The 114,310-nt window shown below is 72.0% G+C and carries 107 protein-coding genes and 1 tRNA gene (2 of these 108 cut by a window edge); 67 read left to right on the top strand and 41 right to left on the bottom strand.

Going from position 1 to position 114,310, the window contains the following annotated elements; translation table 11 throughout:
- Positions 1-381 carry the 3' portion of an ABC transporter permease gene (locus AB0B55_RS28575; protein WP_355048901.1) on the top strand. The gene continues 375 nt to the left of window position 1, outside the view, so the window shows 381 of its 756 coding nt (coding positions 376-756); its start codon lies beyond the left edge, outside the window; it ends in the stop codon at positions 379-381.
- A gap of 128 nt (positions 382-509) precedes the next feature.
- Here AB0B55_RS28575 and AB0B55_RS28570 read toward each other — a convergent pair whose 3' ends face one another.
- From AB0B55_RS28570 to mycP, 3 genes are all read right to left on the bottom strand, one after another.
- Positions 510-1,163 (bottom strand): O-methyltransferase, encoded by a 654-nt coding sequence (locus AB0B55_RS28570; RefSeq protein WP_357130267.1) that lies wholly within the window; start codon positions 1,161-1,163, stop codon positions 510-512.
- A complete protein-coding gene (locus AB0B55_RS28565) occupies positions 1,160-1,921 on the bottom strand; it encodes a Maf family protein (protein ID WP_357130264.1) in 762 nt (253 codons plus the stop codon). The genes AB0B55_RS28570 and AB0B55_RS28565 overlap by 4 nt, the downstream gene beginning before the upstream one ends.
- A gap of 209 nt (positions 1,922-2,130) precedes the next feature.
- A complete protein-coding gene (mycP, locus tag AB0B55_RS28560) occupies positions 2,131-3,255 on the bottom strand; it encodes a type VII secretion-associated serine protease mycosin (protein WP_357130261.1) in 1,125 nt (374 codons plus the stop codon).
- 936 nt (positions 3,256-4,191) lie between these two features.
- On the opposite strand from mycP, the gene AB0B55_RS28555 reads away from it, so the two are divergent.
- Entirely contained in the window at positions 4,192-4,329 is a 138-nt protein-coding gene (locus AB0B55_RS28555) for a hypothetical protein (RefSeq protein ID WP_357130258.1), read from the top strand.
- Positions 4,330-4,621: 292 nt separating this feature from the next.
- On the opposite strand, the gene AB0B55_RS28550 is transcribed toward AB0B55_RS28555, so the two are convergent.
- Both AB0B55_RS28550 and AB0B55_RS28545 read right to left on the bottom strand, forming a co-directional pair.
- The gene (locus AB0B55_RS28550; RefSeq protein WP_355048897.1) at positions 4,622-5,080 is read right to left on the bottom strand and encodes a hypothetical protein; all 459 of its coding nucleotides are present in this window, start codon (positions 5,078-5,080) and stop codon (positions 4,622-4,624) included.
- 89 nt (positions 5,081-5,169) lie between these two features.
- On the bottom strand, positions 5,170-5,364 hold the full coding sequence (locus AB0B55_RS28545) for an acyl-CoA carboxylase subunit epsilon (RefSeq protein WP_357130254.1): 195 nt from the start codon (positions 5,362-5,364) through the stop codon (positions 5,170-5,172).
- Between the two features lie 90 nt (positions 5,365-5,454).
- On the opposite strand from AB0B55_RS28545, the gene AB0B55_RS28540 reads away from it, so the two are divergent.
- The gene (locus AB0B55_RS28540) at positions 5,455-7,440 is read left to right on the top strand and encodes a protein kinase (RefSeq protein WP_357175008.1); all 1,986 of its coding nucleotides are present in this window, start codon (positions 5,455-5,457) and stop codon (positions 7,438-7,440) included.
- A gap of 87 nt (positions 7,441-7,527) precedes the next feature.
- Complete coding sequence (locus tag AB0B55_RS28535; RefSeq protein WP_141907885.1) at positions 7,528-7,761, top strand: hypothetical protein; 234 nt, start codon at positions 7,528-7,530, stop codon at positions 7,759-7,761.
- Positions 7,762-7,843: 82 nt separating this feature from the next.
- Here the strand turns inward: AB0B55_RS28535 and AB0B55_RS28530 are convergent, their stop codons facing one another.
- Together AB0B55_RS28530 and AB0B55_RS28525 are read right to left on the bottom strand one after the other, a co-directional pair.
- A complete protein-coding gene (locus AB0B55_RS28530; RefSeq protein WP_357130422.1) occupies positions 7,844-8,596 on the bottom strand; it encodes a GH25 family lysozyme in 753 nt (250 codons plus the stop codon).
- 125 nt (positions 8,597-8,721) lie between these two features.
- The gene (locus AB0B55_RS28525; RefSeq protein WP_357175005.1) at positions 8,722-9,078 is read right to left on the bottom strand and encodes a Uma2 family endonuclease; all 357 of its coding nucleotides are present in this window, start codon (positions 9,076-9,078) and stop codon (positions 8,722-8,724) included.
- Positions 9,079-9,229: 151 nt separating this feature from the next.
- On the opposite strand from AB0B55_RS28525, the gene AB0B55_RS28520 reads away from it, so the two are divergent.
- The 4 genes from AB0B55_RS28520 (at position 9,230) to AB0B55_RS28505 (ending at position 12,521) form a co-directional block, all read left to right on the top strand.
- Positions 9,230-9,973 carry a M50 family metallopeptidase gene (locus AB0B55_RS28520; RefSeq protein ID WP_357130244.1) on the top strand — a complete coding sequence of 248 codons (744 nt, stop codon included), beginning with the start codon at positions 9,230-9,232 and terminating at the stop codon, positions 9,971-9,973.
- Between the two features lie 148 nt (positions 9,974-10,121).
- The gene (locus AB0B55_RS28515; RefSeq protein ID WP_357175002.1) at positions 10,122-11,105 is read left to right on the top strand and encodes a 2-dehydropantoate 2-reductase N-terminal domain-containing protein; all 984 of its coding nucleotides are present in this window, start codon (positions 10,122-10,124) and stop codon (positions 11,103-11,105) included.
- 62 nt (positions 11,106-11,167) lie between these two features.
- Positions 11,168-11,668 carry a SigE family RNA polymerase sigma factor gene (locus AB0B55_RS28510; protein WP_357130238.1) on the top strand — a complete coding sequence of 167 codons (501 nt, stop codon included), beginning with the start codon at positions 11,168-11,170 and terminating at the stop codon, positions 11,666-11,668.
- Complete coding sequence (locus AB0B55_RS28505) at positions 11,661-12,521, top strand: hypothetical protein (protein WP_357174998.1); 861 nt, start codon at positions 11,661-11,663, stop codon at positions 12,519-12,521. The genes AB0B55_RS28510 and AB0B55_RS28505 overlap by 8 nt, the downstream gene beginning before the upstream one ends.
- Before the next feature lie 146 nt (positions 12,522-12,667).
- Here the strand turns inward: AB0B55_RS28505 and AB0B55_RS28500 are convergent, their stop codons facing one another.
- A complete protein-coding gene (locus tag AB0B55_RS28500; protein ID WP_357130232.1) occupies positions 12,668-14,251 on the bottom strand; it encodes an acyl-CoA carboxylase subunit beta in 1,584 nt (527 codons plus the stop codon).
- Positions 14,252-14,336: 85 nt separating this feature from the next.
- On the opposite strand from AB0B55_RS28500, the gene AB0B55_RS28495 reads away from it, so the two are divergent.
- Both AB0B55_RS28495 and AB0B55_RS28490 read left to right on the top strand, forming a co-directional pair.
- Positions 14,337-15,212 (top strand): biotin--[acetyl-CoA-carboxylase] ligase, encoded by an 876-nt coding sequence (locus AB0B55_RS28495; protein WP_357130229.1) that lies wholly within the window; start codon positions 14,337-14,339, stop codon positions 15,210-15,212.
- A 176-nt stretch (positions 15,213-15,388) separates the two neighbouring features.
- Positions 15,389-15,961 (top strand): PH domain-containing protein, encoded by a 573-nt coding sequence (locus tag AB0B55_RS28490; protein WP_357130226.1) that lies wholly within the window; start codon positions 15,389-15,391, stop codon positions 15,959-15,961.
- A gap of 45 nt (positions 15,962-16,006) precedes the next feature.
- On the opposite strand, the gene AB0B55_RS28485 is transcribed toward AB0B55_RS28490, so the two are convergent.
- The 3 genes from AB0B55_RS28485 to AB0B55_RS28475 all read right to left on the bottom strand — a co-directional run bounded on the left by AB0B55_RS28485 (position 16,007) and on the right by AB0B55_RS28475 (position 17,961).
- The gene (locus AB0B55_RS28485) at positions 16,007-16,654 is read right to left on the bottom strand and encodes a MaoC/PaaZ C-terminal domain-containing protein (RefSeq protein ID WP_357130223.1); all 648 of its coding nucleotides are present in this window, start codon (positions 16,652-16,654) and stop codon (positions 16,007-16,009) included.
- Positions 16,651-17,349: a GtrA family protein gene (locus AB0B55_RS28480; RefSeq protein WP_357130419.1), complete on the bottom strand. Its 699-nt coding sequence runs from the start codon at positions 17,347-17,349 to the stop codon at positions 16,651-16,653. Before AB0B55_RS28480 ends, AB0B55_RS28485 begins: the two co-directional genes overlap by 4 nt.
- Positions 17,350-17,412: 63 nt before the next feature.
- Complete coding sequence (locus AB0B55_RS28475) at positions 17,413-17,961, bottom strand: GtrA family protein (RefSeq protein WP_357130220.1); 549 nt, start codon at positions 17,959-17,961, stop codon at positions 17,413-17,415.
- A 430-nt stretch (positions 17,962-18,391) separates the two neighbouring features.
- On the opposite strand from AB0B55_RS28475, the gene AB0B55_RS28470 reads away from it, so the two are divergent.
- From AB0B55_RS28470 to AB0B55_RS28455, 4 genes are all read left to right on the top strand, one after another.
- Complete coding sequence (locus AB0B55_RS28470; protein ID WP_357130217.1) at positions 18,392-20,242, top strand: phosphoenolpyruvate carboxykinase (GTP); 1,851 nt, start codon at positions 18,392-18,394, stop codon at positions 20,240-20,242.
- 31 nt (positions 20,243-20,273) lie between these two features.
- Positions 20,274-21,134: a hypothetical protein gene (locus AB0B55_RS28465; protein ID WP_357130214.1), complete on the top strand. Its 861-nt coding sequence runs from the start codon at positions 20,274-20,276 to the stop codon at positions 21,132-21,134.
- Positions 21,135-21,856: 722 nt separating this feature from the next.
- Complete coding sequence (locus AB0B55_RS28460; protein ID WP_357130211.1) at positions 21,857-22,999, top strand: geranylgeranyl reductase family protein; 1,143 nt, start codon at positions 21,857-21,859, stop codon at positions 22,997-22,999.
- Between the two features lie 31 nt (positions 23,000-23,030).
- Positions 23,031-23,801: an isoprenyl transferase gene (locus AB0B55_RS28455; protein WP_357130208.1), complete on the top strand. Its 771-nt coding sequence runs from the start codon at positions 23,031-23,033 to the stop codon at positions 23,799-23,801.
- Between the two features lie 5 nt (positions 23,802-23,806).
- Here the strand turns inward: AB0B55_RS28455 and otsB are convergent, their stop codons facing one another.
- From otsB to AB0B55_RS28440, 3 genes are all read right to left on the bottom strand, one after another.
- Positions 23,807-24,631 carry a trehalose-phosphatase gene (gene otsB, locus AB0B55_RS28450; protein ID WP_357174995.1) on the bottom strand — a complete coding sequence of 275 codons (825 nt, stop codon included), beginning with the start codon at positions 24,629-24,631 and terminating at the stop codon, positions 23,807-23,809.
- A 67-nt stretch (positions 24,632-24,698) separates the two neighbouring features.
- Positions 24,699-25,052: a hypothetical protein gene (locus AB0B55_RS28445; RefSeq protein ID WP_357130202.1), complete on the bottom strand. Its 354-nt coding sequence runs from the start codon at positions 25,050-25,052 to the stop codon at positions 24,699-24,701.
- Between the two features lie 162 nt (positions 25,053-25,214).
- Positions 25,215-25,658 carry an XRE family transcriptional regulator gene (locus AB0B55_RS28440; RefSeq protein ID WP_266248891.1) on the bottom strand — a complete coding sequence of 148 codons (444 nt, stop codon included), beginning with the start codon at positions 25,656-25,658 and terminating at the stop codon, positions 25,215-25,217.
- A 264-nt stretch (positions 25,659-25,922) separates the two neighbouring features.
- Between AB0B55_RS28440 and AB0B55_RS28435 the strand changes: the two genes are divergently transcribed.
- The 7 genes from AB0B55_RS28435 to AB0B55_RS28405 all read left to right on the top strand — a co-directional run bounded on the left by AB0B55_RS28435 (position 25,923) and on the right by AB0B55_RS28405 (position 32,965).
- Complete coding sequence (locus AB0B55_RS28435; protein WP_355048876.1) at positions 25,923-26,279, top strand: hypothetical protein; 357 nt, start codon at positions 25,923-25,925, stop codon at positions 26,277-26,279.
- A gap of 31 nt (positions 26,280-26,310) precedes the next feature.
- Entirely contained in the window at positions 26,311-26,664 is a 354-nt protein-coding gene (locus tag AB0B55_RS28430) for a hypothetical protein (RefSeq protein WP_357130198.1), read from the top strand.
- A 432-nt stretch (positions 26,665-27,096) separates the two neighbouring features.
- Positions 27,097-28,512: a PhoH family protein gene (locus tag AB0B55_RS28425; RefSeq protein WP_357130195.1), complete on the top strand. Its 1,416-nt coding sequence runs from the start codon at positions 27,097-27,099 to the stop codon at positions 28,510-28,512.
- Positions 28,513-28,790: 278 nt separating this feature from the next.
- Complete coding sequence (locus tag AB0B55_RS28420; RefSeq protein ID WP_357130192.1) at positions 28,791-29,465, top strand: lytic transglycosylase domain-containing protein; 675 nt, start codon at positions 28,791-28,793, stop codon at positions 29,463-29,465.
- 108 nt (positions 29,466-29,573) lie between these two features.
- Positions 29,574-30,227: a rhomboid family intramembrane serine protease gene (locus AB0B55_RS28415; RefSeq protein WP_357130188.1), complete on the top strand. Its 654-nt coding sequence runs from the start codon at positions 29,574-29,576 to the stop codon at positions 30,225-30,227.
- Between the two features lie 105 nt (positions 30,228-30,332).
- Positions 30,333-31,301 (top strand): NAD(P)/FAD-dependent oxidoreductase, encoded by a 969-nt coding sequence (locus tag AB0B55_RS28410; protein ID WP_357130186.1) that lies wholly within the window; start codon positions 30,333-30,335, stop codon positions 31,299-31,301.
- A gap of 65 nt (positions 31,302-31,366) precedes the next feature.
- Positions 31,367-32,965, top strand: a complete 1,599-nt coding sequence (locus tag AB0B55_RS28405; RefSeq protein ID WP_357174992.1) for a hypothetical protein — start codon at positions 31,367-31,369, stop codon at positions 32,963-32,965.
- Positions 32,966-33,051: 86 nt separating this feature from the next.
- Here AB0B55_RS28405 and AB0B55_RS28400 read toward each other — a convergent pair whose 3' ends face one another.
- Positions 33,052-34,026, bottom strand: a complete 975-nt coding sequence (locus tag AB0B55_RS28400; RefSeq protein ID WP_357130180.1) for a DMT family transporter — start codon at positions 34,024-34,026, stop codon at positions 33,052-33,054.
- Positions 34,023-35,054 carry a class II fructose-bisphosphatase gene (gene glpX / locus AB0B55_RS28395; RefSeq protein ID WP_357130177.1) on the bottom strand — a complete coding sequence of 344 codons (1,032 nt, stop codon included), beginning with the start codon at positions 35,052-35,054 and terminating at the stop codon, positions 34,023-34,025. Before glpX ends, AB0B55_RS28400 begins: the two co-directional genes overlap by 4 nt.
- 158 nt (positions 35,055-35,212) lie before the next feature.
- Here glpX and AB0B55_RS28390 point away from each other — a divergent pair, with 158 nt between their 5' ends.
- The 3 genes from AB0B55_RS28390 (at position 35,213) to AB0B55_RS28380 (ending at position 37,983) form a co-directional block, all read left to right on the top strand.
- Complete coding sequence (locus tag AB0B55_RS28390; protein ID WP_357130174.1) at positions 35,213-35,968, top strand: DUF4245 family protein; 756 nt, start codon at positions 35,213-35,215, stop codon at positions 35,966-35,968.
- A gap of 116 nt (positions 35,969-36,084) precedes the next feature.
- Positions 36,085-36,897 carry a hypothetical protein gene (locus AB0B55_RS28385; protein WP_357174989.1) on the top strand — a complete coding sequence of 271 codons (813 nt, stop codon included), beginning with the start codon at positions 36,085-36,087 and terminating at the stop codon, positions 36,895-36,897.
- A gap of 234 nt (positions 36,898-37,131) precedes the next feature.
- Positions 37,132-37,983, top strand: coding sequence for a hypothetical protein (locus AB0B55_RS28380; RefSeq protein ID WP_357130170.1), 852 nt, complete (start codon positions 37,132-37,134; stop codon positions 37,981-37,983).
- Between the two features lie 42 nt (positions 37,984-38,025).
- On the opposite strand, the gene AB0B55_RS28375 is transcribed toward AB0B55_RS28380, so the two are convergent.
- Both AB0B55_RS28375 and xseA read right to left on the bottom strand, forming a co-directional pair.
- On the bottom strand, positions 38,026-38,247 hold the full coding sequence (locus tag AB0B55_RS28375) for an exodeoxyribonuclease VII small subunit (protein WP_355048864.1): 222 nt from the start codon (positions 38,245-38,247) through the stop codon (positions 38,026-38,028).
- A gap of 30 nt (positions 38,248-38,277) precedes the next feature.
- The gene (gene xseA, locus AB0B55_RS28370; protein WP_357175050.1) at positions 38,278-39,543 is read right to left on the bottom strand and encodes an exodeoxyribonuclease VII large subunit; all 1,266 of its coding nucleotides are present in this window, start codon (positions 39,541-39,543) and stop codon (positions 38,278-38,280) included.
- A 117-nt stretch (positions 39,544-39,660) separates the two neighbouring features.
- Here xseA and AB0B55_RS28365 point away from each other — a divergent pair, with 117 nt between their 5' ends.
- Positions 39,661-40,659, top strand: coding sequence for a 4-hydroxy-3-methylbut-2-enyl diphosphate reductase (locus AB0B55_RS28365; protein WP_357130416.1), 999 nt, complete (start codon positions 39,661-39,663; stop codon positions 40,657-40,659).
- A gap of 57 nt (positions 40,660-40,716) precedes the next feature.
- A complete protein-coding gene (locus tag AB0B55_RS28360) occupies positions 40,717-41,145 on the top strand; it encodes a hypothetical protein (RefSeq protein WP_357130164.1) in 429 nt (142 codons plus the stop codon).
- A 16-nt stretch (positions 41,146-41,161) separates the two neighbouring features.
- On the opposite strand, the gene AB0B55_RS28355 is transcribed toward AB0B55_RS28360, so the two are convergent.
- Positions 41,162-42,310 carry a DNA recombination protein RmuC gene (locus AB0B55_RS28355; protein ID WP_357174986.1) on the bottom strand — a complete coding sequence of 383 codons (1,149 nt, stop codon included), beginning with the start codon at positions 42,308-42,310 and terminating at the stop codon, positions 41,162-41,164.
- A 54-nt stretch (positions 42,311-42,364) separates the two neighbouring features.
- Here AB0B55_RS28355 and AB0B55_RS28350 point away from each other — a divergent pair, with 54 nt between their 5' ends.
- Positions 42,365-43,234, top strand: a complete 870-nt coding sequence (locus AB0B55_RS28350) for a hypothetical protein (protein WP_357174984.1) — start codon at positions 42,365-42,367, stop codon at positions 43,232-43,234.
- Positions 43,235-43,309: 75 nt separating this feature from the next.
- Here the strand turns inward: AB0B55_RS28350 and ppc are convergent, their stop codons facing one another.
- From ppc to AB0B55_RS28330, 4 genes are all read right to left on the bottom strand, one after another.
- Positions 43,310-46,096, bottom strand: a complete 2,787-nt coding sequence (gene ppc / locus AB0B55_RS28345; RefSeq protein ID WP_357130155.1) for a phosphoenolpyruvate carboxylase — start codon at positions 46,094-46,096, stop codon at positions 43,310-43,312.
- Positions 46,097-46,224: 128 nt separating this feature from the next.
- The gene (locus AB0B55_RS28340) at positions 46,225-47,238 is read right to left on the bottom strand and encodes a hypothetical protein (protein ID WP_357174981.1); all 1,014 of its coding nucleotides are present in this window, start codon (positions 47,236-47,238) and stop codon (positions 46,225-46,227) included.
- 272 nt (positions 47,239-47,510) lie between these two features.
- Positions 47,511-48,431 carry an AraC family transcriptional regulator gene (locus AB0B55_RS28335; RefSeq protein ID WP_357174978.1) on the bottom strand — a complete coding sequence of 307 codons (921 nt, stop codon included), beginning with the start codon at positions 48,429-48,431 and terminating at the stop codon, positions 47,511-47,513.
- 111 nt (positions 48,432-48,542) lie between these two features.
- Positions 48,543-49,451 (bottom strand): cyclase family protein, encoded by a 909-nt coding sequence (locus tag AB0B55_RS28330; RefSeq protein WP_357174976.1) that lies wholly within the window; start codon positions 49,449-49,451, stop codon positions 48,543-48,545.
- A 514-nt stretch (positions 49,452-49,965) separates the two neighbouring features.
- Between AB0B55_RS28330 and mfd the strand changes: the two genes are divergently transcribed.
- The 4 genes from mfd to AB0B55_RS28310 all read left to right on the top strand — a co-directional run bounded on the left by mfd (position 49,966) and on the right by AB0B55_RS28310 (position 57,206).
- Positions 49,966-53,595: a transcription-repair coupling factor gene (gene mfd / locus AB0B55_RS28325; RefSeq protein WP_357174973.1), complete on the top strand. Its 3,630-nt coding sequence runs from the start codon at positions 49,966-49,968 to the stop codon at positions 53,593-53,595.
- A 111-nt stretch (positions 53,596-53,706) separates the two neighbouring features.
- Positions 53,707-54,522 carry a hypothetical protein gene (locus tag AB0B55_RS28320; RefSeq protein ID WP_357130141.1) on the top strand — a complete coding sequence of 272 codons (816 nt, stop codon included), beginning with the start codon at positions 53,707-53,709 and terminating at the stop codon, positions 54,520-54,522.
- Positions 54,523-54,524: 2 nt separating this feature from the next.
- Complete coding sequence (locus AB0B55_RS28315) at positions 54,525-55,496, top strand: nucleoside triphosphate pyrophosphohydrolase (protein ID WP_357174970.1); 972 nt, start codon at positions 54,525-54,527, stop codon at positions 55,494-55,496.
- A 90-nt stretch (positions 55,497-55,586) separates the two neighbouring features.
- Entirely contained in the window at positions 55,587-57,206 is a 1,620-nt protein-coding gene (locus AB0B55_RS28310; protein ID WP_357174967.1) for a DUF885 domain-containing protein, read from the top strand.
- A gap of 67 nt (positions 57,207-57,273) precedes the next feature.
- Here AB0B55_RS28310 and AB0B55_RS28305 read toward each other — a convergent pair whose 3' ends face one another.
- The gene (locus tag AB0B55_RS28305) at positions 57,274-57,966 is read right to left on the bottom strand and encodes a hypothetical protein (RefSeq protein ID WP_357174964.1); all 693 of its coding nucleotides are present in this window, start codon (positions 57,964-57,966) and stop codon (positions 57,274-57,276) included.
- A 213-nt stretch (positions 57,967-58,179) separates the two neighbouring features.
- Here AB0B55_RS28305 and eno point away from each other — a divergent pair, with 213 nt between their 5' ends.
- From eno to AB0B55_RS28225, 16 genes are all read left to right on the top strand, one after another.
- Positions 58,180-59,463, top strand: a complete 1,284-nt coding sequence (gene eno, locus AB0B55_RS28300) for a phosphopyruvate hydratase (RefSeq protein WP_355048850.1) — start codon at positions 58,180-58,182, stop codon at positions 59,461-59,463.
- Positions 59,464-59,543: 80 nt separating this feature from the next.
- Complete coding sequence (locus tag AB0B55_RS28295; RefSeq protein WP_357174961.1) at positions 59,544-60,185, top strand: septum formation initiator family protein; 642 nt, start codon at positions 59,544-59,546, stop codon at positions 60,183-60,185.
- Between the two features lie 34 nt (positions 60,186-60,219).
- Positions 60,220-60,777: a DUF501 domain-containing protein gene (locus AB0B55_RS28290; protein ID WP_357174958.1), complete on the top strand. Its 558-nt coding sequence runs from the start codon at positions 60,220-60,222 to the stop codon at positions 60,775-60,777.
- The gene (locus tag AB0B55_RS28285) at positions 60,774-61,295 is read left to right on the top strand and encodes an amino-acid N-acetyltransferase (RefSeq protein ID WP_357130123.1); all 522 of its coding nucleotides are present in this window, start codon (positions 60,774-60,776) and stop codon (positions 61,293-61,295) included. Before AB0B55_RS28290 ends, AB0B55_RS28285 begins: the two co-directional genes overlap by 4 nt.
- Positions 61,296-61,448: 153 nt before the next feature.
- A complete protein-coding gene (locus tag AB0B55_RS28280) occupies positions 61,449-62,381 on the top strand; it encodes a Ppx/GppA phosphatase family protein (RefSeq protein WP_357175047.1) in 933 nt (310 codons plus the stop codon).
- Positions 62,382-62,449: 68 nt separating this feature from the next.
- Positions 62,450-62,782, top strand: a complete 333-nt coding sequence (locus tag AB0B55_RS28275) for a PadR family transcriptional regulator (RefSeq protein ID WP_007455685.1) — start codon at positions 62,450-62,452, stop codon at positions 62,780-62,782.
- Entirely contained in the window at positions 62,779-63,786 is a 1,008-nt protein-coding gene (locus AB0B55_RS28270) for a hypothetical protein (RefSeq protein ID WP_357174955.1), read from the top strand. The genes AB0B55_RS28275 and AB0B55_RS28270 overlap by 4 nt, the downstream gene beginning before the upstream one ends.
- A 130-nt stretch (positions 63,787-63,916) precedes the next feature.
- Complete coding sequence (locus tag AB0B55_RS28265) at positions 63,917-64,444, top strand: hypothetical protein (RefSeq protein ID WP_357130117.1); 528 nt, start codon at positions 63,917-63,919, stop codon at positions 64,442-64,444.
- 201 nt (positions 64,445-64,645) lie between these two features.
- Complete coding sequence (locus tag AB0B55_RS28260) at positions 64,646-65,329, top strand: dienelactone hydrolase family protein (RefSeq protein WP_357174952.1); 684 nt, start codon at positions 64,646-64,648, stop codon at positions 65,327-65,329.
- A complete protein-coding gene (locus AB0B55_RS28255) occupies positions 65,322-66,062 on the top strand; it encodes a uracil-DNA glycosylase (protein ID WP_357130111.1) in 741 nt (246 codons plus the stop codon). The genes AB0B55_RS28260 and AB0B55_RS28255 overlap by 8 nt, the downstream gene beginning before the upstream one ends.
- Before the next feature lie 20 nt (positions 66,063-66,082).
- Positions 66,083-66,886: a DUF4129 domain-containing protein gene (locus AB0B55_RS28250; protein ID WP_357130108.1), complete on the top strand. Its 804-nt coding sequence runs from the start codon at positions 66,083-66,085 to the stop codon at positions 66,884-66,886.
- Positions 66,883-67,467, top strand: a complete 585-nt coding sequence (locus tag AB0B55_RS28245) for a hypothetical protein (RefSeq protein WP_357130105.1) — start codon at positions 66,883-66,885, stop codon at positions 67,465-67,467. The genes AB0B55_RS28250 and AB0B55_RS28245 overlap by 4 nt, the downstream gene beginning before the upstream one ends.
- Complete coding sequence (locus tag AB0B55_RS28240; RefSeq protein WP_355048839.1) at positions 67,467-68,474, top strand: MoxR family ATPase; 1,008 nt, start codon at positions 67,467-67,469, stop codon at positions 68,472-68,474. The genes AB0B55_RS28245 and AB0B55_RS28240 overlap by 1 nt, the downstream gene beginning before the upstream one ends.
- Positions 68,474-69,904 carry a DUF58 domain-containing protein gene (locus tag AB0B55_RS28235; protein WP_357130102.1) on the top strand — a complete coding sequence of 477 codons (1,431 nt, stop codon included), beginning with the start codon at positions 68,474-68,476 and terminating at the stop codon, positions 69,902-69,904. Before AB0B55_RS28240 ends, AB0B55_RS28235 begins: the two co-directional genes overlap by 1 nt.
- A gap of 55 nt (positions 69,905-69,959) precedes the next feature.
- On the top strand, positions 69,960-70,520 hold the full coding sequence (locus AB0B55_RS28230) for a hypothetical protein (RefSeq protein WP_357130410.1): 561 nt from the start codon (positions 69,960-69,962) through the stop codon (positions 70,518-70,520).
- Between the two features lie 103 nt (positions 70,521-70,623).
- Positions 70,624-71,955 (top strand): NAD(P)/FAD-dependent oxidoreductase, encoded by a 1,332-nt coding sequence (locus tag AB0B55_RS28225; protein WP_357130099.1) that lies wholly within the window; start codon positions 70,624-70,626, stop codon positions 71,953-71,955.
- 92 nt (positions 71,956-72,047) lie between these two features.
- On the opposite strand, the gene AB0B55_RS28220 is transcribed toward AB0B55_RS28225, so the two are convergent.
- The gene (locus AB0B55_RS28220) at positions 72,048-73,889 is read right to left on the bottom strand and encodes a hypothetical protein (RefSeq protein WP_357174949.1); all 1,842 of its coding nucleotides are present in this window, start codon (positions 73,887-73,889) and stop codon (positions 72,048-72,050) included.
- 101 nt (positions 73,890-73,990) lie between these two features.
- On the opposite strand from AB0B55_RS28220, the gene AB0B55_RS28215 reads away from it, so the two are divergent.
- From AB0B55_RS28215 to AB0B55_RS28200, 4 genes are all read left to right on the top strand, one after another.
- Positions 73,991-74,074: transfer RNA gene (locus AB0B55_RS28215), tRNA-Leu, on the top strand.
- A gap of 107 nt (positions 74,075-74,181) precedes the next feature.
- Entirely contained in the window at positions 74,182-74,997 is an 816-nt protein-coding gene (locus AB0B55_RS28210) for a Bax inhibitor-1/YccA family protein (protein WP_357130093.1), read from the top strand.
- Between the two features lie 136 nt (positions 74,998-75,133).
- The gene (locus AB0B55_RS28205) at positions 75,134-75,892 is read left to right on the top strand and encodes a Bax inhibitor-1/YccA family protein (protein WP_357174946.1); all 759 of its coding nucleotides are present in this window, start codon (positions 75,134-75,136) and stop codon (positions 75,890-75,892) included.
- Between the two features lie 124 nt (positions 75,893-76,016).
- On the top strand, positions 76,017-76,337 hold the full coding sequence (locus AB0B55_RS28200; RefSeq protein WP_357130087.1) for a hypothetical protein: 321 nt from the start codon (positions 76,017-76,019) through the stop codon (positions 76,335-76,337).
- Between the two features lie 83 nt (positions 76,338-76,420).
- Here AB0B55_RS28200 and AB0B55_RS28195 read toward each other — a convergent pair whose 3' ends face one another.
- The 3 genes from AB0B55_RS28195 to AB0B55_RS28185 form a co-directional block, all read right to left on the bottom strand.
- Positions 76,421-77,683, bottom strand: a complete 1,263-nt coding sequence (locus AB0B55_RS28195; RefSeq protein WP_357174943.1) for an acetyl-CoA C-acetyltransferase — start codon at positions 77,681-77,683, stop codon at positions 76,421-76,423.
- 78 nt (positions 77,684-77,761) lie between these two features.
- On the bottom strand, positions 77,762-78,574 hold the full coding sequence (locus tag AB0B55_RS28190; protein WP_357174940.1) for an SGNH/GDSL hydrolase family protein: 813 nt from the start codon (positions 78,572-78,574) through the stop codon (positions 77,762-77,764).
- Complete coding sequence (locus AB0B55_RS28185; RefSeq protein ID WP_357130078.1) at positions 78,571-79,620, bottom strand: SGNH/GDSL hydrolase family protein; 1,050 nt, start codon at positions 79,618-79,620, stop codon at positions 78,571-78,573. Before AB0B55_RS28185 ends, AB0B55_RS28190 begins: the two co-directional genes overlap by 4 nt.
- 150 nt (positions 79,621-79,770) lie before the next feature.
- Here AB0B55_RS28185 and AB0B55_RS28180 point away from each other — a divergent pair, with 150 nt between their 5' ends.
- Both AB0B55_RS28180 and AB0B55_RS28175 read left to right on the top strand, forming a co-directional pair.
- On the top strand, positions 79,771-80,127 hold the full coding sequence (locus AB0B55_RS28180; protein ID WP_355048830.1) for a YkvA family protein: 357 nt from the start codon (positions 79,771-79,773) through the stop codon (positions 80,125-80,127).
- A gap of 72 nt (positions 80,128-80,199) precedes the next feature.
- Positions 80,200-81,570, top strand: coding sequence for a cystathionine beta-synthase (locus AB0B55_RS28175; protein ID WP_357174937.1), 1,371 nt, complete (start codon positions 80,200-80,202; stop codon positions 81,568-81,570).
- A gap of 284 nt (positions 81,571-81,854) precedes the next feature.
- On the opposite strand, the gene AB0B55_RS28170 is transcribed toward AB0B55_RS28175, so the two are convergent.
- The 4 genes from AB0B55_RS28170 to AB0B55_RS28155 all read right to left on the bottom strand — a co-directional run bounded on the left by AB0B55_RS28170 (position 81,855) and on the right by AB0B55_RS28155 (position 84,813).
- On the bottom strand, positions 81,855-82,364 hold the full coding sequence (locus AB0B55_RS28170; RefSeq protein WP_357130072.1) for a GNAT family N-acetyltransferase: 510 nt from the start codon (positions 82,362-82,364) through the stop codon (positions 81,855-81,857).
- Complete coding sequence (locus AB0B55_RS28165; RefSeq protein WP_357174934.1) at positions 82,361-83,290, bottom strand: ribonuclease Z; 930 nt, start codon at positions 83,288-83,290, stop codon at positions 82,361-82,363. The genes AB0B55_RS28170 and AB0B55_RS28165 overlap by 4 nt, the downstream gene beginning before the upstream one ends.
- Positions 83,291-83,653: 363 nt before the next feature.
- Positions 83,654-84,316 carry a peptide-methionine (S)-S-oxide reductase MsrA gene (msrA, locus tag AB0B55_RS28160; protein ID WP_357130066.1) on the bottom strand — a complete coding sequence of 221 codons (663 nt, stop codon included), beginning with the start codon at positions 84,314-84,316 and terminating at the stop codon, positions 83,654-83,656.
- Between the two features lie 74 nt (positions 84,317-84,390).
- Positions 84,391-84,813 carry an HIT family protein gene (locus AB0B55_RS28155; RefSeq protein WP_357130063.1) on the bottom strand — a complete coding sequence of 141 codons (423 nt, stop codon included), beginning with the start codon at positions 84,811-84,813 and terminating at the stop codon, positions 84,391-84,393.
- 103 nt (positions 84,814-84,916) lie between these two features.
- Between AB0B55_RS28155 and AB0B55_RS28150 the strand changes: the two genes are divergently transcribed.
- The 5 genes from AB0B55_RS28150 (at position 84,917) to ilvA (ending at position 91,057) form a co-directional block, all read left to right on the top strand.
- Positions 84,917-85,966 (top strand): hypothetical protein, encoded by a 1,050-nt coding sequence (locus AB0B55_RS28150; protein WP_357174931.1) that lies wholly within the window; start codon positions 84,917-84,919, stop codon positions 85,964-85,966.
- A gap of 113 nt (positions 85,967-86,079) precedes the next feature.
- The gene (locus AB0B55_RS28145; protein ID WP_357130057.1) at positions 86,080-87,222 is read left to right on the top strand and encodes a cystathionine gamma-synthase; all 1,143 of its coding nucleotides are present in this window, start codon (positions 86,080-86,082) and stop codon (positions 87,220-87,222) included.
- Between the two features lie 30 nt (positions 87,223-87,252).
- Positions 87,253-88,644 carry an amidase family protein gene (locus AB0B55_RS28140; RefSeq protein ID WP_357130407.1) on the top strand — a complete coding sequence of 464 codons (1,392 nt, stop codon included), beginning with the start codon at positions 87,253-87,255 and terminating at the stop codon, positions 88,642-88,644.
- 47 nt (positions 88,645-88,691) lie between these two features.
- On the top strand, positions 88,692-89,642 hold the full coding sequence (locus AB0B55_RS28135; protein WP_357174928.1) for a DUF4328 domain-containing protein: 951 nt from the start codon (positions 88,692-88,694) through the stop codon (positions 89,640-89,642).
- 194 nt (positions 89,643-89,836) lie between these two features.
- Positions 89,837-91,057, top strand: a complete 1,221-nt coding sequence (gene ilvA / locus AB0B55_RS28130) for a threonine ammonia-lyase (protein ID WP_357174925.1) — start codon at positions 89,837-89,839, stop codon at positions 91,055-91,057.
- Positions 91,058-91,105: 48 nt separating this feature from the next.
- On the opposite strand, the gene greA is transcribed toward ilvA, so the two are convergent.
- A complete protein-coding gene (greA, locus tag AB0B55_RS28125) occupies positions 91,106-91,603 on the bottom strand; it encodes a transcription elongation factor GreA (protein ID WP_355048818.1) in 498 nt (165 codons plus the stop codon).
- Positions 91,604-91,760: 157 nt separating this feature from the next.
- Complete coding sequence (locus tag AB0B55_RS28120; RefSeq protein WP_357174922.1) at positions 91,761-92,201, bottom strand: DUF4307 domain-containing protein; 441 nt, start codon at positions 92,199-92,201, stop codon at positions 91,761-91,763.
- Positions 92,202-92,402: 201 nt separating this feature from the next.
- Here AB0B55_RS28120 and mca point away from each other — a divergent pair, with 201 nt between their 5' ends.
- The 3 genes from mca (at position 92,403) to AB0B55_RS28105 (ending at position 96,336) form a co-directional block, all read left to right on the top strand.
- Complete coding sequence (gene mca / locus AB0B55_RS28115; RefSeq protein ID WP_357174919.1) at positions 92,403-93,284, top strand: mycothiol conjugate amidase Mca; 882 nt, start codon at positions 92,403-92,405, stop codon at positions 93,282-93,284.
- Between the two features lie 48 nt (positions 93,285-93,332).
- Complete coding sequence (locus AB0B55_RS28110) at positions 93,333-93,626, top strand: hypothetical protein (protein WP_357130041.1); 294 nt, start codon at positions 93,333-93,335, stop codon at positions 93,624-93,626.
- A gap of 229 nt (positions 93,627-93,855) precedes the next feature.
- On the top strand, positions 93,856-96,336 hold the full coding sequence (locus AB0B55_RS28105; RefSeq protein ID WP_357130404.1) for a bifunctional diguanylate cyclase/phosphodiesterase: 2,481 nt from the start codon (positions 93,856-93,858) through the stop codon (positions 96,334-96,336).
- Positions 96,337-96,352: 16 nt separating this feature from the next.
- Here the strand turns inward: AB0B55_RS28105 and AB0B55_RS28100 are convergent, their stop codons facing one another.
- Positions 96,353-97,945, bottom strand: coding sequence for a hypothetical protein (locus tag AB0B55_RS28100; protein ID WP_357174916.1), 1,593 nt, complete (start codon positions 97,943-97,945; stop codon positions 96,353-96,355).
- Between the two features lie 62 nt (positions 97,946-98,007).
- Here AB0B55_RS28100 and AB0B55_RS28095 point away from each other — a divergent pair, with 62 nt between their 5' ends.
- The 3 genes from AB0B55_RS28095 to purE are packed head-to-tail and all read left to right on the top strand — an operon-like array spanning position 98,008 to position 101,770.
- Positions 98,008-100,044, top strand: a complete 2,037-nt coding sequence (locus AB0B55_RS28095) for a thioredoxin domain-containing protein (protein WP_357174913.1) — start codon at positions 98,008-98,010, stop codon at positions 100,042-100,044.
- Positions 100,045-100,071: 27 nt separating this feature from the next.
- Positions 100,072-101,247, top strand: a complete 1,176-nt coding sequence (locus AB0B55_RS28090) for a 5-(carboxyamino)imidazole ribonucleotide synthase (RefSeq protein ID WP_357130032.1) — start codon at positions 100,072-100,074, stop codon at positions 101,245-101,247.
- 31 nt (positions 101,248-101,278) lie between these two features.
- A complete protein-coding gene (gene purE / locus AB0B55_RS28085) occupies positions 101,279-101,770 on the top strand; it encodes a 5-(carboxyamino)imidazole ribonucleotide mutase (RefSeq protein WP_357130028.1) in 492 nt (163 codons plus the stop codon).
- Positions 101,771-101,933: 163 nt separating this feature from the next.
- Here purE and AB0B55_RS28080 read toward each other — a convergent pair whose 3' ends face one another.
- Both AB0B55_RS28080 and AB0B55_RS28075 read right to left on the bottom strand, forming a co-directional pair.
- Complete coding sequence (locus AB0B55_RS28080) at positions 101,934-106,838, bottom strand: permease (protein WP_357174910.1); 4,905 nt, start codon at positions 106,836-106,838, stop codon at positions 101,934-101,936.
- Positions 106,839-106,988: 150 nt separating this feature from the next.
- The gene (locus AB0B55_RS28075) at positions 106,989-108,416 is read right to left on the bottom strand and encodes a UDP-glucose/GDP-mannose dehydrogenase family protein (protein ID WP_355048810.1); all 1,428 of its coding nucleotides are present in this window, start codon (positions 108,414-108,416) and stop codon (positions 106,989-106,991) included.
- A gap of 250 nt (positions 108,417-108,666) precedes the next feature.
- Between AB0B55_RS28075 and AB0B55_RS28070 the strand changes: the two genes are divergently transcribed.
- Positions 108,667-109,836 (top strand): acyl-CoA dehydrogenase family protein, encoded by a 1,170-nt coding sequence (locus AB0B55_RS28070; protein WP_357174906.1) that lies wholly within the window; start codon positions 108,667-108,669, stop codon positions 109,834-109,836.
- Between the two features lie 233 nt (positions 109,837-110,069).
- Here AB0B55_RS28070 and AB0B55_RS28065 read toward each other — a convergent pair whose 3' ends face one another.
- The 3 genes from AB0B55_RS28065 to AB0B55_RS28055 are packed head-to-tail and all read right to left on the bottom strand — an operon-like array spanning position 110,070 to position 112,791.
- Positions 110,070-111,980 (bottom strand): EAL domain-containing protein, encoded by a 1,911-nt coding sequence (locus tag AB0B55_RS28065; RefSeq protein WP_357174903.1) that lies wholly within the window; start codon positions 111,978-111,980, stop codon positions 110,070-110,072.
- The gene (locus tag AB0B55_RS28060) at positions 111,977-112,555 is read right to left on the bottom strand and encodes an RNA polymerase sigma factor (RefSeq protein WP_357130014.1); all 579 of its coding nucleotides are present in this window, start codon (positions 112,553-112,555) and stop codon (positions 111,977-111,979) included. The genes AB0B55_RS28065 and AB0B55_RS28060 overlap by 4 nt, the downstream gene beginning before the upstream one ends.
- Positions 112,552-112,791, bottom strand: a complete 240-nt coding sequence (locus AB0B55_RS28055) for a hypothetical protein (protein WP_357130011.1) — start codon at positions 112,789-112,791, stop codon at positions 112,552-112,554. Before AB0B55_RS28055 ends, AB0B55_RS28060 begins: the two co-directional genes overlap by 4 nt.
- Positions 112,792-113,105: 314 nt before the next feature.
- Here AB0B55_RS28055 and AB0B55_RS28050 point away from each other — a divergent pair, with 314 nt between their 5' ends.
- Positions 113,106-113,234: an acyl-CoA dehydrogenase family protein gene (locus AB0B55_RS28050; RefSeq protein WP_357174900.1), complete on the top strand. Its 129-nt coding sequence runs from the start codon at positions 113,106-113,108 to the stop codon at positions 113,232-113,234.
- A 160-nt stretch (positions 113,235-113,394) separates the two neighbouring features.
- A complete protein-coding gene (locus AB0B55_RS28045; protein WP_357130005.1) occupies positions 113,395-113,844 on the top strand; it encodes a hypothetical protein in 450 nt (149 codons plus the stop codon).
- A gap of 79 nt (positions 113,845-113,923) precedes the next feature.
- Here AB0B55_RS28045 and AB0B55_RS28040 read toward each other — a convergent pair whose 3' ends face one another.
- On the bottom strand, positions 113,924-114,310 hold the 3' end of the coding sequence (locus tag AB0B55_RS28040; protein WP_357174897.1) for a helix-turn-helix domain-containing protein. The gene runs 912 nt beyond the window's last position; 387 of the gene's 1,299 nt are visible here — the last part of the coding sequence; the start codon falls outside the window, past its right edge; its stop codon occupies positions 113,924-113,926.

Raw genomic sequence — 114,310 nt, 5'->3', positions numbered from 1 at the left:
CTGTTCGACCTGCGGGTCTTCATCGGTGACCTCCTGCTGGCGTACCTGATGCTCGCCCTCATCGCGCTCATGACCTCGGCCGTCTCCTACGGCGTCGCGCTCAAGGTCAAGAGCGAGGACGCGCTGGCCCCGCTGATGAACACCGTGGCGCAGCCGGTGCTGCTGCTCTCCGGCATCCTGCTGCCGCTGACCTTCGCTCCCGGCTGGTTGCAGGGCATCGCCGACTGGAACCCGTTCTCCTGGGCGGTCGACGGCACCCGGGCGCTGTTCGCCGGCGACCTGGGCAGCGACAAGGTCTGGCAGGGCCTGACCATCACCGCGGTCCTCGCCGCGCTGGGCGTCTTCTGGGCCGCCCGCCAGTTCGCCCGCAGCGTCCGCTGACGCTCGCCCCGGGGCCGGCCTGGCCCCGGGGCGAGCCCGGCTTGATCGACTCGGGTTCCTGGAAGTTGGGGTGTCTTACCGCCGGGGATGCCGCGATTTCCAGGAACCCGAGTGGTTCAGAGCGCCGCTCAGCGCACCCGGGCGAGGGTGAGGCCGTCGGCGATGGGCAGCATCACCGGGTCGACCCGTACGTCGGCCAGCACCTCGTCGTTGAACGCCGCGATCGCCCGGTCGTTGACATCCTGCGGCGCGATCACCCGCCCGCCGCGCAGCACGTTGTCGACGGCGATCACCCCGCCCGGCCGCATTCGCGGCACCAGCTCGGCCCAGTAGACCGGATACCCGGTCTTGTCGGCGTCGATGAACGCGAAGTCCAGGTGGCGCTCCTGCGGCAGCTCCCGCAGCGTGTCGCCGGCCGGGCCGATCCGCAGGTCGATGCGGTCCTGCACCCCGGCGCGGGACCAGTAACGCCGGGCGATCCCGGTGTACTCCTCGGAGATGTCGAAGCAGGTCAGCCGCCCTCCCTCGGGCAACCCCCGGGCGATGGCCAGCGCCGACAGGCCGGTGAACGTGCCGACCTCGACGGCCTGCCGTACGTCGAGCAGCCGGGTCAGGAACGTCAGGAACGCGGCCTGCTCCGGCGCCACCTGCATGCTGGCGTGCTCCGGCAGCAGCGAGCGGGTCTCCTCGGCCAGATCTCGAATGATCTCGTCCGGCGGTGCGCCGTGCGCAACCAGGTAGGCGTGCAACTCGTCGGTGAGCGGGATCGACTTCGTGGTCATGAATGGACGTTACCGAGCGGCTCGACCGTTTGGCCGCCCGGCGCGACCTTTGTCCACAGGTCCGTGATCTCCAGACCGAGTTCCGCCAGGAGCCGACGCAGCAACGGCATCGACAACCCGACGACGGTCCCCGGGTCACCCTCGATCCGCTCCACGAACGGCCCACCCAACCCGTCGATCGTGAACGCGCCCGCCACCGCCAACGGCTCGCCCGTGGCGACGTACGCGGCGATCTCGTCGTCACTGATGTCGGCAAAGTGGACGACCGTCGAGGCGACCGCCTCCGCCCGCCGCCCGGCGACACTGTCGATCAGGCAGTGTCCGCTGTGCAGGACCCCACTGCGCCCCCGCATCCGCAACCAACGACGGGTCGCGTCCGCCGCGTCGGCCGGCTTGCCAAGAATCTCCCCGTCGAACTCGAGCACCGAGTCACACCCGATGACCAGGGTGCGCTGACGGGCTGTGTCCGTGCTGGTGCTGTTGGCGGCGTCCGTGCTGGCGCTGGTGCTGTTGGTGGTGTCCTTGGCGTTGGTGGTTGAGCTGTTCGCCGTGGCGGTCGGATTCAGCCGGGCGAGCACCGCCTCGGCCTTGAGTCGGGCCAACTCGAGGCAGAGATCCTCAGCCCGATCGCTCACCACCAGGGATTCGTCCACCCCGCTGACCAGCACGTCCGGGTCGATGCCGGCGGCCCGAAGCGACTTTCGGCGAGCAGGACTGGCAGAGGCCAGCACGAGGCGGAGCGGCAGAGTGTCAGACACCGGCCCGACGTTACCGGCCCGCCACGCCCGACACCCGTTCCCGGCCCTCAGCGCCGCGCCGCGTCCTTGATCGACTCCCGATCGCCGATATCGCGCCATCAAGGACGCCCGCCGCCGTGATCCACTCGGCTTCCAGCAAACCGCGGCATCCCAAGCCACCAGACACCCCAACCTCAAGGAACCCGAGTCGATCGAGGCGCCGGGCACGCCTAGCGGCTGATTCTGGGCGGCGGATCATCACCGCGCCGCCGACGCCGTGCCACGACGGCCCACCCAACCCCAACGGCGACGATCACGCCAAGGGTGGCAAGGCCCCGAACCGCCGAGCCGTCATCCTCGTCCGGCCGAGCATCGGCCGCCGTGGTCGGGCCACCGCCGGCGGGCGCGCTCACCGATTCAAAACCTAACGGGGGTACGTCTGCCGTTAGCGCCGCGACAAGATCGATAACGCCGTACCCGTACTCGTCGTCCCGGCCAGGCGGGCCTTTGTCGATGGCCGTTGCCGTAAGCCGGTGGGCCACTTCCTGCGCCGGCAGGTAGGGATACTTCGACCTGATCAACGCCGCCGCCCCGGCCACAATCGCCGCAGCATCGGAGGTGCCGGTGCCCCTGCGATACGTGCCGTTGATGCTGGTGCTGTATATGTCTACTGCCGGTGCGACGACGTCAATTTCCGGCCCCGTTACCGAGACTGCTGCATGGCTTCCGCTTCGATCGATGCCACCAACCGCTACCACTCCGGGATGACGTGCCGGATAACCCACAACATTCGACCTGGGCGTGTTCCCTGCGGCTGCTATCACCAAAACGTCGGCCGCCAAGGCCATCTCAATCGCTCGTTGCAGGCGAACGCTAGCGCCCCCAACAATTGAAATGCTGATGACATCGGCCCGATTATTTACAGCGAACTCGATGGCTGCCGCCAATGTATCTGTTTCGCCATCCTGACCCGCCGGCGAGCAGAGGATTGGTAGGATCTTAGCCTTCGGAGCTATTCCGATTGCGCCGTCGGTCCCAGTGCCGTGGGCTGCTATTAGACCGGCCATTCCAGTTCCATGGCCGTCTTTATCGGCACGTCCGTCGCCGCCGCCTGTGATAACGTCGATGCCTGCAAGGACGCTACCCTGCAAGTCTGGATGAAGGCTAACCCCGCTGTCGGGTACGGCCACAATAACTCCGTCGCCTTGGCTGATTTCCTGAGCAGCGGCAATCCCGAGGCTCGGCAGGTGCCATTGCTCTCCATGGTTCGTGTGCGGGTAGCTGGGCGGCACTTGCTGACTGATTCCAGGAAATGCCAATGCTGCTAGTATTTGAAGAGTGAATTTGAGGATCACCGACGGAAGCCAATGGCGGGACCAGGATCGATTGGCCCGTTTTCATCTGGTGGAATGACAATGGGTGGAACGCCTTGATCAGTTTTCCAAGGGTGATCTGGGTCCCATTCTGTCGCTCGATCATTGGTGTGACCCGTGGCCTGGCGTGCCGGTCGACCGGGGCTGGATCCTGAACTCTGATTGCTGTTATTGGCGGGTGGACTGAATGGAGGGACGCCGTTCAAGCCGTTCAAGCCGCGCCGGGCATCTGGCCTAGAACCTGCGCCTCCGGCCGGCGCGGTTCCGGCGCCGCCACCACCAATAACGCCTCCGACCGGATTGACCCGGCGGGTAGGACTAGCGTTTGCGCCGGGCTGGCCGAGCCCCACACCAGGTGGCGCTCCAATCAAACCGCCCGGAGGCATCGATCGAGGGGATGAGAAAGGGCCGCCCTTGGTTGGCCCGGATACCGACTCGCCGATTGTCCTACCGTTGCCGATTGGCGATTGAGGTGTGGCGAGAGGTGCCGTAGATATTGGCCCCAGCGTTGGTGGCCCTCCGATAGGGGAATTCGAAGTAGCGATAGGCTGCGTGGTTCGCGGTGAGTCCTGGATTGGTGGAGTATTCGGAGCGCCGTTGCCGCCGAGCACAGGGCCTATGCCTGCCTCTGTGGGCAAGCGCCCAGCCCGGAAGTCATTTTCAGATCGCTGAACCACCGGCAGTGTTCGCGATACAGCGATAGGTGCGGGAATTATCGGAGGGATTGCCGGTGCCGTATCCGAGACCGTCCCCGTAACTAGATCATCAACCCGAGGGGCCGGTCTGGGTGGAGGCTGACGAAGGGTGGCTTGGGCTTGTTGTAGTTCGCCACTGAGGTTGAACATCATTGCCCGCGCCTGCACGTTCAGCCGTTCCAGGTCGCTATCTGTCACGGGCGCGTCCACGACCCGATTGCCCATGACCGCCTTGGGGTCGGCGGCGGTGGCCTCGTACGCCCGCTTCTGTTGGAGCTTTGTCGCGTACTCCTCGTGGAGCTTGCGCAGCTCGGCGCGGGTGGTGCCGATGGCCTGGGTGGCGGCGGACAGCGCGGTGTAGTTGGCGGCGGCGGCGTCGTGGGTGTGTCGCACCTTGGCGATCAGGTCGTCGAGTTGGGTGAGGTACGTGCCGGAGGCGGCGCTGGTTTCGGGGGGCCATGCTTCGGCGAGGCCCCGCCGGTACTCCTGAAGTCGGCCGAGGTGGATCTGGGCGAGGTCGCAGACCTTGCGCCAGCCGGCGACCTGTTTCCAGTGGTTGGTGGTGTCGTGGTCCTGGAGGCACGCCCACATGCTGTTGAGGTCCATCAAGTGCCAGTCGGTCTGGCTTGAGGTGCGGCCGCCACCACGCTCGATCACGGGAGGACCACCGGCCTTTCGCTGTCGGGGCCGGTGGGGTCGCTCAGCGTCGGCGTCCGGCTGCCGGGCAGGACGGTTCCCGGGTCGGCGAGGGCGTGTTGGACGTCCACGGCGCGGGCGGCGGAGAAGGCGTCGCTGTCGGCGTACTGGGTGGCGACGCGGTCGGCGACGGCGGCAAGGTGGCCGGTGGCGCCGCGGACGGCGTACACCATGTCGGTCGTGGCCTGCTGCGTCTCGTGGTGGGCGTGCAGGAAGGTGACCAGTTCGACGAACGCGTCGCAGGGGTTGGGCACCTTCGCGGACATGTCTTCGGCGATGTACGGCAGGTGGGGCGCGTAGTTGCTCTCGACCTCGGCGGCGAGCCGGTCGGCGAACTCGCGGAGTTGACGGATGTCGGCCTCGATGCCGCCGTAGCCGTGCAGCCAGGGCGCCGGTTGGTCCTCTTCGGGGATCATCGACCCTCCCTGTCCGTCACCGCACCGTTTCCCTCAGTGAGGTTAACGGCTACGCGCCATCCTGGCAGCCCCCGGAATGGGAACCGGGGTCAGCGAGGCAGACCGGAGGCCCGCCAGGTGTCGGGGCGGGCGGGCCGGCCGCTGCGCGCCCAGGCGGACGTGGCCGTCGGCGCGGGTGCGGTAGCCGGTCGGGACCGCACGATGATCGCCCCGACCAGGGCGGCCAATTCCTCGGCGGTGGGCACGCCGCGGACGACCCGGAACAGCGGCTCTTCGGCAGGCATGCCGCCAGGGTACGCGGCCCGAAGTCACGTCACACGCACAGTGGCGTGCCGGCGGTGTGACCGTCGGCGGGTCCGGGTACCGTCTCAGCGATGTCGAACGCGCTTCCCCAACTCGTCGCTGACCGATACCGGCTTCTGTCGCCGCTCGGCCAGGGTGGCATGGGTCGGGTGTGGAAGGCGCGCGACGAGGTGTTGCACCGGGACGTCGCCATCAAGGAGTTGGTGCCGCCGCCCGGCCTCACCGACGAGGAACGCCGCGAGATGCGGGAGCGGTCGCTGCGCGAGGCGCGGGCCATCGCCCGGCTCAACCACGTCAACGTGGTACGCATCTTCGACGTTTTGCGGACCGACGGCGACCCGTGGATCGTCATGGAGTACGTGGCGTCGAGGTCGTTGCAGGACACCCTCGCCGAGGACGGGCCGGTGTCGGTGGCCCGCACGATCGAGATCGGCCTGGGCGTGCTGGGCGCGCTGAACGCGGCGCACAAGGCGGGCGTCATGCACCGCGACGTCAAGCCGGGCAACGTGCTGCTGGGCGAGGACGGCCGGGTGGTGTTGACCGATTTCGGCCTCGCCACGATCCCCGGTGACCCGAACGTCACCCGTACCGGCATGGTGCTCGGTTCGCCCGCGTACATCTCGCCGGAGCGGGCCCGGGAGGGCACCGCCGGCCCAGAGGCCGACCTGTGGTCGCTGGGCGCGACGCTCTACGCGGCGGTGGAGGGCAAGTCGCCGTACGCGCGGCCGTCCGCGATCGCCACGCTCGCCGCGCTGGCCACCGAGCCGATGCCGCCGCCGAAGAACGCCGGCCCGCTCAAGGCGGTGCTCACCGGGCTGCTCCAGAAGGACCCGAACGAGCGGATCACCGCGGAGGTGGCCGAGCGGCTGCTGCGCCGCGCCGGGGGCAAGCGGGCGCGCGGGATCTCACTGCTCGATGGCGTACGCCGGCCGGGGCCGAACGGTCCACGGGAGCCGCGCCCGCCGCTCGTACCGGCACCACGGCCGGCCGAGGAGGTCGCCGATCGTTCGGTGTCGCCACCGGCTCCGCGTACCCCGCCGCCGGTAGCCGCCGCCGCGGCCGGGCCGGCGGTGGCCGACGCGACGCCGACGGAGGTCGTGCCGGCCGGCGCGGACGCCGAGCCGACGGCAACGGTGCCGGCCGAACCGACGGCGAAGATCGACCGCCCGTCCGAGGCTGAGCCGACCGCGACGGTGCCGGCCGCCGACGACAAACCCGATGACGGTACGACGGCAGGCGACGACGAGCCGACGGCCGTCGACGGTCCGCCGGTGGCGCCGGAGCAGCGCAAGCCCTCGACGCCCACGTCGGTGATGCCGCCGGTGGGTCCGGCCGGGCGCGCGGCGGTGCCGGTGTTCGACGGTACGAAGTCGAACAACACGCGCCGGAACGTGCTGATCGGTGCGCTGGTGGCCCTGCTGCTGGTCGGCCTCGTGGTGATCGTGCCCATGCTGACCAACGGCGACGACACCGAGAGCCCGCAGGCCGGCCCGACGACCGGGGCGGCCGTGACGTCGGCGCCAGCGCAGTCCTCCGCTCCGGCGGCGCCTCCGCCCACCACGGGCGCACCGAGTGCGACGCCCTCGGCCACGCCGTCGGCCGACCCGAACGCGCTGCCGGCCGGCTGGAAGCTGTACGAGGGGCCGACCTTCTCCATCCCGCTCCCACCCGGCTGGAGCGGCGGTCAGACCGGCTCGGACACGGCCATCTTCAACCAGTCCGGCGGGCCCGGCAAGATGCTGGTCCAGTGGACTCCCACCCCGCTGAAGGACGCGGTCGCCGACTGGAAGGAAAAGGAACCGTACCGCCGGAATCTGGTCACCAACTACCAGTTGGTGGGCAGCATCAAGGCCTGCGACTGGTACCGGACCTGCGCCGACTGGGAGTGGCTGGAGACCCGGAACAACACCCGCGTCCACGTGCGCAACCGGGGCTTCGTAACCGCCAGCAACCGGGGTTACGCCATCCGGTGGGAGATCGCGGAGAAGGACTGGCAGGCCAACCTCGCCAACTTCGACCAGATCGTCAAGGGCTTCAAGCCCGACCGGGTCAACTGACCGGCGTTCCGCACCTGCACGAACCTCTCTCGCATGTTCTTGCGTCGTTCGGGGTATCTGATCTCCAACGACGGAGGGAGGTGCGACATGGGTTACCGATACAGGAACGCCCGGCCCCGGCTGGCACTGTGGATGCTCGTCGCACTCGGGGATGTGGCACTGCTGCTGATCAGCGTTGGGCTTCCGGTACTCGTCGCGCTGTTCGGCGTCGTCGCCATCGCCGTTGGTGCGGTGGGCGTCCGGCGGCTCAGCCGGCGGGATGCGGTCGTCCGCGAGGACGCTCCGGTGATGGTGCCGGCGATGAGCCGACGGCGGGCCTGACCCGTAACCGGTGGTGTGGCGGCAGCCGGACCGATTGTGCACCGTGAGGTGATAGTCGATCCCGCTGCCGCCAACGGCCCGGTCAGGTGTTGTTCGCGAGGGCGATGAGGCGGCTCCGGTCGCCGTTCCAGTAGTTGCGGTCCACGTTGCCGCTGATCCCGGAGACGGCGCCGCTGCTGGTGTACTGCCAGAAGCTCCACACCGGCGCACCGGCCGGCAGGGCGCCCGGGGTGCTCGACCAGCGGGCGAGCCAGAGCGGGTGGTTGGCCCACGGGCCGGTCCAGCTGCCGGTGCACTGGTTCCACCAGCTCGTGGTGGTGTAGATGACCGCGTACCGGCCGGTGCGCGAGCGGTAGGTGTTCAGGAAGTCCTGCACCCAGTTGCGCATCCCGGTGGTGCTGAGCCCGTAGCAGTAGCCGCCGCTGTACGGGTTCGCCTCGATGTCCAGCGCGGCCGGCAGGGTGCGGCTGTCCGCCGACCACGCGCCACCGTTGGAGGCCAGGTAGTTGGCCTGGGTCGAGCCGGCGGAGATGTTGGGCCGGGCGAAGTGGTACGCCCCGCGGATCACCCCGGCGTTGTAGGCGTTGACGTAGTTCGCGTTGAAGGCGGAGTCCTTGACGCTGGTGCCCTCGGTCGCCTTGATGAAGGCGAACTCGATGCCCGCGTTCCGGACGCTGGTCCAGTTGATGCTGCCCTGGTAGTGGGACACGTCGACGCCGGCGGTGGTGGCCGCCGCCGCTGGGCCGGCGGTCGCGACCAGGGTCGCCGCCGCGGTGGCGAGGACGGTGAGGCCGGCGGCGAGCGCGCGGCGCAGCGATGATCGGGTACGGGCCATGAGTGCCTCCAGGGACGCCGGTCTATTGACGCCCATCTTTGGAGTTAAGTGCCCTTGATCGCAATAGCTGTAGAGAAAACTTTCATCGATGGGCTGCGATCGTCCGGTGGCGGGAGTCGAACGGATCAGCGCAGCGTGGCCGGGTCGAGCTGCCAGCGGAACGGCTTCGCGATGCTCAACGTCTCGCCGGCCTTGGCGACCTGATCCTCGATGTAGTGCTCGCCGTCGAGCCGGTACAGACGCAGCGAATGACCGTCACCGTCCTGCTCGACCAGCAGGTACCAGGGGATTCGCGCGATCGCGTAGAGCTGCATCTTGACCAGGCGGTCAGCGGCAGCGTTGCCCGGCGAGACGATCTCGCCGACGAGGGTCACCCGCTCGGCGTCCAGAAAGGCGCCGTCGTCGTCGATGTCGGTCACGACGAGATCCGGAATGACGACCCGGTCGACGTCGAGCCGGACGTTGATCGCCTCATAGACCAACAGACCGCCAGGATCAGCCCGACGTGGTGTCCCAGGGGTTCCGCGCTCATCGGCCCGCACCTCCCGCTTCACTCGCCACCCGATCAGTCTCACAGGATACGAGCCGGTGCCTCGGCAGCGACCCGGAACGCCGCCGGTAGGCTCGCGCCCCATGATGTCGATCGACGGACTGGGCGAGATGTGGGACACGCTGTTCGGCGCGCAGCCGGACCCGCCCCCGTTGCTGGTGTTGATCACCGCGGCCGTCGCGCTGGTGGTGGTGTCCACCCGGCTGCCCTGGCGGATCGCTCGCAACGCCATCACCATCGCCCACGAGGGCGGGCACGCGCTCGTCGCTCTGCTCACCGGTCGCAAGCTGCGTGGCATCCGGCTGCACTCGGACACGTCCGGGCTGACGCTCTCCGCCGGTCGGCCCACTGGACCGGGCATGATCCTGACACTGCTCGCCGGGTACGTCGCCCCGCCGCTGATCGGGTTGGCCGGCGCGTGGCTGCTCGGCGGTAACCGGATCACCCTCCTGCTCTGGGTCGCGGTGGTGCTGCTGCTCGCCATGCTGGTCATGATCCGAAACGCGTTCGGTGTGGTGTCGCTGCTGGTCACCGGGGCGCTGGTGTTCGCCGTCTCCTGGTACGCGACGCCGCAGGTGCAGGCCGCGTTCGCGTACACCGGGGTGTGGTTCCTGCTGCTCGGCGGGGTGCGGCCGGTGGTGGAGCTGCAACGCCTGCGCGCGCGTGGCCGGATGCCCGCCTCCGACGCCGACCAGCTCGCCGGGCTGACCCCGTTCCCGGCATTCTTCTGGGTCACGTTCTTCGCCCTGGTCAACCTGGTCGCCCTAATAGCCGGCGCCCTGCTGCTAGCTGGCCCCATCCTCACCGACGCCGGCCTAACCCTCTGACACCGGCCCCGTCCCCGGCCCCCTCCCCGGCCCTCTCCCCGTCGATCATGGAGTTGTGGTGGGCCACCAAAGCCGCAATCCTTATGCATTCGGGCACCATGACTCCATGATCGACGGGGTGCCGCGGGGCGGCGGGCAGAATGGGCCCATGCGATACGTGATCATCGGGGCGGGCGCGGTTGGCGGGACCATCGGCGTACGGCTGGCGCAGGCCGACCGGGACGTGACCCTGGTGGCCCGAGGCGCGCACCTGGACGCGATCCGGGAGCGCGGCCTGACGCTGCGGCAGCCCGACGGCGACGTGACCGCCCGGCTCGCCGCCATCGACGGCCCGGACGACCGGCTGCTGCCCGCCGACACGGTGCTGGTGCTGACCGTCAAGTCGCAGGACACCGAGGCGGCGCTGGCGACGTGGGTGGACGCTCCCGTCGCCGGCGGCGGGACGGCCGGCGAGCGACTGCCGCTGGTCACCGCGCAGAACGGGGTGGCGAACGAGCGGGCCGCCCTGCGGCTCTTCGCCGACGTGCATCCGGTCTGCGTCTGGCTGCCGGCCACCCACCTGGATCCGGGCGTGGTGGTGGCGAACGGACATCCGCACCCCGGGATGCTCCACATCGGCCGCTATCCGCGCGGCGCCGACGACACCGACCGGGCGATCGCCGCCGACCTGACCGCCGCCGGTTTCGTCGCGCCGGTCCGCGAGGACGTACTGAGCTGGAAGTACGGCAAGCTGCTCAGCAACCTCGGCAACGGCCTTCAGGCGCTGCTCGGGGAGGACATCCCGGACGCCCTCGTCGAGCGGGTACGCGGCGAGGGCGTCGCCGCGCTCGCCGCCGCCCGCATCCCGCACACCTCCCCGGCCCAGGAGCGGGCCGAGCGCGGCGACCTGGTCCAGCAGCGCCCGGTCGGGGGCGCCGACCGGTCCGGCGGCTCCACCTGGCAGAGCCTCGCCCGGGGCACCGGCTCGACCGAGGTCGACCACCTCAACGGGGAGATCGCGCTACTCGGCCGGCTGCACGGCGTACCGACGCCAGCGAACGTGGCCGTGCAGCGGGCGGTACGACTGGCCAGCCGGGAGAAGATCGCGGCCGGCGCGTTCCCGCTCGCCGAGCTGGAGAAGATGATCGCCTGAACCGGGCAACCGGAGGCCCCGCACGGCGCGTGTTCCCTGCGACCGACACGGGGAGGTAACGGGTGCCGGACGTCGACGGGTTCGACGAGTTCTACCGGGGGAGCCGACAGCGGCTGCTCGGTTTCGTCTACGCCCTCACCGGCGACCGGGTCGAGGCCCAGGACGCGGTGCAGGAGGCGTACATCCGGGCCTGGCAGCGGTGGTCGACGATCAGCGGGTACGACGACCCGGAGGCGTGGGTACGGGTGGTGGCCAGCCGCATCGCCGTCAGCCGGTGGCGCAGCCTGCGTAGTCGCGCCCGCGCGTACCTGCGGCACGGGGCGACCGAGACCGTCCCCGGGCCGGGCACCGACACCGTCGAGGTGGTCGCCGCCCTGCGCCGGCTGCCCGAGGAGCAGCGCGTCGCCATCGCCCTGTACTACCTGGTCGGCATGCCGGTCGCCGAGGTGGCGCGGGAGACCGCTGCCCCGGTCGGCACCGTCAAGGCCCGTCTCTCCCGGGGGCGTACCGCGCTCGCCGGCCTGCTCGCCGTCTCTGACCTGGAGGAGGCCACCGATGCGTGACGACCCGACGTTCGTCGAACAGATCCAGCGGGAGCTGCGGGACGTGCGCTGGCCTGCCCCGGAGGAGATCCGCGGCAGAGCCCGTCGCCGCAGCCAGCGCAGGATCGTGGTGGCCGGCGTCGTACTGGCTCTCGCCGGGGTCTCTGCCGTGGCGGTCGCCGCCCCGAGGACGTCTCCGCCGCCGTCCCCGCCGGCCGCCGCCCCCTCCGCCTCGCCGACCCGGTACGAGATCACTACCGACGCCCTGCTGCAGCCGGCCGACCTGTCCCAGCAGGTCGAGGTGCAGCTCAGCCAATCGGGGCTGGGCGAGCCGGTCCTGCTGGATCCCATGCTCGGCGCCTGCCGGACGAGCCAGGGGCGCTCCGATGGCTGGGAGTTTTCCATCGTGTCCCGCTCACAGACATTGGTGCCCAGACGCGCCGCGCCGATCCTCACCCAATCGGATGGCCTGATCACGCAGGATCTGTTCCGGCTGACCCCGGACGCGGCCATCCAGCTTCTCGCCACGCTGGACGACATGGTCGCCCCGTGCGCCGAGTGGACCAGCGTTGGCGAGTACAAGGTGGATGGCGCAACGGGCAGCGGGACGGCGACGCACCGTTGGGCGGTGGTCCAGCGGGGTTTCGCCGGCGACGGGGCCGCGCTGCTGCGGCACACCGGTACGCAGCCCGTCGACCAGAAGACGGGCGAGCCGATCGGTTCGGCGCCCCGCCCGGACACCACCGCCGTGGTTCGGGTCGGTGACCTGATCACCGTGCTCAGACTGGGGCAGGCCGGCACCGAGCTGGATCTGCGCCGCCTGGCGGAGGTCGCCGCTCGCCGGATGTGCGCCGCCGCCAACCCGGCCTGCTGACTGCCGGCCGCGCGACGAAGATCCGCACAACTTCGGCGATGTTGCTGCCTCCCGCCGCCGGGAAGCAGCAGTTTCCCCGAAGTTGCGCGGATCAAGCGCGACCACGCCGGAGCGCGACCACGCCAGAGCGCGACCGGGCGCCAGGGTCAGAGCGGGATGTTGCCGTGCTTCTTCGGGGGCAGGGTTTCCCGCTTCGTGCGCAGGACGCGCAGCGCCCGGACGATCTGCGTACGCGTCTCGTGCGGCGCGATCACCGAGTCGACGTACCCGCGCTCGGCCGCCACGTACGGGTTGGCCAGGGTGTCCTCGTACTCGGCGATCTTCTGGGCCCGGACCGCCGCCGGGTCCTCGGCGCCGGCCAGCTCGGAGCGGTAGAGGATGTTCACCGCTCCCTGCGCGCCCATCACGGCGATCTGCGCGGTCGGCCACGCGAAGTTCAGGTCCGCGCCGAGGTGCTTCGAGCCCATCACGTCGTACGCCCCGCCGTAGGCCTTGCGGGTGATCACGGTGACCTTGGGAACGGTCGCCTCGGCGTACGCGTAGATGAGCTTGGCGCCCCGGCGGATGATGCCGTCCCACTCCTGGCCGGTCCCGGGCAGGAACCCGGGCACGTCGACGAAGGTCAGCACCGGGATGTTGAACGCGTCGCAGGTGCGCACGAACCGGGCTGCCTTCTCGGAGGCGGCGATGTCCAGGGTGCCGGCGAAGTGCATCGGCTGGTTGGCGACCACGCCGACCGGGCGGCCCTCCACCCGGCCGTAGCCGATGACGATGTTCTGCGCGTAGAGCGGCTGGACCTCGAGGAACTCCCCGTCGTCCAGGACGTGTTCGATGACGGTGTGGATGTCGTACGGCTGGTTGGCCGAGTCCGGGATGAGCGTGTCCAGCTCACGGTCCTCGTCGGTGACGTCGAGATCCGCGTCAACGGAGAAGACGACCGGCTCGTCGAGGTTGTTCGACGGCAGGTACGACAGCAGCGCCTTGACGTAGTCGACCGCGTCGTCCTCGTCGTTGGCGAGGTAGTGCGCGTTGCCGCTGCGGGTGTTGTGCGTACGGGCCCCGCCCAGCTCCTCCATCCCGACGTCCTCGCCGGTGACCGTCTTGATCACGTCGGGGCCGGTGATGAACATGTGGGAGGTCTGGTCGACCATGACGGTGAAGTCGGTGACCGCCGGGGAGTAGACCGCGCCGCCGGCGCAGGGCCCCATCACCAGCGAGATCTGCGGGATGACGCCGGACGCCCGCACGTTCCGGAAGAAGATCTCCCCGTACCGGCCGAGCGACACCACGCCCTCCTGGATGCGGGCGCCGCCGGAGTCGTTGATGCCGATCACCGGGCAACCGATCTTCATGGCGAGGTCCATCACCTTGACGATCTTCTCGCCGAAGACCTCGCCGAGCGAGCCGCCGAAGACGGTGAAGTCCTGGGCGAAGACGCACACCTGCCGGCCGTCGACCGTGCCGTAGCCGGTCACCACGCCGTCGCCGTACGGGCGGTTGCGCTCCAGCCCGAAGGCCGTGGACCGGTGCCGGGCCAGCCCGTCCAGCTCAACGAAGGAACCCTCGTCGAGCAGCATGTCGATCCGCTCGCGGGCGGTCTTCTTGCCCCGGGCGTGCTGCTTCTCGACCGCGCGCGCCGACCCGGCGTGCACCGCCTCGTCGACCCGGCGCTCCAGGTCCGCCAGCTTGCCGGCAGTGCTGTGGATGTTGGTCCCGGTCTCGGTAGTCACCCAGGGAATATAACGATGGTTCAGGTGGGAGCGTCTGTGCAGTACGCCTCAACGCCGGCACCGCTCGCCGCCGTAGGCTGACGGGATGCCGGGCTCCCCGTACACCGATCTGGACCGACCGCCGCTGTCGGCGGCCCGGCTGCGGCGCGCGCTGGTCGCGCCGAACGGACCGTGGGCCCGCCTGGAGCTGCACGCCGAGACGGGCTCCACGAACGCGGACGTGTCCGAGGCCGCCGCCACGGGCGAGCCGGAGGGGCTGGTCGTGGTCGCGGAGCGGCAGACCGCCGGGCGAGGTCGGCGCGGCCGGGTCTGGCAGTCGCCGCCGCGCGCGGGCATCGCCACCAGCGTCCTGCTGCGGCCCGGCGAGGCCGTGCCGGACCGCGACTGGGCGGCGGTTCCACCCACGGGGTACGGCTGGCTGCCGCTTCTCGCGGGTGTCGCGCTGGTCGAGGCGGTGGCCCGGCTGGCCGAGCTGGACGCCGCTCTGAAGTGGCCCAACGATCTGCTGATCGGCGACGCGAAGTGTGCCGGTGTGCTGGCCGAGGCGGTGCCGGGGCGCTCGCCGGCCCAACCGCCCGCCATCGTCCTCGGCATCGGCCTCAACGTGACCCTGCGGGCCGACGAACTGCCGGTGAACCCGACCGGGTTGCCGGCCACCTCGCTGCAACTGGCCGGCGCGGCGGCCACCGACCGGGATCCACTGCTCCGGGCGCTGCTGCGCTCGGTGGCGGACTGGTACGACCGCTGGCGCACCGCCGGCGGGGACGCCGAGGCGAGCGGCCTGCGCGACGCCTACCTGGCGTCCTGCGCGACGATCGGTCGCGAGGTACGGGTCCTGCTGCCCAACGGCGAGACCCAAACCGGCACCGCAACCGGCATCGACGCTGACGGCCAACTCCAACTAACCACCCCCACCGGAACCCGATCCATCGCCGCCGGAGACGTCCTCCACCTGCGCTAGCCCTCCCGGCGCGGCGATCTTGCACTTTCTGTCGTGGCGTATCGGGCTCAAGGCCGCGTAACGGCGACCGAAAGTGCAAGATCGCGGAAGCTCGGGTGGGGCCGCGTGGCGGATGTCGCCGAGTGGCCTTCGGGGATTACGGTCGGCGCGTCAAAGAAAAGGCGTTGGAGGTTGTCGTGGCGTTCCCCGAAGACGTGCTCACGAAGGACGAGCACGTCGTGCTGCACCTACACCCGCACTGGAAGGCTCTGGTCCGGCCGATCCTGGTGCTGGTCCTCGCCATCGCCGCCGTGGTGGTCGGCGTGCTCCTGCTGCCCGAGAGTTCCGGCGGTTCGATCGCGTTGGCCGTGATCGGCGCGATCGGCCTGGTCGCGGTCCTCTGGCTCGGTCTGTGGCCGTTCCTGGTCTGGCGTACCACCCATTACCTGTTCACCAACGAGCGCGTGCTGTTGCAGCAGGGTGTGTTCTCCCGGGACCGGCGGGACCTCCCGCTCACCCGGATCAACGACCACTCGATGAACCAGCACTTCTTCGAGCGGATGCTCGGCTGCGGCACCCTCACCATCGAGTCCGCCGGCGAACGCGGCCAGTCGGTGCTCAAGGACGTACCGGGGGTCGGCCGGGTGCAGACCACCCTCTACGAGCTGGTCGAGGCGCAGCACGACAAGCACTCGCTGGGCGACGGGGAGATGCGCGACATCCTCGCCGACATGCGCGAGGGCAAGCCGTTGCGCGACACCACGAGCTGAGCCGATCGGCGCTGACCACTCCGGCCCGAGGACGGGTCGGAGTGGTCAGGTGTGCTGACCTGCCCCGGCCGCCGCCGGCCCTGCCGCAGCCTGTTCCGCCGCAGCCGGCTCTACTCCAGCCGGCTCTGCCCCAGCCTGTTCTGGCGGAGCGGGAGCCGGATCGGTCGAGGACGGCCCGGCCTCGGGGTCTGTCTCGACCGGCCGTAGCGCGAACCAGCCACGGAAGCGGGTCCGCAGCACCTCCTGCTCGGGCTGGTTGTCCGGGCCGAGGCGGAGCATGGTGCCGGTGAGGATGACGGTGCCGAGCCCCGCGCGAGCGTCCGAGGGGCGGGCGCCCATCACGTCGACCCGGACGGCGAGACGGTCACCGGCCCGGACCGGGGCGAGCCACCGCAACTCCTCCAGGCCGGGGGAGGCGTCCGCCGCCGCGCGGGACAGCAGGTGATCGACGTACGCCCGCATGAACAGGCTGACCGTGTAGAAGCCGCTGGCGATCACCCCGCCGTACCGACTGGCCTCGGCCAGCTCCTGGTCGACGTGGTACCACTGGGGGTCGAAGCGCCGGGCGAAGGCCCGCATCTCGTCGCCGTCCACGGTCACCGTCCCGAGGTCGACGGTGAGCCCCGGAACGAGGTCCTCGAAGAACAGCTCGGCGGCCGCTCCGGTGCCGGAGCGGGGGGCGGGAGCCGTCACCGGCGGGGTGCGCGACGCGTGCCGGCGTGCAGCTCCGCGGCGAGTTCCGCGTCCAGGTCGGCGGTCATCGGCCGCCCCTGCACGGGAGCGGCGCCGGTCGGGCCGGGTGTCGGGCCGGGCCGGTCGGCGGACTGCGCCTCTTCCAGCTCGGAAACCGATTCGGCCAGCTCGGCGACCGGGTCCATCTCGGCCATGGTGTCCCACTCGTCACGCGGGATGTCGTGCCAGGTGGGCTCGGTCTTCGTGGCGTCCGCGGCCGGTGCGACGGGCTGGAAGACGAAGGTGCGGTACGACCAGAACCGGAACAGGGTGCCCAGCAGGACACCGGCGGTCTTCGCCACGTTCAGCGCCAGCAGGCCGTGTACGCCGAGGCCGTACTTGGCTGCGGCCACCGCGCCCAGTTCGATGAGCAGGCCGGCACCGTTGAACAGGAAGAACAGGACGTACTCCCGGCGAAGCGCCGATTTCGGGCGATCCCGGTACGTCCAGTGACGATTCATCAGGTACGACGTGATCGTCGCGACGAGGGTCGCGATCACGTTCGCCTTCAACTGACCGTTGACGAAAACGGTAAGTGCAAGGACATTGAACACGGCGTAATTGATGACGGTGTTCACACCGCCGACGATGCCGAATTTGAGCGCCTCGTGGATGAACTTCTGCCAGCGCTCAGGCAGCAGACGGACAAGACGCATGCGAAACACCTTAGGGCAGTCGGTGAAGCCGGCGATCACCGGCCGGACGAGGTGGGCGGCAGGTCACGCCCCGTGATCCCGGTCGTGCTCCACCTGCGGAACGACCGGTGTTCCCGCTTCGACGAAGACGAACCGCCGGTAGGACCAGAATCGGAACAGCGTCCCGAGGCCGGTGCCCACGACGAAGCTGGCGATGTTGTCGGCGAGCTGCGTCTGGAACACCGCCGGCCAGATGCTGCCGAGCCCGTACCGGCTGATCGCGAGGCAGCCCACCGCGATCCCCAGGCCGACAGCGTTGAAGAAGAAGAACAGCGCGTACTCCCGCGCCGGGTTGCTGCGTTGGCGGTGCCGCCAGGTCCAGAAGCGGTTGCCCAGGAAGGCGAAGGTCGCGGCGATCACGGTCGAGATCGTCTTCGCCGTCACCTGCTCCATGCCGCGCGCGGTCGTCAGGTAGTTGAAGAGCGCGAAGTCGACGAGGAAGGCAATCCCGCCCACCGTGGCGAACTTGCTCAACTCGCGCACGAGGTGACCGAAACGGTCGAGCAGTGCGCGGACCAGACCCGGTCGGGTCTGCCGGGGGCCCGGTTGCTCCCCGGTCATCGTGGCGGCCACGGGGCGAGCCTACCGGCTGTGGACGTGTCGGCGGGGGAGCAACGGCGAGGGGGACATCGTCGCCTATGGCGGCCCTGTCAGTCGGTGTGCCGCCGTTGAACGCAGCGTAACCAGAAGGGAGGACTGACGCGGCTCGGAACGGGAATCCGCGAACCGGTCGGCAGGGTGGGTTGACGGCCCGACCGCAACACGCGTCGACCGGGGGTGCACAACAAGATTTGCGTGAAACTGCGCAGGAAAGCGGGTATCAGATCGTGATGCCGCAGCGTGGCCGTACCTTGTGCAGTTCTTCACAACCAGTCCCACTGACTCGGAAGGCTGCCCGGTTTACGCTGAGCCCAATCCCAGGTTTCCACGAAGGCGGCGCTTCGCGTCGCTGAGACTCGTGCATCCCATAGATCGGTCAGCGTCGACCACAAGGAGATGTGTCATGGTTGCTCCGGCTGTAGTGCGGGGTATCGATCAGGCCCCGACGTCCCATCCGAAACTGCTTGCCTGGGTCCGTGAGGTCGCGGAACTGACCACCCCCGACCGGGTCGTGTGGGTGGACGGGTCCGACGAGGAGTGGCGCCGCCTCACCGATGAGCTGGTCGAGGCCGGCACCCTCATCCGGTTGAACCCGGAGAAGAAGCCGAACTCGTTCTACGCGCGCACCGACCCGTCCGACGTCGCGCGGGTCGAGGAGCGCACCTACATCTGCTCTGTCGACGAGGCGGACGCCGGCCCCACCAACAACTGGATGGCGCCGGCCGAGATGAAGCGGACGATGACCGAGCTGTACCGCGGCTCGATGCGCGGTCGCACCATGTACGTCATCCCGTTCGTGATGGGCCCGGTCGAGGCCGAGAGCCCGATGTTCGGTGTCGAGATCACCGACAGCCCGTACGTGGTGGCGTCGATGCGCATCATGACCCGGATGGGCGCGGCGATCCTCGAGGCGATGGGCGACGACGCGGACTTCGTGCACGCGCTGCACTCGATCGGCGCCCCGCTCGCTCCGGGCCAGCAGGACGTGCCGTGGCCCTGCAACGAGACCAAGTACATCTCGCACTTCCCGGAGACCCGCGAGATCTGGTCGTACGGCTCCGGGTACGGCGGCAACTCGCTGCTCGGCAAGAAGTGCTACTCGCTGCGTATCGCCAGCGTGATGGGCCGGGACGAGGGCTGGCTCGCCGAGCACATGCTTATCCTCAAGATCACCTCGCCGGAGGGCAAGGTCCACCACATCGCCGGGGCCTTCCCGTCCGCCTGCGGCAAGACCAACCTGGCTATGGTGGAGCCGACCATCCCGGGCTGGAAGGTCGAGACCATCGGCGACGACATCGCCTGGATGCGGTTCGGCCCGGACGGCCGGCTCTACGCGGTGAACCCGGAGTACGGCCTCTTCGGCGTCGCGCCCGGCACCGACTGGAAGACCAACGCCAACGCCATGCGCACGCTGGACCGCGGCAACTCGGTCTTCACCAACGTGGGCCTCACCGACGACGGGGACGTCTGGTGGGAGGGCATGGGGGAGCCCCCGGCGCACCTGATCGACTGGAAGGGCAACGACTGGACGCCGGAGAGCGACAGCCTCTCCTCGCACGCGAACAGCCGGTTCTGCACCCCGATCACGCAGTGCCCCATCCTCGCCGACGAGTACTTCGACCCGAACGGCGTACCGATCGACGCGATCCTCTTCGGTGGCCGCCGCAAGGACACCATTCCGCTGGTGACCGAGGCTCGCGACTGGGTGCACGGCGTCTACATGGGCGCGACGCTCTCGTCCGAGACGACGGCCGCCGCGTCCGGCGCGGTGGGTGTGGTCCGCCGCGACCCGATGGCCATGCTGCCCTTCATCGGCTACCACGCGGGCGACTACTTCCGGCACTGGATCGAGATGGGCAAGGGCGCCGACGGCGACGAGGCCAAGCTGCCGAAGATCTACTACGTCAACTGGTTCCGCAAGGATCCGGACGGCTCGTTCCTGTGGCCGGGCTTCGGCGAGAACTCCCGGGTGCTCAAGTGGATCGTCGAGCGGATCGAGGGCACGGCCGACGCGGTCGAGACCCCGGTGGGCATGGTCCCGGCGCAGGACGCGCTCGACGTCGAGGGACTGGACATGACCCCGGAGGACGTCCGGATCGCGCTGAAGGTCGACCCGGACGAGTGGCGCAACGAGCTGCCGATGATCACCGAGTGGTTCGAGAAGTTCGGTGACAAGCTGCCCGGCGTGCTGTGGGCCGAATTGGACGCGCTGCGCGCCCGACTGGACGCGGTACAGCCCCAGCGCCAGGTGTGAACATCGCCCGCCGCGGGCAACAACGGATCCCATGAGGACGGCCGCCGAGACCGAGGTCCGGCGGCCGTCCGCCGTCCGCGCGCTCACCCTCCTGCTCGCGACGACAGCGGCGGCCACCGTCGTGGTCGAGCTGCTCAACTGGTGGTACGCCCCGGAGCAGGGCTTCGGTCTGGCCGTACGCACCGGCTGGGCCATGCTGCGCTCGTTCGGCTTTCTGCTGCTGATCGGGCACGTGCGCAGGGGCCGGACGGTGGCCCGCCCGTTCGGGTTGATCCTCGCGGTCACCACGATCTTCGCCGTTGGCCGGCTGATCGTGCCCCGTCAGGGAGTGCCGCCGCTGCCGGGACTGCTCGGCTTCGCCGCGCTCAGCGCGCTGTGTGTGGCGGTGGTCTGGCTGCTCTACCGCTCGTCGGCGCTCGCCGGGCACCTGGTTCGGCACCGGCCCCGACTGGTCATCGACAAGACCGGCATCTCGTGGCGGGAGACGCCGCCGCGCCGGCCGCAGGCGAGCGCGTGGTTGTTGACCAGCCGCGTGGCGGCGTTCACCTACAGCCCGCTGATGCTGGTGCCGGCGCTGGTGGCCGGGGGTGCGATCCTGGACGATCGCCTCTCCGCCGTGCCGGCCGTGCTGTTCTGGTTCGGCGCCGGCATCGCGGCCAGCTACGCCGTGCTGTTCTGCACCGCGTTCCTGATGCGCGGCAAGGACTGGGCGCGGGGCCTGCTGATCGTCGTCACGCTGGGCGTACTCGCGGTGGACCTGCCGCTGTGCTGGTGGCTGCTGGGCCTGGACGGCCTGATCCGCGACGGCGCCCCGCTGGTGGCCGCCGCGGCCCTGGCCCTCTACGGCCTACGCCGGGCGGCGCGGGCATCCGACGCCGCCATCCCCGCCTGAGAGCCTGCGGGCGTGCCGGCGAAGCGGTCGGTGGGGCTGGCCGGTCGGTGGGGCTGGCCGGTCGGGCTGGCGGGGTTGGTGTGAGCCCTGTCGAGTTGCCCCGGATATGGGCCGCCGGCGGCGCTCGCTTAGCCCTGGCGGCAGCGCGCCGTCGAGCCATCGGAGGCGCGGGGCTGGCGGGGTTGGTGTGAGCCCTGTCGAGTTGCCCCGGATATGGGTCGCCGGCGGTGCGGCTTAGCCTCGGCGGCAGCGCGCCGTCGAGCCATCGGAGCCCCTGCCCCATCTATGGGGCAGCTCGACAGGCAGCGCAGTAGACGGCACGGGTGCCGGAGCCGATCCGCCGGTCCACGCGTCGGCGGGCAGGCGGCAGAGCGGCAGCCGCGTGGGCGGGCGGCAGCGGTGTGTGGCGGGCGGCAGCAGTGTGGGCGGGCGGCAGCAGTGTGGGCGGGCGGCGGCCGTCTGGGTGGCAGCGGGCGGCTGGGCGGGCGGCAGCGGTGCAGCAGAGCGGCAGCCGTGTGGGCGGGCGCCAGAGCGGCAGCCGTGTGGGCGGGCGGCAGAGCGGCAGCCGTGTGGGCGGGCGGCAGAGCGGCGGCCGTGTGGGCGGGCGGTCAGGGGGCAGGATGACGGGTGACGTCGGTCACCGTGGCCGGTGTCGACGGCCCAGGTGATCGCCGGGCGGGACGGGTACGAGCCGTGCCGCCCCGGTCGGAGGGAGGCGCGCGGTGAGCGACGAGTTCGACGTGGTGGTGGTCGGTGCCGGGCCGGCCGGGGCGGCCGCCGCCCTGACGGCCCGCCGGGCGGGTGCCAGCGTGTTGCTGCTGGACCGTGCCGATTTTCCCCGGGACAAGGCGTGTGGCGACGGGATCGCTGCGCACTCGGTGGACGTCCTCAACGAGTTGGGCGTGACCGAGGCGGTGGCCGGGTACGCCCCGCTGCCCGCGCTGCGGATGGTCGCTCCGGGCGGCCAGGCGGTGGCTCGGGCGCTGCCCCGGCCGGCGTACACCGTGCCCCGGGAGGTCTTCGACGCGCGGCTGGTGGCCGCGGCGGTGGCCGCCGGCGCGCAGTTGCGTCGGCACAGCGTCCGCCGGGTCCAGCCGCGTGGCGACCGGGTGGTGCTCGACGGAGAGCTGTCCGGCCGGGTGGTGGTGGGCGCGGACGGCGCCGGGTCGGTGGTGCGCCGGGCCCTCGGCCACCCCGTCAACCCCGACCGGCACCTCGCGCTGGCCATCCGCGGGTACGCGCCCGCGCTGCCCGGCCCACCCGAGCAGCTCATCGTGACCTCCAAGGCGCGCTGGCCGGCGTACGCCTGGTCGTTTCCGATCGGCGACGGGCGGGCGAACGTCGGGTACGGGGAGGTGCTGCGCGGCGAGCCGCTGAGCCGCGCCTACCTGCTGGATCGACTGGCCGCGCTGCTGCCCGGCACCGACCTGTCGACGGTGACCGCGTTGCGCGCCCACCACCTGCCGCTGTCCACGCACCGGCCGGCGCCGGGTCGGGACCGCACCCTGCTGGCCGGCGACGCCCTGTCGCTGATCAATCCGTTCACCGGGGAGGGCATCTTCTACGCGCTGCTCTCCGGAGCGTTGGCCGGGGCCGCTGCGGCTCGGGAACCGGAGGCGGCGGCCCGCCGCTACGCTGCGGGTCTGCGTCGCCGCCTCGGCACACACCTGCGCCACAGCTCGGTGGCCGCCTGGTTGGCGCGGCGGCGACGAGTGGTCGACGCCGCGGTCCGGGCGGCCCGTCGGGACGACCGGGTGTTCGACGACGTGGTCGAGTTGGGGCTTGGCGACGGGCGGCTCACCGCCCGTACGCTGGGCATGATCGGCATCGAACTGTCCGGCGGGGATCGCCCTCCGAAGGGGTGATCCGGCGGGCGGGTCGCTACGCTGCTAGGTGATGACGCTGCGGAACCTTATCTACTCCGTGTACGAGCGCCGGCTCACCGCGAAGCTCGCGGGCAAGCCGGTGCCCCGGCACGTCGGGGTGATGTGCGACGGCAACCGCCGGTGGGCCCGCGAGATGGGCTACGTCGACCCGAACGACGGGCACCGGGTCGGCGCGGCGAAGATCAAGCATGTCCTCGGGTGGTGTGACCAGGCCGGTATCGGCCACGTCACGCTCTACCTGCTCGCCACCGACAACCTGCGCCGCCCGGCCAGCGAACTGGACCCGCTGCTGCAGATCATCGAGGACCTGGTGGTGGAGCTGGCGGAGGAGGGCAACCCCTGGCGGCTGCGCATCGTCGGCGCGCTCGACCTGCTGCCCGCCCAGACCGCCGCGGCGCTCAAGGGCGCCGAGGAGCGTACCCGGGACCGCAGCGGCGGCGCGGAGGTCAACATCGCGGTCGGCTACGGCGGCCGGCGGGAGATCACCGATGCCGTCCGCTCGCTGCTGCTGGAGCACGCCGCATCCGGCGGCACCCTCGAGGAGTTGGCCGAGGTGCTGGACGTCGAGCACATCGCCGAACACCTCTACACCCGTGGCCAGCCCGACCCCGACCTGGTCATCCGTACGAGTGGGGAGCAGCGACTGTCCGGGTTCATGCTGTGGCAGTCCGCGCACTCGGAGTTCTACTTCTGCGAGCTGAACTGGCCGGATTTCCGGCACATCGACTTCCTGCGGGCGCTGCGCTCGTACGCCACCCGTCAGCGCCGCTACGGCGCTTGACGGCCTCAGGGGAGCTGGTCCAGGGCCCGGGTCAGGAAGTCCCCCAGCGCGGCCGGTGACTCGATGGTCAGGTCGGCCGCGTCGGCCACCTCCTGGCCGGTCTCCGGGTTGGCCACGGCCACACAGACACCGAAGAAGTCCGGGTCGCCCTCGGCGCGGGCGCGTAGCGCCGCGAACGCCTTGATGTCGGAGACGTCGTCGCCGAAGTACCAGGCGCCGCTGGCGCTCTGGACCACCTCGCCGATCACCATCCCCTTGTCCCGGTCGACCGGTGGCTTGAGCTCCAGCACCATCCGACCGGCCTGCACCCGCAGCCCCAGGCGGTCGGCCTGCGCCTGACCCCACTGCTGCACCGTCGCACCGAGCTGCGGGGCCGTACGCCAGTGCAGCGCGACGGAGAGCCGCTTGAACTCGACGAGGGCGCCGGGTGGCAGCTCCTCGCGCGCCAGGTCGGCCAACTCGGCCATGGTGGGCACCCAGGGCAGGGCGGTGGGCTCGGTGACGGTCTCACCACCGGAGTGGCTGTGCTCCAGGCCGTAGAGGCCGTACAGGTCCACGCCGCTCAGCTCGCCGAGGCGGTCGCGGAGGAACTCGACGGGCCGCGCGGAGACGATCGCGATCCGCCGCACCACCGGGGCCAGCGCCTCGATCGCGGCGAGCGCGTTCGGCGCGGGACGGACCGCCGTCGGATCGTCGTCGACGGGCGCGAGGGTGCCGTCGAAGTCGAAGAAGAGCACGGTCCCACCGGCCCGGCCGGCGGTTATCTGCCAAGCCTGGTCGGCGTTCAACGGGGTCCTCGGCTGGTGGTTGCCCAGATTCAACGGCGGCACGCGCGTCAGCGTACCCCGGCGTTGGAGGCTCATTCCTGGCCGAGCGGACCCACCCGGCGGCGCTCGGTCAGCGTTCGGCGGCTCCTCGTCCACGGCGTCCGAACGGCACCACCGCCGCCTCCTGTCCGTGGCTGAGCAGGTAGCCCTCCACGAACCCGGTGTTTCGATCCCCGGTGTGGGTCTCGATTTCGTTGAGGCGTGCCACCAGGAACTCGGTGAGCGCGCTGAGCCGGTCGTTGAGCCGCTCGTGCAGTTCCGCGACGACGGCCAGGATGACCGCCGTACCGGCGCTGGTGAGCGCGAGAAGGTTGACGAGCAGCGGCAGCTGCCCACCGTTGACCGCGAGGGTCACCACGTTGCCGGTCGCCCACAGCGTCATCGACACCGTGGCGACCACGACTCCCCACCACTTCAGGGTCATGGACAGACCCCTCCTTCTGTCCCGCAGGGCTAGGTTCGGCCTTGTCCCGTCCCCCCGCCGATGACGAGCCCAAGCAGTACGAATAGGGACGCTAGCGTGCCCGTTCCTGCCCCGGAGCGAAACGAATGAACCTGACCAGGCGTTCTTTCGCCATCTGAGGAACTACCCGGCTTGATTGCCTCTATTTCGGACATCGACCGGCAACGTTGGGCGGTATGCGAGGTATCTAATGGTTTCGCGGATGTGGAACTTCTCCGCGTCCGACACGTTCGGGTCGACCAGGCGGCGCAGCAGGGCCTCCACGTCCGGGTCCATCGGAGGGGCCGGCTGTCCGGCGCGCGGGCCGCTGGCGGTGCGGTCCCAACCCAGCGCGGCGAAGGCGGCGGCGGGGTTCAGCCCCAGGCCCTCGCAGAAGGCGACCACCCGTTCGGCCTCGGGGTCGCTGGCCCAGTCGCCACGGACCCACCGGTTGATGGTCTGCCGGGAGACGCCGGTACGCCGGGACACCTCGGTGCCGCTCCAGGCGCGCGTGGCCCGCGCCTCGTCGAGGGCGCGCCGAACGAAGGTGGCGAAGGCGATTTTTCGCGCGTTGGCCGTCTCGGTCACCCCGTGACGGTACGACCAGCCGTCAGCGGATGTTTGCCCAGGCACGCTGCTGTCACGCGGACGTGACGGCACTCTCGGATTCGTAACCAACGATCCAGCGCCGCTTTCGAGGGGTGTCACCCGGGCAGAATAGATGCCCGTCGTGGCGAATGTAAGGGGACGAAAAGCTGATACTGTCACGCTCATGGGACAATCTACGGTGTGTCACGTGCATGAGACGACTGGTGCTCACATGCGTCACGCCCCCGGTGCCGAGGGGGTGTGGTGACCGAGCTCGCCACCCGAGCCCAGGCCTTCGGGCTGATCGCCGAGGGAGTGGCAGCGGGGCTGAGTGCCCCGTGGCGCCTCTACCTTGCCCGAGGTTGCCGATACCTGTCGCTGAGCGTCGGCGACCGCACCGAGTGGAACGCCTGGCGTACCCACCTCGGCTGCCCCGAGTTGAGCGTCCGGGTCTACGACGCCGGCGGGGAGATCCGTCGATCCTCGGTCGCCGAGGTCGTGCTGGACGGCTGTCGGATCACCGTCGAGCTGGTCGAGGAGGTCAGCACCGACGACCTGGACCGGCTGCTGGTCGCGGACCCCACGGCCGACCCCACCACGGTCGAGCCGGAGGAGCGATGAGCCGGCGTCCGGGCCGGGCGGGGGGCGCCCGATGAGCCCGTTCCTCGTGGTCTTCCTCGTCCTGGTGCTCGGTGCCACCAGCTACGCCGCCGGTCGCCTGCACGGCCAGCTCAGCTACCGCATCGGCTATCGCTTCGGTTACCGCCAGGGTTACTTCGACGGGGACCGGGGCGCCTGGAACCGCCGCCGTCGCGACGCCCAGGCGGCGATCGCCTCCGCGTTGTCGGTCTCCTCCCCGGGGGCCGTCCGCTCCGCCGGCACGGTCGTCCGCCCCGACGCGGTGACCCGCCCCGGCACCACCTACACCGGCTCGTCGTTCACCGCGCCGGCTGCCCCGATCACCGGGCGGCACCCGACCGGCACGCTCGTTCGACGAACCGGCTGAGCTGGCTGGCGGGTCGCCTCCGAGCGTCCCGCCGACCGGCACGCGGGAACGCGGTGCGTCGTCCGCGGCGGACACGCACCGTCGGGGCCACGTCAGACCGGTGGCGGCGGCCCCGCCGGCCGGGATGCGCGCAGGGGGCATGCATCCCGGCCGGCTCGCCGCGCCCGGCCGCCACGGTGCCGCACGTCGCGCGTCGTCCCGCGCCGGCTCGTCGGTCCGGCGCTGTTCACACGGCCGTCTCCAGAGATCCACGATCGCCCCTAGCCGGGACGGTCCTGCGCCGCTAGCGTCTAGGCATGGCGCGGGGTTCTCCCGAGCCAGCCGGTCCACCCGGATCTGCGACCTCGCGCACGGGGTTCCGCATCCGACCCCTCCGGGCACCGGACGAGGCGGAAAACGGGTGGCCGGGTGCCCATCCGTCGGAGCAGGCCTGTGACGACTCGCCGTACCACCGCCGGTGCCGACCAGACCCCGGCCGCGACTGCCACGACCCGCCGCGCCGCCCGGAGCCGCCGTGCGGCGGACGCCGCGCCGGCCGAGAACAAGGAGCCCCGACCAGCGGGGCAGGCCTTCGTTCTCGACACCTCCGTGCTGCTGTCCGACCCGGCGGCGTTCCACCGCTTCGCCGAGCACGAGGTGGTGCTGCCACTGGTGGTCATCACCGAGTTGGAGGGCAAGCGGCACCATCCGGAGCTGGGCTGGTTCGCCCGGCAGTCGTTGCGGATGCTCGACGAACTGCGCATCCGGCACGGCCGCCTCGACCGACCGGTACCCGCCAACGACGCGGGCGGGACGCTGCGGGTGGAGCTGAACCACACCGACGACGGCGTACTGCCCCCCGGGTTCCGCACCGAGAGCAACGACGCCCGGATCCTGTCGGTGGCGCTCAACCTCGCCGCCGAGGGGCGGGACGTCACGCTGGTCAGCAAGGACATGCCGCTGCGGGTCAAGGCCGCCTCGGTGGGTCTGCGCGCCGACGAGTACCGCCACGGTCAGGCCAGCGACCCGACCTGGACCGGCATGTCGGAGATGGAGCTGGGCGAGGAGCAGATCGGCCAGTTGTACGCGGGCGAGACGCTCGACCTGGACGAGGCGGCCGGGCTGCCCTGCCACACCGGGCTGGTGCTGCACTCGGCGCGCGGCTCGGCGCTCGGGCGGGTGCTGCCCGACAAGTCGGTCCGCCTGGTCCGGGGCGACCGTGAGGCGTTCGGGCTGCACGGCCGCTCGGCCGAGCAGCGAATCGCCCTCGACCTGCTGCTCGACGAGACGATCGGGATCGTCTCGCTGGGCGGCCGGGCCGGCACCGGCAAGTCGGCGTTGGCGCTCTGCGCCGGCCTGGAGGCCGTGATGGAGCGTCGCCGGCACAAGAAGGTGATCGTCTTCCGCCCGCTCTACGCCGTCGGTGGTCAGGAGCTGGGCTATCTGCCCGGGTCGGAGTCGGAGAAGATGTCGCCCTGGGCGCAGGCGGTCTTCGACACGCTCGGCGCGGTCGTGCACGAGAACGTGCTGGAGGAGGTCACCTCGCGGGGCATCCTCGAGGTGCTGCCGCTGACCCACATCCGGGGGCGCAGCCTGCACGACGCCTACGTGATCGTGGACGAGGCCCAGTCGTTGGAGCGCGGGGTGCTGCTCACCGTGCTGTCCCGGATCGGGCAGGGGTCCCGGGTGGTGCTCACCCACGACGTGGCCCAGCGGGACAATCTGCGGGTCGGCCGGCACGACGGTGTGACCGCGGTGATCGAGGCGTTGAAGGGCCATCCGCTCTTCGCCCACGTCACGCTCAGCCGTTCGGAGCGGTCGCCGATCGCCGCCATGGTGACCGATCTTCTCGAGGACATCCCGCAGTGATGGGGGTTTTGTAGCATTTCGTCCCTATTCTAAGTGTGGCGCAGATCACAAACGGCGCGGTCGGTTTCCCATGTGCCTCACTGTGCGCGATGGTGTCCCACGAGCGCCCACGCACCACAGGCATCGTCGGTGATCGCTCGCCCGAGGTCAGGGCGGCATCAGTGGCGATCGGTGCGTCGGCGCGACCGGCTCACCGGTCGGGGCGCTCACGGCACGGCTGAGGGCTGACGTGGCCCGGCGCCGCGCCGTGTCCTTGCCCCCGACGAAGGGACCACTTCGTGAGTCGGCTGTGGAGCCGGTTGGGTGCCCGTACGGCCGCTGTCGCGTTGCTCTCCGTGGGCGTCGCCGGTGGCTTCTACCTGGGCGAAGACCGGGAAACTCAGCAGCAGGGCCTGACCGCGCAGGTCGGCGTCGAGGTCGACCGCGTCGACTTCGCCTACCAGCGCGAGCGCCAGGCCAGCCACCAGGTCGCGTTCGCGCGGCAGCGGGCCGCCGAGTACCAGGCCAAGCTGCGGGCGGCCCAGGCGGCCAAGGAGGCCGCTGAGCGGGCCCGCAGGGCCGAGGCCGCCGCCGCGTCGCGCAAGCGCGAGCGGGAAGAGGCGGAGAAGGCCGCCAAGCCGTACGACGGGCCGATCCCGGCCTCCTGCGCCGAGTACAGCGGCAACCGCAAGATCGGTTGTGCGCTGATGCTCGAGAAGGGCTTCGGCATCGCCGAGTTCCCCTGCCTCGAGAAGCTCTGGACCAAGGAGAGCGGCTGGAACCACAAGGCCGCCAACCCCATCGGCGCGTACGGCATTCCGCAGTCACTGCCGGGCAGCAAGATGGGCACGGTCGCCGACGACTGGCGCACCAACCCGGCCACCCAGATCATCTGGGGCCTGGGCTACATCAAGGGCAAGTACAAGACGCCCTGTGGCGCCTGGACCTACTTCCAGAACAACAACCACTACTGACGACGTACGACGGCGGGGCGGGTGGGCGACCACCCGCCCCGCCGTCGCGCGTAACCCCGGTCAGGACGTGAGTGGCGGTCGGCCCCTTTTGCTGATAGCAGTTGGGGGGTGAGCCTGCATCCGCCAAGCGGCGACCCGTTCCGGTTCGGCACCGAGGCGTTCTACGCCGCCCTCGGCCGGGCCTTCGTCGCCATGTGCGCGGTGGTCCCGTTCCTCTTCCTCATCGAGGCGATCGACCAGGGGCTCGCGTTCGGCCTGGACGCGACCGCCGGCATCATCCCGCACCGCATCGACGGCCTCGACGGTGTCTTCTTCTCGCCGTTCCTGCACCACGGCTTCGACCACCTCTACAGCAACAGCATCCCGCTGATCCTGCTGGGCACCTTCGTGCTGGCCGCCGGCGCCCGGCGGTTCCTGTGGTCGACTCTGGTCATCATCCTGGTCTCCGGCCTCGGGGTCTGGTTCACCGGCTCACCCAACTCGGTGGTGGTCGGCGCGAGCGGGGTGATCTTCGGCTACCTGGGCATCCTGCTCACCCGCGGCATCGTCGAGCGCAGTTGGTGGAACTTCGCCGTCTTCCTGCTCGTCGGCCTGCTCTACGGCTGGCAGCTCGTCGGCATCCTCCCCACCGACGAGCGGATCTCCTGGCAGGGGCACCTGTTCGGGTTGCTCGGCGGCGTGGTGGCCGCGATCCTGTTCCGCCGCCGCCGACCCACGGTAGACGGTCCGGACTACTCGGGATCCACCCTCAGCCTGCCCTGACCTGCTTGTCGGCGCGCCCCTGGGACATGCTTGCCCGACCGCCGCGCCCCGCCTACCGTCGAGATCAGCACGCGTTGATCCGCGAGCGGAAAGCGACGGTACGCCATGCGCGAGGTCGATGTCGCCGTGATCGGAGCCGGTCCCGCCGGCCTCTTCGCCGCGTACTACGCCGGGTTCCGGGGCCTGTCCGTGGCGGTGATCGACGCCCTTCCGGAGCCGGGCGGCCAGGTCACCGCCATGTACCCGGAGAAGCTGATCCTCGACGTGGCCGGCTTCCCCGCCGTCAAGGGTCGTGACCTGGTCGCCAACCTGGTCGCCCAGGCGGCGCCCTTCGCTCCGCGGTACCTGCTCGGCACGAGGGCCGAGAAGCTGTCGTACACCGATGACCGGCCGGTGCTCGGCCTGGCCGGCGGTGAGCAGCTCGGCTGCGGCGCGGTCGTGGTCACCGGCGGGCTCGGCAGCTTCAGCCCACGGCCGCTGCCCTGCGCCGACGGCGCCCCCGGTGCCGGCATCGTCTACTTCGTGACCGACCCGGCCGAGCTGACCGACCGGGACGTGCTCATCGTCGGCGGCGGCGACTCGGCCTTCGACTGGGCGCTGGCCCTGCAACCGCTGGCCCGCTCGGTGACCCTCGTGCACCGTCGGGAGAAGTTCCGGGCGCACGCCTCGACGGTCGCCCGGGTGCTGTCGCTGCCGGTGCGGGTGATCGTGAACGCCGAGGTCACCCGCCTGATCGGGGACGCTGAGGTGACTGGCGCCGAGGTGACCGTGCGCGGCGGCGCGGCCGAGACCCTGCCGGTGGACACGGTTGTCGCCGCCCTCGGCTTCACCGCCGACCTTGGCCCCCTCGCCGAATGGGGGCTCCGGCTCGACCGCCGGCACATCGTGGTGGACAGCGCGATGGCGACGAACCTGCCGAGGGTCTTCGCGGCCGGCGACATCACCGAGTACCCGGGCAAGGTGCGCCTGATCGCCACCGGCTTCGGCGAGGCCGCCACGGCCGTCAACAACGCGGCGGTCGCCATCGACCCGAGCGCGCACCTGTTCCCCGGGCACTCCTCCGACGTGGGCTGACGGTCGGTATCGCACACTGACCGGTTCGTGTCCGGTTCGAGACGGGTCGAATGGACCCTGAGGGAATGACGGGGACCGGGAAGGCACGTGATGGCGCACCCACGACGCTGGCCTGGCTCTGCCACCCGACGACTCTGCTCGCGCTCGTCCTCCTGGTCCTCAACGACCGGCTGTGGAAGGCGGCGTATCCGGGCCTGGTGACGGGCAAGCTGAGCGACCTGGCGGGCCTGGTGCTCGCTCCGCCGCTGGTCGCGGTGCTGCTCACGCTGCTGGCGCCGCGGCTGCCGGCCCGCAGGGCCGCGCTGGTCGGCCTGGTCGCGGTGGGCGCCGGATTCGCGGTGGTCAAATCCAGTGGGTACGCCGCTGAGCTGGCCTCCTCGGCCTGGACCGCACTGGCGGGACCGTCACTGGTCCGGGCCGACCGGACCGACCTGTTCACGCTGCCGGCACTCGGCCTGGCGTGGTGGAGCTGGACGCGGGCGCGGAGACGACCCGTGCGGCACCGGACGGCCCGGCTGGTCCGGTTGCTGGTGGTCCTGCCACCGGCGGTGTTGGCGGTGGCCGCCACCAGTGCGGCCTGGTTTCCGTACGCGCTGGGTACGACGATGCTTGACGGCCGTCCGGCGATCTCGGTCGGCGAGGGCTCCGAAGACGCGTCGTTCTGGCCGGACGACCCGGCCGACGGCCAGTGGGCGGTCAGCAACGACGGGGCGGTGACCTGGCGAAACGCCACCGTTGACGAGACGGGACGGCTGAACAGCCAGGACTCCCCGCGTCAGCGGGCGTGTGCGCCGGAAGACCCACGGCGCTGCTACCGGGTGATACCGGGGCACCTTCGGGTGGAGCAGAGCGACGACGCCGGCGTGACCTGGCAGGTTGCCTGGGAGGTGCCGGACCCGCGGCGCGACGCGTTGGCCCAGCGCTATCCGGCCCCCGGCGACGCCCGCCGTCACTTCTCCTCCCGGGAACTGGTCGTCTATCCACACCTGGGCGGCGGCCACGAGGTGCTGGTCGCGAACGGTCGGGACGGCTTCCTGCGTCGCCTGTCGGACGGCGGGTGGCGGCGCGTCGGGTTCCTCGGTGAGCAGCCGTCCGCGACTGGTCCGCCCGAACTGCCCCCGCTGCGCGACGGCGGGCGGGTCCAACGCGGGGTCGACGTCTGGCTCGCGTTCGGGCTCGCGTTGCTGCTCGGCTGCGTGGTCACCGTATTCGCCGGTCATCTGGCGATCCGACGTGGCGGCGGCGGTCGCGGGTGGGGGATCGCGGGTGCCGTCACGATCGTGCTGGCCGGACTCGTGCTGGATGCCAGCTGGCCCCGGGTCGACGCGACGAGCGTCGTGGTCACGGTGCTGTTCCTGGTCGTGCCGTTGGGCGCGCTGGCGGCGGGCGCGCTGCTTCTCGTCGCGTGGCTCAACTTTGCTCCGGGACGCTGGGTCGGGTTGGCCGTGGGTGACCTGCTGCTCACCGTGATCCTGGCCTCGCTACCGCTGGCCGGCTGGGTGAACGGCACACTCGGGCAGACCTGGGTGGCCGTCGCGCTGGCCGGGCTGGCCACCGTGCCGGGCCTGCTGCTGGCCGTCCGGCTCGCGAGGCTGGCCGACCCGGCCCGCGAAGAGAATCGGCGCGACTCGCCGCCCTACCCGCCCTACCGGGTTGCGCCTTGATCCACTCGGGTTCTTGAACATCGGGGTGTCGGAGGCGGTGGGACAGCGCGGTTTCGATGAACCAGAGTGGATCAAGCTGCCAACGGTCACGGCTGGGCGGCGGGTGGGGCCAGGGCGGTTATCAGCACGGCCACCAACGTCAGTGCGGCCCCGAGCAGGCTGTTCACGCTGGGGTGCGAGGCCGCTGTGGGCAGCACCAGATCCAGCAGTACGGCCCCCACGATCTGGCCGGCGATGGTGGCCAGGCCGAGCAGCAGCACACCTGTTGTCCGCACGATCGCGGCGGCGATCGCGATGAACACGATGCCGATCGGGCCGCCCAGGTAGAGCCACGGTTCGTTCGGCGCGTGACCGGTCGGCCAGCCGCGTACGGCGATGTCGACCGCGAACGCGACCAGCAGGGTTGCCGTGCCCACGGCGAAGTTCACCAGCGTGGCGGTCAACGCGCTGTCGGCCGCCCCCCGGACCTGCCCGTTCACCGCCTGCTGCCAGGCGATGCCCACCCCGGCCAGCAGGGGCAGCAGCGCCAGCGCCAGCCCGCCCGGATCGCCGAGCCGGTCACCGACCGCCAGGACGACCGCGAGCACCGTGAGCACCGCGCCGGCCAGGCGCTGTCGGGTGACCGGCTGCCGACCGGTCGGGCCGATGCCGGCGCGGTCGACGGCGAGGCTGCTACCGGACTGGCCGGCCACCACCGCCACGGTGAAGACCGCCACCCCCAGCGAGCCGATGGTGAGCCCCTGCGTGGCCACCAGCAACGCCCCGCACATTCCCCCGAGGCACTGCCACGGGCGCAGCGTGCCGGCCGTGAGGGCCCGCCGTACGGCGAGCAGCCCTCGCCGCCCGCCAGGGGTTGCCGGCACCAGCACCAGCAGCACCACCAGGCCCAGCCCGAAGGAGACCACCGCGGCGGCGAAACCATCGGCCAGGCGTACGCCCAGCTCGCCGTTGATCCGAGACTGCGCCGCCACCGCGACCCCGGCGACCGACGCCAGCGCGACACCGATGATCCGGCGGGTGGCTGGCAGGGTCGGCGGAGCCGCGGTGCCGGTGCCGCTCACTCCTGTTCGGCTAGCGGGCGACCGTCGAAGTCGACCGCGGAGTAGAGCGCCAGCTTCTCCAGCCGGTGGTACGAGTCGATGACCCGGATGGTGCCGCTCTTCGAGCGCATGACGATCGACTGGGTGTACGCGCCGCCGGCCCGGTACCGCACCCCGCGCAGCAGGTCACCGGAGGTGACACCGGTCGCCACGAAGAAGCAGTTGTCCCCGGTGACCAGGTCGTCGGTGCCGAGCACCCGGTCCAGGTCGTGCCCGGCGGCGAGGGCCTTCTCCCGCTCCTCGGCGTCGCGCGGCCACAGCTTGGCCTGCATGGCGCCACCCATGCACTTGAGCGCGCAGGCCGAGATGATGCCCTCCGGGGTGCCGCCGATGCCCATGAGCACGTCGACGTCCGACTCGCCGCGGGCCGCCAGGATGGAACCGGCGATGTCGCCGTCGGAGATGAACCTGATGCCCGCGCCGGTCCGGCGGATCTGGGTGACCAGGTCTTCGTGGCGGCTGCGGTCCAGCACGCAGACGGTCACCTCGGAGACGTCGGTGCCCTTGATCTTGGCGATCCGGCGCAGGTTCTCGCTGACCCCGGCGTTGATGTCGATCACGTCGACGTACGCGGGACCGACCGCGAGCTTCTCCATGTAGAAGACCGCGCTGGGGTCGAACATCGCGCCTCGCTCCGAGACGGCGAGCACCGCGAGGGCGTTCGGCATGCCCTTGCTCATCAGCGTGGTGCCGTCCACCGGGTCGACCGCGACGTCCACCTCCGGGCCGGTGCCGTCGCCGACGTGTTCGCCGTTGAAGAGCATCGGGGCGTTGTCCTTCTCGCCCTCGCCGATCACCACGACGCCGCGCATCTGGATCGAGTTGATCAGTTTGCGCATGGCGTCGACAGCGGCGCCGTCGCCGCCCTCCTTGTCACCCCGGCCGACCCAGCGGCCGGCGGCCATCGCCGCGGCCTCGGTGACCCGGACCAGGTCGAGGGCCAGGTTGCGGTCGAGATCCTGTGGGATCCGGGTCCTGGTGTTCGTCATGACGGCTGCTCCTCCTCGCGACGGTGCGGGGACGGCCGGCGGCGAAGTGGCGTCGCTGCCGGCTTTGTCGCTGATCCTCACACGATGGCCGACCGAGCGCCGGTGCGGGGCGGTGATGGGCCGGATACCGCCGGTCGGGCGGCTGCGAAGATGGCAGGGTGGAACCCGCACAGCCTGCTGACCGCGTACCCGCCGACCAGACGCCGCCCGACGGCCAGCCGCCGGCCGACCTCCCGGACGCCCCCGGCGCCGGGCCCGCCGCGACGGGCCCGGTGGATCCGACGGCGCCGACCACCGGCGAGCCGGCCCTGGTCGCCGACGAGGCGACCCCCGTGGCCGAGCCGGCCCACGTCGGACCGGGGCCGGCGGCCCGGCCGTCGCCGCCCCGGGCGGCCGCGACGGCGGGCAAGTCCGAGCGGTCACCCAAGGACATGGCGATCTCGCTGCTGGTGCTGCTCGTCCCGATCGCCCTGCTGCTGGCGTTCTACCGGGGTTTCCTGGGCGGCGACGAGGCCACCACCGTCGACCCCGCCCCGGCGATCGAACAGGCGCGGTCCGCGAACGCGGTCCCGGTGAGCGAGCCGCACGGGCTCGGCTCCGGATGGCGTACGGTCAGCGCCCGCTACCAGAGCGTCGAGGGTGGCGCGACGCTGCGGATCGGCTACCTGACGCCGGAGGGCAGGGGTGTGCAGCTCGTGCAGAGCAGCGTGCCGGCCGAGCGGCTGCTGCCGGCCGAGCTGACCGACCAGGGGCAGCCACAGGGGCCGACCGAGTTGAGTGGGCGCACGTGGCAGCGGTACACGGCCCGGGGGAACCAGCAGGCGCTGGCCCTGCTGGAGCCGACCCGCACGGTGCTCGTGATCGGTGACGCGCGGGACAACGAACTGCGGGAGTTGGCCGGCGCGCTGGGCTGAGGAGTCCACAGTCGAGGAGGCGCACGCCGAGGGGGCCGGTCCGGTACGCTCCCTCGGCTCGGTCCGGCCCGCACGCGGTGGCCGGACCATGTCCCCTTTTGTGAAGTGAGAACTCAGTGAACATTCGACGGTGGAGCTTCGGCTTCCTCGCCGCCACCCTGCTCGTCCCCGGCCTGGCCGCGTGCAAGTCCGACGCTGCCGAGCCGGCCGCCGCCCCGAGCGCCTCCGCTCCGGCCGTACCGGCCGACCCGAAGGAGGCGCTGCTCGCCTCCACGAAGGAGATGGCCAAGGGCGACTTCACGTTCACCATTGCGGGCGCCGACCTGACCGGCGGTGGCCTGGTGCACAAGCCCAGCAACAGCGCGCAGCTGACCATGAAGATGGGCGACGCCTCCCAGGACGTGTCGATGGAGATGGACCTCATCTACATCGACTCGGAGAGCTGGGTGAAGATGGAGCTCGGCGGCGAAATGGCGGCCATGGTCCCCGAGCTGGCGAAGAACAAGGGCAAGTACCAGCACCTCGACAAGACCAAGGCCAAGGAGATCAAGGACTTCCAGCTCGACCCGGAGACGTTCGACCCGGTCGACAGCGAGACCCTGGTCAAGGGCGTGACCGAGGTGCAGAAGACCGGCGAGGGCAGCTACGCCGGCAAGATCGACATCAGCGCCTCCGCGGAGTCGGTCGCCCTCGACGAGGACGTGGTCAAGGCGCTGGGCGCGCAGGCCAACTCGCTGCCGTTCACCGCCAAGCTGGACCCGCAGGGTCGCCTCACCGAGCTGGTCATCTCGGTGCCGGCCGCCGGCGAGACCGCCGCGCACGACATCAAGATCGGATACGCGGGCTACGGCGCCGGGACCGGCGCCCAGAAGCCGCCGGCGGACAAGGTGGTCGAAGCCCCGGCGGAGACGTACGAGATGTTCAAGTAAGCCGCACGGCGGGCCGGGGCGACCAGAGGTCACCCCGGCCCGCTCTGTTCGGCACCGGTTGCCCGCAAACAACCGGACAACAAGGGTGATTGTCCGACGCGTCGACAGGGAACAAGAAGAGAGCGATCCGGGCGCGCCGCTCGGCCCGGATTGTGCGACGTGGCCGAAGGGCTGCCGCGTCGCCCGGTTTCCGGCGCCGACCAGGTAGTCGGGTGACCCCCTTGGGAGACACGTATGACTGTTCGACGACTGGGTGCCGGCCTGGTAGCCGCCGCCCTGTTCACGCCCGCCCTGGCCGCCTGCGCCGGTGGCACGACCGGCACGGCCGGGTCAACCGCGTCCCCGACGGTGAGCGCGTCCGGGGCGCCGAGCCAGTCCGGCGGTGCGCCGGTGTCCGGCGACGCCAAGCAGGCCCTGCTCGACTCCACCAAGGCGATCAGCGACGGCAACTTCCGGTTCACCCTCTCCGGCGCCGGGTCCACGGCCGAGGGGCAGGTGCACCAGCCGAGTCAGAGCGCCGCTCTGAAGTTCGCCATCGGTGGCCCCTCCTCCGACCTGGCCATGAAGCTCGACGTGATCCACGCCAAGCCGGACAGCTGGGTGAAGCTGGAACTGACCGGCCCCACCGCCGACAGCCTGCCCGCCATCAAGCAGCTCAACCTCGGTAAGTACCAGCACCTCGACCAGGCCCGCGTCAAGGGCAACAAGAACCTCGGCTTCGACTTCGACAAGGTCGACCCGGCCGGCAGCGCGGTGCTGACCCAGGGCATCACCGAGGTCCGCAGCACCGGCACCGGCACGTACGCCGGCACCATCGACGTCACCAAGGCCGCCGAGGCGGGCTCGCTGAACGCCGCCACGATCGCCGCGCTGGGCACCCAGGCGAAGACGGTCCCGTTCACCGCGAAGGTCGACCCGCAGGGCCGGCTGAGCGAGCTGGCGCTGCAACTCCCGGCCTCCGGCCAGACCACGGCCCAGGAGATCAAGATGACGTACTCCGACTACGGCTCCGCCACCCCGGCGCAGAAGCCGCCGGCGGACCAGGTCGTCGAAGCGCCCGCCGAGCTGTACAGCCTGTTCAACTGACCGTCGTACGGGTGGGGTGGCTCCGGCCATCCCACCCGACGGTCAGGCGGACGGTTCCTGACGGGCGGCGTCGATTCGCGCCCGCGCACCGTCCAGCCAGCGCTGGCAGATCACCGCCAGCGCCTCGCCGCGCTCCCACAGCGCCAGCGACTCCTCCAGGGACGTGCCGCCGGCCTCCAGCCGCTCGACCACCGAGGCCAGTTCGGCGCGGGCCTGCTCGTAGCTGAGCCGCTCGTCCGGCCCGGCCTTCGTGTCGTCAGTCATCGCGTCCATCTCAGCACACCCCGGTCGGTGTCACTTCGTCGCCACGTCCCCGTCGACCGTCGCGGCCAGCTCGCCCTCGGCGAGGCGTACCCGGAGCGGGTCGCCCTTGCCGACCTCGGCCGCCGCCCGGACGACGTGCCCGTCGGCGCGCTGCACGATCGCGTACCCCCGGTCGAGCGTCGCGGCGGGGGAGAGGGCGCGCAGTCGGGCCAGGGTGTGCCGCAGGTCGTCGTCGGCGGCCGCGACCCGGTGGTCCAGGCAGCGCCCGGCGCGTTGACGCAGTGCGGCCAGCTCGGTCGCACGGTGCTCCACCATCACCTGCGGCCGGGCCAGCACCGGCCGGGAGCGCAGGCTGTCGAGGCGGTGCGACTCCCGGTCGACCAGGTTGCGCACCGCCCGCTGGAGCCGGTGCCGGGCCTGACCGATGAGGCGTACCTCCTCGGTGAGGTCGGGGACCACCCGCTTGGCCGCGTCGGTCGGGGTGGAGGCCCGCAGGTCGGCGACGTAGTCGATCAGCGGCGTGTCCGTCTCGTGGCCGATCGCGCTGACCACCGGGGTACGACAGCCGAAGACGGCCCGGCACAGTGCCTCGTCGGAGAAGGGCAGCAGGTCCTCGATGCCGCCACCACCCCGGGCGATGATGATCACATCGATGCTCGGGTCCGCGTCCAGGACCTTGAGCGCGTCCACGATCTGCGGCACGGCGGACGGGCCCTGCACCGCCACGTTGACCGTCCGGAACTCCACGGCGGGCCAGCGCCGGCGCGCGTTGGTCAGCACGTCCCGCTCGGCGGCGGACGCCCGGCCGGTGATCAGACCGATCCGGCCGGGAAGGAACGGCAGCCGACGCTTGCGGGCCCGGTCGAACAGTCCTTCGGCGGCGAGCAGCTTCTTGAGCTTCTCCAGCCGGGCCAGCAGCTCACCGAGACCCACCTGGCGGATCTCGTCGGCCCGCAGGCTCAACGTGCCCCGGGCGGCGTAGAACTCCGGCTTGGCGTGCAGCACCACCCGGGCACCCTCGCGCAGCTCCGGCGCGCCGGCGTCGAGCACGTCCCGGTTGGTGGTGACGGTCAGGCTCAGGTCGGCGGACGGGTCACGCAGGGTCAGGAAGACGGTGGTGGCCCCGGGACGGCGGCTGATCTGCGCCACCTGCCCGTCCACCCACACCCAGCCCAGCTTGGCGATCCACGCCCCGACCTTCTGCGAGACGACACGAACAGGCCAAGGCTCCTCAGCGCTGCTCCGGCCCTCACTGCCCCCACCACCCACCCCACCCACCCCACCCACACCACTCACCCCACTCACCCCCCAACCCTACGGAGGCCCTCGGTGATCAAGAAGTTTGCGTCGGATCCGGGCGCGTTTCTGACGCGAACCTCTTGATCACCGCGATTTGGGCCCGGGTGCGGGGGGATCAGCGGCACGTACGATGGGGGGGTGACTGATCTCCGGACTGGTAAGCGCGTGCTTTTGGCCAAGCCTCGTGGCTACTGCGCGGGTGTGGACCGTGCGGTGCAGACCGTCGAGGAGGCACTGAAGCTGTACGGCGCCCCGATCTACGTCCGCAAGCAGATCGTGCACAACAAGCACGTCGTGCAGACCCTGGAGTCCCAGGGCGCGATCTTCGTGGAGGAGAACGAGGAGGTGCCGGAGGGCTCGACCGTCATCTTCTCCGCGCACGGCGTGGCGCCCGAGGTCTACGAGCAGGCGCGGGAGCGTTCGCTGAAGGCCATCGACGCGACCTGCCCACTGGTCACCAAGGTGCACCAGGAGGCGAAGCGGTTCGCCGCCGAGGACTACGACATCCTGCTGATCGGCCACGAGGGGCACGAGGAGGTCGTCGGCACCGCCGGTGAGGCGCCCGCGCACATCCAGCTCGTGGACGGCCCGGACGGCGTCGACAAGGTCACCGTGCGGAACCCGGAGAAGGTGGTCTGGCTCTCCCAGACCACGCTCTCGGTGGACGAGACCCTGGAGACGGTCGCCCGGCTCAAGCAGCGGCTGCCACTGCTCCAGTCCCCGCCCAGCGACGACATCTGCTATGCCACCTCCAACCGGCAGCACGTGGTCAAGGAGATCGCACCGGAGTGCGACGTGGTGATCGTCGTCGGCTCGACGAACTCGTCCAACTCGGTCCGCCTGGTCGAGGTCGCCCTGGACGCCGGCGCGCGCGCCGGTCACCTCATCGACTTCGCCCACGAGATCGACGACGCCTGGCTGGCCGACGCCCGCACGGTCGGCGTGTCCTCCGGCGCGAGCGTCCCCGAGGACCTGGTCCGCGATGTGCTGGCACATCTGGCCGAGCGCGGCTTCGCCGACGTCGAAGAGATCACCACCGCCAACGAACGGCTCACCTTCTCGCTTCCGCAGGAGCTGAAGCGGGACATGAAGGCCGCCGCGGCCCGCGGCTGACACGATCCAGCGCCAGCGCGGCGGAACGCCGGGCCCGTCCCGTACGTCGAAGACGGCATGAGGACATTTCGGCTCGTCGTCCCCGCTCTGGTCGTCTGCGCGGCGCTGAGCGCCTGCGGTGAAACCGGCGGTCCCGCCACCCCCGGCGGACCGTCGGCGACGACCGGGCAGCCCGCCTCCGCGTCGCCGAGCACTCCCGCGTCGCCCAGCAGCCCCGAGTCGCCCAGCACCCCCGCCCCGCCGATCAAGTCGCCGGGCGGGCCCACCGTCCCGCCGCCGGTCGGCGCCACCGAGCTCACCGGCACGATCACCGCCGGAGTGGAGCCGAACTGCGTTCTCCTCGACGGGTACCTGCTGGTGGGCGGGCCCCGGGACGTGCTGACCGCCGGTGCCCGGGTGACCGTCACCGGCCGGGTGGAAAAGGGCACGATGACCACCTGCCAGCAGGGCATCCCGTTCGTCGTCGAGAGCGCCAACCGGCGTTAGGGAAACGGCCCCCCCGTCAGCGGTCGGCGTCGTTGAGCAGCTCCGGAGCCTGCGGCTGGCGCGGGGTCAGCTCCACCTGGGCGGGGGCCGCCAGCTCCTCGTCCGAGACGCCCAGCTCGGCGAGCTTGCGGGCGCTGACCAGCACCCGCGCCTCCAGCGAGCCGACCGCCCGGTTGTACGCGGTCACCGCGCCGGTCAGCGACGATCCGAGCTTGCCCACGTGGTCGCCGAGGGTGGCGAGCCGGCCGTACAGCTCCCGGGCGAGGGTGTGCACCGCCACCGCGTTGCGGGCCAGCGCCTCCTGCCGCCACGAGTAGGCCACCGTGCGCAGCAGCGCGACCAGGGTGGCCGGCGTGGCCAGCACGACGTTGCGGGCGAACGCGTGCTCCAGCAGCGTCGGATCGCGTTGGAGGGCGACGTCGAGGAACGGGTCGGCCGGGACGAACAGCACCACGAACTCGGGCGAGCTGTCGAACGCCGACCAGTACGACTTGGCGGCCAGGGCGTCGACGTGCCCGCGCAGGTGTCGGGCGTGCGCGTCGAGGTAGGTGTCCCGGCCGCGCTCGTCGCGGGCCTCCATGGCCGTCAGGTACGCGTCGAAGGGCGCCTTCGCGTCCACCACCACGGACCGGCCGCCGTGCAGGCGTACCACCAGATCCGGGCGGACGACCTGATCGTCGGTGGCGGCGGTCACCTGCTCGGAGAAGTCGCAGTGCTCCAGCATGCCGGCCGCCTCGACGATCCGGCGCAGTTGGTGCTCGCCCCAGCGGCCCCGCACCTGTGGCGCGCGCAGCGCGGCCACCAGTTGCTTGGTCTCGGTGCGCAGCTCACCGGAGACCACGTTCATCGAGCGGACCTGCTCGCGCAGCTCGGCGTACGCGTCGACGCGGTCGTGTTCCAGCTCGGCCACCCGCTGCTCGTAGCGGCGCAGGCTGTCGTGCAGCGGCGCCACGGCCCGGGCCACCGCCTCCTGGGACTGCGCCGTCGCCTCGTAGCTCAACGCCCGCATGGACTGCTCCAGCCGCCCCTCGCCCTCGCGGGTGGCCGTCAGGGTGGCGTCCAGCCGGGCGATGTCGGCCGCCGACCGGGACCGGGCCGCGTACCAACCCACCGCCCCGCCGGCACCGAGGCAGACGACCACCACCAGCAACGTCGAGACGTCCATCACCGGAGCTTGCCAGACGGGTGCGACGTGACACCCGGGGGTACGTTCGTTGACATGGAAGCTCTGCTGTGCCTGGTGGTCGTCGTCGCCGCCGTGGTGGGTGCCGGCCTGCTCGCCTACTCCCGGTCCAATGCTCAGCGGCGTGTCGCGCTCGGCGACGCCCGCGCCGAGGCGCAACGGTGGTACGAGCGCCTCGGCGGCCAGTTGATGACCCTGCAGGGTGAGGAGCCCGCCGTCCGGCAGGCGCTCGCCGACGCGGGGGAGCGCTACAACGCGGCCGGCTCGCAGTTGGAGCAGGCGCGGACGCCGAACCAGTTCGCGCTCGCCCGGGAGACCGCGCTGGAGGGGTTGGCGTACATCCGGGCGGCGCGGACGGCGCTGGGCATCGACCCCGGCCCCGAGGTGCCGGCGCTGGCCGCCGCGCGGGGCGTCGGGCAGCTCACCAAGGAGCGCGAGGTCGACGTGCAGGGCCAGACCTTCCGGGCGGGCCCGCAGCCCGGTCGGGACACGCCCTACTACTACCCGGGTGGGCGGTACCAGGGTCGGCCGGTGCCGGCCGGTTGGTACTCGACGCCGTGGTGGAAGACCGCGCTGGGCGCGGGCGCCGGCGTGCTCGGCGGCATGCTGATCGCCGACGCGCTGTTCTCGCCGGCCTTCGCCGATCCGGGGTACGGCTACGACCAGGGCTACCAGGAGGGCTTCGGCGACGGCGCCGACTACGCCGACGACCAGGGCGGCGACGCTGGTGACCAGGGCGGCGACTACGGCGACCAGGGCGGCGACTTCGGTGGTGGCGACCAGGCGGGTGACTTCGGCGGCGGCGACTATGCCGGTGGTGACTTCGGCGGCGGCGGTTTCGGTGGCGGCGACTTCGGTGGTGGTGGCGATTTCGGCGGCGGCGACTTCGGCGGTGGTGACTGGTGACGGGCGCGGAGCGCTGAGCGACATACGAAACGGGCCCCGGTCGACTCGACCGGGGCCCGTTGCCGTGCTGTCTGGTCAGCCGGTGTTGCGCATGCCGGCGGCGATGCCGTTCACGGTGGTGAGCAGCGCCCGTTCCAGGGCCGTGCCGTCGCTGGGAGCGCGTCGACCACCCGGTGCGGTGGCGACCGCCCGGCCCGCCGCGCCGGACTCCCGGTACTGGCGCAGCAGCGCCACCTGGAGGTGGTGCAGCGGCTCCAGGTAGGTGTCGCGCACGGCCAGGGTGCGCTGGAGCACCGGGGAGTTCTCCAGCAGGGCCGGCGAGGCGGTGACGGCCAACACCTCGCGCTTGGTCAGCTCGTACTCCTGCTCGATCTTCTCGAAGATCGGGTGCAGCTTCTTCGGCACCAGCGTCTCGACGTACCGACGGGCGATGCTCAGGTCGGTCTTGGTCAGCATCATCTCGACGTTCGACAGGAACGTGCGGAAGAAATGCCAGTTGCGGTGCATCTCGGCCAGCACGTCCGCCAACCCGGCCTCGCGGGCGGCGGCCAGGCCGGAGCCGACGCCGAACCAGCCCGGCACGATCTGTCGGGTCTGCGTCCACCCGAACACCCACGGGATGGCCCGCAGCCCGGACAGGCCGGCGCCGGTGTTGGGACGCTTCGCCGGCCGGGAGCCGATGTTCAGCGCGCCGAGCAGTTCGGTGGGGGTGGACGCCCAGAAGTACGCCGGCAGGTCCGGGTCCTCGACGAGCGACCGGTACGACCGGAAGGCCGACTCGGACACCACGTCCATCGTCGCGTCCCAGCGTTCCAGCATCTCGGCCGGCTGCCGGGGCGCGGTGTGCAGCAGCGTCGCCTGGAGCACCGCGGCGAGCGTCAGCTCCAGGTTCTCCCGGGCCAGCGACGGCAGCGTGTACTTGTCGGAGATGACCTCGCCCTGCTCGGTCACCTTGATCGCGCCGTCCAGCGTGCCGTACGGCTGGGCCAGGATCGCCTCGTGGGTGGGGCCACCGCCGCGCCCGACCGTACCGCCGCGACCGTGGAAGAGCCGCAGGTGTACGCCGTGCCGGGCGGCCACGTCACGCAGCGCCCGCTGGGCCCGGTGGATCGACCACTGGCTGGTGGTGATCCCCGCCTCCTTGTTGGAGTCGGAGTAGCCGAGCATGACCTCCTGCACGTCGCCACGGGCCGCGACCAGCGCCCGGTACGCGGGCAGTGACAGCAGCTCGTCGAGGATCTCGCCGCCGGCGTTCAGCTCGGCCGGGGTCTCCAACAGCGGCACGAAACCGATGCGGGCCCGGCCGCTGTGCACGTCGACCAGCCCGGCCTCGCGGGCGAGCACCACGGCGGCCAGCACGTCGTCGACGCCCAGGGTCATCGAGATGATGTACGACTCGATGACCTCCGCGCCGAACCGGTCCTGCGCCTCGCGGATCGTGCTGAACACGTCGAACGTCTTGCGGGCCGACTCGGTCAGCGGGGTGTCCAGGGTGGACAGCGGTCGCCGGCCGGTCAGCTCGTCGGCGAGCAGCTTGGTGCGCTCCAACCGGCTCAACGCCGGGTAGTCCGGCACCTCGCCGACCGCCTCGTAGAGCTGGGTGAGCACCTCGTGGTGCTTCTCGGCGTGCTCCCGGACGTCCATGGTCGCCAGGTGCAGGCCGAACGCGGACACCGTCCGGATGGTGGAGGCCAGCCGGCCGACGGCCGTGAGCTGCCCCGAGTTGCGGGCCAGCGACGCGCGCAGCAGGTCCAGGTCGGCGATCAGCTCGGCCGAGCCCCGGTAGTCCCGACCCGGCACGTGGGCCGTGCCCTGGCGCAGCCGCTGCCGGGTGTTGGCCAGCTTGGCCTTCACGCAGCGCGCCTTGAGCCGGTAGGGCTCCTCGGCGTTGACCCGGCGGAACCGGGCCGCCACCTCGGGTAGCGCGTCGAGGTCGGCGGCGAGGCTGGCGGAGAGGTCGAGCGACACCCCGCGCAGCCGGCGCGAGACCGAAACCTCGTTGATCAGGTGGTCCATCGCCTTCTCGGTGGCGGCGATGCCGTGCTCGTGCTGGATGGTCAGCACCTCGCGGGTGACCGCCGGGGTGACGAACGGGTTGCCGTCGCGGTCGCCGCCGATCCAGGTGCCGAAGCTCAGTGGGCGGGCCGTCGGCGACGTCTCCACGCCGAGGGTCCGCAGGGTGTCGGCCAGGTCGTCGAGCACCTGCGGCGCGGCCTCGGCGTACAGGTCCCGCAGGTAGTAGATGGCGTTGCGGGCCTCGTCGGTCGGGTCCGGCCGGTCCAGCCGCAGCTCGTCGGTCTGCCACATGAGGTCCAGCAGCTCGGCCAGCCGGCGGTTGGCCGGGCCCTCGTCGCTCGCGCCGTAGAGGATCGCGTTGGCGGTCTCGGTGTCCAACTCGTCGGCGATGGCCCGCAGCTTCGACAGGATCGAGCGGCGGGCCGCCTCGGTGGGGTGGGCGGTGAAGACCGGCCGGACCGCCAGCCGGCGGGCGACGGCGGCGATCTCCTCGGCCGGCACGCCGCGCTCGGCGATCATCTTGGCTGCCTGGTCGAGCCAGCCGCCCTGCACGGCGCGGCGGCGGCGCAGGTCCCGTGCGCGGTGCACCTGCTCGGTGATGTTGGCCAGGTGGAAGTAGGTGGAGAAGGCGCGGGCCAGCTTGGTCCCGGTGGTCACGTCGAGCCCGCCGAGCCGCTGGGCGGCGGCCGGGACGTCGGAGCGTACCTGGGCGCGGATCTCCTCGACGAGGTCGAGGAGCGGGCGGCCCTCCTGGCGGGCCAGGGTCTGGCCGAGGAGGGTGCCGAGCCGGCGGATGTCGGCGCGCAGCGCGGCGTCCGGGCCGTCGTGGTCGTGCTGGTCGGTCACGATGCGCTCCTTACGTGAGTACGAAGGACAGCGCTGTCCGACTCCCTGGATGGTATCCGCGTCTGGCCCTCCGGCAGGAGGGGCTCCGGGCGCGCCGCGTCGTGAGACGGAACACCCCGGAGATCACCTCAGGGTCTTGCGCGGGTGCCTGCCCGGCCTCCCCGCACCACGGTCGCGGCGAGCAGGGCCGCCAGGGCGACCACCGCCCACAGCGCCAGCCCGGTCAGGGGCCAGCCGATCGACCGTCGGTCGAAGTACACCGCCGACTTGACCAGGTCGGTGGCGAGTCCGGGCACGTTCCACCGGTGCATGCCGCGCAGCCAGGTGGGCAGGAACTCCGGGGCGTAGATGCCGCCGGAACCCGGATTGCCGAGCACCACCAGCAGCAGGATCACCAGTCCGGTGCCGAGTACGCCCAACCAGCCCTGCACGGCGGCGGCCACCATCGCGGCGGCGAAGGCGGCGAGCATGCCGCTGCCGGCGACGGCCGGCAGGTCGTGGTGCCAGACGTCCAGCACCGGGCCGACGATCACCGCGCCGGCGATGCCGAGCACGACGCTGTAGACGGCGAGCGCGCCGATCCGTACGCCCGCGCGGCGCAGGGTGCGCGGCGTGGTGCCGACGGAGATGCCGAGCGCGGTCGAGGCCAGGTACCCGCCGAGGACGCACCCGATCGCCAGGTAGAACGGGACCAGACCGCGCGGGTCGGTGTCGGCGACCGGCACCTCGTCGGCCACCCGCAGTGGCATCCGGGCCTGTTCGGCGGCGGCGGTGAGGACCTGCACGACGACCTCGGTGGCGGCCGGCGCGCTGGCGCTGGCGGTGGTCAGGACGAACCCGCCGTCGGGGGTGGAGCCGAGTACCCCGTACACCTCGCGGCTGGTCAGACCGTCGTCGGCGGCGCCCGGGTCGGCGTACTCGATGGCCTTGATCGTGTTGGTCCGGTCGCGGACGGCGGTCAGGACCATTCGTGCGGCCTGGTCGCCGCTCGCCACGCCGACCGGCACGTCGCGGGGGTGGGGTTGGTGCAGGGCGCCGACGTACGCGGCGATGAACGCGACGGCCAGCGCCAGGGTGCCGAGCAGCAGTCCGGCGGTACGAGGAATCTGGTCGCGTATCCGGACCTCCGGCGACTCGTCCACCAGGCCAGCCTAGGGTGCGGTTTGTTCTGCTTGGGGCTTTTCTGCCGGTGGGCGTCCGATCCTGACCGCCATCCGGCGCAGACGAGCAATTTTCTTCAAGACCTGTTCAAGGTGGCGCGGCGACGATGGTTCTCGTCGGTCCGGAGGTCCCCCGCCCAGGGTGGCCGACCCGGAGCCCGCGGGCCTGTTCGGGGAGGCCCGAAGCCCGGTGCGGACCCGCGCCCAGGGAGGTGCCGTACGCCCCAGGTACGGCACCTCCACCGCGTCCGGTGTCAGGCGCTGACGCTCGGGTCCGACCCGGCGGGGGCGAGCAGTCGACGCAGGCGCGCGGGTGGATGCCCCACCTGCTCGCGGACCACCCGGGTCAGGTGCGCCTGGTCGGCGAAGCCGTACTCGGTGGCGAGCGCGCCCAGCGGACGGCCGTCGGGCTCGGCGAGGGTGTCCAGTACGGCGCGCACCCGAAGGCGGTTGCGGTAGGCGGTCAGGCTGCTGCCGGTCACCCGCTGGAACACCCGGCTGAGGTGGTGCGGTGAGCTGCCCACCTCCCGGGCCACCTCACCCAGGCCGAGGGTGAAGCCGGAGTGGGCCAGCACCTCGCGCGCCCGGTCGGCGAGCCGCCGGTGCGCGGCCAGCGTCGCCGGCCGTCGGCGGACGGCCCGCTCGACCTCGGCGTCCACCTCGTCCGCGGCGAGGTCGCTGTGGTGCAGCAGGCGGGCCAGGAACCGCTGGAGCCGCTCGGCCATCTCGAACCGGTCGAGCCCGCGCCGGAACTCGGCCACCAGCAGCCGGTGCGCCAGGTCCAGCGTGGCGTCCGAGGTGCCCGCCCAGCCGCTCCGGTCCATCCAGCGCTGGGCGTCCGGCCGGTCCGCCAGCACCGACGGATCGATCTCTAGGCAGGTGTACGAGTCGCCGCAGCCGAACGGATGCGCCACGGCCATGTCGTCCCCGGGCCGGGTGAGCAGCACCGAGGTGGCGTCGGAGAGCTCGACCCGCCCGTTGAGCCGACGCCGGTACGCCCCGGACCGGCCCAGCATGATCTTGTGACGGTCCTGGGTGACGGTCTCCGTCCACCCGTGGTTCTCGACGATGCAGCGCACCTGGTAGATCAGCATCCCGTCCGGGTGCCCGAGCACCCGCCAACGGGCCGGGGTGGTGTGCCGACGCGGATCACTACCGAATCCCTCAGCGGGCACAGCATCCCCCGACTCCCGACCTGCTCGGCACCGCACGGCGTTCCGTGACCGTCACGGCCTCAGCTCTCGACCACAGCTCTCGACCACGGCTCTCGGCCCTAGCTCTCGACCTCAGCTCTCGACCACGGCGAAGGCGCGGACCGGGAAGGTGCCCATCCCGGCCACCATCGGCGGCGCCGCGGTGAACCGGAACCAGGTCGGCGGCAGCGCGCCCAGGCCGGTCAGGTGCTCCACGACCGGGATGCCGGCGGCGAGCAGGACGCTGTGCGCGGGGCGTACGCCGTTCGCCGCCGGGCTCATGTCGTCGATGTTGATCGAGTCGATGCCGACCAGGGCCGCGCCCGCGTCGGCCAGTGCCCGCGCGCCGTCCTCGCTCAGGTACGGCGCCTCCGGCGCGGCGTACCGCTCGGCGCCGAAGTGCGCGTCCCACCCGGTGTGCAGCAGCACCGCACGCCCGGCCACCTCGTACGGTGCCAGCAGCAGCCGATCCACGGCTCGGGTGTCGGCCGGTACCCGGACCACCACCCCGGGCAGGTCGGCGAGGCGGTCCAACGACACCCCGGTCAGATCCTCGCGACCGGCCCAGCGGTGGGCGGGGGTGTCCACGTACGTGCCGGTGTTGGCGATCATGTCGATCCGGGCCACGTGGAACTCGGTGCCCGGCGCGTACCGCTCCCGGGACGCCGCGTACGTCAGCCAGTCGGTGACCCGCGGACCCGGCCACCCGGGCAGGGTGGTCATCCCGTCGCTGATGACGTGGCTCAACTCCACCAGCCGGCGACCGCCGCCGGTCGGGGCGACGGCGCGGCCACCCTTGTGCGGTTCCTCGATGATCGTTTTCGCGCTGATCCGGACCTCGGCGACCATGAGCAGCCCGAGATGCCGGACGAAGAGCGCGGCCAGATCGTCATCGGTGATCTCCGGCCCAGGGATGTCCAGCCGGAATCCCTCGGTCCGCAGCCCGCCTCCGTTGGCGAAGCTGACCTCCGCGTCGAACTGCGCCCGCCACTGCTCACCCATCCCCGCACTCGACCACGGCGTCCCGCCCCGGTCAAGATCCGCGCGGACTCGCGCTGTACGCATCGGCTCGCGCTGTACGCATCGGCTCGCGCTGTACGCATCGGCTCGCGCTGTACGCATCGGCTCGCGCTGTAGCGCATGCGCACGCGGCAAGTCTGCGGGCGCGGGGCAAGATCGCGGGCGCCGGGCAAGATCCGCGCAACTTCCCCGTTATTGCTGTCTCCGACGCGTCTGAAGCAGCAGTATCCCCGAAGTTGTGAGGATCTTGGGCGCGGGGCGCGGGGCGCGGGGCGCGGGGCGCGGGGCGCGGGGCGCGGGGCGCGGGGCGCGAGGCGGAGCGGGGCACGAGGGCACGGGGCACGAGGGCGCGAGGGCGGGCGACGCGAGGGCGTGGGACCTGGGCGGAACGGGGTGGGTGTCGGTGGACGGGGATAGGCTTGTGGGGTGCGCACCCCCCGTCCGACTGGGCGAGGGGCCCGCCGTCGTGTGCGTCGACTCCCCTGGAAGGACTCCCTTGCTCACCGGTCTGTTCTCCGCCGCCCTGGCCGATCCCGGGCTGGCCCGGGCGCGTGACCTGGCGCGCTCCGGTGCCGCCCAGGTCGATGGCCTCGACATCACCGCTCCTGCCGCGCTGCGCCCGTTCGCCGTCGCGGCCGTCGCCGCGGACACCGGCGGGGCCGGGCGACCCGTGCTGGCCGTGACCGCCACCACCCGCGAGGCCGACGACCTGGCCGCCGCGCTCGGCGGGCTGCTGCCGCCGGAGCAGGTGGTGGTCTTCCCCTCCTGGGAGACGCTGCCGCACGAACGGCTCTCCCCCCGATCGGACACGGTGGGCCGACGGCTGGCCGTGCTGCGCCGCCTCGCGCACCCCGAGTCGGCTGACGCGCACGGCCGGACCGGCCCCCTGCGGGTGGTGGTCGCCCCGGTCCGGTCGCTGCTGCAACCGCAGCTCAAGGGCCTCGGTGACCTGGAACCGGTGCAGCTCGCGGCCGGCGAGGAAGCGGACCTTGAGGTGGTCGCCCGCCGACTCACCGACATGGCGTACGCCCGGGTCGACCTGGTCACCAAGCGCGGCGAGTTCGCGGTGCGCGGCGGCATCCTGGACGTGTTCCCGCCCACCGACGAGCACCCGTCCCGGGTCGAGTTCTGGGGCGACGAGGTGGAGGAGATCCGCACCTTCGCGGTCGCCGACCAGCGCACCATCGAGCAGGTGCCGCTGCTGTGGGCGCCGCCCTGTCGGGAGCTGCTGCTGACCCCAACAGTGCGCGAGCGGGCCGCCGCGCTCGCCGAGCAGCACCCCGAGCTGGCCGAGATCCTGGACAAGCTGGCCGAGGGTATCCCGGTGGAGGGGATGGAGTCGCTGGCCCCGGTGCTGGTCGGCCCCGACTCGCTGGAGCTGCTGCTGGACGCGATGCCGGCCGGCACCCACGTCCTGCTGTGCGACCCGGAGCGCATTCGCACGAGGGCGCACGATCTGGTGCGTACCTCTGAGGAGTTTTTGCAGGCCTCCTGGGCCGCCGCCGCGGTCGGCGGCCAGGCCCCGGTGGACGTCGGCGCCGCCGCCTTCCGCACCCTGGCCGAGGTACGCGCCACCGCCGGCACGCTCCGCCAGCCCTGGTGGACGCTGTCCCCGTTCGGATTGGTCGAGGCGGAGACCGCCGAGGCGCGGCAGCCCTGGGAGGACGCGCCCGAGCAGGCCAGCGTCACCCCGGACGACGCCATCGCGGTGACCCTCGCCGCCCAGCCCGCCCCGCTCTACCACGGCGAGACCGCGCGGGTCGTCGACGACCTCAAGCGCTGGGCCGGCGAGGGCTGGTCGATCGCGCTGGTCTTTGAGGGGCACGGCCCCGCCCAGCGTGCCGTGGAGGTCCTGCGCGACGCGGGCCTGGGCGCGCGGCTCACCGAGGAGGTGCCCACCGCACCCGCCCCCGGCGACCTGGTCGTCACCTGTGGCGCGCTGACCAGCGGATTCGTCGACGAGGCGTCCCGTTTCGTGCTGCTGACCGGTAACGACGTGACCGGTGGCCGGGGCACCTCGACGCGGGACATGCGCAAGATGCCGAGCCGCCGGCGCAACACGATCGACCCGCTGGAGCTCAAGGCCGGCGACTACGTGGTGCACGAGCAGCACGGCATCGGTCGGTACGTCGAGCTGGTGCAGCGCACCGTCAACGGCGCCAGCAGGGAATACCTGGTCATCGAGTACGCGGCCAGCAAGCGCGGCCAGCCCGGCGACCGGCTGTTCGTCCCCACCGACCAGCTCGACCAGCTCTCCCGTTACGTGGGCGGTGAGCAGCCGACCCTGCACAAGATGGGCGGCTCGGACTGGCAGAAGTCCAAGGCCCGCGCCCGCAAGGCGGTCCGGGAGATCGCCGCGCAGCTCATCCAGCTCTACGCCGCGCGCAAGGCGTCCAAGGGCCACTCGTTCGGCCCGGACACCCCGTGGCAGCGGGAGTTGGAGGACGCCTTCCCGTGGCAGGAGACGCCCGACCAGCTCGCCGCGATCGACGAGGTCAAGCGGGACATGGAGCAGACCGTCCCGATGGACCGGTTGATCTGTGGCGACGTCGGCTACGGCAAGACCGAGATCGCGGTGCGGGCGGCGTTCAAGGCCGTGCAGGACGGTAAGCAGGTGGCGGTGCTCGTGCCGACGACCCTGCTGGTGCAGCAGCACTACAACACGTTCGCCGAGCGGATGAGCCAGTTCCCGGTGCAGATCCGGCAGCTGTCGAGGTTCCAGACCGCCAAGGAGACCGAGCGGACGCTGGAGATGGTCGCCGACGGCACCGTCGACATCGTCATCGGCACGCACCGGCTCCTGCAGACGGCGACGCGGTTCAAACAGCTCGGGCTGGTGATCGTCGACGAGGAGCAGCGTTTCGGTGTCGAGCACAAGGAGCACCTGAAGACGCTGCGCGCCTCGGTGGACGTGCTCAGCATGTCGGCCACCCCGATCCCGCGCACCCTGGAGATGGCGATCACCGGCATCCGGGAGATGTCCACCATCGCCACCCCGCCGGAGGAGCGGCACCCGGTGCTCACCTTCGTGGGCGCGCAGGACGACCGGCAGGTCGCCGCGTCCATCCACCGCGAGCTGCTGCGCGACGGGCAGGTCTTCTACCTGCACAACCGGGTCGAGTCGATCGACCGGGCGGCGCGGCGGCTGCGCGAGCTGGTGCCCGAGGCGCGGGTGGCCGTGGCGCACGGGCAGATGGGCGAGGAGGCCCTGGAGAAGGTCATGGTCGGCTTCTGGGAGAAGGAGTTCGACGTCCTGGTCTGCACCACGATCGTGGAGTCGGGCATCGACATCCCCAACGCCAACACCCTGATCGTCGAGCGGGCCGACCTGCTCGGCCTGGCCCAGCTGCACCAGATCCGGGGTCGGGTCGGCCGGGGCCGGGAGCGGGCGTACGCGTACTTCCTCTACCCGCCGGAGAAGCCGCTCACCGAGCACGCCCACGAGCGGCTGGCCACCATCGCGCAGCACACCGAGCTGGGCGCCGGCATGTACGTCGCGATGAAGGACCTGGAGATCCGGGGTGCCGGCAACCTGCTCGGCGGTGAGCAGTCCGGGCACATCGAGGGCGTCGGCTTCGACCTGTACGTGCGGATGGTCGGCGAGGCGGTCTCCGCGTTCAAGGGCGAGCGCCAGGAGGAGGAGACCGACGTCAAGATCGACCTGCCGGTCGACGCGCACCTGCCGCACGACTACGTGGGCGTGGAACGCCTGCGCCTGGAGATGTACCGCAAGCTCGCCGAGGCGCGCGACGAGGACCGCCTGCGCGAGGTCGTCGCCGAGATGACCGACCGGTACGGCGAGCCGCCCGCCCCCGTGCAGAACCTGGTGGCGGTGGCCCGGTTCCGCCTGCTGGCCCGCCGGTACGGCCTGTCCGACGTGACCATGCAGGGCAAGCACATCCGGTTCGGGCCGCTGCCGCTGCCGGACTCGAAGCAGATGCGGCTCAAGCGCTACCACCCGGACGCGGTCTACAAGCAGGCCACCGACCAGGTCAGCGTGCCCCGGCCGAGCACCCGTCGGATCGGTGGCGAACCGCTGCGCGACCAGGCGTTGCTCGAATGGTGTGCGCAACTGCTCGCCGACGTCCTGGGCGCCCCCGCGCCGCTCGCCGCCGCGCCCGCGTGACGGTCCCGTACGCGGGCGAGGCGCGTACGCGAGCCGGGTTGTGGCCGCGACGTCGGCGCGGTGAGGTGGGGGCCGTCACAGCGTGGGAGAGGGCATGAGAGAGTGACCGGTATGCGTGCTCGCCGTGTGATCGTCGCCGCCAGCGTCGCGGCCCTGGCTGCCCTCTCCCTCGCTGCCTGCGGCAGATCCGCGCCGAGCGTCGCCGCCTATGTCGGTGACACCACCTACTCGGTGGACCGGGTCGACACCCTCTTCGCGGAGGCGCAGGCGAAGTACGAGACGAACGCCCGAGCGGCGTTCGCGCAGCAGAACGGCCCGTCGGCAACTCCCTCGCCCGATCAGCTGCGTTTCAAGGCGACCCGGCAGGACATGCTCAACCTGCTCGTCGGCCTCGACCTCGCCAAGCGAGTGGTCGCGGAGAAGAACATCACGGTCAAGGACCAGATCAAGGCCGACGAATTGGGTCAGAGCCTCCAGGTCCCCGGCTCCGAGTACGCGAAGCTCGCGGCCGACTGGTACAACCACTTCTCCGCCCTGCAGGCGGGTCTGCCGCCGGCCGAGTTGACCGACGACGAGCGTTCGGCAATCTACGACGCTCTGGTGAAGAGCGGGGTCGCTTCCGCCGGTTGGTCCGTCGAGGAGCAGCGCGAGCGGTTCGGGGCACCGGAGATCGCTCCGCAGGTGAACGCGGTGGTGGCGCTCAGCACGGCCTTCAAGGAAGAGGTCAAGCGGGAGGACGTCACCGTCAATCCGCGCTACTCGTCGTTGGAGATTCCGGCCCTGTTCCAGGTGCCGAACCAGGGCACTGCTCTGTACGACCTGCCCTACCTGGACCGGGCCAGCAGCACGGTCACCGACGTCTCCACCCCGGACGTGTCGCCGTCGCCGTCGAGCCCCAACCCGGACGCCGAGGGTACGGCCAGCTGAGCATGACGGCACGGATCGTCCTGCTGGTCACCTCGCCCCGGCTGCCGGCCGGCCTGCTGACCTCGGCCGCCTGGGACGTCGTACGCCAGCATCCGGTGCTGACCGGCGCGGAGAGCGAGTTGACCACGGCCGTGCGGCAGGCGGGCGCCGAGGTGACCGTCGTGGCTGGCCCGGCCACGCAGGCGTTGCTGGACACGGTCGCGGAGCACGGTACGGCGGTCTGGCTGGCCGGACCGGCCGGGGACGAGTCGTTGGCAAGGGAGTTGGGTCTGCGGCTGGCCCGGGAGCCGGGGCTCGCCGAGATGGAGCTGATGTACGGCTCGTGGGATCCGCCGGGGGCACGGCTGCTCGACGCGGTGGCCGTGCTGGACCGGCTGGCCTCGCCGGGCGGTGACCCGTGGAAGCGGGCGCAGACGCACCGTAGCCTCGCGGGTTACCTGCTGGAGGAGAGCTACGAGGCGTACGACGCGATCAGCGCCGACGACACCGACGCGCTCCGCGAGGAGTTGGGCGACGTGCTGCTCCAGGTGGTGCTGCACGCGCGGCTCGCCGAGGAGCTGCCCGAGGGTGAGCGGTGGAACATCGACGACGTGGCCGGTGGCCTGGTCGACAAGATGATCCGGCGCAATCCGCACGTCTTCGCCGGTGCGGAGGCGGGCACGCTGGAGGAGATCACCGCCAACTGGGAGCGGATCAAGCGGGTCGAGAAGGCGCGCGACTCGGTGTTGGACGGCGTGGCGTTCAGCCAACCTGCCCTGTCCCTGGCCGCGCAGATCCTCGCCCGCGCCGCCCGCGCCAACCTGACCGTCGAAACCCCGTCCCCCGACACGGGGCTGGACGAGGAGGAGCGCCTAGGCGCCACCCTCCTGACCCTGGTCTCAGAAGCCCGCAAGGCCAACCTCGACCCCGAGGCAGCCCTGCGCCGCGCGACCCTGACCCACGCCGAATCCATCCGCGCCGCCGAACGAGGTTGATCAAGAGGTTCGCGTCAGGATCCGGCTCGTATCTGACGCGAACCTCTTGATCAACACGGCTGGGTGCGGGGTGGTCGGTAGGGTTGTCCGGTGGAAGCGTTTGGGGTACTGGCTGAGCGGGTTGTCGAGGCACTGCTGGAGGCGCGGCCGGGGGTTGCCACCTCGGCTGGCGATCATCGGTTCGACGATCGGCTTCCTGACCTGTCCGCCGACGCGTTGGCCGCCGACCGGGTGATGCTCACCGACGCGGCGAACGCACTCTCCGAACTGGACCCGGACGCGCTCGACGTCGACGAACAGGTCGACCACGCGCTGCTCACCTCCTTCGTCGACCGGGAGCTGTTCGAGCTCACCGAGATCCGGTCGCACGAGTGGGACCCCCTGTTCCACAACCCCGGCCCGCTGCTGCACCCCCTGCTGGCCCGCCCGTACGCCCCGGCCGAGGTGCGCCTGACCCAGCTCGTCGGTCGGCTCGCCGCCGTACCGGATGCCCTCGCCACCGCACGCGCGACGCTGCGGGACATGCCGCGGATCCACGCGGAGACGGCGGTCGGGCAGTTCACCGGCACGGCCGTGCTCATCCGTGACGAGCTACCGGGCCTGATCGCGCAGGCGCCGGGCGGCTTCGAGCGGGTCGAGCCGGCGGCGACCGCCGCGATCGCCGCGCTGGACGAGTTCGTCGCCTGGCTGCGGGTCCGGTTGGCCGCCGACGCCGGGCCCGGCCGCGACCCGCGCCTGGGCCGCCGACGCTGGGAGGCGCGGCTCTGGCACACCCTCGACACCGAGCTGGGGGCCGCCGAGATCCAGCGCCGGGCCTGGGCCAACCTGGACCGGGTCACCGAGGAGATCCGCGCGGCGGCCGTCGAGCTGGTCGGTGGTCCGGCCGACGACGAGACGGTACGCCGGGCGCTGGACCTGTTGGCCGCCGAGCACCCGGACGACTCGACGATCGTCGAGCTGGCCGGTGTGACCCTGGACGAGGCGACCGATTTCGTCCGGCTGCACGACCTGGTCACCCTGGTCGACGACCGGTGCGTGATCCAGGAGATGCCGGAGTTCGCGCGGGGCGTCGCGGTGGCGTACTGCGACTCGCCCGGCCCGTTGGAGACCGCGGCGGTGCCGACGTTCTACTGCATCGCGCCCACCCCGGCGGACTGGTCGGCGCAGCGTGTCGACTCCTTCTACCGCGAGTACAACGATCACATGGTTCGTAACCTGACCGTGCACGAGGCGATGCCCGGCCACTTCCTCCAGCTCGCCCACGCCCGGCGGCACGTCGGCGGCACGCGGGTGCGGGCGTTGGCCCGCTCCGGCCCGTTCGTCGAAGGCTGGGCCGTGTACGCCGAGGAGCTGATGGCCGGTCTCGGCTTCGGCGGTCTGCCGGTGCGGATGCAGCAGCTCAAGATGCAGCTCCGCATGACCATCAACGCGCTGCTCGACCAGTTGGTGCACGCCGAGGAGCTGCCCGAGGCCGAGGCCATGGCGTTGATGACCGGTCGTGGCTTCCAGGAGGAGGGGGAGGCCGCCGGCAAGTGGCGCCGGTCCCTGCTCACCTCGACGCAGCTCTCCACGTACTTCGTCGGGTACAGCGAGGTGGCCGAGATCGCCGCCGCCCGCCCGGAGGGGGTGTCGGCGCGCGACTGGCACGACGCGATGCTCGCCCACGACTGCCCGCCGCCGCGCCACCTGCGCGCCCTGCTCGGCGTCTGACGCCCGCCGGGCCGTCGGACGGTCACCCGTCGCGCCGGCACAGCCAGCAGGAGCCGGGGGTACGACGTCAGGAGCCGCCGGGGCGGTTGTCGACGACGCCTGCTCCGGCGGGCGGGTCGAACGCGTCCTTCTCGACCGACTCGGAGTAGTCGCTCAACGCCAGCTCCATTGGTTTGCCGTCGACCGAGCCGAGGAAGCTGCCGAGCACACCCTCGGTGGTCACGCAGGCGCTGAAGTCGCCGTCCGAGCGCTGTACCTCGACGCAGGCGGCGTGGTGCCCGGCGACGGTGGTGTCGCTCTGCTTGATCACTGCCTGCGGGTCGAGGGCGGCGGCGGTCAGCAGGCCGACCACCACGGGCGGGGTGACGAGACCCTGCTGGTTCGCCTCGTCGAACAGCGCCACCGTGGGCTTGCTGCCGGGGGTGGGTGGCGCGACGAGTGTGCACGCCATCCGACCGCCGGTCGCTGTGCAGCGGGTGACGGCGTCGGGGGTGACGGTGAGCCGCCCACCCGGGTAGGTGTAGGCGGAGCGGGCCGGGTCCTGCGCCTGGACGATCGCGGCGGTCTGGCCGCCGGGCAGTTGGTAGTCGGCCGTGTAGGTCAACTCCAGTGCCCGGTCGAGGCGGGCGGCGAGGTCGTTGACGAGATCCGAGCGACCCATGGCGCTGCCGGCGTCCTCGAATGTCTGACAGCCGGTGACCGTGAGCGACGCGATGACCGACACGGCGAGCATGCGGAGGGTGGTCGTGGCGGCGGGCATGGCGACCAGCCTGGTGGATCTAGTCCGCGCAGCGCAAACCCGTTGCCGGTTGACGCCCGGAAATACGGGAATGTCCGTCACCGCGGGGCGACTCGGGTGCGCGGGCGACGCCGTGCCCGATCTCGTCGCCCGATACGCTGCGTTCAACACCTGCCTCAGCCGCACCGTCGCGGCCCACCCACGGACCGGATCACAACAACGAGGAGCGACTCAGTGGCAACCATCGAGGGAATCGTCGCGCGGGAGATTCTCGACTCGCGGGGCAACCCGACGGTCGAGGTCGAGATCGGCCTGGACGACGGCACGGTGGCCCGCGCCGCGGTGCCCTCCGGCGCCTCCACCGGCGCGTTCGAGGCGATCGAGCTGCGCGACGGTGACGCCGACCGTTACCAGGGCAAGGGCGTGGAGAAGGCGGTCTCCAACGTCGAAGACAAGATCGTCGACCAGCTCATCGGCTACGAGGCCAGCGAGCAGCGGCTCATCGACCAGAAGATGCTCGACATCGACGGCACCGACAGCAAGTCGGAGCTGGGCGCGAACGCCATCCTCGGGGTCTCCCTCGCGGTGGCGAAGGCCGCCGCCAGCAGCGCCGAGCTGAGCCTCTTCCGCTACCTGGGCGGCCCGAACGCGCACCTGCTGCCGGTGCCGATGATGAACATCCTCAACGGTGGCGCGCACGCCGACTCCAACGTCGACGTCCAGGAGTTCATGATCGCGCCGATCGGCGCGCCCACCTTCCGCGAGGCGCTGCGCTCCGGCGCGGAGGTCTACCACGCGCTGAAGTCGGTGCTCAAGAAGAAGGGCCTGTCGACCGGGCTCGGTGACGAGGGTGGCTTCGCGCCGAACCTGCCCACCAACGCGGCTGCCCTGGACCTGATCGCCGAGGCGGTCGAGAAGGCCGGCTACCGGCTCGGCACCGACATCGTGTTCGCGCTCGACGTGGCGGCCACCGAGTTCTTCGAGAACGGCACCTACACCTTCGAGGGCGCCGCGAAGTCCGCCGAGGACATGAGCACCTACTACACCAAGCTCGCCGACGAGTACCCGATCGTGTCGATCGAGGACCCGCTGGCCGAGGACGACTGGTCCGGCTGGCAGACGCTGACCGCGTCGATCGGCGACCGGGTGCAGATCGTCGGTGACGACCTGTTCGTGACCAACCCGCAGCGCATCGCCCGTGGCATCGCGGAGAAGGCCGCCAACGCCGTCCTCGTGAAGGTCAACCAGATCGGTTCGCTGACCGAGACCCTGGACGCGGTGGACCTGGCCCACCGGGCCGGCTTCAAGTGCATGATGAGCCACCGCTCCGGCGAGACCGAGGACACCACCATCGCCGACCTGGCGGTCGCCACCGGCTGTGGTCAGATCAAGACCGGCGCTCCGGCCCGCTCGGACCGGGTCGCCAAGTACAACCAGCTGCTCCGGATCGAGGAGGAGCTGGCCGACGCGGCGCGCTACGCGGGCGCGGGTGCTTTCCCGCGTTACCGTTCGGCCTGAGTGGGGTTGCCGGGAGGCCCCAGGTGGGGCCTCCCGGCGCACGTACGCGACAGACGTAGCCTCGGGGGAGGGGTGTGACGATGCAGCGCCGCACACCGGGTGGTCAACGGCCCGCCCGCCGACCGGGTCAGGCTGGCCGGCCGGGTGCCGGGCGGGCCGCCCGCGGGTCGCTCCGGGACGCCGGCGTACGCGCCGAAACACGCGGCGCCGCCGGTCGCGCCCCGGGCACGGTCCGGGGCGCCGAGGGCGGACGCTCCGCGAGTCGTCCGGCCGCCGCCCGGCGTACCGCCGCCGGTGGCGGTGCCGTCAAGCGGCTCGCCGCACCCCATCCCCGTCGCTTCACCGGGCGGGCCACCGTCCTGTTCGCGGTGCTGATCGCGCTCGCCCTGGCGTACACCTACCCGGTGCGGGTCTACCTCGACCAGCAGGCCGACATCGAACGGATGGAGGCCGCGCAGACGGCGCAGGAGAAGGAGATCGCTCGACTCGCCGCCGAGGCCGCCAAGTGGCAGGACGACGAGTTCATCGAGACCAAGGCCCGGGAGCGGTTCTTCATGGGCCGGCCGGGCGAGAAGATGATGGTGGTCATGAACGACGCCGAGGGCGCGGCCCGCGACGCCGGCAAGCCGGCCGGTTCGGGTGCCCCGGCCGGGCCTTCGACCTGGTACGACACCCTCTGGTCGAGCGTGCGCGCGGCGGACAGCCAGCAGCCGGGCAAGTGATCCACCGATCAGCACACCAGGAGAGACGAGCACCGTGACTGTCGTACCCCCGTCGGAGCCGGCGGCGGATTCCGTACCCCTGCCGCAGCGGGAACCGGCGACCGAGGCCGACCTGGCCGCGGTGGCCGCGCAGCTCGGCCGCCCGCCCCGGGGCACCCGGGCGGTGGCCCACCGCTGCCCGTGCGGCCTGCCCGACGTGGTGGAGACGACGCCCCGCCTCGCCGACGGCACCCCGTTCCCGACGTTGTTCTACCTGACCTGCCCCCGGGCCACCGCGGCGTGCAGCCGGCTGGAGTCGGCGGGGCTGATGCGGGAGATGGCCGACCGGTTGGCGACCGATCCGGAGCTGGCCGCCCACTACCGGGCGGCGCACGAGGACTACCTCGCCCGCCGGAACGCGATCGGTGAGGTGCCGGAGATCGCCGGCATCTCGGCCGGTGGGATGCCGGGCCGGGTGAAGTGCCTGCACGTGCACCTCGGCCACGCCCTGGGCGCCGGCCCCGGCGTGAACCCGTTCGGCGACGAGACGTTGGCGCTGGTGGAGCCCTGGTGGACGGCGGGGCCGTGCGTGGACGTGCCCGACAGCGAATGACCACCCAGGCCGAGGGGCAGATCCTGCTGCGGCGTGCCCGCACCGGGGACGTGCGGGGCATCCGTCGACTGGTCGACACGTACACCAACGACCGGCGGCTGCTGAGCAAGGCCACCGTGACCCTGTACGAGCACGTGCAGGAGTTCCGGGTCGCGGTCCGGGCCGACGACGGCGTCGTGGTGGGCTGCGGGGCGCTGCACGTGATGTGGGAGGACCTGGCCGAGATCCGTACGGTGGCCGTGGATCCGTCCTGTCGAGGTCAGCACATCGGGCACCGGCTGGTCGGCGAGCTGATCGCCGCGGCCCGGGAGCTGGGTGTGGCACGGATCTTCGTGCTGACCTTCGAGACCCAGTTCTTCGGCTCGTTCGGTTTCCGCGAGATCGACGGCGCGCCGGTGCCGCAGCCGGTCTACGAGCAGCTGCTGCGCTCGTACGACGAGGGTGTCGCGGAATTCCTGGACCTGGAGCGGGTCAAGCCCAACACGTTGGGCAACACCCGGATGCTGCTGCGGTTGTAGTCACCGTTCGACGTCGAGCTGTCGGGCGCCGACCGCTCGGTTGAGCGTGATGCCGGTGCGTCATCAAGATGACCCAGAGGCATCACGCTCATCGGAGACTGGCCTCCCGGCGTCGGTGGCGGGCTGTCGTAGGGTTGCCGGGTGACGACGCGTGTGGCGGCCATCGACTGCGGGACCAACTCGATCCGACTGCTGGTCGCCGACCTGCCGGAGGAGTCGGCCGGGCCGCAGGCCCCGCTGACCGACGTGACCCGGCGGATGGAGATCGTCCGGCTGGGTCAGGGGGTGGACCGGACGGGCCGGCTCGCCCCGGAGGCGATCGAGCGGACCCGGGTGGCGCTCGCGTCGTACGCCGCCGACATCGAGAAGTTGGGCGCCCAGCGGGTGCGCATGTGCGCGACCTCCGCCTCGCGGGACGCTGCCAACGCCGCCGACTTCACCGAGATGGTGCGGCAGACCCTCGGCGTCGCGCCCGAGGTGGTGAGCGGCGACGAGGAGGCCCGGCTGTCGTTCACGGGGGCGGTGCGCGGGCTGCCGGCCGACGCCGAGGAGCCGTTCCTCGTCGTCGACATCGGCGGCGGCTCGACCGAGTTCGTGGTCGGTGACCGGGCCGGTGTGCGGTCGGCCATCTCGGTGGACATCGGCTGCGTCCGGATGACCGAACGGCACCTGGCGGGTGACCCGCCGACGCCGGAGCAGGTCGCGGCGGCGGAGGCCGACGTCGCCGCCGTCGTGGACCGGGCGCTCGCGGCGGTGCCCGGCCGCGAGGCGGCCACCCTCATCGGCCTCGCCGGTTCGGTCACCACCGTGGTCGCCATCGCTCAGAACCTTCAGGGGTACGACCCGGAGCGCATCCACCACGCCCGGGTGTCGTACGAGGCGGTGGCGCGGGTGACTGCGGACCTGCTGGAGCGGACCAGCGCGCAGCGGCTGGAGATCCCGGTGATGCATCCGGGACGGGCCGACGTGATCGGTGCGGGGGCGCTGGTGCTGCGCGTGATCATGGAGCGGGCCGGCATGCCCTCGGTGGTGGCGTCCGAGCACGACATCCTCGACGGCATCGCCTGGAGCCTCCAACCCGTCTGATGCTGATCGACACCCACACATCGGCGAGTCGTTGACGCTACTTCGCATTGCACACTAGTGTGCAATGCGTGGACACCACACAATTGTTGAAGGGCGTGCTCGATCTGGCCGTCCTGGCCGTCCTGCGCGAAGAGGACGGTTACGGCTACGACATCCTGCGCCGGCTCCGCGAGGCCGGCCTGGAGGAGATCGGCGACGCCTCGGTCTACGGCACCCTGCGCCGTCTCTTCGCCGCCGGCCTGCTCACCACCTACGTCGTGCCGAGCGAGACCGGGCCGCACCGCAAGTACTACTCGCTCAACGCCGCCGGGCGTGACCAGTTGACCCGCTCCGGCAAGCTCTGGCGCTCGTTCGCCACCACCATGGACACGCTGCTCGACGATCGGGGGCTGGCGGCATGACCGTCATGGAGCAGGAGATCACCGACTACGTGGCGCGGGTCCGGGCCGCACTGGCCGACCTGCCGCCGGATCGCCGCACCGAGCTGACCGAGGACCTCGCCGACCACCTCACGGAGGTCGCCGCCGAGGCCGAGGGCACCCTCGTCGAGCGGCTGGGCGAGCCGGAGGCGTACGCCGCCGAGCTGCGCGCCGCTGCCGGCGTCGGTGTCGGCGGCGGTCGCAACCTGGACCACCGGGTCGCCGCCGCCGTGGTCCGGGTCCGCAGCCGCCTGCGCGCGCTCGACTCCCGGCTCGGCCCACCCCTGGGGTACGCGACGGCGAGCGAATTCCTCCGTCTGCTGCGCCCCGCCTGGTGGGTGCTGCGCGGCTACCTGGCGGCCATGCTGCTCACCGTGATCAGCACCGGCGGCAGCTTCGGGGTGCTGCCCCGCTTCGGTGGGGAGTTGCTCGCCGGTCTGATCATGCTGGTGGGCTTCGTGCTCGCCTCGATCTGGCTCGGCCGCCGTTCGGCCCAGCTCACCCGCTGGCCGCGCTCGGCGGTGCAGGTCGGCAGCGCGGTGCTCGTCGTCTTCGCGCTCTCCGCTCTCATGCAGGCCGAGGACCGGATGCGGTACGGCGACTACGGCATCGATCCGACGTCGATCAACGACCCGTACAGCCAGGTGCGGGACGTCTTCGTCTACGACAGCGAGGGTCGGCTGGTGGAGAACGCCCGGCTCTTCGACCAGAACGGCAATCCGATCCGGCTGGGCTACCCGGACTGTGAAGGCCGCGTCGACGAGTACGGCAACCCGCTGCTGCGGCCGTACCCGTACTGTCCGGACCGGCCGCCGTTCGGGCCCCGGGGTCCGCGACTGCCCGAGGCGCCGACCAGCACGCCGTCGGCCAGCGAGTCACCCACCGGCACGCCGACCCCGACCGTGACGCCGGCAAGCCCGAGCGCAGCGCCGGCAAGCTCGAGCGCGACGCCGAGTGACGAGCCGACCCCGACCCCGACGAGCTGAGGGGCGATGTGAACCAGATCATGCACGCGATGCTGGGAAATAGCTGAACGGACGAGGCGAGCGGGACGGCACCGGAAATCAATGATCGTTACGGTGTCGTCTGCTCATTCATCCCTCGGAAGGAACCCCCGTGTCAGAGCAGGTCGCACCGCCCCCCGCGTCCGACGCAGCGCCGGCCCAGCCGGCCGCCGAGACGCCGGCCCAGCCGGCCGTCGGCACGCCGGCCCAGCCGGCCGTCGAGACGCCGCCGCCGGCCGAGCCGGAGGGTAAGTCCGGCGGTAAGAAGGCGCTCGGCATCATCGGCGCGATCGTCATCTTCCTCGTCATCGCCGGCCTGAAGTTCGGCCTCGGCACGGCCATCGGCAACTTCGTGAACAAGGACGAGACCGCTGACGCGAAGGCCGGCGACTGCATCGCCGAGCTGCCCGAGATCAAGGGGGACAAGGAGGAGAAGGTCGACGGCGCCAAGGTCGTCGAGTGCACCTCCACCGACGCCGCGTACAACGTGGTCGGTCGGCTCGACGGGCAGACCGAGACCCAGGCCAAGTCCGAGACCACCTGCAACGAGTTCTTCAAGGAAGGCCAGGAGGGGTACGTCTTCTACAGCATCGAGTCGGGCAAGAAGGGCTACGTGCTCTGCCTGACCAAGAAGGCCTGATAACACGCCTGAAGCACCGATGACGGCGGCGGGGAACATTCCCCGCCGCCGTCGGCGTACCCGCAGTCAACGCCCGGCGAACGGGAGGTAAATGCCACTGTTCCGACGTCTTCCCGGCCGGGGTCACGGCGTGGCAGGCTACCGGCACGTAGGACCACTGGGCGACCAGCCAACGATGACTGACCGCTAGGAGGACGGCCGATGGGCGACATGGTGAGCTACCGCAGCAACGGGGGCACGAGCGAGGGGTATCTCGCGATACCCGCGAGCGGCACGGCCAGCCCGGCCGTCATCGTCCTGCAGGAGTCGTGGGGCCTGGTCCCGCACATCCGGTCGGTCGCGGACCGGTTCGCCGAGGCCGGCTTCGTCGCCCTCGTCCCGAACTTCCGGCACGACACGGAGACCAACCAGGCGGTCGAGGCGCAGCACGAGTTGGCGACGCGAGTGGCCGAGGCGGCGAAGGACGTCGCGGACGCCGCCGACTACCTCGCCGGGCGTCCCGAGGTCACCGGCAAGGTCGGCGCGGTCGGGTTCGGCGCCGGTGGCAGCCTGGCTCTCAAGTCGGCGACCCGCTCCGAGCGGATCGTGGCCACCGCGGGCTTCTATCCCGCCCTGTCGGGGGAGTCGATGCGTTCCGACTGGGTCGACTACGCCGGCAAGGCGGCCATCGTCCACTGCTCCGATCAGGACGGCACCTCCACCGACGAGGGTGTGCAGGCCGTACGTCGCGCCGTCGAAGAGGCCGGCGGCACCTGCCAGCTCTACGACTACCCGGGCACCTCGCACGGGTTCTTCGACGACGACCGGCCGGAGGCGTTCGACCAGCGCGCCGCCTCCAGCGCGTGGGCGCGCACCCTCGAACTCTTCCGGGCCAAGCTTGGCTGAGTCCCGTACCCCCGATCAGGTCGTCGCCCGTGCCGCGCGGGCGGCGGACCTGGCCGATCTCGACGCCGCGGTCAGCGACTGTTTCGCCTGCCCCCGGCTGGTCGGGTGGCGGGAGGAGGTGGCCCGCACCCGGCGGGCGGCCTTCCGCGACCAGGAGTACTGGGGTCGGCCGGTGCCCGGATTCGGGCCCGGCGACGCGCGCATCGCCATCCTGGGCCTCGCGCCCGCCGCGCACGGCGGCAACCGCACGGGCCGGATCTTCACCGGCGACCGCTCGGGCGACGTGCTCTTCGCGGCCCTGCACCGGGCCGGCCTGGCCAACCAGCCGACCAGCGTCGCCGCCGACGACGGGCTCACCCTGCGGGACACCCGGATCTTCTCGGCCGTCCGCTGCGCGCCGCCGGACAACAAGCCCACCCCGGACGAACGGGACACCTGCGCGCCCTGGCTGCACCGTGAGGTCACGCTGATCCGACCCACCCTGCGCGTCGTGGTCGCGCTGGGCGCGTTCGCCTGGGCCGCGTGGTGGCCGGTGCTCCGCCACGTGTACGGGCAGCGCCCGCCCAGCCCGCGACCGGCGTTCGGCCATGGGGCACACTGGTCCGGCGCGGCCGTGCCGGAGTTGCTCGGTTGCTACCACGTCAGCCAGCAGAACACCTTCACCGGGCGGCTGACACCGGGGATGTTGGACGACGTCTTCGGCCGGGCCAAGCAGCTGGCCGAAGTGGACTGAGGACGCGTGGGGTGGTGGCGATGACGACCGGAACACGCCCGCCCGCGCCGTCGCCGCCCGCCGGATCGGGTGTGGTCCGCCCGGTGCTCGGCCTGCTGCGCCGTTGGTGGCCGGTGGGTGTGGTGGCGGCCCTGCTCGCGGCGGCCGCGCTCGCGTCCGCCCACTCGTCGATCGGCGCGAGCCGGATCCCGCCGGCCGCCTCGAACGTGCCGTGGGTACCGGAATACCCGACGGACGTGCCGTCGCCGTCGATCCCCGTCGAACCGAGGGACGCCGGCGAGGCCACCCAGGCGCACATCCCGCAGTGGATCGCGACTGTGGCGATGGCCCTGCTCGGGCTGGCGATCCTCGCGGTGCTCGGCTACCTGACCTGGATCCTGCTGCGTGGCGCGCTGCGTCGTACCTCGCGGGTCCTACCGGCGCAGCGGGCCCGGCGTACGGCCGAGGGCACGGCCCGCGAGGTGGTCGCCGCCCTGGACGCCGGCCTGGTGGAGCTGGACGACCAGTCCACCGATCCGCGGGTCGCGGTCATCGCCTGCTGGGTACGTCTGGAGGAGGCCGCCTCCGCCGCCGGTGTGCCCCGGCATCTCGGCGACACACCGACCGACCTGGTCACCCGGTTGCTGCGGGGCGACGAGTCGACAGGTGTCCCGGCGATCGTCAGCGCCGACGTGCTGGCCGAGTTCGCGCACGTCTACCGCGAGGCCCGGTACGCCACGCGTGAGGTCGGCGCGGGCACCCGCGACCAGGCCCGTGCCGCGCTGCGGCGGTTGCGTGGCGAACTCACCATCGTGACGACTGGCCCGCCCGAGGTGCCGGCATGAGTGGCAGCGCCAGCATCGACGACCTGCTCACCTTCGAGGAGGAGCGGCCGAGGCACGACGACGGGCGGTCCGGTGGCCGGGCCGGGCGGGTGTTCCGGGCCCTTCTCGGCAACGCGGCCCTGGTCGCCGTCCTCGTCGTCGGTCTGCGGGCGGTCGGCCTGCAGATCTCCCTGGCGATCCTGATCGCCGGGGTGTTCGCCGTGTCCGCGGTACGCCGGGTCGCCGCCGCGCTCGCACCGCCACCCGCGGCGAGGTCCCGCACCCGGCTCGCCCAGGACGACGACGGCACCTGGAACTGGGGTGCCCGGGACGCGCTGCGCGCCGCGATCAACGGCTGGGAACTGCCGCTGGACTGGTCCACCACGCGACCCGAACGCTTCACCGGGGTGATCCTGCCCCGGCTCGCGGAACTGGCCGACGAGCGGCTTCGCCTGAAGCACTCCGTGACCCGTGAGTCGGATCCGGTCCGCGCCCGCGCCCTGCTGGGCGACCGGCTGTGGACGTTCCTGGAAACCCCGCCCCGACGCCCCCCGTCGCCGCGCGATCTCGCGGTGATCGTCGCCGAACTGGAGAAGATCTGATGAACGACGTGGACCGGAGCATGCCCGCCACCGAGGTCGGTCGCCTGGCGCGGGCCGTCCTGGACGCGGTCGGCACCGTCGTGGTCGGCAAGCGCGACGCGTTGGAACTGGTCCTCGCCGGCATCCTGGCGGGTGGGCACGTGCTCCTGGAGGATCTGCCCGGCCTCGGCAAGACGCTGACCGCGCGCTCCTTCGCGCAGGCGCTCGGGCTGGACTTCCGCCGCCTCCAGTTCACCCCCGACCTGCTCCCCGCCGACGTCACCGGCTCCTTCCTCTACGACCAGCGCAACGGCGACTTCACCTTCCGGGCCGGGCCGGTCTTCACCAACCTGCTCCTCGCCGACGAGATCAACCGGACGCCGCCGAAGACCCAGTCCGCGCTGCTCGAGGCCATGCAGGAGAAGCAGGTCTCGGTCGAGGGCGTCACGTACAAACTGGACGAGCCGTTCCACGTGCTGGCGACCGCCAACCCCATCGAGTACGAGGGCACGTACCCGCTGCCCGAGGCGCAGCTCGACCGGTTCCTGCTCCGGGTCTCCTTCGGCTACCCCCACCAGGAGGAGGAGTGGGAGGTGCTGCGCCGCCGGATGGGCCGCCGCCGCGAGGAGGCGGACATCAAACCGGTGGTGGACGCCGCCACCCTGCGGGCCATGCAGGCCGCCCTGGAGGACGTGGTGGTGGAGGACTCGATCGGCCGGTACATCGTGGCGCTCACGGCGGCCACCCGGGAACACCCGTCGGTGCTGGTCGGCGCCTCGCCGCGTGGCTCGTTGGCGTTGCTGCTGCTGTCCCGGGTACGCGCGGTGTTCGACGGCCGGGACTACGTGGTGCCGGAGGACGTCAAGGCGGTCGCCGCCCCCGCGCTCGCCCACCGGATCACCCTGCGCCCCGAGATGTGGCTGCGCCGCGTCGACCCGGCGTTCGTGGTCGGAGAGGTGTTGGAGGGGACGCCGGCTCCGGCCAGCGGCGCCCTGCCCAGCTACGCCGCCGGCGGGCCCCGGCACTGATGACCGGTCCGACCGCGTCCGCGCCGCGATCCACCGAGCCGGAATCGAGCGCCGGCTGGGCGCCCACCCCCGCGCTCGGCCGCGCCGTGCTGCTCGCCGGCCTGTTGCTGGTGGCGGGGGTGCTGCTGGGACGGGTCGACCTCGTCGTGCTGGCGGCGCCGCTCGCGCTGGGTACCGCGTACGCGCTGCGTCGCCGGCCCACCGCGCTGCCGCAGGTCTGGATCACCAGTGCCGAGGACGGACCGCTGGTCGAGGGCGGTGAGGTGGCGGCGGCGGTGAGTGTCGGCAACCCGGACACGGTCGACTACGACCTTGTGGTGGTTCGGTCGCGGGTCTCGCCGTGGCTGCGGATCGCCCGTGCCGGTTTCGCCGGTGTCGAACCCGTCGCCGCGCCGCCAGCCACCGCCACCTCGCCCGCCCCCGGCCGGGGACGCTCGGCCGCCGACCGGCCGTTCGTGACCTCGGTGCCCAGCGGCGCGGCGGTGGACCTGGAACTGGCCGGGCGGGCTCTGCGGTGGGGTCGGCACCCCGTCGGCCCGGCCGGGGCGCGGGTCGCCGCGGCGGGCGGCCTGCTGGTGTCCCGGGCGGTGATCACCGAACCGGTCGGGGTACGGGTCTACCCGCGTACCGAGCCGTTCGAGGCGGTGGAGGCGATGCCCCGCGCCGCCGGTCTGGTGGGCGCGCACCACTCCCGCCGTCCCGGAGAGGGCGGTGAGCTGGCCGGAGTGCGGGTCTTCGCCCCGGGCGACCGACTCCGCCGCGTCGACTGGCGGGTGTCGCTGCGCGCCCGGCAGTTGCACGTCGCGGCGACGCTGTCCGACCGCGACGCCGAGGTGGTGGTGCTGCTCGACCTGCTCGCCGAGGCGGGCCGTTCCGGCGGTGTGGACGGCGCCGCGTCCGTACTGGACACCACCGTGCGGGCCACCGCCGCGATCGCCGAGCACTACCTGCACCGGGGCGACCGGGTGTCGCTGCTCGAGTACGGGCCGGGCGCCCGCCGACTGCGCCCCGGCGCCGGCCGCCGGCAGTACCTGACGGTGCTGGAATGGCTGCTCGACGTACGCGCCGAGGCGGCTCAGCACGAGCCATACGACCAGGTCTTCGGTCCGCAGTTGCTCTCCTCGGACGCGCTGGTGGTGGTCCTCACCCCGCTGCTGGACGAGCGGTCGGCGCAGATGCTGGCACGGCTGGCGCGCGCCGGCCGCTTCGTGGTGGCGGTCGACACGTTGCCGGCCGACCTGACTCCGCCGAAGGACCGGGGGTGGGCCGAGGTGGCGTACCGCCTGTGGCGACTGGACCGGGAGACGATGATCGGGCAACTCCGGGAGCACGGTGTGCCCGTGGTGCGCTGGGCCGGCGCGGGCAGCCTGGACCAGGTGTTGCGGGACGTGGCCCGGCTGGCGACGGCCCCAAGGGTGGGTGCCCGGTGAGCGCGAGGAGTGAGCCGGGTTTGCGAGCCCCGCAGTCGCGAACGACAGGAGCATGGTGAACGCGATCGGGGAGCGGGTTCGGGCCGCTCAGGACGCCGTGACCCGGATCAGCGCCATACCGCTGCTGGTACGGGTCGCCATCTTCGTCACGACGCTGGCCGGTTTCGCGGTGGCGTTTCCCGGCGAGGTGTTGACCGGTCGGCCGCTGCTGTTCCTGGCGGTCGCCGCGCTACTGCCGGCCGTGGGTCCGCGCCGGTTGTGGCCGACGTTCGCGGCGCTGGTGATGGCGGGTGGCTGGCTGCTCGCGACCGACGGGTACGGCCGGCCGGTGGCGTTGTGGCGGTTGCTCGCCGTCGCCGCGCTGCTGTACCTGGGGCACTCCCTGTGCGCGCTGGCGGCACTGCTGCCGTACGACGGGGTGGTGGACTCCGGACTGATCAGCCGGTGGTTGTCGCGGGTGGCCGCGGTGCTCCTGGGTACGGCCGTGCTGGGGGTGCTGCTGTTGCGGGTGGCGGGTCTTGGTGGCGAGACCGGTCACCAGTGGGTCACCGTGCTCGGGCTGCTGGTGGCGGTGGGTGTCGCCGCGTTGCTGGGTTGGCTGCTGCGGCGTAGGTGAACCGGTGTTGCAACAGGGTTACGCAGGTCACAGGGGTTGTGTTCCGTCACAGATGGGGGGCGCGAGCGGGATTACCTGAGCAGGGCGGGGAAAGATAGATGACGTGAATCCGAAGCGGATCCTTGTGGTGGGTGCCGGGCACGTCGGTCTCTACGCCGCCCTGCGCCTGTCGAAGAAGCTCAGCTCCCGTGAGGCTGAGGTCATCGTCGTGGACCCCCAGCCCCACATGACCTATCAGCCGTTCCTCCCCGAGGCCGCGGCGGGGAACATCTCCCCCCGGCACGCCGTGGTGCCGCTGCGCCGCGAGCTGCGCCGGTGCACGGTGGTGGCGGGGACCGTGACGCGTGTCGAGCACGACCGCAAGGTGGCGACCGTGCAGCCGATCGCCGGCCCGGCCCGGGAGATCGCGTACGACCACGTGATCGTGGCCCCGGGGTCGGTGTCCCGGACGCTGCCGATTCCGGGCCTGCACGAGCAGGGCATCGGGTTCAAGACCATCGGCGAGGCGATCTACCTCCGCAACCACGTGCTGGACCGGCTGGACATCGCGGCCGCGACCCCGGACGCGGAGGTCCGCCGTTCGGCGTTGACCTTCACGTTCGTCGGCGGTGGGTACGCCGGCATCGAGGCGCTCGCCGAGATGGAGGACATGGCCCGGGACGCCCTGCGCTACTACCCGGAGCTGAAGCCGGAGGACATGCGCTGGGTGCTCGTCGAGGCGACCCAGCGGGTGCTCCCCGAGGTCGACCGGGACATGGGCGCCTACACGGTGCAGCAGCTCACGAAGCGCAACATGGACATCCGGCTGGACACCCGCCTGGAGTCCTGTGTCGACGGGGTGGTGAAGCTCTCCGACGGGGACAGCTTCCGGTCCGACACGATCGTGTGGACGGCGGGCGTGAAGCCGTCGCCGATGCTGGACGCGACGGACTTCCCGCGCGACGATCGTCGGCGGGTCACCTGCATCCCCACCCTGCAGGTGGTCGACGGTGACCGGGTGATCGAGGGCGCGTGGAGCGCGGGTGACTGCGCCGCCGTGCCGGACCTGACCAAGGAGCCGGGCAACTTCTGCTCGCCGAGCGCGCAGCACGCGGTGCGTCAGGCGGCGCGGATGGCCGACAACATCGTCGCGGTGATCCGGGGTCGCGAGCCGGTCGACTACAAGCACAAGCACGCCGGCAGCGTGGCCAGCCTCGGCCTGCACAAGGGCGTCGCCCAGGTGTACGGCATCAAGATGACGGGTTGGCCGGCCTGGTTCATGCACCGGACGTACCACATGAGCCGGATCCCCTCGTTCAACCGTAAGGTCCGGGTCGTGGTGGACTGGTCGCTGGCGTTCTTCCTCAAGCGTGAGGTGGTCGCGCTGGGCCAGTTGCACGACCCGCGCGAGGAGTTCGTCGAGGCGTCCCAGCCGGTCGGCGCTCCGCGCGTCTGACTTAGCTGTAAGGAAGGGCACCTTCTTATCGTTTCCGGTATAGAAGGGGGCCCTTCCTTTCACCTCGGCGGCATCGGCTTACCTCGGTGGCGTCAGACTCGCCAGATCCAGGCGTCGGCGATGCGGGTGGCGGGGCCGTACAACTGTTCCAGGGTTGCCCGCAGGCTGTCGGCGTGCGGGGCGTCATCGGTCAGTGCCACGCAGGACGCGCCCCAGAAGTCCGCGTCCTTCGCGGCCTGCCGGCGCTGCTCGTCACCGATGGCCGGTTGGTCGCCGCGGCGGGCGACGTCGGCCAGCAGGGCCGAGGTGGGCTGCTTGAAGGTGCCCATGGCGGCGGTGCCACCGCGCCCGTAGGGGCCGATGAAGAACCCCTCGGGCAGGCCGAAGCCGGCGTTGGCGGCGGCCGCCCAGCGCATCGACCACGGCTCCTTGGGGGTGGGCAGCGGCACCGGGACCAGCACACCACCGGGCTCGACGCACTGCCGCCAGTGTCCGCCGGTGACGAACTCCGGCAGGGCGGGCCGCCCGGCGGTCGGCAGCGGGGTCGGGAAGATCGGCAGGAGAGCCGCGACGACGGCGAGCGGCACCAGCCGACGCGCCCGCCCGGTGCTGGCCAGTGCCCGGTCGACGGCGAGAGCCAGCACCGTCGCCACGATCGGCAGCAGTGCCAGCCCGAACCGCATCGGCAACGCGCCGTCCACCACCGGCAGGCCGGAAAGCAGGGCGTACGGGCCGGGCAGCGCGGTGCGGGTGCCGCCGAGCACCACCTCCGGGCCGAGCGAGAGGGCGCCCATCACGAGGGCCGCCGCCACACACGCCAGGATCAGCCGGCGTCGCCCGGCCCAGATCGCGCAGACGGCGGTGACGAGCAGCAGCGGCCAGCCGAGGAAGGTGTTGTACTCGGCCGGCCCGGTGGTGAGTCGCGACGCCTCGTCGCTGCCGGCCACCGACAGCGGTGAGACCGCCCACCAGCTGCTCAGGTCGGCCGAGAAGTAGGCCGGGCTGAACATCCCGTCGGCGACACCCTGCGGCCCGGCGAACTGGAACCACAGCGGGTAGCCGAGCACCAGCATCGCCAGACCGGCGGCGATCGCCAGTCCGCCAGCGAACCCGGGCAGCGCTCTCCGGGCGAGGTTCCGGTCCGCGAGGGCGTAGGCGATCGCCATCACCAGCAGCGTGACGGCGCTGAGGAAGAGCACCTCCTCGCCGATGAAGACCTGTGCGGTCACGGCGACCGCCAGCCCGGCTGCGGAGCTGATCATCTGCCGTCGGTCCGGGCCGGTGGGCCGACCACGACCCTCGCCGGGGTCAGACGCCCGCAGCAGCCGTACCACCAGCCAGACGATCACCGGCACCAGCCACTGCGCCGTCATGTGCAGGTGGCTGTTGGTCTGCGAGACCATGCCGGGGCCGAAGCCGCACAGACCGCCGCCGAGCGCGGCGGCGAGCCGGCGGACGCGCATCGTCCGGTGGAACAGCAGGTACCAGGCGAGGGCGGTGCCGGCCAGGTTGGCGGCGGCGAGCAGCGCGAAGGAGGTGGGCGCACCGAACAGCAGGGTGACCGGGGCGCAGAGCACACCGAGCGCGATGATCGTGGTGTTGGCCATCAGGTTGACGCCGTCCGGGGCGTTGAGCCGGTCGGTGAGCAGGTGGAAGTCACCGAGCAGCGCTCGTGCGTCGACGGCCAGGAACCATTCGTAGAGCGTCTGGTCCTCGGGGTTGAGCGCCAACGTGCGCCCGCCCGGGTCGGGCCACAGCCCGTGGGTCAGCCAGCCGGCCAGCGCCACCCACACGAGGGCGACCAGTAGATCCGTCCGGTGGCGGCGGGCGGCCGTGCGCAGCCGTCCGGCCCGGCTCGCGCGCTCTGCCGGATCGGCGAGGCGGACCGCCTGGTCAGGGGCGGCGTCGGGGGCCGTGGGGGCTGCGCTGCTCACGGCATCGACCCTAATGTGGCCAAGCCGGCGGGGTACGCCGGGTCGCCGCCGACCGGCTACGGTGACACTGCACCGTGCGTGTCGACGCGCGGGTGCCACCCGCCCGGGTGGTGGAACGGCAGACACGGCCGCCTTAAAAGCGGCTGCCGAAAGGCGTGCGGGTTCGACCCCCGCCCCGGGCACCATCCGGCACGGCCTCGCGTTCCCATTCGTGATCACCAGGAGTGGGTCGGGCAGTTTACTCTTGGTGGGCACGTTCACGTGCAAACGACCCCCTGAGGGAGGCCAGACAGTGAAGACCTCGAACCCGGTGCTCGCCCGGCTCGGCCAGGCGGCCGAGCGGGAGCGCTCCGCCGGGTACGCACCGACCGGGCCGTACGGACAGCCCGGCATTCCGCAGCAGTACCCGTCCCAGACCGGCTACCCGGCCGCACCGCCCACCGTGGCGCCCATGACCGTCGACGACGTGGTCGTCAAGACGGTCGCCCTGCTCGGCATCCTCGGCGTCACCGCTGCGGCCGCCTGGGTGCTCGTGCCCGACTCGCTCCTCGGCGCCGCCTGGATCGGCGCGGCGGTGGTCGGCCTGGTGCTGGGCTTGATCATCTCGTTCTCCCGGATGGCCAACCCGGCGCTGGTCATCGCGTACGCGGTGGTCGAGGGCGTCTTCGTCGGCATGGTCAGCAAGGCGTTCGAGACCTTCTACGACGGCATCGTGCTTCAGGCCGCCGTGGCGAGCTTCGGCATCTTCTTCGTGATGACGATGGTCTACAAGGCGAAGATCATCCGGGCCACCCCGATGTTCGTGAAGATCGTGTCGACGGCCATCATCGGCCTCGCCGCGGTGATGCTGATCAACCTGGTGCTGGCGCTGTTCGGCGTCAACACCGGGCTGCGGGACGGCAGCCCGCTCGCGATCGGCTTCAGCCTCGTCTGCATCGTGGTCGCGTCGCTGAGCTTCGTGCTCAGCTTCAAGGAGATCGAGGACGGCGTCCGGATGGGCCTGCCCCAGCGCTACTCCTGGGTGGCCGCGTTCGGCATCCTGGTCAGCCTGGTCTGGCTCTACATCGAGATCCTGCGCCTGCTGAGCTACTTCCAGGGCGACGACTGACCTCGTCCGCACCGCTGACCGGCGCCCGCTCCCGCTTCCCGTGGGGGCGGGCGCCGTCGTCCGCGCCGTTTCGCCGCCACCGCCGGGCCGTCCGGGGGAGAGTGAATCTCCTGGGGTACGGGCGAAGGAGGCGACGGTGCGCAGCGACAACCCGGTGCTCAACCGGCTGGACGAGACCGGCCGGTTGGAGTCCCGGGTGGTCAGCTCCCGCGACGTCGAGCCGATGACGGTCGACGACGTCGTGGTGCGTACCGTCGGATTGCTCCTGCTCACCGGCGCGACCGCCGCGGTGTCCTGGGCGGTGGTGCCCGACGCGGTGTGGTTGGGCGCGGCCCTGGCCGGCACCGCCCTGGCCTCGATCGTGCTGGTCCTGGTCATCTCGCTGCGGGGGATCACCAATCCGGTGCCGATCATCGGCTACGCGCTGCTCCAGGGGCTGCTGCTCGGGGTGGCCAGCCGGGCCTTCGAACAGGTCTACCCGGGGATCGTCGTGCAGGCGGTGGCCGGCACCTTCGGTGTGTTCCTCGGCATGGCCGCGCTGTACCGGGCCCGGGTGATCCGCGCGACCCCCCGACTGGCCCGGCTGGTGATCGGCACGCTGCTCGGCATCGCCGTGCTGAGCGTGGTCAACCTCGTGTCGTACCTGATCTCCGGCCGGTCGGGGTTGGCGGTCTACAGCGTCAGCGGGGAGGTCGGCTGGCTGCCGTACGCCTTCTCGGTGGTGGCGATCATCGCGGGCGCGTTCAGCTTCATCCTCGACTTCGACCTGGTCGAGCGGTCGGTGCGCGACGGCCGACCGCGCCGGTACGCGTGGCTGAGCGCGTTCGGTCTGCTGACCGGCCTGGTGTTCCTCTACTGGCAGTTGCTGCGGTTGCTCAGCTACCTGCGCCGCTGATCGACTCGCTTTACCGAATGTCGGGGTGTCCGGGGCGCGGGGATGCCCCGGTTTCCAGAAAGTCGAGTTGATCTCGGCTGCTCCGGCCGGTTGTGCGGCGTGGGTCGACCGTAGACTCGGCGCGGTGAGCGTAGCGGAGTTGGAGCAGGCCGTGCGGTTGCTGGTCGGCCAGGTCGGGCACTGGGAACAGCCGCGCTGGGCCGCGACCGCGACCACCGGCAACGTGCCCCGCGCCGACCTGGTGCACCGTCTGGTGCAGGAGGTCGCCAACCTCGCGGCCGACGCCGAGGGGCAACCACGGCGAACCGTGCCCCGGCTCGACAACGACCTGGCCCTGCCCGACCAACTGCGGGTGGTGACGGCCGACCTGCTCGCCGCCGGGGCCGACGCCGAGGTGCTGACGCGGGCCGCCGCCGAGGTGACGGCGACCCGCAACGCGCTGTGAGTAGCGGCGCGCCCGGCGACCCAATGCGGCTCGCCGGCTGCCCCCGGGCAGCCCGCAGCCGGGCGCCCGGCGCGCTCAATCCGTCAGCTGAGCCGCTCGAGCACCATGGCCATGCCCTGGCCGCCACCGACGCACATGGTCTCCAGACCGATCGTCTTGTCGTGCCATTCGAGGGCGTTGAGCAGGGTGCCGGTGATTCGGGCGCCGGTCATGCCGAACGGGTGCCCGACGGCGATCGCGCCGCCCATCACGTTCAGCTTCTCCTCCGGGATGCCCAACTGGCGGTAGGAGGGGATGACCTGAGCGGCGAACGCCTCGTTGATCTCGACCAGGTCGACGTCGTCGATGGTCATGCCCGCCCGGCGCAGCGCCTGCCGGGACGCCTCAACCGGCCCGAGGCCCATGATCTCCGGCGACAGCGCGGTGACGCCGGTGGAGACGATCCGGGCCAGCGGGGTCACGCCCAGCTCCTCGGCCCGCTGGGCGCTCATCACCACGACGGCGGCGGCCCCGTCGTTGAGGGGACAGCAGTTGCCCGCGGTGATCCGGCCGTCGGGGCGGAACACCGGCTTCAGCCCGGCGACCGCGTCGAGGGTGACGCCGGGTCGGGGACCGTCGTCGGTGCTCACCACAGTGCCGTCCGGCGTGGTGACCGGGGTGATCTCCCGGGCCCAGAAGCCGTCCGCGATGGCCTTCTCGGCGAGGTTCTGGCTGCGTACCCCGAACTCGTCCATGTCGGCGCGGGTCACGTCGTACACCTGGGCCAGGTTTTCCGCGGTCTGCCCCATGGTCAGGTAGATGTCCGGCAGGTCGCCGCTGTCGCGCGGGTCGGTCCACACCTCGGCGCCGCCCTGGGCGCGGCGCTTCGAGCGCTCGGCCGCGGACGCGAAGCGCGGGTTCTCCCAGCCGCCGCCGACCAGCGCCTGCGCCTCCGGCGGCAGACCGTCGGAGCTGCCGCGCGCGTACCGGGAGACCATCTCGACCCCGGCGGAGACGAACACGTCGCCCTCGCCGGCGCGGATCGCGTGCAGGGCCATCCGGGTGGTCTGCAACGACGAGGCGCAGTAGCGGGTCAGCGTCGCGCCGGGCACGGTGTCCAGGCCGAGCAGGGTGGCCACCACCCGGGCCATGTTGAAGCCCTGTTCACCGCCGGGCAGGCCGCACCCGAGGTAGATGTCGTCGATGGTGCTCGCGTCGAGCTGGGGGATCTTGTCCAGGGCGGCCCGGACGATGGTCGCGGCGAGGTCGTCGGAGCGGACATCGCGCAGGGACCCCTTGTGGGCCCGGCCGATGGGGGAGCGGGCGGTAGCGACGATGACGGCATCGCGGGGCGACTCAATCGGCATGGGCCAACGTTAACCCGCCGGTAACATGGCGCGGAAGAAGCGAGGGCGGCGGGAAATGTCACCCTCGCCGGGCGTGCGTCACCGCCGGGAGGCGACCGCCGCGGCGGCCACGACGGCCGGTAGCAGGGCGTGCGCCCACACCCGGTAGCCGTCGGCCGACGGGTGGAAACCGTCGTGGCACAGCGTGCCCGCGTCGGCTCGGAACACCGGACCGGTCTCGGTGGCCAGGTCGACCACCGTCCCGCCCGCCTCCAGCACCGCCGTGGTCTGCGCGCGGGCCATCCGCCGACCGGACCAGCCGACGAGCTGACGCAGCGGCGGCGCGATGGCGCGTACGGCCCCGAGGTCGGGGCAGGTGCCCACCACCACCTCGACGCGTGCCTCCCGCAGCCGGTGCACCGCCGCCCCCAGGTACGCGGACGCGTCGCCGGGCCGGCGCAGCCCGGTGGCGTCGTTCGCGCCGATCAGGATCAGCGCCACGTCGGGTCGCTCGCCGAGCAGGGCCCGGGCGACCTGGGTGGTCAGGTCGGTGGAGCGGGACCCCGAGACGCCGACGCTGGACAGGTGCACCCGACGGCCGGACGGCCCCTCGGCGAGGAGGTTGGCCAACTGCCCGCCGATGGTGTCCTCGAGGCGGTCGACGCCGACACCCAGTGCCGACGAGTCACCGAGCAGCACCAGGCGCAGCGGTGCGGCTTCGGCCCGGCCGATCGTGGCGCGCAGCGCCAGCCCCAGCTCCGGCTGGGCGTAGCGCCGGTGGCGCGCGACGAACGCTTCGCCGGCCAGGACGGCGGCGCCGCCCACCGTGCCGGCCAGCAGCGAGAGCGCCGCCGCCCGACCCAGCCGGCCGGGGAAGCCGGCGGTCACGTCCCGCTCGCTGCGCTCGTTCATGCCAGTCCCTCCACTGTCGAGGTGTCCGCGGAGCCTGCCTGCGGCACCGCGTGCACACCGAAGAACGCCCGGCGACGCAGCTGCGCCCACCGGCCGGCCGGCCCTCGGTCGCGGCCCCGGACCTGGGCGCCGCTGACCTCGGTGCCGGCGTGCCGGGCCGCCTCCTGCGCGGCCTCTGGCAGCGACCGTACGCCCTCGCCCCGCGCCGGTGTAACCCGTCGTTCGTGCCCCGCACCGAGCGCGGACAACATCGTCGGCAGCAGGGCGGCGGCGGCCATGGCGTACCCCTCGGCGGAGGGGTGGAACCGGTCCCAGGCGAACATCCGCAGCGGCTCGGCCGCGAACCGCGGGCCGAGCAGGTCGCCCAGGGACACCGTCCAACCGCCCGCCTCAACCACGGCCACCGTCTGCGCAGCGGCGAGCTGGCGACTCCACCGGTGCGCCAGCCAGCGCAGCGGTGGCTGGATCGGCCGGATCGCGCCGAGGTCGGGGCAGGTGCCGACGACCACCTCGCAGCCGGCGGCGCGCAGCGAGCGGACCGCCTCGACCAGGTAACGCACGGCCAGGCCGCGCGGGGTGCGGTTGGTGATGTCATTGCCGCCGATGAGGATCACCGCGATGTCCGGGGAGCAGTCGAGCGCCGCCTCCACCTGGTGACGTAGGGCCGCGGAGATGGCCCCGACCACCGCGAACCGGCGCAGCAGCACCGGCCGGTGCAGCCGCCGGGAGAGGCCGGTGGCGAGCAGCGCTCCGGGTGTCTCCCGGCGGCGGTGGACCCCGTAGCCGGCCGCCGACGAGTCACCGAGCACGACCATGGTGAGCGCGGGGCCGGGGAACTTCGCGCCGTACATCCCGTCGCAGCGCGGCGGGGGCGCCTCGGCCATCGGAATGGTGCGCCGGGCCTGGCGGGCCTGGCCGAGCAGCACGCCGCCGGTCGCCATCGCGGCCGCCGCGGTGGCGCCCGTGCCGATCGCCGCCAGTCGGGCGATCCGCCAGGCCTGCCGCCGGCGCGGACCAACGGGTACGACAGAACCAGCCACCCCCATATGGCGACATTATCGCGCCGGCCCGACACACCGCTGTCGTCGTCACGGCTCGCGGATGCCTGGAAACCGACGCGACGGGGTACCTGTCCGGTGGAGGCCGGCCGACTTGCGCCGACCCGCCACGCTGATCCGGCGGAGAGGAGCGCGACGATGGGGAAGACACTGAAGCGCAGCGCGGCGTTCGCGGCCCTGGCGCGGGCACTGATGGCGGGGGCGCGGGGCGGACCGTCGCTGGGCGCCCGGCTGGCGGCGCTGCCCCGGATGATCCGGGCCACCACCAGAGGCGAGTACGACGGTGGCCTCCGGCTGGCCCTCATGACGGCGGCCACGGCGTACATCGTCTCGCCCATCGACTTCCTGCCCGAGATCCCGCTGGCGATCTTCGGGCTGGCCGACGACGCCGTCATGGTCACCTGGCTGGCGGGCAGCGTGCTCTCCGAGACCGACCGCTTCCTGGAGTGGGAGGCCCGGCGCAGCTCGGTCATCCCCGGGGGTCTGGTGCACTGACGGCACGTACGCTGGGCGGCGAGGATACGTCTGCCCGGCCGCCGTCGCCGGCGCCGCAACGAAGGGCACACCGTGCAGTACTACGACAACGTCGTCGACATGATCGGCAACACTCCGCTGGTCCGCCTGCGGAGCGTCACCGAGGGCATCCAGGCCACCGTGCTCGCCAAGGTGGAGTACGTCAACCCGGGCGGCTCGGTGAAGGACCGCATCGCGCTGCGCATGGTCGAGGACGCCGAGGCGGCCGGTCTGCTCAAGCCCGGCGGCACCATCGTCGAGCCGACCAGCGGCAACACCGGCGTCGGGTTGGCCCTGGTGGCGCAGCTCAAGGGCTACCGGTGCGTCTTCGTCTGCCCCGACAAGGTCAGCCAGGACAAGCAGGACGTGCTGCGGGCGTACGGCGCCGAGGTGGTGGTCTGCCCGACGGCGGTCGCCCCGGAGGACCCGCGCTCGTACTACAACGTCTCGGACCGACTGACCCGCGAGATTCCCGGCGCGTGGAAGCCCGACCAGTACAGCAACCCGGCGAACCCGCGCTCGCACTACGAGACCACCGGCCCGGAGCTGTGGAAGCAGACCGAGGGCGGGCTCACCCACTTCGTGGCGGGCGTCGGCACCGGCGGCACGATCTCCGGCATCGGCCGGTACCTCAAGGAGGCCTCCGACGGCCGGGTGAAGATCGTGGGCGCCGACCCGGAGGGTTCGGTCTACTCCGGCGGCACCGGCCGGCCGTACCTGGTGGAGGGCGTCGGCGAGGACTTCTGGCCCGAGACGTACGACCGGGGCGTCGCCGACGAGATCATCGAGGTGTCCGACAAGGCGTCGTTCGAGATGACCCGGCGGCTGGCCCGCGAGGAGGGGCTGCTGGTCGGCGGCTCCTGCGGGATGGCAGTGGTGGCCGCGCTGGAGGTGGCGCGCAGGGCTGCCCCGGACGACGTCGTGGTGGTGCTGCTGCCCGATGGCGGCCGGGGCTACCTTTCGAAGATCTTCAACGACTCGTGGATGGCCCGGTACGGCTTCCTCGACAACTCCGGCGCCGAGCCCACCGTGGCCGACGCGCTGGCCAGCAAGCCGGGCGGGCTGCCCGAGTTGGTGCACGTGCACCCGACCGAGACGGTCCGCGACGCGATCGACTACATGCGTGAGTACAGCGTCTCGCAGTTGCCGGTGCTCAAGGCCGAGCCGCCCGTCGTGACCGGCGAGGTCGCCGGCTCGATCGCCGAGCGGGACCTGCTCGACGCGCTGTTCACCGGCCAGGCTCACCTGCACGACACCATCGAGCGGCACATGGGTGACCCGCTGCCGATGATCGGTGGCGGCCAGCCGGTCAGCGAGGCCGTGGGCCTGCTGGAGAAGTCCGACGCCGCCCTGGTCCTGGTCGACGGCAAGCCCAAGGGCGTCCTGACCCGCCAGGACCTCCTGTCCCACCTGGGCGCCCACTAACCGCCCACCCCACCCACCCACCCACCCACCGCACCCACCCCACCGCGTCGATCATGGACTTGTGGTGGTGAGCAAAGGGGGCAGAAATGCCTAAATTGCCCACCACAAGTCCATGATCGACGGGGGAGGTGGAGGCCGGGGGAGGCGGGGGCCGGGGGAGGCGGGGGCCGGGGGAGGCGGGGGCCGGGGGAGGCGGGGGCCGGGGGAGGCGGGGGCCGGGGGAGGCGGGGGCCGGGGGAGGTGGGGGCCGGGGGAGGTGGGGCCGGGGAGGGGAGGGGGAGGGGTTAGAGGGTGCGGGTGTAGCGGAGTTGGGTTGTGGGGGCCGTGCCCATCTTCTCTTCGCGTTCGGCCCCCGTCGGGGTCCAGCCGCCGCGCTCATAGAACGCGCGGGCGTGGGCGTTCTCCCGCAGCACCCAGAGCACCGCGCGACGCCAACCGCGGTCACGCATGGCGTCGAGCGCGTCCACCATCAACGCGCGGCCGGTGCCCCGCCCCTGCTCGGCCGGGTCCAGGTGGATCGCGTTGAGCAGCCCGGTCGTCGGATCGTCCTCGTCGTCCGGCCCCAGGTAGCTGAACCCGACGAGCCCGCCGACGCGTTCCGCCACGATCAGCCGGTGGGTGTCACGCTCCCAGCTCCACCGCTCGACCCAGTACCGTCCCATCGCCTCCCCGGTCGGTTTGGCCAGCGCCTCGGCCGGCAGGAACGAGGAGTACGCGGCGACCCGGGACCGTTGGTGCAGGGCACCGACCCCCATCAGGTCGTGATCGGTGGCGGGGCGGAGCGTGACAGTCACCCGGCCGAGGCTACCCGGCGCGGCGGGACCTGCACGGTGGTCAGATCCTCGGCGACAACCAGATCGCCGTCGAAGTGCGCGCGAGCCTCGTCATGGAACCGGCGCGGGTCGGGATAGCGCTGGGAGAAGTGCGTCAGCACCAGCGTGCGTACCCCCGACTCGGTCGCCACCCGCGCGGCCTGGGCCGCGGTCAGGTGGCCGACCTCGGCGGCCAGCGCGGCCTCCGACTCCAGGAACGTCGACTCGATGACCAGCAGGTCGGCGTGCTCGGCCAGGGCGTACACGCCGTCGCAGAGGCCGGTGTCCATCACGAAGGCGAATCGCTGCCCCGGTCGGGGCTCGCTCACCTCGTCCCGGGTGACGCGACGCCCGTCGAGGTCCAGGTGGCCGACGCGGATCAGCTCGCCGACGGCCGGGCCGGCGATGCCGTACGCGGCCAGCTTCTCCGGCAGCATCCGGCAGCCGTCCGGCTCGACGAGCCGATAGCCGTACGTCTCGATGGGGTGTCGCAGCCGGCGGGCCTCCAGCGTCCCGCAGCGCAGGGCGATCCGCTGCCCGTCGGTCTCGATCGGCGTTACCGCCAGCTCGGCGCTCTCGTAGAAGGAGGTGGCGTGCCGCAGCCGGGCGAAGTACTCGGCGCCGCCGGCCGGGAAGTGCACGGCGACCGGGTGCGGGACCCGGTCCAGTGAGAGCCGCTGGATCGTGCCGGGCAGACCGAGGCAGTGGTCGCCGTGGAAGTGCGTGACGCAGATCCGGGTCAGGTCGCTGGCGGTGACGGTGGTGTGCAGGAGTTGGCGCTGACTGCCCTCGCCCGGGTCGAAGAGGATCACCTCGTCGTCCCAGCGCAGCACGTAACCGTTGTGGTTGCGCTGCCGGGTGGGGGTCTGGCTGGCCGTCCCGAGAATCACCAGCTCGCGCATCGACACGCTGATCTCCCACCGAGATGAAGCGACCCCCGGGGCGCTCCACGCTGTCGCGTGGGCCGGCTGGACTAAGCCGGCACCCCGGGGGTCGGGTGGCTGTCGTGGTTTTCGCCGCACCGCTGCCACACGGTCTCGACGGTCGTACTGGTTGCCCGCCTCGCGGCGGACGATCACTGTCGAGGACAGCGGCTAGCGGACAGCCACCTCACGAGTCCGATTGCTATACAAGTCTGGACCACCTCCTTTCACGTGTACGGCCACGTTATCGAGTTCCCGCCGGGCTCGGCAACGGATTTCGATCACAGGGCCAAACGGGAATGCCCGGCCGCCTCGTCGGCAGCCGGGCATCGCGTTCACGCAGGTGGGTCAGCCGGCGGTACGGGCCACGCCGACCGGGCAGCTCAGGCCGTTCGGGCCGTGGTTGCAGTACCCGTTCGGGTTCTTGGTCGGCGCCAGGTACTGCTGGTGGTAGTCCTCGGCGAAGAAGTAGCTGCCGAGCGGGGCGATCTCGGTGGTGATCTCACCCTTGCCGGCCCGGGTCACGATCGGCTGGAAGGCGTCCCGCGACGACTCCGCGATGGCCCGCTGCTCGTCGGTGGTCGTGTAGATCGCCGACCGGTACTGGGTGCCCACGTCGTTGCCCTGGCGCATGCCCTGGGTCGGGTCGTGGTTCTCCCAGAAGACCTTCAGCAGGTCCTCGTACGTGATCTTGCTGGGGTCGTACACCACCTGGACGACCTCGGCGTGCCCGGTGCGGCCGGAACACGTCTCCTCGTACGTCGGGTTGGTGGTGAAGCCGCCCGCGTAGCCGGCGGAGGTCGTGTACACGCCGGGCAGCGTCCAGAACAGCCGCTCGGCGCCCCAGAAGCAGCCCATGCCGAAGACGGCCACCTGGAGGCCCTCCGGGAACGGACCCTTCAGCGGGGTGCCCAGAACCTCGTGGCGGTCGGCGACCGGCATCGAGATCGGGCGGCCCGGCAGGGCCTGCTCGGGCGTGATCATCTCGGCGTTCATACGGCGCAGGAACACGGTGGGACTCCTCTCATGCGTCTCCCAGCGTGTAACACCGGTGGGTTCTGCTTCCTTACCCGCGCCACTGTGACTCAGGCCCCGCCGTCGAGGGCGGTGGCGATCCGGTCGGCGTAGGTCTGTGCCTCGGCGTCGTCGCTGTACCGGGTGCGCGGCCAGAAGAAGCCACGCAGCCCGTCACCCTTGGTGCGGGGGACCACGTGGGTGTGCAGATGGGGGACGGACTGGGACACCCGGTTGTTCATCGCCACGAACGTCCCACCGGCCCCCAGGCCGGCCTCCACCGCCACGGCCAGCCGCTGGACCAGCGCGAAGTAGCCGGGTAGCAGGTCGGCCGGCAATTCGGCCAGGGTCACCAGGTGCGTCCGGGGCACCACCAGCACGTGCCCCGCGAAGACCGGGCGGGTGTCCAGGAACGCCACCCCGTCCGGCTCGTCGGCGACCCGGAACGCCGGAACGTCACCCGACACGATCCCGCAGAACACGCACCCGTCCATCGCGCCAGGCTATAGCGCCGATCTGCGCTGACGTGCCCCCCACGTACGCATCGACTGTGGTACTCATTTACGGGTCTGGATCAAGAACATGGGGGGAACGCACGTGCACAGCAAGAGAGGCACGACCCTGGCACTGGCCGTACTGGCCGCCGGGTTGCTCACCGCCGGTCTCCCGGGCCCCGCCCAGGCCGCACCCGCGCCGACGGCCACCCCGCTGTCGTTGCCGGCGGTGGCCGACGTGGTCTCGGCCGGTGACCGGGTCTTCGTCAGCGGCGGGCCGTCCTCGACCGACGTCGTGGTGGCCAGCGCGACGGGTGCGGTCGTGGGCACCCTGTCCGGCCTGCCCGGTCCGACCGACCTGTTGCTCAGCGCCGACCGGCAGACCCTCTACGTGGCGCTGCCGACCGCTAATGCCATCGCCGCCTTCGACACCGGCACGCTCGTCGAGTCGGCCCGGTACGACACCGGCGCGGGCGAGTGCCCGTCGTCGCTGGCGCTGACCGGGCGGTACCTGTGGTTCGGGTACGGCTGCGGAGGCTGGGACGGCAACATCGGCCGGATCGACCTGGGCCGCCAGCCGGCGCGGGTGACCACGGGTCTGGACACCGGTAGCGGCTTCTACGGCGCTCCGCTGCTGACCGCCGCCAGCCAGAACCGTTCGGTGCTGTTGGCCGGGCAGCCCGGCCTGAGCCCCGCGTCGGTATACACGTACACGATCGGCACCGGTGGTGCGCTGAGCGCGCCGGGCACCAACGAGTTCATGGCGATTGGCAGCAACCTGCGCGACATCGCCCTCGACCCGACCGGCGCGACCGTGTTCACCGCGTCCGGCGCCCCGTACGAGGTGCAGGCGTTCCCGTTCGCCGACATCACCACCCCGTCGGCGACCTTCCGCACCGGCGCGTACCCCAATGCGGTCGAGGTCTCGCGCGACGGCACCCGGATCGCCGGCGGCGCGGACGCCTCCTACGACCCGGACGTGTTCGTCTTCTCCACGGGCGGCGCCGAGCTGGCCCACTTCGAGCTGGGCGACGAGCTCAGCCCCGGCGCGCTGGCCTGGGCCCCGAACGGCGCCCGGCTCTACGCGGTCTCCTACGACTGGACCGGAAACCACCCGGTCACCCTGCACGTCCTGCCCGTCCCGGCCGCCTGAGGGCCGTTCCCGACGCTGAACCGGAGCGTGGGGTCGGACCGGATGGGTCCGGCCCCCGCCCGGGGCGCGGGTTCCGTGCCGGGTCGCCGGGACGGGGCACTAGCCTCACCAGAATGAGTCACGGCTTCGAGACGCTCGCCATTCACGCCGGTCAGGACCCCGAGGCCCGGACCGGCGCGGTGATCCCGCCGATCTACCAGACCAGCACGTACGCCCAGGACGCCGTCGGCGCGCCTCGGCTCGGCTACGAGTACAGCCGCTCCGGCAACCCGACCCGCGACGCCCTCCAGGAGTGCCTGGCCGCGTTGGAGAGCGGGCCGGTGGGTCTCGCCTTCGCCAGTGGCCTGGCCGCCGAGGACACCCTGCTGCGGGCGGTGTGCCAGCCGGGCGACCACGTGATCATTCCGGACGACGCGTACGGCGGCACCTACCGGCTCTTCGCCCGGGTGGCCCAGCGCTGGGGGCTGGAGTTCACGCCGGCCAAGGTCTCCGACCCGGCCGCGGTCCGGGCCGCCGTGCAGCCCGGACGGACGAAGATCATCTGGGTGGAGACGCCGACGAACCCGCTGCTCGGCATCGCCGACATCGCCGTCCTGGCCGGTGTGGCGCACGACGCCGGCGCGCTGCTGGTGGTCGACAACACCTTCGCCTCGCCGTACCTTCAGCAGCCGATCGCCTTCGGCGCGGACGTGGTGGTGCACTCCACCACCAAGTACATCGGCGGGCACTCCGACGTGGTCGGTGGCGCGCTCGTCGTCGCCGACGCCGCGCTCGGCGAGGAGCTGCGCTACCACCAGAACGCGATGGGCGCGATCAACGGCCCGTTCGACGCGTGGCTCACCCTGCGCGGCATCAAGACCCTCGGGGTACGCATGGACCGGCACTGCGACAACGCCGAGCGCCTCGCCGCCTACCTCGACGGGCACGCCAAGGTGTCCGAGGTGATCTACCCCGGGCTGCCTTCGCACCCTGGTCACGAGGTGGCGGCCAAGCAGATGCGCCGGTTCGGCGGCATGATCTCGTTCCGGGCCGCCGGCGGCGAGGACCACGCCGTCGAGATCTGCAACCGGGCCAAGCTCTTCGTGCTCGCCGAGTCGCTGGGCGGCGTCGAATCGCTGATCGAACACCCGGGTCGGATGACACATGCAAGTGCTGCCGGCTCGCCGCTTGAAGTTCCCGGCGATCTCGTGCGACTGTCTGTCGGCATCGAGACGGTCGACGACCTGCTCGCCGATCTGGAGCAGGCGCTGGGCTGACCGCTGGGGAGGACGGCCGTGCAGGACATCATGGCGACCTGGGTCGGGGCGACCGCCAAGCAGATCGCCCGGGGCGTACGGCGGGGTGACGTCTCGGCCACCCAGGTCGTTGCCGACCACCTCGAGTACATCGCCTCGGCCGACCGCGAACTGGCCGCGTTCCGCGCCGTTCGCGGCGGCGAGGCGATCACCGAGGCGGAGAAGGTCGACGAGCAGGAGGACCTGGCCAACCTCCCCCTGGCCGGGGTGCCGGTGGCCGTCAAGGAGAACACCCCGGTCGCGGGCCTGCCCACCTGGAACGGGTCGGCCGCCGCGCGGACCGAGGTCGCGGAGGCCGACCACGAGGTCGTCCGGCGGCTGCGGGGCGCCGGCGCGGTGATCCTCGGGGTCACCCGGATGCCGGAGCTGGGACTCTGGGCGCTCACCGACGACGACAGCGCGGTGACGCGCAACCCGTGGGACAGCACGCGTACCCCCGGCGGTTCCTCGGGCGGCGCGGCCGCCGCGGTCGCCGCCGGCCTGGTGCCGATCGCGCACGGCAACGACGGCCTCGGCTCGATCCGCATCCCGGCGGCCTGCTGCGGCCTGGTCGGCCTCAAACCCGGCCGCGGTGTGGTGCCCTGCCAGCTCGGCGCGGACGACTGGTTCGGTCTCACCGAGCACGGGATGCTTGCCAGCACGGTCGCCGACGCCGCCGTCGGCTTCTCGGTGCTCGCCGGCCGACGCCCGGAGAAGCTGGTCCCGCCGCAACGGCTGCGCGTCGGTGTCTCGCTGCGCTCTCCGGTACGCGGAGTCTCGCCGGACGCGCCCAACCGGGACGCGGTGGCCGCGGCCGGCCGGCTGCTCGCCGCCGCCGGCCACGACACCGTGCCGGCCGATCCGGTCTACCCCACGGCCCTGGGCCTGCAGGGCCTCGCCACCTGGTTCGCCGCGGCAGCCGCCGACGTCCGGGCCGCCGGGCTGGACCGGCGCGGTCTGCAACGCCGTACCCGGCGGCACGTCGCGCTGGGCGAGTGGGCACAGCGGCGCGGCTACGTCCGGGAGGCCGACCGGGTCGCCTGGCGGCAGCGGTCCGTCGACTTCTTCACCGACCACTCCGTCGACCTGCTGCTCACGCCCGCCCTGGCGAGCGCGCCGCCGGAGGCCGGCCGCTGGTCGGAGCGGTCCTGGCGGGCGAACCTGTCGGCCAACATCAGGTACGCCCCGTACGCCGCGCCGTGGAACGTCGCCGGCCTGCCGGCGATCGTCGTACCGGTGGGACGCCGCCCGGACGGCCTGCCGGTCGCCGTGCAGATCGTCGGTCCGCCCGGCTCGGAGCTGCTGCTGCTCGGCGTGGCCGGTCAGTTCGAGATGACCGCCCCGTGGGTGCGCCACGCGCCCGGCTATCCCCTCGTCGGAACGGGGTCGCCGGCCAGCGCATGATCGTCTAGCGTGTGCGCGCACCATCGCGCGAACCACGGGGGACACCAATGCGCTGCCAGACCTGCGGAGACGCCACGTCCTCCGAGCACAACGAATGCCCGCGTTGCTACACGCCGCTCGGCCAGCCGGCGGTCACGCCGGGGCTGCCGACCTACCGCGTACGGGGGATCGGGCTGGCGGCCAGCGTCGCCGTCGGCGCGACCGCCGTGCTCTACCTGGTGGTGGCGCTGTCCCCGCTGATCGGGATGGCGCTGGCCCGGCGGGCCATGGCCAACGACGACCCGGACCTGCTCCTCGGTGTGGTGATCATCAACGTCCTGGTGGCGCTGACCATGGCCGTCGTCTACCTCACCGCCGCGGTGCTGGTGATCATCTGGACCTGGCGGGCGCGCAAGAACACCGACGCCTTCCCCGGCGCACTGCCCACCCTCGGGGCGGGCTGGGCGATCGCCGGCTGGCTGGTGCCGTTCGCGAACTTCGTGGTGCCGGCCCGGGTCGTGGCGAGCATCGCTCGGGACAGCCTCTGGCGGCGGTTCACGCCCACCCTCGTGAGCCTCTGGTGGTGCTCCTGGCTGGTGTTCAGCATCGGCGAGCGGCTGAGCAGCCGCCTCGACGACAGGGCGTACGCGAAGCTGCCGGAGACCCCGTTCAACGACGCCGGCTACCAGGCGTACGTCGACCACTACCGGGACTCGTTGCTTCGCAACGCCCTGCCGGCGCTGGGCTGCGCGGTCGCGGCGGTGACGCTGATCCTGCTGATCCACCGGATCTCCGCCGCCCAGGAGGCCCGGATCGCCCGCGCCGCCCCGGCGTGGCCGACCGCCCCGGTCTGGCCAGCACAAGCCTGGCCGCCGGCCCCGGTCACGTCGGCAGGCCAGCCCGCCCCGGCGGCCCCGGCGGCCGTGGCGCCCTCGGCGGCCGTGGCGCCCTCGGCGGCCGTGGCGTCCCCGGCGGCCGTGGCGCCCTCGGAGACGCCGGGGGCCGCGCCCAGGTCGTGATCCACTCCAGATCGCCGATGTGGCGCTGTCCGGGCGACCCGACAGCCCCACGTCGGCGATCTGGAGTGGATCAACGCGGGGGCGGCCCGCAAGTCGGGCGATCGGGGCGTCCGAGGACCGTCGACGCGGGTGGTCGCGTCGCGTACCCCGGTGTCGCCGCCGAGGCCGCCGGGCCCGGATGGCACGATCGGGGCATGACGGAACTGGTCGGCCTCGACGACGTACGGGCTGCGCGGAAACTGCTCGCCGACGTCGTCCGGACCACCCCGCTGGAGCCCTCCCGGCCGCTGAGCGCGGCACTGGGCGGGCCGACGTGGCTCAAGTGCGAGAACGTGCAGCGCGCCGGCTCGTACAAGGTGCGCGGCGCGTACGTGCGGATCTCCCGGCTGTCGGCGGCGGAGCGTGCGCGTGGCGTGGTCGCGGCGAGCGCCGGTAACCACGCCCAGGGCGTCGCGCTCGCCGCCGGGTTGGTCGGCACGCACGCGACGGTCTTCATGCCGGTCAACGCGCCGCTGCCGAAGGTCGCCGCCACCAAGGGGTACGGCGCGCAGGTCGAGCTGGCCGGCAACACCGTCGACGAGTCGCTGGTGGCCGCACAGACGTACGCCGAGCGGACCGGTGCGGTGCTCATCCACCCGTTCGACCACCGGGACGTGATCGCCGGGCAGGGCACGGTGGCGTTGGAGATCCTCGAACAGTGTCCCGACGTGCGGACGATCATCACGGGCGTGGGCGGCGGCGGCCTGATCTCGGGCATGGCGGTGGCCGCCAAGGCGCTCCGCCCGGACGTACGCATCATCGGGGTGCAGGCGGCGGGCGCGGCGGCCTTCCCGCCCTCCCTGGTGGCCGGAGAGCCGGTCCGGCTGCCGGCGTTCGCCACCATCGCGGACGGCATCGCGGTCGGACGGCCGGGGGAGATCACCTTCAACCATGTCCGCAAGCTCGTCGACGAGATCGTCACGGTCTCCGAGGAGGACATCTCGCGGGCCCTGCTGATGCTGCTGGAGCGGGGCAAGCAGGTCGTCGAACCGGCCGGGGCGGTCGGCGTGGCCGCGCTCCTGGCCGGCGTGGTGGAGGTGGAGACGCCGGTGGTGGCGGTCCTCTCCGGCGGCAACATCGACCCCCTGCTGATGATGCGGGTGATCGAGCACGGTCTCGCCGCGGCCGGCCGCTACCTGCGGGTGACCGTGCGCTGTTCGGATCGGCCCGGGCAGCTCGCGTCACTGCTCAGTCAGATCGCCGAGCACCGGGCCAACGTGGTGGACGTGGAACACCAGCGGGCCAACCCGCACCTCGGCCTCGGCGAGGTGGAGGTGGCGCTGTCGGTGGAGACCCGTGGTGTGGAGCACTCCGACACGTTGATCAGCGCGCTGCGGGCCAGTGGCTATCAGGTGGTGTTCGCCGCCGAGGCGTGACAGGCGGTGCCACGCCCCGGCGGCGTTACACCGTAGGGGGGTTGCCGCTCAGCCGGAGAACGGCTCGAAGCTGACCACGGTCACCTTGATGTCGGCGCCACTCGGTGCCGTGTAGGTGCAGGTCTGACCGGCGCGACCACCCAGGATCGCCTTGCCCAGGGCCGACTCGGGGCTGTAGACCGTCAGGTCGGTAGTGGCGGCGATCTCCCGCGAGCCGAGCAGGAAGGTCTCGGTGTCGTCGGTGTCGTCGTCGAAGTAGATCGTCACCACCATGCCGGGTGACACCGCGTCGGCCGTCGGCGCGGCGCCGACCTTGGCGGTGCGCAGCAGCTCCTGCAGGTAGCGGATGCGACCCTCAGCCTTGCCCTGCTCCTCACGGGCGGCGTGGTAGCCGCCGTTCTCCCGCAGGTCGCCCTCTTCGCGGCGGGCGTTGATCTCGGCCGCGATCGCCGGCCGGTTGGCGATGTGCTCGTCGAGCTCGGCCTGGAGGCGGTCGTACGCGTCCTGGGACAGCCAGGTGGCGGGCGCCTCGTTGCCAGTGGACACAGGCGTTCTCCTCGGTTGTGCGTGGCTGGCTGACAGGTGAACTACCAAGTTACCAGTGCGGTACGACACAGCGTGTCGGCGATCACCGCCGGTGTCCGGATCCGGCACCCGCGCTCGATGCCGGGCGACGGCCGTTACCGGGTGATGTCTCCGCAGTTCAGGACGGCGCTCGGCAGCGCAGCACCTCGCCGATGAACGGTCGGGCGCTGGTGTTCAGCCGGTGCCGGGCGCTGACGTGCCGCTCACCCGGGCCGGCGGTCACCGTGACCTCGTCGCGGCCCACCTCGACGCCGGCGCGGTCCCGGGCGCGCAGGACGCAGACGGCCGAGCCGCCCTCCGGCACACGTACCCGGAAGTCGACCACCACCTGGTTGTCCGTGATGTCGGTGTACGTGATCACCTGGGCGTCGTAGACCGGGTCGCCGTACTGCCGGTAGAGCCGCAGTGAGATCAGGCTCAGCCCCACCACCAGCACCAGGAGCACCAGGGCGGCCAGCAGCGTACGACGCCGGCCTCCGCCGGGTGCCCGGCGTCGGCCGTAGCGCCCGGCCGGGAAGACCGGCGCGCCCGGTGAAATTGTGGCGTGCGTCTCGGTCACCGGCGGGTATCTCCTGGCGTTGTTGTCGGCGGCATCGGCAAGAATGGCAGGAGTCCATCCTCCCAGCCCGGCCGAATGCCAGGAACGGCAGGTCGGGTCCCGCAGGTGCCGACCGGCGGCGGGGCGGGGGAGGTTCCTGGCAGGTCAGCCGGTCGAGCCCGGTCGGGTCCACCGGCCGACACAGACGAGGAGCGCCGTAAGTTGGCAGAGCAGCTGCGTCTCATGGCCGTCCACGCGCACCCGGACGACGAGTCGAGCAAGGGTGCGGCGACGATGGCGAAGTACGTCGCCCAGGGGGTCGACGTGCTGGTGGTGACGTGCACCGGCGGTGAGCGCGGCAGCGTGCTCAATCCCAAGCTCGACCGGCCCGACGTCTGGGCCAACATCGCGGACATCCGGCGGGCCGAGATGGACGCCGCGCGGGCGATCCTCGGCGTCGACCAGGCCTGGCTCGGGTTCGTCGACAGCGGCCTGCCCGAGGGCGACCCGCTGCCGCCGCTCCCCGAGGGCTGCTTCGCCCTCCAGGACGTCGAGGTGGCCGCCGGCCCGCTGGTCCGGCTGATGCGGGAGTTCCGTCCGCACGTGGTGACCACGTACGACGAGGAGGGTGGCTACCCCCACCCCGACCACATCATGTGCCACAAGGTGAGCGTGGCCGCCTTCGAGGCCGCCGGTGATGCGGAGCGCTACCCCGAGCTGGGCGCCCCCTGGCAGCCGCTGAAGCTCTACTACGACATCGGCTTCTCCAAGGCCAAGATCATGGCGCTGCACGAGGCGGTGCTGGCCACGGGCGCCGAGTCGCCGTACGAGGACTGGCTCAAGCGCTGGGACGAGCGTCCGGACAAGGGCCCACGGATCACCACCCGGGTCGACTGCGCCGAATACTTCCCCGTGCGGGACGACGCGTTGCGCGCCCACGCCACCCAGGTCGACCCGGACGGCTTCTGGTTCCACGTGCCCATGGAGATGCAGCAGCAGGCCTGGCCGACGGAGGATTTCGAGCTGGTACGCACCATGGTGGAGAGCCCGCTGCCCGAGTCCGACCTCTTCGCCGGAGTGCGGGAGACGGCGCACGCGCGCTGATCCCGGCCAGGGCTACCCTGGTAGGCAATCGCACATCGGAGGACGACCATGCTGACCGCTGCCCAGGTGCTCGCGGAGAACAACTTCGGGGACACCCGCACGGGTGGTCTGGCCGGCCCGATGGGCCTCCTCCTCATCCTGCTGCTGGCTACCGCCACCATCCTGCTGATCCGCAACATGAACGCCCGACTGCGGCGTCTGCCCGACCGGTTCCCGCAGCCGGGGCCGGCGGTCGATCCGACCAGGGCCGACGCTTCAGTCGTCGATCCGACAGACGGGACCGGCGCGCATGATTCATCCACGCACGCTCCCAATGGGCACCAGCAGCAGCGGAACGGGTAGTCCGCGCGTGATTCACGCCGAACCGGGTGGCGGACCCCTGTTGCGACCACCCGGTTTGGCTTAGCCTTCCGCCGGGGGACCAAAAGTCCCCGAGACGTGCGCGGGAGGGGGCGCCGATGGCCAGCACAGCACCGGCTGCCCGCCGTACCGTTGGTCGGTCGGCTGACGGGGAAGGTCGATGACCTCCGCTCCGGCCGGCGACCCGTTCGACCGGCTCGGGGTGCACGGCATGCCGGTCCGGCTGCGCGTGCTGACGGTCGCGGTGACGCTGACCGCGCTGGTCGCCGCCGTGGTCGGGTTGACGCTTCCGTCCGGGCTGCCGGCCGACGACCCGCTGGGTGGTCCGGCCCGCTTCGGCATCGCGGTCGGTGTCCTGGCCCTGGCCCAACTCGCCCGGCTCCGGTTCCGCGGGACCGCCGGCATGGTCAGCATCACCTGGGGTGAAGCGGCCCTGATCGTCTGCCTCTATCTCGCTCCGGCCGGCTGGCTGCCGTCGGCCACGCTGATCGGCGCCGGGCTGGCCTGGACGGGGTTGTCCCTGCACAGCGACCGCCGCCCGCCGCTGGAGATCGTCCGGATCGCCGCGTCGCTGGCCGCCGCGTCGGCGCTGGCCGTGTCCGTCACCACCGCGTTGGGGCACCCCCTGCTCACCCCGCCCACTCCGGTGCTGGCGCTTGCCGTGATCGCCGGGTCGGTGACGTACCTGATGGTGACGGGTTGGCTCGGCGCGGTGAGCCTGAGCCTGCGGCACGGGCTGCCGATCGGGCCGCCGCTGCTGGCCGCGCTGCGCGGCAAGTTGCTGATGTTCGTCGGCAACGTGGCGGTCGGCCTGGTCGTGATCGCGCTGCTGGAGCTGGACCCGCGCTGGTTGCTGCTGCTCCCGCCGCTGCTCTGGCTGCTGCAACAGACCTACCGTTACCGCCTGCGGGCGGACCAGGAACGTCGGACGTGGCGCGCCTTCGCCGAGGCCACCGCCGCTCTCAACCAGCTCGACGAGCGGGGCGTCGCCAGCGCGGCGGTGACGGGCGCGCTGGCGCTGTTCAACGCCGAGTTGGTCGATGTCGAGGTGGCCCGGCCCGACGGCAGGTGGCGTCGCTACCGGGGGGACGCCGGGGGCCAGTTGCTCGACCGGGAGGTCGGCCCGCCCGACAAGTCGGAGCCCGACGAGTACGAGTTGGTTCGCCCCCTGTCGGTGGGCGCCGTGCCGGTCGGTCGGCTCCGGGTCCGGTTCCCCCGCTCCGCCCCGCCCACGACCCGCGAACGGGACGCGGTGGCCGCGTTCGGTGACGCGCTCGCCGCCGCGCTGCACGACGCCGCGACCCACCGCGAGCTGCGCCTGGTCACCGCCCGATCGTCGTACGAGGCGGTGCACGACGCGCTCACCGGGCTGGCGAACCGTACGGCCATGCTCGGCAAGGGCGACCAGTCGTTGCGGCAGCTCGCACACGACCACCCGGTGGCCCTCCTGCTGTTGGACATCAACCAGTTCAAAGAGGTCAACGACACCCTCGGGCACGCGGCCGGCGACCAGTTGCTGCGGCTGACGGCCAATCGGCTCAGCGCGTTGGCCCGCCCGGGTGACCTGCTCGGCCGGCTCGGCGGCGACGAGTTCGCGCTGCTGCTCACCTCGGTTCCCGTGCTGGGTGACCGGGCCGCGCCGATGGCACACGCGCTGCGTCAGGCTCGTGAGATCGCCGAGCGGCTGGCCGCGCCGACCGAGGTGGCCGGGGTGCGGATGTCCATCGAGGTCTCGGTGGGCGTGGTCGTGGCCGACGCCGGCACCGCCGATCTGACCGAGCTGCTGCGCCGCGCGGACATCGCCATGTACCAGGCCAAGGAGGGTGGCGGCAGCGTCGCCGCCTACGACAGCACCCGGGACGCGGCCAGCACCGACCAGCTCGCCCTGCTCGCCGAACTGCGCGAGGCGCTGAAGGTCGACGACCAGTTGGTGTTGGCGTTGCAGCCGGCGGTCGACCTGGCGACCGGCGCGCCCACCGGGGTGGAGGCGCTGATCCGCTGGCAGCACCCCCGGCGCGGCTGGCTGGGCCCGGCCGACTTCATCCGCCCGGTGGAGAACAGCGAACAGCTCGGCACGTTCACCCGGTACGTGCTCGACAAGGCGCTCGGGGTGGCCGCCGGGTGGGCCCGCGAGGGGCTGGACGTCCCGATCTCGGTCAACCTGTCCGCGCGTAGCCTGCTCGACCCCCGCCTCCCGGCGGAGATCGGCGACGCGCTGCGCCGCCACCAGGTGCCACCCCGCCGGCTGGTCCTGGAGATCACCGAAACGGTGGTGATGAGCGAGCTGGAGATCATCGACGAGGTGCTCGCCAACCTCCGGTCGATGGGCGTACAGCTCGCGGTGGACGACTTCGGCACCGGCTTCTCCTCGTTGACGTTCCTGACCCGGATCGCCGTGGACGAGTTGAAGGTGGACCGCTCCTTCGTGATCCGGATGGCCGACTCGCCGGAGGCCGCGGCGATCGTCCGGACCACCGTCGGGCTCGCCCACGAGTTGGGGCTGCGGGTGGTCGCGGAGGGCGTGGAGACGGCCGAACAGCGCCTGGCCCTGGCCGAGCTGGGCTGCACGTCCGCCCAGGGCTACCACTTTTTCAAGCCGATGCCGGCCGACAAGATCGGTGCGGTGCTGGGGACGCTGCGCGACTCGGCCGAGTCGAACGTCTTCCGGCTGCGCGCCGACGGCGCCTCCTGACCGCTCGGCGCTCCCGTCAAGCGGACCGATGCAGTAGCTCCCACATGACCGACACCGGCAGCGCCGGATGGGCGCAGGCCGCCCGCAGCACGTCCCGTTCGACGTCGCCTCGGGCCAGCTCCGCCAACGCCTCCGGTCGGGTGTTCCGGTGCTCGGCGATGGCGAGCCGGGTGACGTGGTCTGCACCGTCGAGCAGCCGGGCCAGCAGCTCGCCCGACGCGCTCCAGTTCTGTGCCAGAAGATGGGGCTTGACGGGCAGCCGGCTTAGCACGTCGGGCGGGGTCCGCCAGTTGGTCGCCAGCGCCGCGCCGATGCCCCGGACGGGCGTCTCGGCGAGCCGGCGCAGGATCTCGGGATAGGCGCAGTGCCGGGCGAGCCGGCGGCGGACCATGGGGCTGCGATCCTGGGCCAGGAGAGCGGCGGTCTCCTCCGACAGCGACCAGTTCGCGGCGGCGGCAGCGCGTACGCGTGCTGATCGGGACCCCGCGCACTGCGTCAGGAGGGTCTGGAGCGCTTCCTTCGCGTCTTCAACCGGCCACGGCCTCGGACCGGGCTCGCAACCCGACTTCCACCTGCCGAGCAGGTCCTGGAGTTGCTCGACGGAGAGCCGTTCGGCAACTGCCTCCAACCGCTCCAGGCTGGGCCGCGGCCGGAAGCTGTCCTTCGTGAACCGTTCGACGGCCGTCCGGGCCACCGTCTCGTCGGCATCGCGGGTCAGCGTCGTCAGGGTCTCCGTCGACGTGGCGGAGTGCCGCGCAACCGCCCGGCGGACCTCGGGATCGCTGTCCCGGGCGAGAACCGCCAGCAGGGGGCCGGAGACGTGCTCCGACCAGGTCAGCGCGCGGCGGACGGCGACGACCGGATCGCCGGCCAGCGCCACCATCGCCGCCGGGGACAGGCGTCCCCACTGGGCGGCCGCCGCGCGGGCCTCCGGGTCGGGGCTGGCGGCCAACTCCTCGCCCAGCCAGTCGCCGGCCTGTTCGATCGCGTACGCCCGGATGGCGGGGACCTCGTCGTGCGCCAGGATCTCGGCGATCTCGGCTGAGAACTCGCGTTGGCCGATCCCATCGCGTACGGCCGGGTCGGGGTCGCGGGCCAGCTTGGCCTGGATTTCCGGGCTGACATTGCTGAGGAGAGCGACATTTCGTCGCACCTCGGGGTGGGGATCGTCGGCGAGGGCGGCCACGGTCTCCGGTGGGCACGCCTTCAGCCAGGGAACCTCGGACCGCAGCCGGTGATCGGACGAGGCGCGGAAGGCCGCGATCGCGTCGAGCGGGAAGTCGCCCTCGAAGATGAGGCGCTGCAACAGATGCGGGTCGCCGGTCTCGACCGTCACCGCCACCAGCGCCGCGACGACGTCAGGAATCTCCTGCGCCAGCGGCGAGTTCCCTTGCAGGCGCTCGGCGAGGACGAGCCGTGGCAGCCGACCGCCGTCCCGAACCAGGGCGAGCAGGACGTCGGTCGGGGCGGCCGGGTTCATCGCGAGTCCGGCGAGTCGGTTCTGGTCGCGGGTGTTGTCCGGGCCGGGCAGTTCGAGTCGCCAGCGCGCCCCCTCGCAGCAGCCCGTCCGGATGACCGTGGGCTCCGCCCAATTCCCCGTCTCGGACATCCGAGCACCATAGCGACACCGCAGCCGAACCGCGCTCCCTCTCTCTGTGCGAGGCTGGAACGGTGAATCGACTCGCCGACGCGACCTCCCCGTACCTGCTCCAGCACGCCGACAACCCGGTCGACTGGTGGCCCTGGTGCGACGAGGCGTTCGCCGAGGCGAAACGACGCGACGTGCCGGTGCTCATCTCGGTGGGCTACGCGGCCTGCCACTGGTGCCACGTCATGGCGCACGAGTCGTTCGAGAACGAGCAGGTCGGTGCGCTCTTGAACGACAACTTCGTGTCGATCAAGGTGGACCGCGAGGAGCGCCCCGACGTCGACGCCGTCTACATGACCGCCACCCAGGCGATGACCGGTCAGGGCGGCTGGCCGATGACGGTCTTCGCCACCGGAGACGGCACCCCGTTCTTCTGCGGCACCTACTTCCCGCGTGCCAACTTCACCCGTCTGCTCCAGTCGGTCACCACCGCCTGGCGGGACCAGCGGGACGAGGTGCTGCGCCAGGGCGCCGCCGTGGTCGAGGCGATCGGTGGCGCGCAGGCCGTGGGCGGCCCCACCGCGCCGCTGGACGGCCCACTGCTCGACGCCGCGGCCGGCAACCTGGCCGGTGAGTACGACGAGACGAACGGCGGTTTCGGGGGCGCCCCGAAGTTTCCACCGCACATGAATCTGCTCTTCCTGCTGCGCCACCACCAGCGCACCGGCGACCCGCGCAGCCTGGAGATCGTGCGGCACACCGCCGAGGCGATGGCCCGGGGCGGCATCTACGACCAGCTCGCCGGCGGTTTCGCCCGGTACTCGGTGGACGCGCACTGGACGGTGCCGCACTTCGAGAAGATGCTCTACGACAACGCGCTGCTGCTGCGCGTCTACACGCAGCTCTGGCGGCTGACCGGCGATCAGTTGGCCGGGCGGGTCGCCCGGGACACCGCCCGGTTCCTCGCCGACGAGCTGCACCGGCCGGGGGAGGGGTTCGCGTCCGCGCTGGACGCCGACACCGACGGCGTCGAGGGGCTCACCTACGCCTGGACGCCCGCGCAGCTCGTCGAGGCGCTCGGCGACGAGGACGGCCGTTTCGCCGCCGACCTGTTCGCCGTCACCGAGGACGGCACCTTCGAGCACGGCACGAGCGTGCTCAAGCTCGCGCGGGACGTCGACGATGCCGCGCCCGAGGTCCGTACCCGCTGGCAGGGGGTGGTCGGGCAACTGCTCGCGGCCCGCGACATCCGGCCCCAGCCGGCCCGCGACGACAAGGTGGTGGCCGCGTGGAACGGCCTGGCGATCACCGCGATCGTCGAGTTCCTCCAGGTCGCCGCGCTGGCCCTGGAGAAGCGGGACGAGGGCGCCAACCTGTTGGAGGGCGTCACCATCGTCGCCGACGGCGCGATGCGGGACGCCGCGGAGCACCTGGCCAGCGTGCACATCGTCGACGGCCGGCTGCGCCGGGTCTCCCGTGACGGCAGGGTCGGCGAGCCGGCCGGGGTGCTGGAGGACTACGGCTGCGTGGCCGAGGCGTTCTGCGCCCTGCACCAGCTCACCGGCGAGGGGCGCTGGCTGACCCTGGCCGGCCAGCTGCTGGACACCGCCCTGGAACGCTTCGCCGCTCCCGGCGGCGCCTACTACGACACGGCCGACGACGCGGAGCGGTTGGTCGCCCGGCCTGCCGATCCGACCGACAACGCCACCCCGTCGGGGCGGTCGGCGCTGGTCGCCGGGCTGGTCGCGTACGCCGCGCTGACCGGACAGACCCGCTACCGCGAGGCCGCCGAGGCCGCGCTCGCCACCGTTGCGCCGATCGTCGGGCGGCACGCCCGCTTCGCCGGGTACGCGGCCACGGTCGGCGAGGCGCTGCTGTCCGGTCCGTACGAGATCGCGGTGGTGACCCACGATCCGGCCGGCGATCCGCTGGTGGCCGCCGCCCACCGGTACGCCCCGCCCGGAGCGGTGGTGGTCGCCGGCCTCCCGGACCAGCCCGGAGTGCCGTTGCTCGCCGACCGGCCGTTGGTCGACGGGCGGTCCGCCGCTTACGTCTGCCGGGGTTTCGTCTGCCAGCGGCCGGTCACCTCCGTCGACGAGCTGGTCGCCGAGCTGGGCTGAGTCGGGCACCGGTAGGCTGGCCGCGCTATGGATTCCCGTACCGGTCTGCCTGTTGTCGGCATGGTGGGTGGCGGCCAGTTGGCCCGGATGACCCATCAGGCCGCGATCGCCCTCGGCCAGTCACTGCGTGTGCTCGCGAGCGCCCCCGACGACGGCGCGGCGCTGGTCGCCGCCGACGTCCAGTACGGGGACCACACCGACCTGGCCGCCCTGCGCACCTTCGCCAAGGGCTGCGACGTGGTCACCTTCGACCACGAGCACGTGCCCAACGAGCACATCCGCACGCTGGCGGCCGAAGGGGTGACCCTGTACCCGCCGGCGGACGCGCTGCTGCACGCCCAGGACAAGCAGGTCATGCGGGAACGCCTCACCGAGCTGGGTGCGCCCAACCCGGTCTGGCGGCCGGTCGGCGACCCCGCCGACCTGGTCGGGTTCGGCGAGCAGGTCGGCTGGCCGGTGGTGCTCAAGGCGGCTCGGGGCGGCTACGACGGTCGGGGCGTCTGGATGGTGGACGACGCCACCCAGGCCGCCGAGCTGGCCGCGACACTGCTCGCGGGTGGCACCCGGCTGATCGTCGAGGAGCGGGTGCCGCTGCGCCGCGAACTCGCCGTGCAGGTGGCCCGCTCGCCGTTCGGCCAGGTGGCCGCGTACCCGGTGGTCGAGACGGTCCAGCGGGACGGCATCAACGTCGAGGTGCTGGCCCCGGCGCCCGGTCTCGACGAGGAGCTGGCAGTCTCCGCCCAGCAGCTCGCCATCGACCTGGCCACCGCGCTCGGTGTGGTCGGGCTGCTCGCCGTGGAACTCTTCGAGGTGCGCGACGACGCCGGTCGACCCGCGATCGTGGTCAACGAGCTGGCGATGCGTCCGCACAACTCGGGGCACTGGACCATCGAGGGTGCCCGGACCTCGCAGTTCGAGCAGCACGTGCGGGCGGTGCTGGACTACCCGATGGGCGACACCGCGCTGACCGCGCCGGTCGTCGTGTCGGCGAACGTCCTCGGCGGCGAACCGGACGGGATGTCGGTCGACGAGCGGCTGCACCACCTCTTCGCCGCCGAGCCGGGGGCGAAGGTGCACCTCTACGGCAAGCAGGTACGCCCCGGTCGCAAGATCGGGCACGTCACCGTGCTCGGTGACGACCTGGACGACGTACGGGCACGGGCGGCGCGGGCCGTGCGTTGGCTCCAGGTGGGGCACGAGTGACCCGGGTGGCCGCGAACCAAGGAGGACTCCGGTGACCACGGTTGGGCTGATCATGGGCAGCGACTCGGACTGGCCGACCATGCGGGCCGCCGCCGAGGTGCTCGACGACTTCGAGGTGTCGTACGAGGTGCGGGTCATCTCGGCACACCGGACCCCGGTCGCGATGATCGATTACGGGCGTGAGGCGGCCGACCGAGGGCTGAAGGTGATCATCGCCGGTGCCGGTGGCGCCGCCGCGCTGCCGGGCATGGTCGCCTCGGTGACCCCGTTGCCGGTGATCGGCGTGCCGGTGCCGCTGAAGCACCTCGACGGCATGGACTCGCTGCTGTCCATCGTGCAGATGCCGGCGGGGATTCCGGTGGCCACCGTGTCGATCGGCAACGCCCGCAACGCCGGCCTGCTGGCCGTTCGGATCCTCGGCGCGTCCGACGAGACGCTGCGCACCCGGATGGCCACCTACCAGCAGGACCTGGAGAACCTCATCAAGACCAAGGACGCGGCCCTCCAGGCCACCCTGCCCTAACCCGCACACCCCGCGCCCGGCACCCAACCACCTCCGCGATCTTGCATTTTCGGTGGTCGCTAAGCGGCATTTGCCCAACTTTGCGGCGACAGAAAGTGCAAGATCGCGGAGAGGCCACCGACGAACCCGGCCCACTCACGCACGCCGCCGTGACCCTCCGGTTTCACCTCATGCCGCGTAGCGCGGTCTGGAGGCGTTCCTGGGCGCGACGACGGCGTTCGTTGCTGGCCCCGAGGACGAGCAGCAGGATGCCCACGGGGATCAGCACCAGCCACGGGCCCAGGCTGAACAGCGCGTGGATGGCGGCGATCGCGGTGACCGACGCGCCGACGATCACCGGTGCCTGCTGCCGGCTGGACGAGCCGAAGATCAGCACCGCCACCGCACCGAGCAGCAGCAGCATCTGCCGCAGCGTGCTGGACTCGGTGGCGAGCACGATCGCCAGGGTCGGCAGGAACGCGGCGACCAGCGCCGGCCCGTACGCCACCCAGCTGCTCAGATCCGGGCGATGGCGCAGTTCCAGCACGCCGACCAGCAGGGCCAGCGCGGCGAACGGCAGCGTGTACGCCTCGGGCAGCGCCACGTCGGCGACGCGCATGAGGATCCACCAGGCGGTTATCTCGCAGAACACCACCGCCCAGAAGAGGATCCGGCGCTCCACGGGCCGCCGGCCGGGCCGGGTCGCCGCCACTCCGAGGACGGCGCCCCAGGCGGCCAGCAGGGCGGCGATGTGTCGTGGCGAGTCGAAGGCGAGCGCCAGCGCGATCAGGGCCGCGGCGTACCCGGTCCACTGCACGGTGGCCGCCTCGCGCTGTGCCTCGGGGCGGCGCAGCTGGGGCAGGGTCGCCGCGAGCACCTGGAGGACCGCGCCGACGGCGAGCACCCCGAACGCGGACCAGACCGGGGCCAGCCCGGCGATCAGGCCGGCGGTGAGCACGAAGAGCTGAGCCATGACCGAGGCGAACAGCCAGCCGAGGATCCGGGCGCGCTGGGTGGTGCCGAACAGGGCCGCCACCACGCCCACGCCCACCGCGCCGCCGAGGGTGAACAGGGTCAGTTGCTCCTCGGCCAGGCTGCCGGCCAGGCCGGCGCCACCGGCGGCCAGACCGATGACGAACACGAGCACCCGGGCCAGCCGCAACGAACGGGCCGGCTCGACGAGCGGCGGTGGCGGGGTCAGGGCGAGACCGAGCATGGAGATGGTGAACACGGACAGCGCGGCGAGGGTGCTCGCCGGCCACCTGCTGCCCAGCGCGATGGGCGCGATCAGCAGCGTGACGGCCGCGCCGGGGAGCACCACCGGTACGGCACGGGACCGCCGTCCGCCGCTGAAACCGGTGGCGGCCAGGGCCGCCGTCGCGGTGAGCAGCAGCGCGGTCAGCACGTGGGTCGGATTGACCAGGTCCGGCGGTGGGGTGAGCAGTTCCGGCGGCGGACCCTGCCAGATCCGGTTCAATGTGCGCTGCGGCTCGACCAGGGCGAAGACCAGCGCGGGCGCGATCGAGACGAGGGCCAGGGCGGTCGGCAGGGCGGCGGCCGCGAGCGCGCCGGCCGAGGGGCTGACCCGCCACCGCCGCCGATCCGGGTCGTCCGGCAGCCGGCGCAGCGCGCCGTCGAGCAGCACCGCCCAGCGTCGGACCGGCTGGGCGGCGGCGGTGGGCGGTACGGTCGCCGCACGGATCAGCTCGGCGAGGACACCGAGCAGCGCGGCGGCGGCCGCGTAGACCCCGACGGGCAGGCCGGTCGGGATGGCGGCGAGGGCGCTGATGCTCGCCCCGCCGACCACGGCCACACTGACCCAGGGCAGGTACTGCGGCACGTACCGGCGTACGGCGGCCACACCGGCCAGACCGAGGCTCGACGCGGCCAGCGCGGCGGTCAGCACCACCTGCGCCGAGTGCTGGAACTCGACGGCCAGCGCCGCCACCGCGCCCGGCAACGCCAGCAGCGCGGCACCGGCCGCCGCGCCGCCGATCTGCGCCAGGTGCGGCGGCATGCCCTCGGTCTCCAGGTCGGTCACCTGAGGCCGGGCGAGGACGCGGGCCAGCGTGGCGACGACGACACCGATCAGCGCGATGCTGCCCAGCGCGAGCGCGGTGGTCCACGGGCGGACCAGACCGGCGCCGGCCCCGTGCAGCGCGACCACCCCGGCCACGGTGGCCCGGGACAGCCCGGCCCGGGGCTCCTCGGTGGCCACCGCCGCCATCCCGAAGACGGTGGCGACCATGGCCCCGACCAGCACCGGCGACCACCAGGGCAGGTCGAACGCGGCCGGCGCGCCGATGGTGGCGAGCACCACGGCCACGCCGGACGCGTCCCAGCGCCAGGGCGGTGGCAGCAGGACGCCGGCGGCGACGGCCAGCAGCAGCAGCGCGATCGGCGCCTGCCAGGTCGAGCCGCCGGTCGGCGCCGCCGGCCAGTTGCTCAGGTCGCCGTTCCAGATCGGCCCGGGCGTGGCCAGCACGCCCACGCCGCCGCGCAGCGCCGTCCAACCGGCGAGCACCCCGATGAGTACGCCGCCGACGGCGATGCCGAGGATCGGGCCGCGTCGCCACTCCTCGGGCATGGCGCGGGCGGCCACGGCGACGACCAGGACCAGGCCGGCGGCCACCGCCAACTGCCCACCCGGGGCGAGGACCGCGGCGATCCGCACCATCGTGGCGATCAGTGCGGTGGTCACCGCCGCGGCGGCCAGGTCCGAGCCGTCCAGGGTGAGGTCGGAGCGGCGGCCGGCGTCGATCGAGGGGGCCAGGAAGAGCAGCACCGCGGCGATCAGCAGGAGCGCCCCGACCCACGCGTCGGCGACGGTGGCGCCGGGCGCGCCGAAGGCGGCGGCGGTGACGACGAGCGCGCCCATCCCGGTGCCGACCGACAGGGGCACCGGGATGCGCCGCTGGGAGACCTGCACCATCGCGGCGTACCCGAGGGTCACGCAGACGGCCAGGAAGCTCGCCGCGAGCACCGGGACGGTCGCCTCGCGCAGGCTGGCCGGGGTGGGAGTGTCGTCGACGGGGACGGTGGCGGCCACGAACGCGGCCACCGCGCCGGGCAGCGCGAAGGCCGCGCCTCCGGCGGCCCAGGCGGTGACCGTCTCGGCGGCGGCCGAGGCGATCCGGACCCGGGGCGCCAACGCGACCAGCGCGCCGGCCGCGAAGAGGGCGAGCAGGACCGCGGCCGTGAGCGCGGGCCGGGACAGGCCGGCGCCCGCGCCGAACAGGCCCACCACGGCGGCGCCGACTCCGTGGGCCAGGGCGGCCCGGGGGGTACGCGCGGAGAGGCCGATGACACCGATGCCGATCGCGGTGATCACCATCGGCCAGGGGGCGGCCGCCCAACCGAGGCCGAACGACGCCGGCACGGCGAGCGCCGTCAGCGCGGCTCCGGCGACCGCGAACTCGCGGCGGATCTCCGGTGGCAGGGCCAGCATCGCGGCGATGGTGAGCAGGAACGCCGCGGCGGCGAGCTGCCACGTGGTCGGGCCGACGGCGGCGGCCAGCTCGGCGGCGTGCCGGTCCAGGTCGGCGTCCCAGGCGGGCAGTGCTGCCCGGACGGGGGCGACGCCGGCCCGCAGGGCGCCTCCGGCGACCATCAGCCCGCTGACGGTGAGCGCTACCGCCGAGGCGATCTGTGGGCCGCGGCGGGCGGCCTCGGGGATCGCGCGTACCGCGAGGCCGGTCGCCGTGATCACCGCCGCGATCAGCAGCAACGCCTGGCCGGGCAGGGCGACGGAGGCGACCCGGCCGAACGCGCCGATCACGGCCAGGGTGACGATGCCGGCCGCCACGTCGGGCAGCGGTGGGCGGCGCAGCACCAACGCGCCGGCCAGCCCGACGGCGGCGGCCAGCAGCAGCACCAGCCCGGCGCCGGTCGCCGTCGGCACGGCCTGTGCCCGCAGCAGCGCGGTGACCGCGTACGCCAGGGCAACCGCGACGGCCACCGCGTGCAGCGACCAGGTCAGCTCGCGCAGTCCGGGCACCGGGCGGACGGAGGGGGTGTCGTCGGCGCCCGCGCCAACGTCGACCACCTCGCCGGCCTCCTCCGGGTCGCCCTCCGGTCGGGCCTCGGCGTCGCGCTGGCGGGGCGTCGTCGACGGCCGAGCCGGCTGCGGCAGGTCCTGCCCGGGTGCGCGCTCCACCACGATCGGCGAGCGGGCCAACCAGAGGTCGAGCAGGGCCACCAGGGTCAGCACCAGCGCCCAGCCACCCGGCCCGGTGATCCGGTCGTACGCGAGCAGCGGCAGGACCGGCTGCGCGGCGACCACGGTCGCGAAGCGGGGTGCGCGCAGACCCGTCCAGGCGGCGTACCCGACAGACACGGCGGCGGTGGCCGCGAAGATCAACCCGGCGAAGACGGCGCCCGAGGTGCCGCTGCCGATCCGGTCCACCGCCCAGAGCGCATAGCCGGCCAGCGGCACGAGCAGCAGACCCACCGCCGAGATCGTCTCCGCAGTGGAGGTGAGCCCGCGTCGCGCCAGCGCCGGCGGGGCGAGCAGCATCAGCGCGGTGGCGAGCAGCAGGACGCCGAGGCGGGCCAGCGCGTCCATCGAGCTGGTCGCCACCGCGGCGAAGACCACCGCGGCCACAGCGAGCAGCAGCGCGCCCAGCCCGAGCGGGATGTTCTGCACCTCCCGGCTGGACGCCTCCGGCGGGTGTTCGGGATCGTCGGCGTCCAGCCAGGACGGCCGGGGCGGGGGCGGCGGCGGATCCTCCGGAACGGGCGGCGTGCCCTGGCGTGGAACCCGTGGCGGCGGTGCGCCGGTGCCGGGGCTGGCCGTCGGCGGACGGCGACCGGGGCGGCGGCGCAGCACCCGGCGGGGTCGGGTGGCCTGCTTGATCCGTTCCTCACCGGCGTGGGCGAGGATGTCCCGCTGGAAGAGCGCGGCCTGCATCTTGGCGGCGATCTGCCGCTGCTCGCTGGCGATTGCGGCGTCGCGCCTCTTCATCTCCGCGATCGAGCGCTCGATGTCCGCCAGATGCTCGACCCACTGCGGCTGGTCGGCCCCGCAATGGGGGCAGTGCACGGCCGGCTTGATCTCCCGGCCGCACGAGGAGCACTGAAAGGTCGCCACGACACCCCTCCACCCGCACTGTGGACTCCCACTGTCGCAGCATGCCCAAAGCTGGCGCGGATTTCGACACTTGTCGGCGGGTCCGGGGCAAACAACATCACCGGCCGGCCGCCAAGGGTGCGTCGCGGCCGGCCGGTGAGTGGTGGATCGTCAGGGACGGCCCATACCCCGGTACTCCCAGCCGGCCTGGGTCCACAGTGCCGAGTCGAGGCAGTTGCGCCCGTCGACGACCTTGCGGCCACGGACCAGCTCGCCCAGGGCGACCGGGTCGGCGTTGCGGAAGTCCGCCCACTCGGTGAGGACGCAGACCAGGTCGGCGTCGGCGACCGCCTCGTTGATCCCGGGCTCGTAGGTCAGCTCGGGCACCGCGCGGCGGGCGTTCTCGGTGCCCTGCGGGTCGTACACGTGGACGTCGGCCCCGGCCTTCTGCAACAGTGCGGCGACGGCGAGCGCCGGGGCGTCGCGGACGTCGTCGGTGTTGGGCTTGAAGGTCGCGCCCAGCACGGCGATCCGGGTGCCGGAGAAGTCCGGACCGGCCGGCCCGGAGCGGCGGCCGAGCAGGTCCGCCGCGAGCTGGAGCACGCGGGTCCGGCGACGCAGGTTGATCAGGTCGACCTCGTGCAGGAAGCGCAGTGCCTCGCCCGCGCCCAGCTCCTGCGCGCGGGCCTGGAAGGCGCGGATGTCCTTGGGCAGGCAGGCGCCGCCGAAGCCGAGGCCGGCCTGGAGGAAACGGTTGCCGATGCGGGGGTCGTAGCCGATGGCCCGAGCGAGCTGGGTGACATCGCCGCCGCTGGCCTCGCAGACCTCGGCCATGGCGTTGATGAAGGAGATCTTGGTGGCCAGGAAGGCGTTCGCCGCGACCTTGACCAGCTCGGCCGTGGCGAAGTCGGTGACCACCAGGGGCACCTCGCGGTCCTCGGTGGCGGCCAGGTCGAAGACGCCCTTGTGCGCGGCGTAGAGCATGCCGTTGGCCCACTCGCTCTTGACGCCGACCACGATCCGGTTGGGTCGCAGCACGTCGTCGACGGCGAAGCCCTCCTGGAGGAACTCGGGGCTCCACGCCACCTCGACGCCCAGGTCGTCCGGGGTGTGCTTGCCGACGAGCTGCTCGACCCACTCGGCGGTGCCCACCGGCACGGTCGACTTGCCCACGATCAGCGCCTTGCGGGTCAGGTGCTGGGCGAGACCGGTCACCGACGCCTCGACGTACGACAGGTCGGCGCCCATCCCGTCGGCCCGCTGCGGGGTGCCGACGCAGATGAAGTGCACGTCACCGAAGTCGGCGGTCTCCGCGATGTCGGTCGAGAACCGCAGCCGGCCGGCGGCGAGGTTGCGCTTGAGCAGCTCGTCCAGGCCGGGCTCGTGGATCGGCACCTCGCCGGCGTTCAGCATCGCGATCTTGTCCGCGTCGACGTCGAAGCCGAGCACCTCGTAGCCCAGCTCGGCGTAGCAGATGGCGTACGTCGCACCGAGGTAACCGGTCCCCAGGAACGTCACCCGCGGCCGAGACGCGCCCGAGGGCGGCGTCACCGCGGCGATGGCGGGGGTCGGCTGGATGGTGGGGTAGGGGATCGTCACGCCTGTCTTCTCCGCTCGCACTGGCGGCGCGTCGTCGCGTCGCATTCTGCTGCGGCGCCTGGGCGGGCACCGGAGGGGTGGCTCACTGTCTGCCTTCCATCATCGCCCAGCGGCGCGGGTGCTCCGTCATGCCCATACCTACGCGCCGGTAACATCACCTGAACTGCAGTCGCTATCCTTCAGTCTGCGCGGTCGGCGGTCAGGGGAGGCCACAGACTGCGCATGATAGCGGTGAAGGGGAGGGGCCGACATGGCCGCAGGGGAGTCGTTCGACGTCTACCGGTTGCCCGAGGAGCACGAGGCGATCCGGGAGGCGGTCCGGGAGGTCTGCGCCGCCAAGGTGGCGCCGCACGCCGCCGAGGCCGACGAGACCGGGGAGTTCCCGAAGGCGTCCTACGACGCGCTGCGGGCCGCCGACTTCCACGCCCCGCACATCCCCGAGGAGTACGGCGGCGCGGGCGCGGACGCCCTGGCCACCGCCATCGTGATCGAAGAGGTGGCGCGCGCCTGCGCGTCCTCCTCACTGATCCCGGCGGTGAACAAGCTCGGCACGATGCCGCTGCTGCTGGCCGGCTCCGACGAGATCAAGCGCCGCTACCTGACGCCGGTCGCGGCGGGCGATGCCATGTTCTCGTACTGCCTCTCCGAGCCGGAGGCCGGCAGCGACGCCGCGTCGATGACCACCCGCGCGGTGCGTGACGGGGATCACTGGGTGCTCAACGGTGTGAAGCGGTGGATCACCAACGCCGGCGTCTCCGAGTTCTACACCGTCTTCGCCGTCACCGACCCCGCCGCCCGCTCCCGGGGCATTTCGGCGTTCGTGGTCGAGAAGTCCGACCCGGGGGTGAGCTTCGGCGCGCCGGAGAAGAAGCTCGGCATCAAGGGCTCGCCGACCCGCGAGGTCTACCTGGACAACGTGCGGATCCCCGCCGACCGGATGATCGGCGCGGAGGGCACCGGCTTCGCCACCGCCATGAAGACCCTGGACCACACCCGGGTCACCATCGCCGCGCAGGCCGTCGGGATCGCGCAGGGCGCGCTCGACTACGCCAAGGGGTACGTCGCCGAGCGCCGGCAGTTCGGCAAGTCGGTCGCCGAGTTCCAGGGCATCCAGTTCATGCTCGCCGACATGGGCATGAAGCTGGAGGCGGCCCGGCAGCTCACGTACGCCGCCGCCGGCAAGTCCGAGCGGGGCGACGCCGACCTGACCTACTTCGGCGCGGCGGCGAAGTGCTTCGCCTCCGATGCCGCCATGGAGATCACCACCGACGCGGTGCAGTTGCTCGGCGGCTACGGCTACACGCGGGACTACCCGGTCGAGCGGATGATGCGGGACGCCAAGATCACCCAGATCTACGAGGGCACCAACCAGGTCCAGCGGATCGTCATGGCGCGGCAACTCCTCGCCAACGTCGTCTAGGACCTGCCTCGGGTCCCTGGCCGGCCTGTCCGCGCCCCGGCCTGTCCGCGCCCCGGCCTGTCCGCGCCCCGGCCTGTCCGCGCCTCGGCCTGTCCGCGCCCCGGCCTGTCCGCGCCTCGGCCTGTCCGCGCCTCGACCGCCGCGCCTCGACCGCCGCGCCCCGACCGCCGTGCCCGGACGCGGCGGTCGGTGGCGCTGCCGATCCGTCCCGCGACGGTCGCCGGTGCGGCCCGTCATCCGATCGCCGTTCGCAACGCGGCGCCCAGCCCGGCCGTCTCGATCTCGGCGGAGTCCAGCAGGGCCCGGTGCGGGTTGCCGACCGGGGTCGGCTTGCCGACGGCGTAGCCCTGGGCGAAGTCCACCCCGTAGTCGCGCAGCAGGCGCAGGGTGGCCTCGCTCTGGACGAACTCGGCGGCGGTCCGGATCCCCAGCCCCCGGCACATGTCGACGAAGGACTGGACGATCACCTGGTCGGGACGGGACTCCTCGATCTTGCTGATGAAGTCGCCGTCGATCTTTACCAGGTCGATCGGGAAGTACTTCAGGTGCGTGAATGTGCCGTATCCGGAGCCGAAGTCGTCCAGGGCCAGCCGACAGCCGATGTCCCGGATCCCGCAGGCGAAGTCGATCGCCTGCGTCAGGTTACCGATCAACGCCGTCTCGGTGATCTCGAAGGTGACCTGGGAGGGGTCGATGACGTGCCGCTTCATGACCTCGTGGACATGCTCCAACAGGTGCGGATCGCCGAGCGACCGGCCCGAGATGTTCACCTGGTAGTGCGAGGTTCGTGGTCCGTGGGCGATCAGCTCCATGGTGTGGTCGATGACCCAGCGGTCTATCGGCCAGATCTCGTCGACCCGTTCGGCGACGTCCAGGAACGCCGACGGCGGTACCGGCTGGCCCGTGCCGTCGAGGACGCGGAGCAGGATCTCCTGGCGGGTGATCTGGTTGAGGCTGAGGTCGAGAATCGGCTGGGCGTAGAGCGTGAAACTGTTGCCGGCGACCGCCGCCCGGATTCGGCTCCGGCAGGTCTCCTGCCGGTCCTCGGGACGGGCCGGCTGTCGCAGCACGGTCAGTGGCACCTGCTCTCGCTTGGCCTGTCGCCACGCGCTCTCCGCGTCCACCAGCAGGTCGAAGCCGCTACTGTCGTCGCCGTCCTGGTACCGGACGAGACCGCCCCAGGCGTCGAGGCGTACCCGTTCCCGGTCCTGGCCGACGACGAACGCGTGACTGCGCAGGCTGTCGATGATGCTCTCCGCGATGGTCGTGGCCGACCGCATCGTGGTGTTCTGTAGCAGCACGCCGAACTCGCCCGGGCCGACGAGCCCGCACACGGCGGTCCGGCGGGCCACGTTCTTCACCACACCGGCTATCGCGGCGGCGAGCCGATCCTGGGTCGCGTGGTCGTGCCCGGAGATCGGTAGGTTCAGTGGCTCGGCGGCCACCACGAGCAGGGCCCCCGACCCGCCGCGTTGGGTCCGGTCAACCTCGTCGGCGAAGCGCGGGCGGGTCAGCAGGCCGGTGGCCGGGTCGCGGCTGATCAGTTCGGTGCGTGCGGTCTCGCACCGGCGGGCGAGCCGGTCCCGCTCCTGGCGGGCCAGCTCCAGGTCGGTGACGTCCTGACCGGTGCCGATGATGCCGTGCGGCCGGTCGAACCGGTCGATCAGGACCTCGATGTAGCAGTGCACGTACCTGGTCGCCCCGTCCGGTCGGACCACCCGATACGTCGTCTCCTTGACCGTCTGCTCCCGCCACGCCAGGTGGATGGTCCGACGAACGGCGTGCGCGTCCTCGGGATGGACCAGCTCGAACAGCAGATCGGCGGAGGGTCGGATCGTGCCGGGGGCACAGCCGAGGATCAGTGACATCTCGTCGGACCAGGAGATCTCTCCGGTGGCGGAGATCCAGGTGATGGTGCCCAACTTCGCCAGCTGTGCCGCGCGGGCGATCCGGGCGGCTTCGTCGGCGTCGGCGTCGGCGTTCAGCGGGTCGTGCGGGTCGACATCCACGACGAGATCCCGCCCGGCCGTCACGGCGTGGGCGTAGGCCTGCTGGATCTGCCGGCTGGCGCGTCGGGCGCGCGCGCGTTCGAGGGGAGTGGGAGCACGTTCGGCCGCGAGTGCCAGGACGTCGTCGAGGTTCACGATGACCTCCCCGTGGGCTTGTTGAAACCGGCCTGTTCCGCGAGGCGCTGCAGATGCTGACGCGCCTGCTGCTTGTAGGCGCGAACGGTGGTGTGGGCGAGACCCAGCATCCTGGCGATGTCGAGGTCCCGCCAGCCGTCGAAGAAGAGGACGAACACCTCCGCCTGCCGGGGCGGCAGTTGCTGCAGCCACGCGACGAGCAACTCGTCCGCCTCCCGAGGGTCGGTCGGCTGGGTGAGGAACTCGGGGGGCACCTCGTCCAGGTTCGTCGTGGTAGTGCTGGTCCGGCTTCGCCGGCTCTGCTGCCCCTGGAGCTTGTGCCGCGCCGTCTTGAGCACCCAGGCCAGGGGCTTCTCGAAGGTGCGGATCTGCGCCCACTTGGCCCGAGTGGTGATGAATGTCTCCTGGACCGCCTCGTCGACGAGGTCCCGATTGGCGCAGCGGGCCCGCAGGAAGCGCTCGACCCGCAGGAAGTTGTCGTCGCAGAAGGCCGTGAAGGACGCCTCCAGCTCGGCCGGGGTGGGTTCGGGCGAGCGGGTTGCGGCGCGGGCCGCGGCAGAACTGTTCCGGTTCACGCCGCCTCCTTGTCGCTGGTCTGTCGAGGTCCACGTAGCTCCACGACGCGGTGCCCGTCACGGTCCCGCTCGTCGACCGTGATGTTCTCGTGGCGACCGCTGACCAGGGTGATCAAGCCCGCCGCCCGGGCCGCTGTCCGTGCGGACAGCTCCCGCTCCGCGTGGAGCCGGGTGCGGTGCCGGAGGTAGGCGCGGACCAGCCCGATCACCGCCCCGGCCACCAGTCCCAGAACCACTGCGGTCGAGCTGTCGGGAACAAGCCCTCGCAATTGATCGATCATCCTCGCCTCACGCATCCGTAGTGGCCTTTCCGCATATAACTCTCTGTGGAAGGGCGGAATGTAGATGGGGATGCTCGTGGAATCTGTACGCATGATCGACTCGTGGCTCTGAGCTGTATCTATTCCACCGTTCGGCCACAATAGAGGGTCCGTTCGGGCGCGTGACGGCGGAAACGCGAATATAGCGCTCTGTAGTCGAGCTGCGGCTGATGGTGCTCGACCGGAAATGGGAATTGCATTAAGCGAAAATCGCGACTCGGTTAATCCCGATGCCTTCCCCGACTCGGGGCGACTACCCGGTCGAGCGGATGATGCGGGACGCCAAGATCACCCAGAGCTACGAAAGCGCCAACCAGGTGCAGCGGGTCGTCATGGCGCGGCAACTCCTGAAGGGCTGACAGCGCCGATCAGCCGGCCCGGCGACGCGGTACGCGGTTGTTCGGCGTTGTGCGGGATTGATTGATCGGTGCCTTCGTCAGCGGCGATCAACTTCGCTCTTCCGTAGAAGTTGACGGCGGGACGGCTCTCAACCAACCCCGTCCCGGAGGAGTGGAAGTCATGATGCTGCGCAAGGCGTTCGGAGCGCTGCTGGCGTTGCTGACCTTCGGCACGGTGCTGGTCGTCACGGCAGCCCCGTCGCAGGCGGCGGTGGCCTGCTCGGGCACGGTCACCTACAGCTACGCGTACCCGCCGAGCAAGCCCGTTGCCGAGCTGGTCATCTACTACAACAGCACCAACGGCGGCACGAACAGCGCCTGCATGTACCACCGCGGCGCGGCGTACGGCTCCTCGGCGCGGACCTCCGTGCAGATCGCCCGGTGCGCGGAGACCTCCGGCACCGGCTCGTGCACCGCCACCGCGATCTCCACCAAGGACAACGCCGACTACCTGTACTACGCCGGTCCGCGCGGAGTGACCGGCACGGCGAACAACTGCGTCGACGCGTACGGCGAGATGGACTGGGCCGGCACCACCTACTGGATCCACTCCGGTCGCCAGGGCTGTTGAGTTCGGTGACGCCGAACCGGTGGCCCGGTGGGATCCGTCCCGCCGGGCCACCGGTGGTGTCCGTCCGCGTACGCCCCCGTCAGGGGTAGAGGCAGGCGGTACGGCGGGCGGCGAGCCTCTGGTCGGCGGCGAGCGGCAGGGCCTCGGCGGTGCTGGAGCCGTCGGGGCGGGCCACCCGCACGTCGAGCACGTCGGTCGGCGCGCCACCGCCGAGACAGGCGACCGCGGCCACCGGGATTTCGGCAGTGGATCCGGGTTGCCCGGACCGGCGGTCGAGCTTCCAGACGAGGTCGAACGGCGGGGCGGCCAATCCGGTCATTCCGATCTGGTGCCAGCGGCGCTCCGCCGGCAGCGCGGGGTCGTCCGCGTAGTAGGCGGCGAAGCCGACGATCTCCACGTGCGTGCCGGTCGCGCTCAGCCGCCACCCACCCGGGCCGGTCACATCGGGGGCGATCGCCAGGGCGAT

This window comes from Micromonospora sp. NPDC049107 (assembly GCF_040648595.1).
Lineage (GTDB): Bacteria > Actinomycetota > Actinomycetes > Mycobacteriales > Micromonosporaceae > Micromonospora.
The sequence above is the reverse complement of the archived record's forward strand: the minus strand, read 5'-3'. Positions and strand labels throughout refer to the sequence as shown.

Coding starts and splice junctions, on each gene's coding strand:
- AB0B55_RS28320 (WP_357130141.1), top strand. CDS start 53,707: ATGCGTGCTCGCCGTGTGATCGTCGCCGCCAGCGTCGCGGCCCTGGCT.
- AB0B55_RS28050 (WP_357174900.1), top strand. CDS start 113,106: ATGCCTTCCCCGACTCGGGGCGACTACCCGGTCGAGCGGATGATGCGG.
- AB0B55_RS28555 (WP_357130258.1), top strand. CDS start 4,192: ATGACCGCCTTGGGGTCGGCGGCGGTGGCCTCGTACGCCCGCTTCTGT.
- AB0B55_RS28295 (WP_357174961.1), top strand. CDS start 59,544: ATGCAGCGCCGCACACCGGGTGGTCAACGGCCCGCCCGCCGACCGGGT.
- AB0B55_RS28155 (WP_357130063.1), bottom strand. CDS start 84,813: ATGGACGGGTGCGTGTTCTGCGGGATCGTGTCGGGTGACGTTCCGGCG.
- AB0B55_RS28545 (WP_357130254.1), bottom strand. CDS start 5,364: ATGCCTGCCGAAGAGCCGCTGTTCCGGGTCGTCCGCGGCGTGCCCACC.
- AB0B55_RS28045 (WP_357130005.1), top strand. CDS start 113,395: ATGATGCTGCGCAAGGCGTTCGGAGCGCTGCTGGCGTTGCTGACCTTC.
- AB0B55_RS28405 (WP_357174992.1), top strand. CDS start 31,367: ATGACGGGGACCGGGAAGGCACGTGATGGCGCACCCACGACGCTGGCC.
- AB0B55_RS28350 (WP_357174984.1), top strand. CDS start 42,365: ATGGAAGCTCTGCTGTGCCTGGTGGTCGTCGTCGCCGCCGTGGTGGGT.
- AB0B55_RS28105 (WP_357130404.1), top strand. CDS start 93,856: ATGCCGGTCCGGCTGCGCGTGCTGACGGTCGCGGTGACGCTGACCGCG.
- AB0B55_RS28240 (WP_355048839.1), top strand. CDS start 67,467: ATGAACGACGTGGACCGGAGCATGCCCGCCACCGAGGTCGGTCGCCTG.
- AB0B55_RS28455 (WP_357130208.1), top strand. CDS start 23,031: ATGACGCTGCGGAACCTTATCTACTCCGTGTACGAGCGCCGGCTCACC.
- AB0B55_RS28110 (WP_357130041.1), top strand. CDS start 93,333: ATGCTGACCGCTGCCCAGGTGCTCGCGGAGAACAACTTCGGGGACACC.
- AB0B55_RS28515 (WP_357175002.1), top strand. CDS start 10,122: ATGCGATACGTGATCATCGGGGCGGGCGCGGTTGGCGGGACCATCGGC.
- AB0B55_RS28355 (WP_357174986.1), bottom strand. CDS start 42,310: ATGGACGTCTCGACGTTGCTGGTGGTGGTCGTCTGCCTCGGTGCCGGC.
- AB0B55_RS28135 (WP_357174928.1), top strand. CDS start 88,692: ATGCGCTGCCAGACCTGCGGAGACGCCACGTCCTCCGAGCACAACGAA.
- AB0B55_RS28570 (WP_357130267.1), bottom strand. CDS start 1,163: ATGACCACGAAGTCGATCCCGCTCACCGACGAGTTGCACGCCTACCTG.
- glpX (WP_357130177.1), bottom strand. CDS start 35,054: ATGACGAACACCAGGACCCGGATCCCACAGGATCTCGACCGCAACCTG.
- AB0B55_RS28235 (WP_357130102.1), top strand. CDS start 68,474: ATGACCGGTCCGACCGCGTCCGCGCCGCGATCCACCGAGCCGGAATCG.
- AB0B55_RS28070 (WP_357174906.1), top strand. CDS start 108,667: ATGGCCGCAGGGGAGTCGTTCGACGTCTACCGGTTGCCCGAGGAGCAC.
- AB0B55_RS28090 (WP_357130032.1), top strand. CDS start 100,072: ATGGATTCCCGTACCGGTCTGCCTGTTGTCGGCATGGTGGGTGGCGGC.
- AB0B55_RS28270 (WP_357174955.1), top strand. CDS start 62,779: ATGACCGTCATGGAGCAGGAGATCACCGACTACGTGGCGCGGGTCCGG.
- AB0B55_RS28360 (WP_357130164.1), top strand. CDS start 40,717: ATGAGGACATTTCGGCTCGTCGTCCCCGCTCTGGTCGTCTGCGCGGCG.
- AB0B55_RS28465 (WP_357130214.1), top strand. CDS start 20,274: ATGAGGACGGCCGCCGAGACCGAGGTCCGGCGGCCGTCCGCCGTCCGC.
- AB0B55_RS28250 (WP_357130108.1), top strand. CDS start 66,083: ATGACGACCGGAACACGCCCGCCCGCGCCGTCGCCGCCCGCCGGATCG.
- AB0B55_RS28535 (WP_141907885.1), top strand. CDS start 7,528: ATGGGTTACCGATACAGGAACGCCCGGCCCCGGCTGGCACTGTGGATG.
- AB0B55_RS28190 (WP_357174940.1), bottom strand. CDS start 78,574: ATGAACGAGCGCAGCGAGCGGGACGTGACCGCCGGCTTCCCCGGCCGG.
- AB0B55_RS28315 (WP_357174970.1), top strand. CDS start 54,525: ATGACGGCACGGATCGTCCTGCTGGTCACCTCGCCCCGGCTGCCGGCC.
- AB0B55_RS28195 (WP_357174943.1), bottom strand. CDS start 77,683: ATGCCGATTGAGTCGCCCCGCGATGCCGTCATCGTCGCTACCGCCCGC.
- AB0B55_RS28180 (WP_355048830.1), top strand. CDS start 79,771: ATGGGGAAGACACTGAAGCGCAGCGCGGCGTTCGCGGCCCTGGCGCGG.
- AB0B55_RS28330 (WP_357174976.1), bottom strand. CDS start 49,451: ATGGGTGAGCAGTGGCGGGCGCAGTTCGACGCGGAGGTCAGCTTCGCC.
- AB0B55_RS28505 (WP_357174998.1), top strand. CDS start 11,661: ATGCGTGACGACCCGACGTTCGTCGAACAGATCCAGCGGGAGCTGCGG.
- AB0B55_RS28430 (WP_357130198.1), top strand. CDS start 26,311: ATGAGCCCGTTCCTCGTGGTCTTCCTCGTCCTGGTGCTCGGTGCCACC.
- AB0B55_RS28495 (WP_357130229.1), top strand. CDS start 14,337: ATGCCGGGCTCCCCGTACACCGATCTGGACCGACCGCCGCTGTCGGCG.
- ilvA (WP_357174925.1), top strand. CDS start 89,837: ATGACGGAACTGGTCGGCCTCGACGACGTACGGGCTGCGCGGAAACTG.
- AB0B55_RS28410 (WP_357130186.1), top strand. CDS start 30,333: ATGCGCGAGGTCGATGTCGCCGTGATCGGAGCCGGTCCCGCCGGCCTC.
- AB0B55_RS28305 (WP_357174964.1), bottom strand. CDS start 57,966: ATGCCCGCCGCCACGACCACCCTCCGCATGCTCGCCGTGTCGGTCATC.
- AB0B55_RS28470 (WP_357130217.1), top strand. CDS start 18,392: ATGGTTGCTCCGGCTGTAGTGCGGGGTATCGATCAGGCCCCGACGTCC.
- AB0B55_RS28100 (WP_357174916.1), bottom strand. CDS start 97,945: ATGTCCGAGACGGGGAATTGGGCGGAGCCCACGGTCATCCGGACGGGC.
- AB0B55_RS28285 (WP_357130123.1), top strand. CDS start 60,774: ATGACCACCCAGGCCGAGGGGCAGATCCTGCTGCGGCGTGCCCGCACC.
- AB0B55_RS28540 (WP_357175008.1), top strand. CDS start 5,455: ATGTCGAACGCGCTTCCCCAACTCGTCGCTGACCGATACCGGCTTCTG.
- AB0B55_RS28140 (WP_357130407.1), top strand. CDS start 87,253: ATGGCGACCTGGGTCGGGGCGACCGCCAAGCAGATCGCCCGGGGCGTA.
- AB0B55_RS28145 (WP_357130057.1), top strand. CDS start 86,080: ATGAGTCACGGCTTCGAGACGCTCGCCATTCACGCCGGTCAGGACCCC.
- AB0B55_RS28380 (WP_357130170.1), top strand. CDS start 37,132: ATGACTGTTCGACGACTGGGTGCCGGCCTGGTAGCCGCCGCCCTGTTC.
- AB0B55_RS28260 (WP_357174952.1), top strand. CDS start 64,646: ATGGGCGACATGGTGAGCTACCGCAGCAACGGGGGCACGAGCGAGGGG.
- AB0B55_RS28445 (WP_357130202.1), bottom strand. CDS start 25,052: ATGACCCTGAAGTGGTGGGGAGTCGTGGTCGCCACGGTGTCGATGACG.
- AB0B55_RS28185 (WP_357130078.1), bottom strand. CDS start 79,620: ATGGGGGTGGCTGGTTCTGTCGTACCCGTTGGTCCGCGCCGGCGGCAG.
- AB0B55_RS28480 (WP_357130419.1), bottom strand. CDS start 17,349: ATGCGTCTTGTCCGTCTGCTGCCTGAGCGCTGGCAGAAGTTCATCCAC.
- AB0B55_RS28550 (WP_355048897.1), bottom strand. CDS start 5,080: ATGATCCCCGAAGAGGACCAACCGGCGCCCTGGCTGCACGGCTACGGC.
- AB0B55_RS28245 (WP_357130105.1), top strand. CDS start 66,883: ATGAGTGGCAGCGCCAGCATCGACGACCTGCTCACCTTCGAGGAGGAG.
- AB0B55_RS28530 (WP_357130422.1), bottom strand. CDS start 8,596: ATGGCCCGTACCCGATCATCGCTGCGCCGCGCGCTCGCCGCCGGCCTC.
- AB0B55_RS28520 (WP_357130244.1), top strand. CDS start 9,230: ATGATGTCGATCGACGGACTGGGCGAGATGTGGGACACGCTGTTCGGC.
- AB0B55_RS28375 (WP_355048864.1), bottom strand. CDS start 38,247: ATGACTGACGACACGAAGGCCGGGCCGGACGAGCGGCTCAGCTACGAG.